85 protein-coding genes (1 of these 85 running past the window's edge) are annotated in these 102,600 nt (G+C 65.8%); 39 read left to right on the top strand and 46 right to left on the bottom strand.

Annotated features, from left to right (window positions below; genetic code table 11):
- From ABQE44_RS10465 to ABQE44_RS10450, 4 genes are all read right to left on the bottom strand, one after another.
- Nucleotides 1-1,477, bottom strand: a 1,477-nt coding sequence (locus ABQE44_RS10465) for an AMP-binding protein (protein WP_448429562.1), incomplete at its 3' end; no start/stop codon positions are given.
- 1 nt (nucleotide 1,478) lies between these two features.
- Complete coding sequence (locus ABQE44_RS10460) at nucleotides 1,479-2,456, bottom strand: phosphotriesterase family protein (RefSeq protein ID WP_448392637.1); 978 nt, start codon at nucleotides 2,454-2,456, stop codon at nucleotides 1,479-1,481.
- A gap of 10 nt (nucleotides 2,457-2,466) precedes the next feature.
- Nucleotides 2,467-6,705 carry a DUF3367 domain-containing protein gene (locus ABQE44_RS10455; protein WP_448429560.1) on the bottom strand — a complete coding sequence of 1,413 codons (4,239 nt, stop codon included), beginning with the start codon at nucleotides 6,703-6,705 and terminating at the stop codon, nucleotides 2,467-2,469.
- Complete coding sequence (locus tag ABQE44_RS10450; protein WP_064890250.1) at nucleotides 6,683-6,856, bottom strand: DUF2613 domain-containing protein; 174 nt, start codon at nucleotides 6,854-6,856, stop codon at nucleotides 6,683-6,685. The genes ABQE44_RS10455 and ABQE44_RS10450 overlap by 23 nt, the downstream gene beginning before the upstream one ends.
- A gap of 81 nt (nucleotides 6,857-6,937) precedes the next feature.
- On the opposite strand from ABQE44_RS10450, the gene ABQE44_RS10445 reads away from it, so the two are divergent.
- Both ABQE44_RS10445 and ABQE44_RS10440 read left to right on the top strand, forming a co-directional pair.
- A complete protein-coding gene (locus ABQE44_RS10445) occupies nucleotides 6,938-8,098 on the top strand; it encodes a glycoside hydrolase family 3 N-terminal domain-containing protein (protein WP_448392635.1) in 1,161 nt (386 codons plus the stop codon).
- An 86-nt stretch (nucleotides 8,099-8,184) separates the two neighbouring features.
- On the top strand, nucleotides 8,185-8,814 hold the full coding sequence (locus tag ABQE44_RS10440; protein ID WP_448429558.1) for a TetR/AcrR family transcriptional regulator: 630 nt from the start codon (nucleotides 8,185-8,187) through the stop codon (nucleotides 8,812-8,814).
- Nucleotides 8,815-8,848: 34 nt separating this feature from the next.
- Here ABQE44_RS10440 and ABQE44_RS10435 read toward each other — a convergent pair whose 3' ends face one another.
- Nucleotides 8,849-9,664 carry a MaoC/PaaZ C-terminal domain-containing protein gene (locus ABQE44_RS10435; protein WP_448429556.1) on the bottom strand — a complete coding sequence of 272 codons (816 nt, stop codon included), beginning with the start codon at nucleotides 9,662-9,664 and terminating at the stop codon, nucleotides 8,849-8,851.
- Nucleotides 9,665-9,677: 13 nt separating this feature from the next.
- Nucleotides 9,678-11,030: a 3-oxoacyl-ACP reductase gene (locus ABQE44_RS10430; RefSeq protein ID WP_448429554.1), complete on the bottom strand. Its 1,353-nt coding sequence runs from the start codon at nucleotides 11,028-11,030 to the stop codon at nucleotides 9,678-9,680.
- A gap of 47 nt (nucleotides 11,031-11,077) precedes the next feature.
- On the opposite strand from ABQE44_RS10430, the gene ABQE44_RS10425 reads away from it, so the two are divergent.
- Both ABQE44_RS10425 and ABQE44_RS10420 read left to right on the top strand, forming a co-directional pair.
- Nucleotides 11,078-12,376 (top strand): acetyl-CoA C-acetyltransferase, encoded by a 1,299-nt coding sequence (locus ABQE44_RS10425; RefSeq protein WP_448429552.1) that lies wholly within the window; start codon nucleotides 11,078-11,080, stop codon nucleotides 12,374-12,376.
- Between the two features lie 133 nt (nucleotides 12,377-12,509).
- Complete coding sequence (locus tag ABQE44_RS10420; RefSeq protein ID WP_448429550.1) at nucleotides 12,510-13,457, top strand: TIGR03564 family F420-dependent LLM class oxidoreductase; 948 nt, start codon at nucleotides 12,510-12,512, stop codon at nucleotides 13,455-13,457.
- Nucleotides 13,458-13,613: 156 nt separating this feature from the next.
- On the opposite strand, the gene ABQE44_RS10415 is transcribed toward ABQE44_RS10420, so the two are convergent.
- Nucleotides 13,614-14,696 carry a lytic transglycosylase domain-containing protein gene (locus ABQE44_RS10415; RefSeq protein WP_448392629.1) on the bottom strand — a complete coding sequence of 361 codons (1,083 nt, stop codon included), beginning with the start codon at nucleotides 14,694-14,696 and terminating at the stop codon, nucleotides 13,614-13,616.
- 242 nt (nucleotides 14,697-14,938) lie between these two features.
- Nucleotides 14,939-16,774 (bottom strand): acyl-CoA dehydrogenase, encoded by a 1,836-nt coding sequence (locus ABQE44_RS10410; RefSeq protein ID WP_448392628.1) that lies wholly within the window; start codon nucleotides 16,772-16,774, stop codon nucleotides 14,939-14,941.
- Between the two features lie 238 nt (nucleotides 16,775-17,012).
- Between ABQE44_RS10410 and ABQE44_RS10405 the strand changes: the two genes are divergently transcribed.
- Entirely contained in the window at nucleotides 17,013-18,095 is a 1,083-nt protein-coding gene (locus tag ABQE44_RS10405; protein ID WP_448429548.1) for an NAD(P)H-dependent amine dehydrogenase family protein, read from the top strand.
- A 1-nt stretch (nucleotide 18,096) separates the two neighbouring features.
- Here the strand turns inward: ABQE44_RS10405 and ABQE44_RS10400 are convergent, their stop codons facing one another.
- Nucleotides 18,097-29,097: an SDR family NAD(P)-dependent oxidoreductase gene (locus tag ABQE44_RS10400; RefSeq protein WP_448429591.1), complete on the bottom strand. Its 11,001-nt coding sequence runs from the start codon at nucleotides 29,095-29,097 to the stop codon at nucleotides 18,097-18,099.
- A 236-nt stretch (nucleotides 29,098-29,333) separates the two neighbouring features.
- Here ABQE44_RS10400 and ABQE44_RS10395 point away from each other — a divergent pair, with 236 nt between their 5' ends.
- From ABQE44_RS10395 to pe, 4 genes are read left to right on the top strand one after another with little or no spacing between them, the layout of a single operon-like run.
- Nucleotides 29,334-30,755 (top strand): condensation domain-containing protein, encoded by a 1,422-nt coding sequence (locus tag ABQE44_RS10395; RefSeq protein ID WP_448429589.1) that lies wholly within the window; start codon nucleotides 29,334-29,336, stop codon nucleotides 30,753-30,755.
- A gap of 39 nt (nucleotides 30,756-30,794) precedes the next feature.
- Entirely contained in the window at nucleotides 30,795-33,791 is a 2,997-nt protein-coding gene (locus ABQE44_RS10390; RefSeq protein WP_448429546.1) for an MMPL/RND family transporter, read from the top strand.
- Nucleotides 33,792-33,802: 11 nt separating this feature from the next.
- The gene (locus tag ABQE44_RS10385; RefSeq protein WP_448429544.1) at nucleotides 33,803-35,593 is read left to right on the top strand and encodes an AMP-binding protein; all 1,791 of its coding nucleotides are present in this window, start codon (nucleotides 33,803-33,805) and stop codon (nucleotides 35,591-35,593) included.
- Nucleotides 35,594-35,630: 37 nt separating this feature from the next.
- Nucleotides 35,631-36,764, top strand: a complete 1,134-nt coding sequence (gene pe, locus ABQE44_RS10380) for an acyltransferase PE (protein WP_448392624.1) — start codon at nucleotides 35,631-35,633, stop codon at nucleotides 36,762-36,764.
- Here the strand turns inward: pe and ABQE44_RS10375 are convergent.
- A complete protein-coding gene (locus tag ABQE44_RS10375; RefSeq protein ID WP_448392623.1) occupies nucleotides 36,759-37,436 on the bottom strand; it encodes a GAP family protein in 678 nt (225 codons plus the stop codon). The two genes, pe and ABQE44_RS10375, sit on opposite strands and share 6 nt — an antisense overlap.
- A 76-nt stretch (nucleotides 37,437-37,512) precedes the next feature.
- Between ABQE44_RS10375 and ABQE44_RS10370 the strand changes: the two genes are divergently transcribed.
- Complete coding sequence (locus ABQE44_RS10370) at nucleotides 37,513-37,998, top strand: flavin reductase family protein (RefSeq protein ID WP_448392622.1); 486 nt, start codon at nucleotides 37,513-37,515, stop codon at nucleotides 37,996-37,998.
- A 20-nt stretch (nucleotides 37,999-38,018) separates the two neighbouring features.
- Here the strand turns inward: ABQE44_RS10370 and ABQE44_RS10365 are convergent, their stop codons facing one another.
- Nucleotides 38,019-38,180, bottom strand: a complete 162-nt coding sequence (locus ABQE44_RS10365) for a hypothetical protein (RefSeq protein ID WP_448392621.1) — start codon at nucleotides 38,178-38,180, stop codon at nucleotides 38,019-38,021.
- A gap of 474 nt (nucleotides 38,181-38,654) precedes the next feature.
- Here ABQE44_RS10365 and ABQE44_RS10360 point away from each other — a divergent pair, with 474 nt between their 5' ends.
- A complete protein-coding gene (locus ABQE44_RS10360) occupies nucleotides 38,655-38,816 on the top strand; it encodes a hypothetical protein (RefSeq protein ID WP_448392620.1) in 162 nt (53 codons plus the stop codon).
- 42 nt (nucleotides 38,817-38,858) lie between these two features.
- On the opposite strand, the gene ABQE44_RS10355 is transcribed toward ABQE44_RS10360, so the two are convergent.
- Genes ABQE44_RS10355 through ABQE44_RS10345 form a run of 3 tightly spaced genes read right to left on the bottom strand, consistent with a single transcriptional unit; the run spans nucleotide 38,859 to nucleotide 42,179 of the window.
- Nucleotides 38,859-40,004: an acyl-CoA dehydrogenase family protein gene (locus tag ABQE44_RS10355; protein ID WP_448392619.1), complete on the bottom strand. Its 1,146-nt coding sequence runs from the start codon at nucleotides 40,002-40,004 to the stop codon at nucleotides 38,859-38,861.
- 34 nt (nucleotides 40,005-40,038) lie between these two features.
- Nucleotides 40,039-41,037, bottom strand: a complete 999-nt coding sequence (locus ABQE44_RS10350) for an acyl-CoA dehydrogenase family protein (RefSeq protein ID WP_448429542.1) — start codon at nucleotides 41,035-41,037, stop codon at nucleotides 40,039-40,041.
- Nucleotides 41,034-42,179, bottom strand: a complete 1,146-nt coding sequence (locus ABQE44_RS10345; protein WP_448392617.1) for an acyl-CoA dehydrogenase family protein — start codon at nucleotides 42,177-42,179, stop codon at nucleotides 41,034-41,036. Before ABQE44_RS10345 ends, ABQE44_RS10350 begins: the two co-directional genes overlap by 4 nt.
- Before the next feature lie 380 nt (nucleotides 42,180-42,559).
- Between ABQE44_RS10345 and ABQE44_RS10340 the strand changes: the two genes are divergently transcribed.
- The 3 genes from ABQE44_RS10340 (at nucleotide 42,560) to ABQE44_RS10330 (ending at nucleotide 46,115) form a co-directional block, all read left to right on the top strand.
- Complete coding sequence (locus tag ABQE44_RS10340) at nucleotides 42,560-44,032, top strand: aldehyde dehydrogenase family protein (protein WP_448392616.1); 1,473 nt, start codon at nucleotides 42,560-42,562, stop codon at nucleotides 44,030-44,032.
- A gap of 70 nt (nucleotides 44,033-44,102) precedes the next feature.
- Entirely contained in the window at nucleotides 44,103-45,284 is a 1,182-nt protein-coding gene (locus tag ABQE44_RS10335; protein ID WP_448392615.1) for a CaiB/BaiF CoA transferase family protein, read from the top strand.
- 72 nt (nucleotides 45,285-45,356) lie between these two features.
- Nucleotides 45,357-46,115, top strand: coding sequence for a GntR family transcriptional regulator (locus ABQE44_RS10330; RefSeq protein WP_448392614.1), 759 nt, complete (start codon nucleotides 45,357-45,359; stop codon nucleotides 46,113-46,115).
- Between the two features lie 24 nt (nucleotides 46,116-46,139).
- On the opposite strand, the gene ABQE44_RS10325 is transcribed toward ABQE44_RS10330, so the two are convergent.
- The 5 genes from ABQE44_RS10325 to ABQE44_RS10305 are packed head-to-tail and all read right to left on the bottom strand — an operon-like array spanning nucleotide 46,140 to nucleotide 51,519.
- Nucleotides 46,140-46,958, bottom strand: a complete 819-nt coding sequence (locus ABQE44_RS10325; RefSeq protein WP_448429540.1) for a mycofactocin-coupled SDR family oxidoreductase — start codon at nucleotides 46,956-46,958, stop codon at nucleotides 46,140-46,142.
- Complete coding sequence (locus ABQE44_RS10320; protein WP_448429538.1) at nucleotides 46,945-47,412, bottom strand: Zn-ribbon domain-containing OB-fold protein; 468 nt, start codon at nucleotides 47,410-47,412, stop codon at nucleotides 46,945-46,947. Before ABQE44_RS10320 ends, ABQE44_RS10325 begins: the two co-directional genes overlap by 14 nt.
- A complete protein-coding gene (locus ABQE44_RS10315) occupies nucleotides 47,412-48,614 on the bottom strand; it encodes a thiolase C-terminal domain-containing protein (RefSeq protein ID WP_448392611.1) in 1,203 nt (400 codons plus the stop codon). The genes ABQE44_RS10320 and ABQE44_RS10315 overlap by 1 nt, the downstream gene beginning before the upstream one ends.
- A gap of 41 nt (nucleotides 48,615-48,655) precedes the next feature.
- A complete protein-coding gene (locus ABQE44_RS10310) occupies nucleotides 48,656-50,485 on the bottom strand; it encodes a flavin-containing monooxygenase (protein ID WP_448429536.1) in 1,830 nt (609 codons plus the stop codon).
- A 47-nt stretch (nucleotides 50,486-50,532) separates the two neighbouring features.
- A complete protein-coding gene (locus ABQE44_RS10305; RefSeq protein WP_448392609.1) occupies nucleotides 50,533-51,519 on the bottom strand; it encodes a cyclase family protein in 987 nt (328 codons plus the stop codon).
- Between the two features lie 239 nt (nucleotides 51,520-51,758).
- Here ABQE44_RS10305 and ABQE44_RS10300 point away from each other — a divergent pair, with 239 nt between their 5' ends.
- The 13 genes from ABQE44_RS10300 to ABQE44_RS10240 all read left to right on the top strand — a co-directional run bounded on the left by ABQE44_RS10300 (nucleotide 51,759) and on the right by ABQE44_RS10240 (nucleotide 64,920).
- On the top strand, nucleotides 51,759-52,481 hold the full coding sequence (locus ABQE44_RS10300) for a GntR family transcriptional regulator (protein WP_448392608.1): 723 nt from the start codon (nucleotides 51,759-51,761) through the stop codon (nucleotides 52,479-52,481).
- A gap of 146 nt (nucleotides 52,482-52,627) precedes the next feature.
- Nucleotides 52,628-52,846, top strand: coding sequence for a ferredoxin (locus ABQE44_RS10295; protein WP_448392607.1), 219 nt, complete (start codon nucleotides 52,628-52,630; stop codon nucleotides 52,844-52,846).
- The gene (locus ABQE44_RS10290) at nucleotides 52,846-54,051 is read left to right on the top strand and encodes a cytochrome P450 (RefSeq protein WP_448429534.1); all 1,206 of its coding nucleotides are present in this window, start codon (nucleotides 52,846-52,848) and stop codon (nucleotides 54,049-54,051) included. The genes ABQE44_RS10295 and ABQE44_RS10290 overlap by 1 nt, the downstream gene beginning before the upstream one ends.
- Nucleotides 54,048-54,821, top strand: coding sequence for an SDR family NAD(P)-dependent oxidoreductase (locus ABQE44_RS10285; protein ID WP_448392605.1), 774 nt, complete (start codon nucleotides 54,048-54,050; stop codon nucleotides 54,819-54,821). The genes ABQE44_RS10290 and ABQE44_RS10285 overlap by 4 nt, the downstream gene beginning before the upstream one ends.
- Nucleotides 54,822-55,144: 323 nt before the next feature.
- The gene (locus ABQE44_RS10280) at nucleotides 55,145-55,948 is read left to right on the top strand and encodes an MlaE family ABC transporter permease (protein WP_448392604.1); all 804 of its coding nucleotides are present in this window, start codon (nucleotides 55,145-55,147) and stop codon (nucleotides 55,946-55,948) included.
- A 38-nt stretch (nucleotides 55,949-55,986) separates the two neighbouring features.
- Nucleotides 55,987-56,796 (top strand): ABC transporter permease, encoded by an 810-nt coding sequence (locus ABQE44_RS10275; protein WP_448392603.1) that lies wholly within the window; start codon nucleotides 55,987-55,989, stop codon nucleotides 56,794-56,796.
- A gap of 5 nt (nucleotides 56,797-56,801) precedes the next feature.
- Nucleotides 56,802-58,247 carry an MCE family protein gene (locus ABQE44_RS10270; protein WP_448392602.1) on the top strand — a complete coding sequence of 482 codons (1,446 nt, stop codon included), beginning with the start codon at nucleotides 56,802-56,804 and terminating at the stop codon, nucleotides 58,245-58,247.
- Nucleotides 58,248-58,266: 19 nt separating this feature from the next.
- Nucleotides 58,267-59,295, top strand: coding sequence for an MCE family protein (locus ABQE44_RS10265; RefSeq protein WP_448392601.1), 1,029 nt, complete (start codon nucleotides 58,267-58,269; stop codon nucleotides 59,293-59,295).
- Nucleotides 59,292-60,572, top strand: a complete 1,281-nt coding sequence (locus ABQE44_RS10260; RefSeq protein ID WP_448429532.1) for an MCE family protein — start codon at nucleotides 59,292-59,294, stop codon at nucleotides 60,570-60,572. Before ABQE44_RS10265 ends, ABQE44_RS10260 begins: the two co-directional genes overlap by 4 nt.
- 2 nt (nucleotides 60,573-60,574) lie before the next feature.
- Nucleotides 60,575-61,876 carry an MCE family protein gene (locus tag ABQE44_RS10255; protein ID WP_448392698.1) on the top strand — a complete coding sequence of 434 codons (1,302 nt, stop codon included), beginning with the start codon at nucleotides 60,575-60,577 and terminating at the stop codon, nucleotides 61,874-61,876.
- Nucleotides 61,873-63,018, top strand: a complete 1,146-nt coding sequence (locus ABQE44_RS10250; protein ID WP_448392599.1) for an MCE family protein — start codon at nucleotides 61,873-61,875, stop codon at nucleotides 63,016-63,018. The genes ABQE44_RS10255 and ABQE44_RS10250 overlap by 4 nt, the downstream gene beginning before the upstream one ends.
- 1 nt (nucleotide 63,019) lies before the next feature.
- The gene (locus ABQE44_RS10245; RefSeq protein WP_448392598.1) at nucleotides 63,020-64,474 is read left to right on the top strand and encodes an MCE family protein; all 1,455 of its coding nucleotides are present in this window, start codon (nucleotides 63,020-63,022) and stop codon (nucleotides 64,472-64,474) included.
- On the top strand, nucleotides 64,438-64,920 hold the full coding sequence (locus ABQE44_RS10240; protein ID WP_448429530.1) for a lipoprotein LpqH: 483 nt from the start codon (nucleotides 64,438-64,440) through the stop codon (nucleotides 64,918-64,920). Before ABQE44_RS10245 ends, ABQE44_RS10240 begins: the two co-directional genes overlap by 37 nt.
- A 37-nt stretch (nucleotides 64,921-64,957) precedes the next feature.
- On the opposite strand, the gene ABQE44_RS10235 is transcribed toward ABQE44_RS10240, so the two are convergent.
- From ABQE44_RS10235 to ABQE44_RS10220, 4 genes are read right to left on the bottom strand one after another with little or no spacing between them, the layout of a single operon-like run.
- A complete protein-coding gene (locus ABQE44_RS10235) occupies nucleotides 64,958-65,707 on the bottom strand; it encodes a succinate dehydrogenase/fumarate reductase iron-sulfur subunit (protein WP_448392596.1) in 750 nt (249 codons plus the stop codon).
- On the bottom strand, nucleotides 65,704-67,653 hold the full coding sequence (locus ABQE44_RS10230; protein WP_448429528.1) for a fumarate reductase/succinate dehydrogenase flavoprotein subunit: 1,950 nt from the start codon (nucleotides 67,651-67,653) through the stop codon (nucleotides 65,704-65,706). The genes ABQE44_RS10235 and ABQE44_RS10230 overlap by 4 nt, the downstream gene beginning before the upstream one ends.
- A gap of 36 nt (nucleotides 67,654-67,689) precedes the next feature.
- Complete coding sequence (locus ABQE44_RS10225) at nucleotides 67,690-68,511, bottom strand: succinate dehydrogenase subunit SdhC (protein WP_448392594.1); 822 nt, start codon at nucleotides 68,509-68,511, stop codon at nucleotides 67,690-67,692.
- A gap of 42 nt (nucleotides 68,512-68,553) precedes the next feature.
- A complete protein-coding gene (locus ABQE44_RS10220) occupies nucleotides 68,554-68,850 on the bottom strand; it encodes an Rv0250c family protein (RefSeq protein WP_448392593.1) in 297 nt (98 codons plus the stop codon).
- A 128-nt stretch (nucleotides 68,851-68,978) separates the two neighbouring features.
- Between ABQE44_RS10220 and ABQE44_RS10215 the strand changes: the two genes are divergently transcribed.
- Together ABQE44_RS10215 and ABQE44_RS10210 are read left to right on the top strand one after the other, a co-directional pair.
- Complete coding sequence (locus tag ABQE44_RS10215; protein WP_448392592.1) at nucleotides 68,979-69,737, top strand: isocitrate lyase/PEP mutase family protein; 759 nt, start codon at nucleotides 68,979-68,981, stop codon at nucleotides 69,735-69,737.
- Nucleotides 69,738-69,746: 9 nt separating this feature from the next.
- Complete coding sequence (locus ABQE44_RS10210) at nucleotides 69,747-70,121, top strand: hypothetical protein (RefSeq protein WP_448429526.1); 375 nt, start codon at nucleotides 69,747-69,749, stop codon at nucleotides 70,119-70,121.
- 29 nt (nucleotides 70,122-70,150) lie between these two features.
- Here the strand turns inward: ABQE44_RS10210 and ABQE44_RS10205 are convergent, their stop codons facing one another.
- Nucleotides 70,151-70,585, bottom strand: coding sequence for an Hsp20/alpha crystallin family protein (locus tag ABQE44_RS10205; protein WP_448429524.1), 435 nt, complete (start codon nucleotides 70,583-70,585; stop codon nucleotides 70,151-70,153).
- 150 nt (nucleotides 70,586-70,735) lie between these two features.
- Between ABQE44_RS10205 and nirB the strand changes: the two genes are divergently transcribed.
- Nucleotides 70,736-73,366, top strand: a complete 2,631-nt coding sequence (gene nirB, locus ABQE44_RS10200; RefSeq protein WP_448429522.1) for a nitrite reductase large subunit NirB — start codon at nucleotides 70,736-70,738, stop codon at nucleotides 73,364-73,366.
- Nucleotides 73,363-73,740, top strand: a complete 378-nt coding sequence (gene nirD, locus ABQE44_RS10195; protein ID WP_448429520.1) for a nitrite reductase small subunit NirD — start codon at nucleotides 73,363-73,365, stop codon at nucleotides 73,738-73,740. Before nirB ends, nirD begins: the two co-directional genes overlap by 4 nt.
- Here the strand turns inward: nirD and ABQE44_RS10190 are convergent.
- From ABQE44_RS10190 to ABQE44_RS10155, 8 genes are all read right to left on the bottom strand, one after another.
- A complete protein-coding gene (locus ABQE44_RS10190; RefSeq protein ID WP_448429587.1) occupies nucleotides 73,737-74,414 on the bottom strand; it encodes a sirohydrochlorin chelatase in 678 nt (225 codons plus the stop codon). The two genes, nirD and ABQE44_RS10190, sit on opposite strands and share 4 nt — an antisense overlap.
- Nucleotides 74,411-75,559, bottom strand: a complete 1,149-nt coding sequence (locus tag ABQE44_RS10185; protein ID WP_448429518.1) for a uroporphyrinogen-III synthase — start codon at nucleotides 75,557-75,559, stop codon at nucleotides 74,411-74,413. The genes ABQE44_RS10190 and ABQE44_RS10185 overlap by 4 nt, the downstream gene beginning before the upstream one ends.
- A gap of 78 nt (nucleotides 75,560-75,637) precedes the next feature.
- Nucleotides 75,638-76,192, bottom strand: a complete 555-nt coding sequence (locus ABQE44_RS10180; protein WP_448392696.1) for a GNAT family N-acetyltransferase — start codon at nucleotides 76,190-76,192, stop codon at nucleotides 75,638-75,640.
- Between the two features lie 100 nt (nucleotides 76,193-76,292).
- Entirely contained in the window at nucleotides 76,293-77,183 is an 891-nt protein-coding gene (locus tag ABQE44_RS10175; RefSeq protein ID WP_448429516.1) for a 5-oxoprolinase/urea amidolyase family protein, read from the bottom strand.
- A gap of 8 nt (nucleotides 77,184-77,191) precedes the next feature.
- Nucleotides 77,192-77,854 carry a 5-oxoprolinase subunit B family protein gene (locus ABQE44_RS10170; protein WP_448429514.1) on the bottom strand — a complete coding sequence of 221 codons (663 nt, stop codon included), beginning with the start codon at nucleotides 77,852-77,854 and terminating at the stop codon, nucleotides 77,192-77,194.
- A 74-nt stretch (nucleotides 77,855-77,928) separates the two neighbouring features.
- A complete protein-coding gene (locus ABQE44_RS10165) occupies nucleotides 77,929-78,630 on the bottom strand; it encodes a queuosine precursor transporter (RefSeq protein ID WP_448429512.1) in 702 nt (233 codons plus the stop codon).
- Between the two features lie 12 nt (nucleotides 78,631-78,642).
- Nucleotides 78,643-79,551 carry an ABC transporter substrate-binding protein gene (locus tag ABQE44_RS10160; protein ID WP_448429510.1) on the bottom strand — a complete coding sequence of 303 codons (909 nt, stop codon included), beginning with the start codon at nucleotides 79,549-79,551 and terminating at the stop codon, nucleotides 78,643-78,645.
- Between the two features lie 17 nt (nucleotides 79,552-79,568).
- Entirely contained in the window at nucleotides 79,569-80,231 is a 663-nt protein-coding gene (locus ABQE44_RS10155; RefSeq protein WP_448429508.1) for a TetR/AcrR family transcriptional regulator, read from the bottom strand.
- A 106-nt stretch (nucleotides 80,232-80,337) separates the two neighbouring features.
- Here ABQE44_RS10155 and ABQE44_RS10150 point away from each other — a divergent pair, with 106 nt between their 5' ends.
- Nucleotides 80,338-81,795, top strand: coding sequence for a cytochrome P450 (locus tag ABQE44_RS10150; RefSeq protein WP_448429505.1), 1,458 nt, complete (start codon nucleotides 80,338-80,340; stop codon nucleotides 81,793-81,795).
- Between the two features lie 15 nt (nucleotides 81,796-81,810).
- Here ABQE44_RS10150 and ABQE44_RS10145 read toward each other — a convergent pair whose 3' ends face one another.
- Entirely contained in the window at nucleotides 81,811-82,095 is a 285-nt protein-coding gene (locus ABQE44_RS10145; RefSeq protein WP_448429503.1) for an EF-Tu/IF-2/RF-3 family GTPase, read from the bottom strand.
- Nucleotides 82,096-82,103: 8 nt separating this feature from the next.
- A complete protein-coding gene (locus ABQE44_RS10140; protein WP_448429501.1) occupies nucleotides 82,104-82,904 on the bottom strand; it encodes an SDR family oxidoreductase in 801 nt (266 codons plus the stop codon).
- A 197-nt stretch (nucleotides 82,905-83,101) separates the two neighbouring features.
- On the opposite strand from ABQE44_RS10140, the gene ABQE44_RS10135 reads away from it, so the two are divergent.
- On the top strand, nucleotides 83,102-83,746 hold the full coding sequence (locus ABQE44_RS10135; RefSeq protein ID WP_448392578.1) for a dihydrofolate reductase family protein: 645 nt from the start codon (nucleotides 83,102-83,104) through the stop codon (nucleotides 83,744-83,746).
- A 52-nt stretch (nucleotides 83,747-83,798) separates the two neighbouring features.
- On the opposite strand, the gene ABQE44_RS10130 is transcribed toward ABQE44_RS10135, so the two are convergent.
- Entirely contained in the window at nucleotides 83,799-85,160 is a 1,362-nt protein-coding gene (locus ABQE44_RS10130) for an HNH endonuclease signature motif containing protein (protein ID WP_448429499.1), read from the bottom strand.
- Nucleotides 85,161-85,221: 61 nt separating this feature from the next.
- Nucleotides 85,222-86,229: a CobW family GTP-binding protein gene (locus ABQE44_RS10125; protein WP_448429585.1), complete on the bottom strand. Its 1,008-nt coding sequence runs from the start codon at nucleotides 86,227-86,229 to the stop codon at nucleotides 85,222-85,224.
- Nucleotides 86,230-86,331: 102 nt separating this feature from the next.
- On the opposite strand from ABQE44_RS10125, the gene ABQE44_RS10120 reads away from it, so the two are divergent.
- Nucleotides 86,332-86,694 carry an ArsR/SmtB family transcription factor gene (locus tag ABQE44_RS10120; RefSeq protein WP_448429497.1) on the top strand — a complete coding sequence of 121 codons (363 nt, stop codon included), beginning with the start codon at nucleotides 86,332-86,334 and terminating at the stop codon, nucleotides 86,692-86,694.
- A complete protein-coding gene (arsB, locus tag ABQE44_RS10115) occupies nucleotides 86,691-88,184 on the top strand; it encodes an ACR3 family arsenite efflux transporter (protein WP_448392574.1) in 1,494 nt (497 codons plus the stop codon). The genes ABQE44_RS10120 and arsB overlap by 4 nt, the downstream gene beginning before the upstream one ends.
- Here the strand turns inward: arsB and ABQE44_RS10110 are convergent.
- Nucleotides 88,156-88,935 (bottom strand): SDR family NAD(P)-dependent oxidoreductase, encoded by a 780-nt coding sequence (locus ABQE44_RS10110; RefSeq protein WP_448429495.1) that lies wholly within the window; start codon nucleotides 88,933-88,935, stop codon nucleotides 88,156-88,158. The genes arsB and ABQE44_RS10110 overlap by 29 nt on opposite strands.
- Nucleotides 88,936-88,967: 32 nt before the next feature.
- Nucleotides 88,968-89,894, bottom strand: coding sequence for a carbon-nitrogen hydrolase family protein (locus tag ABQE44_RS10105; protein ID WP_448392572.1), 927 nt, complete (start codon nucleotides 89,892-89,894; stop codon nucleotides 88,968-88,970).
- Between the two features lie 53 nt (nucleotides 89,895-89,947).
- Here ABQE44_RS10105 and ABQE44_RS10100 point away from each other — a divergent pair, with 53 nt between their 5' ends.
- Nucleotides 89,948-90,577: a DUF3159 domain-containing protein gene (locus ABQE44_RS10100; protein WP_448392571.1), complete on the top strand. Its 630-nt coding sequence runs from the start codon at nucleotides 89,948-89,950 to the stop codon at nucleotides 90,575-90,577.
- A 78-nt stretch (nucleotides 90,578-90,655) separates the two neighbouring features.
- On the opposite strand, the gene ABQE44_RS10095 is transcribed toward ABQE44_RS10100, so the two are convergent.
- The 6 genes from ABQE44_RS10095 to ABQE44_RS10070 all read right to left on the bottom strand — a co-directional run bounded on the left by ABQE44_RS10095 (nucleotide 90,656) and on the right by ABQE44_RS10070 (nucleotide 97,656).
- Nucleotides 90,656-91,717, bottom strand: a complete 1,062-nt coding sequence (locus tag ABQE44_RS10095) for a cobalamin B12-binding domain-containing protein (protein ID WP_448429493.1) — start codon at nucleotides 91,715-91,717, stop codon at nucleotides 90,656-90,658.
- Nucleotides 91,714-93,348 carry a PP2C family protein-serine/threonine phosphatase gene (locus tag ABQE44_RS10090; RefSeq protein WP_448429491.1) on the bottom strand — a complete coding sequence of 545 codons (1,635 nt, stop codon included), beginning with the start codon at nucleotides 93,346-93,348 and terminating at the stop codon, nucleotides 91,714-91,716. Before ABQE44_RS10090 ends, ABQE44_RS10095 begins: the two co-directional genes overlap by 4 nt.
- Before the next feature lie 111 nt (nucleotides 93,349-93,459).
- Nucleotides 93,460-94,635 carry an NDMA-dependent alcohol dehydrogenase gene (locus tag ABQE44_RS10085; protein ID WP_448392569.1) on the bottom strand — a complete coding sequence of 392 codons (1,176 nt, stop codon included), beginning with the start codon at nucleotides 94,633-94,635 and terminating at the stop codon, nucleotides 93,460-93,462.
- A complete protein-coding gene (locus ABQE44_RS10080; RefSeq protein WP_448429583.1) occupies nucleotides 94,636-96,090 on the bottom strand; it encodes an aldehyde dehydrogenase family protein in 1,455 nt (484 codons plus the stop codon).
- A gap of 29 nt (nucleotides 96,091-96,119) precedes the next feature.
- Nucleotides 96,120-96,908 carry an SDR family oxidoreductase gene (locus ABQE44_RS10075; RefSeq protein ID WP_448392568.1) on the bottom strand — a complete coding sequence of 263 codons (789 nt, stop codon included), beginning with the start codon at nucleotides 96,906-96,908 and terminating at the stop codon, nucleotides 96,120-96,122.
- Nucleotides 96,909-97,023: 115 nt separating this feature from the next.
- On the bottom strand, nucleotides 97,024-97,656 hold the full coding sequence (locus ABQE44_RS10070) for a TetR/AcrR family transcriptional regulator (protein WP_448392567.1): 633 nt from the start codon (nucleotides 97,654-97,656) through the stop codon (nucleotides 97,024-97,026).
- 41 nt (nucleotides 97,657-97,697) lie between these two features.
- Between ABQE44_RS10070 and ABQE44_RS10065 the strand changes: the two genes are divergently transcribed.
- Both ABQE44_RS10065 and ABQE44_RS10060 read left to right on the top strand, forming a co-directional pair.
- Nucleotides 97,698-98,846 carry an ABC transporter substrate-binding protein gene (locus tag ABQE44_RS10065; protein WP_448429489.1) on the top strand — a complete coding sequence of 383 codons (1,149 nt, stop codon included), beginning with the start codon at nucleotides 97,698-97,700 and terminating at the stop codon, nucleotides 98,844-98,846.
- Nucleotides 98,847-98,910: 64 nt separating this feature from the next.
- On the top strand, nucleotides 98,911-99,963 hold the full coding sequence (locus ABQE44_RS10060) for an NAD(P)H-dependent amine dehydrogenase family protein (RefSeq protein ID WP_448429487.1): 1,053 nt from the start codon (nucleotides 98,911-98,913) through the stop codon (nucleotides 99,961-99,963).
- 10 nt (nucleotides 99,964-99,973) lie between these two features.
- Here ABQE44_RS10060 and ABQE44_RS10055 read toward each other — a convergent pair whose 3' ends face one another.
- Nucleotides 99,974-101,059: an NAD(P)H-dependent amine dehydrogenase family protein gene (locus ABQE44_RS10055; RefSeq protein WP_448429485.1), complete on the bottom strand. Its 1,086-nt coding sequence runs from the start codon at nucleotides 101,057-101,059 to the stop codon at nucleotides 99,974-99,976.
- Between the two features lie 98 nt (nucleotides 101,060-101,157).
- Here ABQE44_RS10055 and ABQE44_RS10050 point away from each other — a divergent pair, with 98 nt between their 5' ends.
- The gene (locus ABQE44_RS10050) at nucleotides 101,158-102,000 is read left to right on the top strand and encodes an SDR family oxidoreductase (protein WP_448392563.1); all 843 of its coding nucleotides are present in this window, start codon (nucleotides 101,158-101,160) and stop codon (nucleotides 101,998-102,000) included.
- An 11-nt stretch (nucleotides 102,001-102,011) separates the two neighbouring features.
- Here the strand turns inward: ABQE44_RS10050 and ABQE44_RS10045 are convergent, their stop codons facing one another.
- Nucleotides 102,012-102,600, bottom strand: the 3' portion of a protein-coding gene (locus ABQE44_RS10045) for an SDR family NAD(P)-dependent oxidoreductase (RefSeq protein ID WP_448392562.1). 215 nt of this gene lie beyond the right edge of the window; the window shows 589 of its 804 coding nt (coding positions 216-804); its start codon lies off the right edge, out of view; its stop codon occupies nucleotides 102,012-102,014.

The raw sequence follows: 102,600 nt of genomic DNA, 5'->3' as shown, positions 1-102,600 counted from the left end.
CCGCCGTCGCGGACCGCCGCGAGATGATCTCGTCGCGGACGGCCGAGCGGCGCGCCTTACCCGCGTCGTCGCGCAGCGGGGTGTCGGTGAACTCCACGCTGCGCGGCACCTTGTAGCGCTCGATGCGTTCGGTCAGGAACGCGACGACGGCCGCCTCGTCGAGATCACCGTCGGCATGCACGATCGCGTGCGGCACCTGGCCGAGATCGCCTGTGTCGTCGGGAATCCCGACCACCAGACAGGACAACACCTGCGGGTGAGCGGCCAGCGCTGACTCGATCTCGGCGGGATAGACGTTGCGGCCACCGACGGTAAACATGTCGACGCGGCGGTCGTTGAGGTAGAGGAAGCCGTCCGCGTCGAAGTAGCCGAGGTCGCCCAGCGAGTCCCAGCCGTCGCGGCTTTTCGCGGTTGCGCCGACGTAGCGGTAGGTGGGCGCGCTGCCAGGTGCCGGCCGCATGTAGACCTCGCCGACGACGCCCGGCGGGCACTCGTTGCCGTCGTCGTCGAGCACCTTCATCTCGCCGGCGACGACGATCCCGACCGAACCCGGGTGCGCCAACCACTGCTCACCGGAGATGAACGTCAACGCCTGCAGTTCGGTGCCCCCGTAGAGCTCCCAGATCACCTCGGGCCCAAGCAGATCAATCCACGCCTGCTTGACGGCCGGCGGGCACGGCGCACCCACATGCCAGAACCGTCGTATCGACGACAGGTCGTAGGCGTCGGGGTTGGCCCGGTACACCGGCAACAGGCGCTGCATGATCGTGGGCACCGTGGCCAGATACGTCACCCGGTACTCGGTGACCAGGCGGAGGAACTCGGGTGGATCGAACCGTGGCATCAGCACGTTGTGATGGCCCTGCACGAGGCCGATGGCGAACGTGGTGAATCCGGTGTTGTGGCTCAACGGCACCGAGAACAGGTTGACGTCGTCGTCCTGCGTGCCCATCGCATAGCCCACCAGGGCCGGAAAGCGGCTGTCACCGCCGGACTCGATCAACTTCGGGCGCCCGGTGCTGCCGCCGGAGGCCATCGCCTTCAACACCGGCGACACCGCCTCGGGCAGCGGCGCGTCCGACAGTTGCGGATCCGGCTCGAAATTCGCTGGTACGCTGGGGATTTCGCCGGACGGATCGGTGCGGCCCACGATCAGCGCCCGCGGCCGCAGCGCGAGCAGCCCGGCCAGCTCCGCGTCGGGCAGGTGCGGGGACAGCGGCTGCGGAATCGCACCCAGCTTCCACGTCGCCACCACCGCCTGCGCCCACTCGATCGAGTTAGGCAGCACGATCGTCACGTAATCACCATGGCGCACACCGAGTTCGGCGTAAGCGCGGGCTAGCCGGTTGGTCCACTCGTCAAACTCGCGGCGGGTCAGGGTGCGCCCTTCGCAGGTAACGACCGGTGCGTTAGGCGCCCGCTGAGCGAGCAGCCTCACCTGGGTGCTGATGGGTGGGGTCTCGGGCGTCTCAGTCATCTCAGTAACCGCCCGTCGTATCGAAGATCTTGCGCGGATTGTCGACGAGCATCGTGGTGAGCTGCTCCTCGGTGACGCCGCGCTGCTTCAACGCGGGGATGACGTCGTGGTGGATGTGCAGGTAGTGCCAGTTCGGCAGCACCGCGGGCACAACCTGTTCGGGCAGCCAGTCGATGAAGCAGGACGCGTCGTGGGAGAGCACCATCTTGTCGGCGTGGCCGCGTGCGCACATCTGGGCGACGGTGTTCACCCGCTCCTCGAACGGCAGGAAGACGTCCACGCCGAACCGGTCCATGCCGATGTAGGACCCGTTGGCGATCAGTTCTTCCAGGTAGCCGAGGTCGGTGGTGTCGCCGCAGTGGCCGATGACGACGCGCGACAGGTCCACACCCTCGTCGGAGAAAATGCGTTGCTGTTCGAGGCCGCGGCGCGTCGCTGCGTGGGTGTGCGTGGAGATCGGCACGCCGGTCTGCCGATGCGCCTGCGCCACCGCCCGCAGCACCCGTTCCACACCCGGAGTCAGACCGGGTTCGTCGGTGGCGCACTTGAGGATCGCGGCCTTCACGGAGGTGTCGGCGATGCCGATTTCGATGTCGCGAACGAACATCTCGACCATCGGCTCGACGTCGCCGAGCATGCCGCCGGGCGCGGTGAAGTGGAAATACATCGGGACGTCGTTGTAGGTGTACACGCCCGTCGCCACCACGATGTTGATCTCGGTGGCCGCGGCGACGCGCGCGATGCGCGGAATATAGCGGCCCATCCCGATCACGGTCAGGTCCACGATGCTGTCGACGCCGACGGCCTTCAGCTCGTTGAGCCGGGCGATCGCATCGGCTTCCCGGTTGGCTTCGTCGCCCCACACCTCGGGGTAGTTGGCGGTGATGTCGGGGGACAGGATGAACACGTGCTCGTGCATGAGGGTGACGCCGAGATCGGTGGTGTCGACGGGACCCCGGACGGTGTTGAGCGTTGCCACCCCGCCGATGCTAGGACCTTTCCCGGCCGTTCGGCGCCGTATGGACCGTCGAGGCCGCGACCATCGCCAGCGAGGTGAGCGCCAGGAACTGCACCCCGGCCGAGTGGCCGATGTAGCCGTCGACCGAGCGCCACGGGTTCTGGCTCAGGATCGCCCCCGCCAGGATCAGGCCACCAGCCGACACCCCGACTGTGACGCCGTCGCAGAGCTTTTCGCGGTCGCGCAGCACATGCCGGACCAGCAGCGCACAGCCGACCACCACGACGCCGACCGCCCCGGATACCACCGCGCCGACGCCCAGTACCGCGACGGTGACCACGGCTCGACCCGGCTTCCACGCCTGTGCCGGGTCGTCGGGTTCGAGCCGCCTGCGCACCGGCACAAACGCGAGCAGCCCGAGCACGGGCAGCAATGCCAGGCCGCCGATGAGGCCGGCGCGGTAAACGGTGTTCGAGTCGAACGTGAGCGTGACGGTGCCGTGGGTGTGCGCGGGCAGCACCCAGCCCTGTTGCCAGCCGTTGACCGTGACCGGGGTCAGCACGGAGCCGTCGGCGCTGCGCGCGGTCCATCCCGGGTTGACGCTCTCGGGCACCACCAGCACCCGCCGCTGCGGCGCCGAGGACACCGTCACCTCGCGGTGATCAGCGTCCCAGACACCGGTGTGCGCGCGGACGGTGTCGGCTGAACGGATTTCGGCGGCCAGCGGCCCGGCCAGCTGCACACCGTCCACGACGAACGCGTCGCCGGGGCTGATCACCAACTCCTGCTGTCCCGCAGGCAGCTCGATCGGCCCGTCCCCGCAGGGCCGGGCCGGCACCGGCTCACCGTCGAGCAGCGCACCGACCGTGGTGGTGACCGAGGTCTGCACGAACTGGCCGGCCACCCCGATAATCGGCCCACGCCCGCATGGCAATTCGATGGTGCGGGCCCGGTTGCGCGCGGCGTCGGCCGCGGCGATCGGCATGCCGTCGGTGTCGAGCGCGACGACTTCGGCCAGGCCGGGAGGTTTGAGTTGGTCGAACCCGAGGGCAGTGCGGTCGATGATGTCGTCCCAGTCCAGGATCGACAGCGTCACCGTGTCGGTGACCCGGGGGGTGAGCTGAAGTGTCTGCCCGCCAGCGTCACCGGCCAGGCGCCGCACCTGCGGTCCGTCACCGAGGTCGACGGCCACCAGCGTCGGCGTTGCAGGCAGCACCGACGAACTCGGCGTCACCCGCAGCGCGGCGACCTCGCCGGCCTGCGGCAGTTTCACCGTCAACGTCGGCGGCGTCCGGTGCTGGACGACGCTCTGCGGCGCGGTCCACGCCGTCTCGGGGTCACCGTCGGTGGCGGCGTAGGCCGACCCGAGCACGTCGATCACATCCGAGTCCCCCATGGCGCGCACCGTGCCGGGTGCACTGATCAGATCCGCGAGGTTGGGCCCCTGCCGGGCGCGCACCCACACCGACGGTGTCACCGAGATCGGTTCGGGCACGGTCAGCGTCCTGCTCATGCTGACCGGCTCCTCCGGCGCCAGCGACATCGTCGCCGCGCACCGCACACCGGTCGGGCTCGGTGCGCAGCCCGGCCGGCCCAGCAGCTCTGCACCCAAATCCCATTGGGCCACAGCAGAACCCGCCGGCGGGCCGGGCACGGAAACAGTGCGCCGAAGCGTGACGGGATGGGAGAAGCCGTTGGCGTCGTACTGGGTGACCGCGAAGTCGGTGATGCCGAATTGCACACCGGGTGAACCGTCTTCGGTGCCCACCGCGGTGATCCGCACCCACGGTGACTCGCCGTAGGGCAGCGCCGCGGTCAACGGCTTACCGGGTTCGTCCACGCGCAGGGTGCTGGTGCCGTTGACGGTGGACACCTCGATGCGGTCGACCTGGGCGCCCACAGCCGTGGCGCTCGGGGTGATCGTGATGGTGGCGTTGGTGACCGGATGGTCGAAATCGACCCGTAGCCATTGGCCGATCGCCGCCTGCAGCGCGTTGGACACCCAGGCCGTAGAGGAGTCGGCGTCGACCGCGGAGGCCGGACCGCTTGCGGGTGCGACGTGGGGCAGCGCGGTGGAGTCGGCCGACGAACTCGACACCGAGATCCGTCCGCCGTTCCACTTTCCGTACACGAGGTCGGCGCCGGGGGCGGGGTAGTCGATCACCCGGTTGAAGGTGTGGCGGGCGTCGTCGGGGGTGCGGATCGCCGACGAATGGTCGTCGACGCGGCCGTAGTCGGTTTCGCGGGCCAGCGGCGTGTCGGTCACCGTGACGAGCGGGGCGGGTAGGCCCGCGCGGTCGGCGTCACCGGTCAGCAGCATCGGGCCCAGCGGCGGCTGGTCGAGCAGCCGGCGCCGTTCGTCGAGGCGCAACAGCGCCTCGGGCGCACCGTCGACGCGGGCCATCGCGTCGGCGTCGACGAGGTAGGGCACGACGGGCATGGTGGCCTCGACCCGGTAGATCTGCACCGCCGGATAGCGCGGCCGCAACCCGCTGTCGGTGACGAATCCCGCGAGCGTGCCCGGCCCGACCGGATCGCCGAACTGCGCGACCTTGATCAGCCCCGGTGAACCCTCCACGGCCCGGTGCACCAACAGCGGGCGTGCCGATCGCGACGTCTCCGGGTCCAGATCGTTGCGTACCACCACATACGAAATGCCTTGGCGCGCAAGGGTATCCGCGAGGCCCGCCGACGGGCGGCCTGCGGCGAACAGCCGCTGAACGGAGTCCAGCGCCCGGATGGTCTGCGGCGGGGTCAACGGAATCGAATCCCGTACCCCCCAGGCGTTTTCGCCGAGCACCTGCAGCGGTTCGTCGTGGCTGTTACCCCACACCTGGGTGGCGAACGGCGCGCCGGGGGCCACCAGCACCCGGCCTTCGGTGTTGTGTTCGTCGAGCCACGCGGCGGTCTGATGCCAGTACTGCGGGATCGCGTCGAAGGTGCCGGGCGGGGTCAGCCGTCCGGTCCAGGCCAGCGATGTGGCGGCGATCAACGCGGTCAGCACCACGACGCCGACGGCCACCCGTTTGTCCCGCTCGAGATGGGCGAACGCGTCGGTCCACTGCTCGCGCGGTGCGCTGCCGGGCAGCGGGATGCGGCCGAGCAGGTGCGCCAGCCCCAGCGCCAACGGCAGCCGCAGCAGCGGTTCGAGCTTGTGCAGGTTGCGCAGCGGTGTTCCGGCGTCGTCGAGGAAAACTTGAACATAGTGCGCCACCGGGGATCCCAGGCCGCCGGAGTATCCGGCCGCCAGCAGCACGACGCCGATCAACAGGATGGTGATGAGCCGTCCGCGCGCTGGCATCGACCGCATCGCCAGCCCGGCCAGCCCCGCCGCGGCGACCAACGTCGTCGCCAGCACCGCGACCGAACCGGTCACCAGCGACGCACCCGCCGTCGCGTTGGGCGCCACGAACGGTGTCCACGCGTCCGTGCCGCGCAGCATCTCCGTCAACGACATCCACCGGGTGGTGACCCCGGAGGACTCGATGTAGTCCAGAAACGGCGGGCTGATACGGCCCAGCAGCAGCAGCGCCACCACCCACCACGACACCGCCAGCGCGACGCACAGCGCCCACCATCCGGCGAACCGCCACCACAGCCGGTTCGGCCGGTGACAGGCCAGCCAGATCAGCGCCGCCAGGCACCCGGTCAACGTCGCTACGGCGTTGACGGCACCCATCAACGCGATCGCCACCGCCGACTGTGCGGCCAGCACCCGTGTTCGCGGGTCGCCCCTGTGCTTTCCCACCCCTTCGGTCCCGCCCTGCAGCGCCAGGATCACCGGCAACAACACCCACGGCGCCAACATCATGGGCAGGGTCTCCGAGGAGATCGCGCCCAGCGTGGTGAGCACCCGCGGTGACAGCGCGAACGCCGCGGCGGCGATCACCCGCGAGGTGCGGCTGCCGATGCCGAGGGCCTCGGCGACACGCAACAGCCCCCAGCACCCGGCGGCCAGCAGCAGCGCCCACCACAGCCGTTGGATCACCCACCCCGGGATGCCGAGCAGGTCGCCGGCCAAGAAGAACGTGCCGTGCGGAAACAGGTAGCCGTAGGCCTGATTCTGCGCCTGCCCGAACGGCAGCTCGCTGTTCCACAGGTTGAACGCCCGGGCCAGGAACCGCAGCGGGTTGGCGGTCAGGTCCAGCTTGGTGTCGGGCGAGATCTGGCCGGGCGACTGGGCGAACGTCAGGACCAGAGCCGCCGCAGCAGCCACCCACAGCCAACGCCGCCGAAGCGGCGTGACCTCAGCTTCTGTCGCCGTACTCAACCCGGTTGAGCACCGATGACGCCGGATCGCCCGCCTGCAGCGGAGGCTTCGTGTCCTGCTGCACCATCAGCGTCACCCCGAATACGGCAGCCGCGCCGAGCAGCAGGCCGACGACAATACTGGCGCCGGCAGGCACGAGGAACCGATCCATGCGGCCAAAACTAGCACGGGATACGACGTGGCCCCGTCCGCTGCCACGGTCGGCCACCGCAGTCCGCTATCGTCGAGGCCCATGGCCTTGCCCCGAGCGCTGTGCGCTGCTGTGACGATGTCCGGGCTGGTGCTGGCCTGCACGCCCGCCGAGCCGCCCGCGCCGCCGCCGTCGAGCGTGGTGACGCAGCATAGGGGCGACGTTCCCGCCGCACCGGCGCCACCGGCGTGCGGGGATCCGCAGGCGATGCTGGCCGCGATGTCGACGCGCGACAAGCTCGCCCAGCTGCTGATGGTCGGTGTCTCCAATGCGGCCGAGGCCCGCACGGCCGTCAACAATCACCACGTCGGCGGCATCATGATCGGCAGCTGGACCGACCTGTCGATGCTGACCGACGGCGCGCTGGCCGAGATCGCCGCGTCCGCAGGCCCGTTGCCGCTGGCCGTCAGCGTCGACGAGGAAGGCGGCCGGGTGTCGCGGCTGGCGCCGCTGATCGGTACGCAGCCCGCGGCGCGGGTGCTGGCGCAGACGCAGACCCCCGAGCAGGTGTACGACATCGCCCGCCAGCGCGGCCAGGCGATGCGCAACCTGGGCATCACCGTCGACTTCGCGCCGGTGGTCGACGTCTCCGACGCCGCTGACAGCACCGTGATCGGTGACCGGTCCTTCGGCTCGGATCCGGCGACCGTCACCGACTACGCTGGCGCGTACGCGCGGGGTCTGCGCGACGCCGGTGTCCTGCCGGTGCTCAAGCACTTCCCCGGCCACGGCCGCGGCTCCGGCGACTCGCACACCGGCAGCGTCACCTCACCGCCGATCACCGAACTGCAGAGCGTCGACTTGGTGCCGTACCGCACGTTGACCGGCCAGGCTCCCGTCGGCGTCATGATCGGTCACCTGCAGGTTCCCGGGCTGACCGGCAGTGACCCGGCCAGCCTGAGCCCGGCCGTCTACGGGATGCTGCGCTCCGGTGAGTACGGCGGCCCGCCGTTCAACGGGCCGGTCTATACCGACGACCTGTCGGGGATGCAGGCGATTTCCGACCAGTTCGGGGTGGCCGAGGCGGTGCTGCGCGGGCTGCAGGCCGGTGCCGACACCGCGCTGTGGGTGAGCAGCGCCGAGGTGCCTGCCGTGTTGGACCGGCTGGAGAAGGCGCTGGAGGCGGGCGAGCTGACCATGGGCAACGTCGACGCCTCGGTGCTGCGGATCGCCGGGGTCAAGGGCCCGAATCCGCGCTGCTAGTTCCCGCCCACCGCCCGCTGCTAGTTCCCCGCTGCTAGTTCCCCGCTGCTGACCCCTTCTCGGCGGCCGTTGCTTACTCTTGACTAATGGCCGGAGGCACCAAACGTCTACCTCGCGCGGTGCGCGAGCAGCAGATGCTGGATGCCGCCGTGCAGATTTTCTCGGTGAACGGCTACCACGAGACCTCGATGGACGCCATCGCCGCCGAGGCGCAGATCTCCAAACCGATGCTGTACCTGTACTACGGCTCCAAGGAGGAGCTGTTCGGCGCGTGCCTGGACCGCGAGCTGTCCCGGTTCGTCGACGAGGTCCGCAGCCAGATCGACTTCACCCAGAGCCCCAAGGACATGCTGCGCAACGCCGTGCTGGCGTTTCTGACCTACATCGACACCAACCGAGCGTCGTGGATGGTGCTCTACAACCAGGCGACCAGCAGCCAGGCGTTCGCCCACACCGTGCGTGAGGGCCGCGAACGCATCATCGACCTCGTCGGGCGGCTGCTCACCTCGGGCACCCGCAACCCGGACCCCGACACCGACTTCGACATGATGGCCGTCGCGCTGGTGGGTGCGGGTGAGGCGGTCGCCAGTCGGGTCAGCACCGGCGACGCCGACGTCAACGAGGCCGCCGACATGATGATCAACCTGTTCTGGCGCGGCCTGAAGGGCACGCCGTCCGACCACCCCATCGAGACTGTGGTCAGATCGCAGAACTGAGCCGAATCGCGATCTGTACGCAGGCTCGACCCACCTACAGCGGCCTGACCGTGCCCGTCAGATGCAGGTCGCCCTTCTTCAAGTGCCGCAACGTCAGATCCCACCCGTCGGATACCCGGTCCACGTAGAGCCCGGCGCTGGCGGGCAGCACCACCGGCTTCGCGAACTTCACCGAGTACTTCACCGCATCCGGCAGCGGGCCCTCGATGTTGGCCAGAACCGCTGCCGCGGTGAACATTCCGTGCGCGATCACCGTCGGAAAGCCGAACAGCTTGGCCGCGACCGCGTTGGTGTGAATCGGGTTGTGATCGCCGCCGACCGACGCGTACTGCCGGATCTCGCCGGGCGTGATGCGCAGCACCGCATTCGGCGGACCCAGCTTCGGCTGCTTCTGCGGGGGTGGCTTGGGTTCATCGGACAGGCTGGTGCGCTGCTGATGCAGAAACGTCGTCACCTGATGCCACGCCTGCTCGTTGCCGACATTCACATCGGTGATGATGTCGACCAGCAGCCCGCGCCGGTGCTCGCGCATGTTCTCGGCATGCACCCGCACCGACACCGTATCGGTGACCTTGATCGGCCGGTACTGCGTGATGTGGTTCTCGATATGCACTGAACCCATTGCCGCAAACGGGAAGTCGAAGCCGGTGATCAATTCCATCACGGTCGGGAACGTCAGCGCGAACGGGTACGTCAGCGGCACCGTGTCACCGAACTGCAACCCGGTGACGTTCGCGTACGCCGCGACGTTCGCGGCGTCGATGTCCACGTCCTCGACCGTGAGCGTCCGGTCCGGGAGCTTGTCATCGCGCGGGATGAACGGCAGGGCGCCGACGACCGCGCGCAGCATGTTGTTCACCTGATCAAGCCCCCAGCCATGCTTGTCCGCACACCCGAACCGTATTGCCGGTGACGGCATTTGACGCCGGACTCGCGAAATACGCGATGGTTTCGGCGACGTCGACCGGCTTACCGCCCTGATACAGCGAGTTCAGCCGGCGACCCACCTCCCGGGTGGCTACCGGGATCGCCTCGGTCATCTTGGTCTCGATGAAGCCCGGCGCGACGGCGTTGACCGTGACGGCCTTGTCCGCGTACGCCTCGGCCAGTGCGTCGGTCAGCCCGATCATGCCCGCCTTGGTGGCCGCGTAGTTGGTCTGGCCGCGGTTGCCCGCGATTCCCGCCATCGACGAAAGGCCGACGACACGGCCACCGTCGCCGATCACCCCGTTGCCCACCAGGCCTTCGGTAAGTCGAAGCGGCGCAAGCAGGTTCACCGCGACGACGGAGTCCCAGCGGCTCTCGTCCATGTTGGCCAACAGCTTGTCGCGGGTGATGCCGGCGTTGTTGACCAGGATGTCGGCGCGGCCGTCATAGTTGTCCCGCAGATGCTCGGTGATCTTGTCGACGGCGTCGTCGGCGGTGACGTCCAGCGTCAACGCGGTGCCGCCCACCTTCGTCGCGGTCATCCCGAGCGGCTCGTGCGCACCTTCTACATCGATGCACACCACCCGCGCGCCGTCGCGGGAAAACACCTCGGCGATCGTCGCACCGATGCCGCGCGCCGCCCCGGTGACGATCGCGACCTTGCCGTCCAGCGGCTTGTCCCAGTCCTCGGGCGGCGACGAGTCCGCCGCGCCCACCGAGAACACCTGTCCGCCGACGTAGGCCGACTTGCCCGACAGGAGGAAGCGCATCGTCGACTCCAGGCCAGTGGCGGCCGGTTTCGCCTCGGCCGACAGATACACCAGGTTCGTCGTCGCGCCGCGACGTAACTCCTTGCCGAGCGAGCGGGTGAACCCCTCCAGCGCACGCTGCGCGATGCGCTCATGGGGGCTGCCGGCCTCCTCGGGCGTCGTGCCCACGACGACGACGCGCCCCGACGGCCCGAGGTTGCGCAGCACCGGGGTGAAGAACTCGTAGAGCTGCCTCAACCCGGCCGGGTCGGTGATGCCGGTGGCGTCGAAAACCAGCCCGCCGAACGAGTCGGCCCACCGGCCGCCGAGGTTGTTCGACACCACCTCGTAGTCCTCGGCCAGCGCGGTGCGCAGGGGTTCGACGACCCGGCCCTCCCCGCCGATGAGCAGCGTGCCCGCCAGCGGCGGCTCACCCGGCTGGTAGCGGCGCAACGTCTCGGGTTGCGGGATGCCGAGCTGCTTGGCGAGGAACGATCCGGGCGTCGAATGGACGATTTGCGAATACAGATCGGTAGCCATGTGAACGAACTTACTCCAGAGTAAGAAGGGTGGGTACTATGGGTTTCATGGCTAGTGATACCCACCGACGGGTCGCCATCCTCGGCGGCAACCGAATTCCCTTCGCCCGCTCGGATGGCGCCTATGCAAACGCCTCCAACCAGGACATGTTCACCGCTGCGCTGGGTGGGCTGATCGACCGGTTCAACCTCGACGGCGAGAGACTCGGGGCCGTGATCGGCGGCGCCGTGCTCAAGCACAGCAGCGACTTCAACCTGATGCGTGAATGCGTGTTGGGCAGCGCGCTGTCGTCGTACACCCCGGCGTTCGACCTGCAGCAGGCGTGCGGCACCGGGCTGCAGGCCGCGATCTCGGCGGCCGACGGCATCGCGGCCGGGCGCTACGACGTCGCCGCGGCCGGCGGGGTGGACACCACCTCCGACGCCCCGATCGCGTTCGGCAACGACCTGCGCCGCGTGCTGCTGGGGCTGCGCCGGTCCAAGTCCAACCTCGAGCGGCTCAAGCTGGTCGGCAAGCTGCCCGCAGCGATCGGCGTGGAAATCCCCGTCAACAGCGAACCCCGCACCGGCATGTCGATGGGTGAGCACGCCGCCGTCACCGCCAAGGAGATGGGCATCAAGCGCACCGATCAGGACGAGCTCGCCGCGGCCAGCCACCGCAACATGGCCGCCGCCTACGACCGCGGCTTCTTCGACGACCTCGTCACCCCGTTCCTCGGGCTGTACCGCGACAACAACCTCAGGGCCGATTCCTCTGCAGAAAAGTTGGCGAAGCTCCGACCCGTGTTCGGCGCCAAACAAGGTGACGCGACGATGACCGCGGGCAACTCGACGCCGCTGACCGACGGCGCCTCAGTCGCGCTGCTCGCGACCCCGGAGTGGGCCGCCGAACGCGGCATCGAACCGATGGCCTACTGGGTCGACGCGGAGACCGCGGCGGTCGACTACGTCAACGGCCGCGACGGCCTGTTGATGGCGCCGACGTATGCGGTGCCGCGGCTGTTGGCCCGCAACAATCTGGCGCTGCAGGATTTCGACTTCTACGAGATCCACGAGGCGTTCGCGTCGGTGGTGCTCGCGCACCTGCAGGCGTGGGAGTCCGACGAGTACTGCAAGGAGCGGCTGGGCCTGGACAAGGCGCTGGGCGGCATCGACCGCTCCAAGCTCAACGTCAACGGCTCCTCGATCGCCGCGGGACACCCGTTCGCGGCTACCGGCGGGCGCATTGTGGCGCAGATGGCCAAGCAGCTCAGCGAGAAGAAAAAGGAGACCGGGCAGCCCGTGCGCGGCCTGATCTCGATCTGCGCTGCCGGTGGACAGGGCGTCACCGCCATTCTCGAGGCGTAGAAATTCTTTTCGCGGGGCTGTAACGGTCCGCCTGCGTCGGTCGATAGTCCTGGTAGCTCCGTATTGCCGTCTGACCCCCCGACCCGATGGCAATACGGGGCTCTTAACTTTTCTGCCGTGCTTCGATGGTGGGATGCAGACCAGCGTCGCTCTCACCGGACTCCTCCAGCCCGACGCCGACGGCCGTTCGCCGGGCCGCTCCCTGGTTGATGCCACCGTGGCGCGGCTGGCGTCGCTGCGCGACGACGGGTTCCGTCGGGTGTGGATGGCGCAGCTGCCGTATGACCCCGACCTGCTGACCGTGCTGACGGTCGCGTTCCGCGAGATCGACACGCTCGAGATCGCCTCCGGTGTCATCCCGATCCAGATCCAGCACCCCACCCAGTTGGCGCAGCGGGCGCTGACGCTGAACACCATCGCCGACGGCCGCTTTCTTCTCGGCATCGGGCTGAGCCACCGCATGGTGACCGAAGGGGTGTGGGGCATCTCGTATGACCGGCCGGTGCGCCAGATGCGGGAATACCTCGACGCGCTGCTGCCGCTGTTGTCTGGTGCGCCCGCCGACGCGACCGGCGAGTTCTGGACGACGCGCGGCTCGGTGAAGGTGCCCGGTGCGCCGACGCCCGACGTCTATCTAGCGGCGCTCGGCCCACAGATGCTGCGCCTGGCGGGGCGGCGCAGCGCGGGCACGATGACATGGATGACTGGGCCCAAGACGCTGGCCGACCACATTGTGCCGACCCTGCGCACGGCGGCCGTGGAAGCCGGTCGCGACGAGGCGTCGGTGCGGGTGGCCGCGTCGCTGCCCGTCGCCGTCACCGACGACGTCGACGCCGTGCGGGCGCGCGCCGCCGAGGAGTTCGCGATCTACGGCCAGCTGCCGTCGTATCGGGCGATGCTTGACCGCGAGGGATACGCCGGACCCGAGGACGCGGCCATCATCGGCGACGAGAAAACAGTGTCCGACCGCCTCGCTGAACTGGGCTCATCCGGCGTCGACGAGTTCGTCGCCGGCATCTTCGACACCGACCCCGAAGCCCGGGCGCGCACCCGCGCGCTGCTGCGGTCGATCGACTCCTGAAGTCCCGAAAAAGCCTCTGGTGTGACGCCGGACACCGGCGTACGATCGGTCGCACGACGGGTTCGGGAGTGACTGATCCGAAGAGCCGGCAAGGGTTGAAAGCCGGTCGCGCGAGACTAAACGCGGCGCACCTGAGTGTCCTCCCGAACCCGCCCTTTATTCGGTGCCGCGCGCTCCGCCGGTGCGGCCGTTGCCGATCTTGACCCGCGGCGAGCTGTTGCCGGTGTCGGTGCCCGTTGCGCGACTGCCGCTGCTGCTGCCGCTACCGCCGCTGCTGCCGGTGCGAACACCGCTGGATCCGCCGGCGGAGACCGAGCCCGCCGAGGACGAACCCGATTGCCCGGTCGGCGAGCCGGAGCGGGTGCTGCCGGCGTTGCGTTCGGCCCAGGTTTGAGTGGACGGCTGCTCCGGCACGGATTGCGTGGTGCCAGAACCGCTTTCGGCTGGGCCGGTGTTGGTTGGGCGGGCCACCGCGCGGGTGCTGCCGACCGGCCGTGTCGGCCCGGTGATCGGCGGCAGGTACCCCGGCGGGGTTCCGGCGGCGTATGCCTCGCTCCACCCCAGCACGTTGAGGGTGTAGGGCATCGAGTTGTTGTACCGCAACACCGCGGTAATCAGCTGGGACCGATCGCGAAGGTCGAGTCCTCCGCTGCACAGGTAGCGCGCCGCGGCCAGGGTGGCGTCGAAGAGGTTCTGCGAGTCGGCGTGCCCGTCGCCGTTCCCGTCAGCGCCGAACAGCGCCCAGGTGCTGGGCAGGAACTGCATGGGGCCCATTGCCCTGGCGTACACCGTGCGACCGCTATTGCGGGCCGCCACGATGATCTCGTTGCCGGGCAGCGAGCCATCGAGTGTCGGGCCGAAGATCGGCTCTACGGCCGTGCCACGGTGATCGGCCTTGCCGCCGAACGCGTGCCGCGATTCGATCTGCCCGATGCCGGCCAGCAGGTTCCAGCTGAGGCCGCAGCCCGGTTCGGCGCGCGCCATCAGGCCGTCGGCGTTGCGGTACGCGGTCAGTGCGATCGCGGGGATGTGCACGGCGCCCGGTGCGTTGAGGGCGGCGGGCGGCGGCGGCCCGACCACCTCCGACACGGGCGACGGGCTGGTGGGACGCGCCGCCGCCAACGGGCCGGCGGGAAAAACCGGCTGCGGCGCGACGGCAGCCAACGGGCGGATATCCGGCTCGTCGTGCACCGCCACGATCAGGCTCGGCGCGGTGGCGACCGCGCTGGTCACGACCATCCGAGCGATCACGCTCGCCCCAGCGGCCGGGCCGCGCACGGCTCGGCTGAGCCGGCGACGAATCAACTCCATGGTCGTACGGGCCCGGGCGTTGCCCCCTATCTGCACTGGCCTCGTCCTCGTCGTTGCGTTGTCGGACCCATCATAGGGTCCGGTGAGCCACCCGCCCGGTGCCCCGTGCAACGCAAATGGCCCCCGGGAAGAGACCGGGGGCCATTTGGTGCGAGACGACCAGGAAGGCTTTAGAAGGCCGCCTCGTCGAGTTCCATCACATCGTTGTCGAGGTTCTCGATGATGTGGCGGGTGCTGGTCAGCATCGGCAGGTAGTTCTTCGCGAAGAACGACGCCACCGCGACCTTGCCCTCGTAGAAGGCGCGATCATCGCCCTCGGCGCCGGCGTCGAGCTTGTCGATCGCCACCGCCGCGTGCTGCTGCAGCAGCCAACCGATGACCAGGTCGCCGACGCTCATCAGGAAGCGCACCGAGCCCAGGCCGACCTTGTACAGCTCGGCCGGGTTCTCCTGCGCCGACATCAGATAACCGGTCAGCGAGGCGGCCATGGCCTGGACGTCCTCGAGCGCGGTCGCCAGCAGCTTGCGCTCGGCCTTCAACCGCCCGTTGCCGGATTCGTTCTTGACGAACTGCTCGATCTGCCCGGACACATGCGACAGCGCCACACCCTTGTCGCGGACGATCTTGCGGAAGAAGAAGTCCTGCGCCTGGATGGCCGTGGTGCCCTCGTACAGCGAGTCGATCTTGGCGTCACGGATGTACTGCTCGATCGGGTAGTCCTGCAGGAAGCCCGAACCGCCCAGTGTCTGCAGGCTCTCGGTCAGCTTGGCGTAGGCCTGCTCGGAGCCGACACCCTTGACGATCGGCAGCATCAGGTCGTTGACCCGCACCGCCAGGTCGGCGTCGACGTCATGTAGCGCCTTGGCCACCGCCGAGTCCTGATACGTGGCGGTGTAGAGGTACAGCGCGCGCAGACCCTCGGCGTAGGCCTTCTGGGTCATCAGCGACCGCCGCACGTCCGGGTGGTGCGTGATGGTCACCCGCGGTGCGGTCTTGTCGGTCATCTGGGTCATGTCGGCGCCCTGCACCCGCTCCTTGGCGTACTCGAGCGCGTTGAGGTAACCGGTCGACAACGTGGCAATCGCCTTGGTGCCGACCATCATCCGGGCCTGCTCGATGACCTCGAACATCTGCGCGATGCCCTCGTGCACCTCGCCGACCAGCCAGCCCTTGGCGGGCACGTCGTGCTGGCCGAACGCCAACTCACAGGTGGCCGAAACCTTCAGGCCCATCTTGTGCTCGACGTTGGTGACGAAGACACCGTTGCGCTCACCGAGCTCACCGGTCTCCGGGTCGAAGTGGAACTTGGGTACGAAGAACAGCGACAGGCCCTTGGTGCCCGGGCCTGCGCCCTCGGGGCGGGCCAGCACCAGGTGCATGATGTTCTCGAACAGATCATCGGAGTCGGCGGACGTGATAAACCGCTTCACCCCGTCGATGTGCCACGAGCCGTCGGGCTGCTCGACCGCCTTGGTGCGGCCCGCGCCCACGTCGGAGCCGGCGTCCGGCTCGGTGAGCACCATGGTGGCGCCCCAGTTGTGCTCGGCGGCCATCTTGGCCCACTTTTTCTGCTCTTCGGTGCCCAGGTTGTAGAAGATCTGGGCCATGCCCGGACCCATCGCGTACATGTACGCGGCGGGGTTGGCGCCGAGGATGTGCTCGATCAGCGCCCACTGCAGCGCGCGAGGCATCGGCATACCGCCGAGCTCCTCGTCGATGCCGGCCTTGTCCCAGCCGGCCTCGAACAGCGCGCGCATCGACTTCTTGAACGACTCCGGCAGCGTCACCGAATGGGTCTCCGGGTCGAACACCGGCGGATTGCGGTCCGCGTCGGCGAACGACTCCGCGATCGGGCCTTCGGCCAACCGCGCCACCTCAGCCAGCATCTCGCGGGCGGTGTCGAGGTCCAGGTCGGCGTAGTCGCCTTCGCCGAACGCCTTGTCGACGCCATATACCTCGAACAGGTTGAACACCTGGTCGCGAACGTTGCTCTTATAGTGGCTCACGGTTCCTCCTCATCGAGACGGCCACTTGCGGTTGGGTACTTAGTCCTAAGTTACCCACCAGTAACTGGCCCAAACTATACCGTTCAGTAACTTCAACACAAAGCAGGTGTGAGCTATTTCAATCTGCTAGCCATCCGGCCCAGGCCGCACGGTGCCAAAGTGCCAGTTGACACGTGTATGACCTGGGGTTTCCGAGTTCTGTGACGATGATCACCGACACGCCCGCTAGGGTGTCCGGGTGCAGCGGGTGGCGGTGTGGGGAACGGGCAACATGGGGTCGGCGGCCATCAGGTCGACGGTGGCGTTTCCGGGGTTGCAGTTGTGCGGGGTCATCACCTCGTCGCCGGACAAAGCCGGCCGGGACGCGGCGAGCTTTGCCGGGTTGGATCGCCCGACGGGCGTCACCGCCACCACCGACGTCGATGCGGCGCTGGCCGGCTGCGACGCCGTGGCCTATATGGCCTCCGGCGACATCCGCGCCGACGACGCCGTCGCCGACATCGAGCGCTGCCTGCGTGCGGGCAAGCACGTGGTGACGCCGTCGTTGTACTCCCTCTACGACCCGCGTTCGGCGCCGCCGGACTGGGTCGAGCGGATGACCAGGGCCGCCACGGACGGCGGGTCCACGCTGTTGGTCAGCGGCGTGGACCCCGGCTGGGGTAACGACGCCCTCGCCGTCCTGGCCGCCGGGCTGTGCACACGCATCCGGACCATCCGCTGCCAGGAGATCTTCGACTACTCGACATATGATCAGCCGCACGCGGTGAAGGTGCTCTGTGGTTTCGGCGGCCCGATGGAGGAGACGCCGATGATGCTGCTGCCGTCCATCCCAACGATGGTGTGGGGCGGCAACCTCCGGCTGATCGGACGGGGTCTCGGGCTGCAGATCGACGAGATCGCCGAGGACATTCAGCGCCGGCCGCTGGAATCGTCCGTCGACACCGTGATGGGCCGGTTCGAGAAGGGCACCCAGGGCGCGTTCTGGCTCAAGGTGATCGGCAAGGCCGACGGGCGCGAACGCATCGTCATCGACCACATCACCCGCATCCATCCCTCGTGCGCACCGGACTGGCCCCAACCCGACGAGGGCGCAGGCGATCACCGCGTGATCATCGACGGCGACCCGCAGTTGACCATCGTGAGCCGCGCCGACGTGCCGGGCGGAACCCGCGCCGACGGCGGCAACACCACCGCGGCCAACCGCCTGCTCGGTGCGCTGAACTGGCTGGCTGACCAGAAACCCGGTATCTACGACGGCCTCGACGTGCCGATGCAGTCGGCGCTGCCACCGGGGGTGGAAGCGCAGCGCTGGGCTGACTGAGTCACTGCGCGGCTGGCGACTGCTTTCCATCGGGCATCTGGCCCACCAGATACTCGGCGAGCGACCCGATCGTCGGATAGTCGAAGACCGCGGTCACGTCGATCGTGAACGCATCACCGAACTGGCTGTGCAGCCGGTTGCGGAGTTCGATCGCCATCAGGGAGTCGGTGCCGAGGTCGAGGAACCGGCTGGTCGCCGCCGGTGGTTGTGCCAGCCGCAGGAAGGTCTGCACCTCGCGTTGGAGGAACTCGGTGACGAAACCGGCCCGCTGAGGCGCGGGGATCTCGATCAGTTGCGCAAGCATCTCGCTGTCACCGTCGGCGTCCCCGCCTGCACGCGGCAACACCAGGTCCAGAATCGGTGGCCGCGAGGCACCCAGCATCTTCGCCGCGCGCTGCCAGTTGGCGTTGATGACCGCCGCCTGCCCGGTGCCGTTCGCGACGACCTCGGCCATCGCCCGCAGCGCGGACGAGGGCTCCAACGGAACCAGTCCCTGGGCTCTGATGTTGGCGCCGGCCGCATCCGAGGACGCCATCCCGCCCTGCGCCCACGGGCCGAAGTTGATACCGGTGGCCGGCAGGCCCTGCGCCCTTCGCTGCGCGACCAGACCGTCGAGGAACCCATTGGCCGTGGCGTAGTTGGCCTGACCGGGCGAGCCGAACAGGCTGGACACCGACGACGACACGATGAAGAAGTCGAGGTCGTCATCCCTGGTCAAGCGGTCCAGATGGCGGGCGCCGAAGGCCTTGGGCGCCAACGTCTTCCGGAATCGCTCGACGCTTTGCGCCGACAGCAGCCCGTCATCGAGCACACCCGCCAGGTGGGCCACCCCCGCGAGCGGCGGCAACTCCGCGCGGATCCGCTCGAGCAGTTCGGCCGCCTCGGATTCGTCGCTGACGTCTGCTGATCTGATGTGGATGCGGCACTTGTGCCGCTCGCTGATTGCGTCGATCGCCTGTTGGGTCTGGGTGTCGGGTTCGCGCCTACTGGTCAACACAATGTCGCCGGCACCGAGTTGGGCGAGGTGGGCGGCCGTGTGCAGACCGATCGCGCCCAGCCCACCGGTGACCAGATAGGTGCGGTCCGAACGCGGCTGCAACGGAGCGGGTATCTGCAGCACGATCTTGCCGATGTGGCGTGCCTGCTGCATGCGGCGGAACGCGGCCCTGGCCTCCGTCAGCGGGTAGACCTCGGCGGGCAGTGGCGCCCACTCGCCCTTGCCCAGCCCCTCCGAGATCTCGCCGAGCAGGCCGTGGATGCGCACCGGGTCGTCAAACGTCACGGTGTCCAGCGCGACGATCTCGTAGGCGATATCGGGTCGGATGGCCGCCATCTGCTCCGGTGTCCAGATGTCGCGTTTGGCGATCTCGGCGAAGCGACCGTTTTGTGCGGTGGCCCGCACGGTGGCCTCGATAAACCCTTCGTTGGTCAGGCTGTTGAGCACCACGTCGACGCCCGCGCCTTCGGTGTCGGCCAGGATCTGGTCGGCGAAAGCCGTAGTCCGCGAGTCGTATACGTATTCCACACCCATCTTGCGCAGCGTCGCGCGCTTGAAGGTGCTTGCCGTCGCGAAGACCGTGGCGCCGTGCTGGCGGGCCATCTGGATGGCGGCCATACCGACACCGCCGCTGGCGGCGTGGATGAGCACCCGGTCGCCGGGGCGCAACTGCGCCCAGTCGAACGCCAGGCGCGCCGTCAACGCCGCAGCCGGGACGGTGGCGGCCGCCACGGCGCCCACGCCCTCGGGTGTCGGCGCGAGCAACTGCGCGGGCACGTTGAACCGGCTGCAGAACGCCCCCTGCATGGCGCCGAACACCCGCTGACCCACCTCGAGTCCCTCGACGTTGTCACCCAATTGGGTGACAACGCCGGCGAAGTCGCCGCCGATCGGACCCGGGTCGCCCGGATACAGTCCGAGCACGTTGAGCACGTCGCGGAAGTTCAGGCCCGCAGCCTCCACCCGGACCTGGACGCAGCCGGGCTCCGGCGGCGGCACATCCGTCTCGGTCAGCCGCAGGTTGTCGATCGCACCGCGTTCGGTGGGCGCCAGCACGTAGTCGGTGGAGCGCGGCACCGTGAGATGCCCGCCCCGCGCCCACGGCAACAACCGCGACGCCAGCAGCTTTCCTTGGCGCACAGCCAGTTCCGGTTCGTCGACCGGCGCCGCGATCAGGTCGGCGAGCACCTGCACCGCCTCCGGTGATCCGTCGCAGTCGACGATCCTGCACCGCAGTGCCGGTTCCTCGTTGATGGCCGTGCGCCCGAAACCCCACATCGCGGCCTGGACCGGGTCGACCGGCTCACCTGAATCGGTGGCCACCGCCTGCTCGGTGACGATCCACAGCCCGCCAGGCAGTTTCACCTCCCTCTGCTGCACCGTGTGCACGGCGTCAAGGAGGTTGGCGATCTCGTTCTCGATCCGCGCGGCGGCATCGATGCTCGACTCGTCGGCCCCCTGTGCGGCGCAGCGCCAGACGACGCCGGAGAACGCCTCACCTCGCGCATGCGCCTGGGTCAGCAGCTGTCCCAAGGGCTGCTGATCGGTGTCGCGGTCCAACGGCACGCAGCCAGGCAGCAGGGTGGCCAGTTCGTCCATCCCGGCCACCAGCCACGTTCCGTTCACCGCTGCGGGTTCCGGCGCCGGGGCCTCGTGCCAGCCGAGGGTGTACAGCGTCCGGGTGGCATCGCCGCCCAGCCCGCGCAACAACACTTCGCGGGGTGCGCGTTTGACGGTGAAGTCGCGGATTCCGCCCAGCCGGCGGCCTTCTCGATCCAAGAAATCCAAATCGAAGATCTGGGTTTCGGCATCGACGGCGCTGGTATGCCACTTCGTGTGGCAGTAGAACCGGCGGGGCATCTTCTCCTGCACGGTCAGCTGCCCGTAACGCAGCGGCAGGAGCAGATCGTCGACGCCCTGTTCCATCGCCTCCCGGGTCGGGAACGCCGGGAAGGTGATTCCGGTGCACAGGTCCAATAACACCGGGTGCATGGGCTCGGTGCCCAGATGCTCGGCCAGTTCCTCGCCGACGAGGATGTCGCCGAGCGCCTCAGCCTCACCGACCCACAGCGACTTCAGCGAGCCCGACCAGGTCGGGCCCCACTCCAACTCCGCGTCGGCAACCAGTTCGAACAACTCCTGCGGACGCGAACGCGTGCACCGCTCGATGATGTCCTCGATCGACTCCTCGTACGACGCCGGATCGTCGGCGATGCCGGCGTCGTCGCTGGTGACGGTGCCGTCGGCGTTCAGCGACCAGTCGCCGCCGCGTTCCCCGTACGGGCGGCTGTGGATCTGGAACTTCCACTCGGCACCGTTCTCGCCCGCGTTATCCAACGGATGCAACGTGAGTTGCACCTCACGAGAGCTCTTCTCGGGCAGGATGATCGGCTCGTAGAAGAAGATGTTCTGCACCCGCGCGGGCGGACCCGCCGCGGCCAGCGCCATCGTCGCGTACGTCGCGCCGGGCACGACCACCGTGCCGTAGATGACGTGGTCGGCGACCCACGGCAGGGATTTCACCGACAGCCTGCTGGTGTAGACGGTGTCCCCAGATGCGAGTTCCTTTGCGCTACCGAGTATTCCCGAAACCGGGGCGCCGTCGACGGCGATGCTGGTGGTCTGCGGCCAGAAGCGGCGACGCTGGAACGGGTAGGTCGGCAGCTCCAGCCGCCGACGTCGCCGCCGGTGCAGCGCTGCGAAATCGGGCAGGTGCCCACCGACGTAGGCCGAGGCCAACGCGTCGGCGATCTGGCGCCGGTCACCGACACCCTTACGCAGCGACGCGATCGCCCTGGGCGCCGGCACATGTTCCGGCCATACCTGCACCGCCGCACCGGTCAACACCGGTTGCGGCCCGATCTCCATCAGGACCGAGCACCCCAGCGCCGCCACGGTGCGCACGCTCTCGGCGAACTGCACGGGCTGGCGTGAATGCCGCCGCCAGTACGACGCGTCGAGCGGGGTCTGCGCCGTGAGCACCGTGCCGGTGCGGTTGCACACCAGCGGCAGGGTCGGCGTGGCGAACGTGAATTGCCCGGCGTAGCTCTCGAATTCGTCGAGTATGGGATCGAGCAGTTCGGAGTGGAAGGCGTGGCTGGTCTCCAGCCAGGTGCAGCGGATCCCGTCGTCGGCGAACCTGGCGACGATCTGCTCGAGATCTTCGCCCGGGCCAGACAACACGGTGTTGGGTCCGTTGTAGGCGCCGACCGACACCCGGCCGAACTCGGCGGCGACTTCCTCGATGTGCTTGGCGTCGGTGAATACCGCCACCATGCGCCCACCTTCGGGCAGGCTGCCGAACATTCGGCCGCGTTCGGCCATCAGTCGTGCGCCGTCTTCGAGGCTGAACACCCCGGCCACGCACGCCGCCGCGTACTGGCCCACGCTGTGCCCCAACACCACGTCGGGTTCGATGCCCCACGACTGCCACAGCCGGGCCAACCCCATCTCGAGGGCGAACAACGCCGGCTGCGCATACGACGTGTGCCGCAACCGCTCGGTGGACTTGCCGGCGGTCTCCCGGTCGGTGGCGAACAGTACCTCGAGCAACGGCTGCGGCAGGATGTCCTTGACGGCTTCCGCGCACCGTGTCACCGTCTCGGCGAAAACGGGCTCGGCATCGAACAATTCGCGCGCCATCCCGGGATACTGACTGCCCTGCCCGGTGAACAGCCACGCGGTCGTCGGCGGGTGGGTGTGCTCGCCGCGCACCACACCGGGGCGGGTGCGGTTCTCGGTGACGTCGGCCAGACACTGACGCACGGCGTCGACGGAATCGACCACCAGCGCGGCGCGGTGCTCGAAATGCGAACGGCCGGTTCCCGCGGTCTGGCACACGTCGGCGAGGTCGAGGTCGGCGTGGGTGCTCAACCACCCCTCATAGCGTCGTGCCAACTCCACCAACGCTTCCGGCGACCGGGCCGACAGCGGAAGCACGTGCACGGACCTCTCGTCCCCAGCCTCGAGTTCGGCGGCGGGCTCGGACGGCGCCTCCTCGATCAACACGTGTGCGTTGGTGCCGGTGAACCCGAACGAGCTCACCCCGGCGCGGCGGATTCGCCCGTTGGTCTGCCACGGCAGCGCCTCGTCGACGACGCGCACCGGCAGCGCATCCCACGGGATGTGCGGCGACGGCTCGTCGAAGTGCAGGCTCTGCGGCAGCAGCCCGTGCTGAAGGGACAACACCACCTTGATCAAACCCGCGGCCCCGGAGGCCGATTCGAGGTGACCGATGTTCGTTTTCACCGATCCCATCAGCAACGGCCGGTCCGCATCGCGCGAGGCGCCGTAGGCGGCCGCGGCGGCCTGCACCTCGATCGGATCACCCAGTGGCGTACCCGTGCCGTGCGCCTCGAGGTAGTCGATGTCACCGCCGGACAACCCGGCCCGGTTCAGCGTCGACTCGATAAGCCGTTGCTGCGCACCGCCGTTGGGCACCGTCAAACCGCTCGATGCGCCGTCCTGGTTGACCGAGCTACCCACGATGACGGCCGAGATCCGGTCGCCGTCGCGCACTGCGTCGCTCAACCGCTTGAGCACCAGAACCCCGCAGCCCTCGCTGCGCACGTATCCATCGGCGGAGGCGTCGAACGTCTTGCATCGTCCGGCGGGGGAGAGCATCCGGGCCCGTGACGCGGCGACGGTGGTCACCGGGCTCAGCAAGACGTTCACCCCGCCGGCCAGCGCCAGATCGCAGTCACCTGACTGCAGCGCCTGGCGTGCCTGATGAACAGCCACCAGCGCCGAACTGCATGCGGTGTCGACGGCGACCGCGGGCCCCTCGAGACCCAGCGCGAACGCGACCCGCCCGGACACGGCGTTGAGGGCGTTGCCGGTGATGAAGTGCGGTTCGATCTTGTCGATCGACTCGGTGGACAGCAGATGCGCGTATTCGTTGGCCGCGACCCCGGTGAAGACCCCGGTTCGGCTGCCCCGCAAGGCTGATGGTGCGTATCCGGCTCTCTCTAAACCCTCCCACACCGTTTCGAGCATCAGCCGCTGCTGCGGTTCGATCCAGACCGCCTCGCGCGGGGAGATCCCGAAGAACTCGGGATCGAACTCGTCGATTGCGTCGAGGAAACCACCGCAGCGGGTGTAGGTCTTACCCCGGGCGTCGGGGTCGGCGTCGTAGAACTCGTCGATGTCGAATCGGTCCTCGGGAACCTCCCGGATCGCGTCGACCCCGCCGGAAAGCAGTTCCCAGAACGCTTCCGGATCGGATGCGCCGGGGAAGCGGCACGACACCGCGATGATCGCGACCGGTTCGTCGGTACGCGTCGGCGCCACAGCGACGGGTCGACGCTCGATGTCGACGGGCGCCTGCTCGGCCAGCTCGAGCACCTCACCGAGCAGGTAGTCGGCCGCGTCCGACAGCCGGGGATGATCCATCACCAGCGTGACGGGTATCTCCTTGCCCGTCGCTGTTTCGAGGCGGCGCCGAAGCTCGACGGCCATCAGCGAGTCCATGCCGAGGTCGAAGAACCCGGTGTCCTCGCGGATCTGGGCGGCCTCCACCCGGGTCACCTCGGCGACAGCGTCGCGCAGGTAGTTGGTGACCAGCCGCTTGCGCTGCTGCACCGGTGCGTTGATAAGCCGCTCGACCAGCTGCGTCTTGCCGGACGGCGCCACCTCTGCGGCCGCGGCCTGGCTGGGCACCTCACGCTCCAGCTCGGCGAGGAACGCACGCCTGCCCGCCTGCTGATACAGCGGAAGGAAGCGTGCCCAGTCGATCCGGGCCACCACCGCCTGGACCGGACCGTCGGACGTCGAGATGACGTCGGCCAGGCCGGTCAGCGCGTCGGCGGGTGACATCGTTTTGACGCCGCGTTCGTCAAGGCGCGCACGGGACTCCGCATCGGCCATGCCCGCGGACCACGGACCGAAGTTGACGCTGATCCCGGTGACGCCCTGCTCGCGCAGTCGCCACGCCAGCCCGTCGAGGAACGCGTTCGCCGCACCGTAAGCGGTCTGACCGAACCCACCCCACACCGAGGCGATCGAGGACGTGCTGATGAAGAAGTCGAGCTGCAGGTCCAGTGCGGCCTCGCTCAGATACCAGGCGCCCCAGACCTTTCCGGCGAACACCCGGTCGACTTCGGCGTCGTCCAGGTCGCTCAGCCGGGTCGTGCTGACCTCGCCGGCGGCGTGCACGATACCGGCCAGCGGGGGCAGTTCGGCAGCCACGCGGTCCAACAGCCGCGCGACATCGTGGGCGTCGGCGACGTCGGCGGCGATGATGCGGAACTCGCAGCCGTGCTGTTCGGTCAGCGCGTCGATGCGCTGCCGGGCGGCCTCGCTGGGCGCCCGTCGGCCGGTCAGCACCAGTTGCTTGGCGCCGTGCTCGGCTAGGTAGCCCGCGATCTCCAAACCCAGGGACCCGAGCCCGCCGGTCACCAGATACGTTGCGTCAGCACGTATTTGCAAGGGCTCCGTGCTTGGCGGCGAGGTGCGCCGGACCAGGCGCGGGACGAAGAGGGCCCGGTCGCGGAGCGCGACCTGGTCTTCGACGACCCCGGAGTCGCGCGGGGTGGCGATCCGGTCGATGAGCCGCGACCATTCCCCGCCGGTCGACTCGGACAGGTCGGCGAGCCCGCCCCACACCTGCGGCAGCTCCAACGATGCGGCCCGGCCGAAGCCCCACAGGCAACTCTGATCCGGTGCGACGGTGTCGGCGTCGGTGACGCGCTGTGCGCCGCGGGTCACCACCCAGATCGGCACCCGAAGCTCCGCGGCGCCGGCAGCACGGAAGAGCCGGCGTGTTCCGCCGAGCACCCGGTGCTGGATCCGCAGCAGCGAGCGCATCGACGCCGAGGGCCGACGGGCCGGGTCCGTGTCGAGGGCAGCGACGTGCACGATCCGCAGCTCGGTTTGGGCCGCGGCGCGCAGCATGTCGGTGAACTGTGTCTCGTCGGCGTCGCAGGTCGGCAGGCCGACGATCTCATACCGGTGACCCCGTGCGCTCAACTCGTCCACCAGCGGTGTGACGGCGGGGGTGGGGTCACCGACGAGGATCCAGGTGGGCCCCTCGCCGGTATCGGCTTGCGGGCTTCCCACAGGTGGGGCGGGAACCTCTTCCCAGCGGATCTCGTAGCGGTCGTCTGCGATGGTCTGCGTCGACAGCTGCCGGTTGTGCTGTGCGGCGAAGCTGGCCAGCACGTCGCGGGTCTGCTGATCGGCACCGGAGCCGTCGAGGAGGGCCGCCAGTTCCTCGATGCGGCCGTCCTCCAGAAGACCCAAAGCCTCCGTGCGCGCGGCGGAATGCCTCGGCGCGTCGACCTCCAAGCGGTCGTCGGTCTGGCGCTCCGGCCGGTTGTCCAGGAACCAGTACTGCCGGTGTTCGAACGGATAGGTCGGAAGATCGACCTTGCGCGCGGGCCCCGGCCCGACCGCGGTGAACTCCGGATGGTGTCCGAGGACGTAGGCGTCGGCGAGGGCTTCGGTGATCTGCCGGTGGTCGGCGGTGTTTTGGCGCAGCGAGGCGATCGCGCGTGGCGCGGTGGCGGGCTCGGGCCAGGCGCCCATGGCCGCGGCGGTCAGCACCGGCCGCGGGCCGATCTCGAGTAACAGCTTGCAGTTCATCTCGGCGAGGGTGCGCACGCTCTTGGCGAACTCCACCGGTTGCCGCGCGTGGCGGCGCCAGTAGGCGCCGTCGAGTCGCACGCTCTGGCCGAGTGCGGTCCCGGTGCGGTTGTCGATCAGAATGCGTTGCGGCACACCAAATTCGAACCGGTTCGCACAAGCTTCGAACTCGTCGAGGATCGGGTCGAGCAGCGCGGAGTGGAACGCGTGGCTGGTGTCGAGCCAGTCGCACCGGGTCCCGTCGGATTCCAGCGTGGCGACAGCCTTCTCCAAATCGGCCGCCGGCCCGGACAATACGGTGTTGGTGCCGTTGTAGGCGGCGACCGACAGGGTCGGGTACTCGTCAGCCAGGTTATCGACGCGCTGGGCCGCGGTGAAGATCGCCGCCATTCGCCCGCCCGCAGGCAAGCTGGCGAAGAGCCGGCCCCGTTCGGCCATCAGCAGCGCGCCGTCCTCGAGGCTGCAGATTTCGGCGACGCAGGCCGCCGCGTACTGGCCGACGCTGTGGCCGAGCACCACATCGGGTTCAAAGCCCCACGACTGCCACAGCCGGGCCAGACCCATTTCCACCGCGAACAGGGCCGGTTGCGCATATGAGGTCTGCCGAAGCGTCTGTTCGCAGTCGGGGCTGTCCACGTCGAAGATCACGTCAAGCAACGGCTTTTCAACGACGTCGGCGACCGCGGCCGCGCAGCGCATCAGCGTCTCGGCGAACACCGGCTCGGTGTCGAACAGCTCCCGCGCCATACCCGGGTACTGGCTGCCTTGTCCGGTGAACAGCCACGCCGTCTTCGGTGCGGCCTGCGTTTCGCCGCGCACCAGGCCGGGTGCCGGGCGGTCGTCGGCGAGCGCGCCGAGCAGTTCGATGGCCGACTCCCGCGAGTTGACCACCAGCGCGGCCCGGTGCTCCAGATGCGCGCGCGCCACCCCGGCGGTGAAGCACACGTCGGCCAAGGTGGCGTCGGTGTTCTTCGTCAGCCAGCCGCGGTACTGATCAGCCAACTGCACCAGCGCGGTGGGTGTGCGCGCCGACAGGGGCAGCAGCGCAAACCGTGCAGGGTCGACGGGTTCGACGACGAGGCCGGGCGCGGCAGTGTCGGCTATGGCCGGGGCCTCTTCGAGGATCACGTGCGCGTTGGTGCCGGCGAACCCGAACGAGCTGACCCCCGCGATACGGGCACGCCCGTTGCTTTCCCACGGGACGGTCTCCTTGACCACCTCGATGGGCAGCCGATCCCACGGGATGTGCGGTGACGGGTTCTCGAAGTTGAGATGTTTGGGCAGCGTCTTGTGCTCGAGCGCCAGGATGACCTTGATGACGCCCGCGATGCCCGCGGCCGCTTCCAGGTGCCCGATGTTCGTCTTCGCCGACCCGATCAACAGTGGATCGTCGGCGTTGCGTCCGACGCCGAGCACCTCGCCGGCGGCCTGGGCCTCGATCGGGTCGCCCAGCGATGTTCCGGTGCCGTGCGCCTCGAGGTATCCGACGGCGCTGGGGTCGAGGCCGGCCCGCTTGAGCGCATCGGCGATAACCCGTTTCTGGGCAACGCCGTTCGGCACCGTCAACCCGCCCGACGCGCCGTCCTGGTTGATTGCGCTGCCGCGGATCACGGCGCGGATCGGATCGCCGTCGCGGATCGCGTCCTCGAGACGCTTGAGGACGACGACGCCGCACCCCTCGCCGCGCACGTAGCCGTCCGCGGCCGCGTCGAACGTCTTGCAACGGCCGTCGGGTGCGAGCATGCGGGCTTGTGAAAAGGTGACCATGGTGGCCGGGGAGAGCAGCACGTTGGTACCACCGGCCAGCGCGACGTCGCATTCGTCCAGGCGTAGCGCTTGGCACGCCTGATGGATCGCCACCAGCGACGAACTGCAGGCCGTGTCGACGGCGACCGACGGGCCCTGCAGGCCCAACCGGTAGCTGATCCGGCCGGCCGCCGCGGCGTTCGAGGTGCCGATGGCCATGTAGGCCTCGATCTCGGGATAGTTCAGCTCGTCGGAAACCATGCCCAGGTAGTCGTGGGTGGAGATCCCGACGAACACGCCGGCGGTGGTTTCGGCCAAGGCGCTGGGCGCAATGCCGGCATGCTCCACCGCGCGCCACGCCGTCTCCAGCAGCAGCCGGTGCTGAGGGTCCACCAGCCGCGCCTCACGGGTGGAGATCCCGAAGAACGGCGCGTCGAACCCCGTGGAGTCGTCGAGAAAACCGGCCCGACGGGTCACGATCTTGCCGGGCGCTCCCGGTTCCGGATCGAAGAAATCGTCGACGTTCCAGCGGTCCTCGGGCACCTCCGATATCGCGTCGCGGCCCTCGCGTAGCAGGTCCCAGTAGTCGTCGACGTCCTGGGCGCCTGGAAACCGCGCTGCGTAGCCGACGATTGCGATGCGAGCAGTCGGCTCGTTGAGATGTCCCGCGGATACCATGCCGTTGTTGTCCTCCCTTGACATCGGCGGCCAGAACACGCCCCCCTGGCAAAGTGTCGTGCCCGTCAATTGAGCGTGGCCCCCCGGCAGACTATGGCATGTCGGCGCGCGGCATGGTTGGATCCGCTAACGACTGGGATTCGGACGGTGCGGCGGGCCTGCAGACGTATGTTGGTGCGGCAACGACTCGATGCCGGATCGGCAATCGGCAGAAGCAGTATGGATTGGGGGCCGGGTTGCAAATCGGCAAAATCACGATCGGCGCACTCGACGATTGGACGTTGAAGCCCGGTCATCTCACGTCTTGGCATCCGACCCCTGCGGCCGCCGAGAAAGCGCTGCGCGCTCCGGTCAGTTCGACACCCGTCAGCTACATGCAGGGCCAGCATCTGCGCAACTACTACGAGCGCACCGCTGCGGGGTTGAGTTTCTCGCGGCAGATGATCACTAGCTGCGAGGTGAACGGGCAATGTGACATTTCGGCAATGGATCAGGCCGTCAATGCCTACCTGCGTCGGCACGACACCTTCCGCAGCTGGTTCGAACGCACCGGTGACGGTGAGTTCATCCGGCACGCCATCGAGAATCCAGCCGACATCGAATTCGTGCCAATCCAGCACGGCGCGATGACCGTCGACGAAATTCGCGCGCATGTGGTGGACATTCCGAGCCCGTTGGAATGGGGCTGCTTCACTTTCGGGGTCATCCAGAACGAAGACCACTTCACCTTTTTCGCGGCCATGGACCATGTCCATGGAGACGCCACCTTGATCGGCACCACAATGCTTGAAGCCAACGGCATGTATTCGGCGTACAGCGGCAGCGGTGAGGCGCTCGCACTACCCGACGCCGGTAGTTATGCCGAATTCTGCATCCGCGAGCGCGAGCGCACTTCGCCGTTGACCGTGGATTCGTCTGATGTAAAGGCATGGATTGATTTCGCAGACAGCAATGGCGGTGGATTTCCCGAATTCCCGTTGCCGCTAGGTGATCCGACGGAGTCGACCAGCAGCGATATCACCACCGAAATCCTGATGAACCCGGCCCAGACCGAACGCTTCGAAGCGGCGTGTTCGACGTCCGGTGCGCGCTTTGTCGGCGGTCTATTCGCCTGTCTGGCCCAAGTCGAGCACGAACTGACCGGTGCGCTGACGTATTACGGGCTCACCCCTCGCGATTCCCGCTCCGCCGCGGACAATTTCATGACGCAAGGGTGGTTCACCGGATTGATTCCGATCACCGTGCCGATAGGCGCGGCCACATTCGGTGATGCCGCCTGGCTCGCACAAGATTCCTTCGACGCGAACCTGAATATGGCCAAGGTGCCCTACTACCGCGTTCTGGAGTTGGCGCCGTGGCTGAGTTGGCCGCAGCCCAATTTCCCCGTGTCGAATTTCTTTCATGCCGGTGCCGCTCCGCTCAACGCGGTGCTGGCCGCCGCCGACATGGGCATCGCAGACAATATCGGGGTCTATTCGGATGACCGGTACTCATATCAGCTCACCATTTATCTCTTCCGATACGGCGAGGGCACGGTCATGGCGATCATGCATCCCGCCAATCCGGTCGCCGAAAAGTCGGTTGCGCGTTATATGGCGACAATGAGGTCGGTGTGCGGGCTGGTCGCCGACCGCGGTAACTGGGGGCGTGTCGCATAGCGTGGATCGACTCGGTGGCCGTGCGGTGGTGAGGGCGTCATGCGGCGGTTAGCAGACGTAGTGGTGCGGTGGCCCTGGGCGGTGATCGGCGTCTGGGTCGCCATGGCGATCGCCCTGCCGCTTGCGCTGCCGTCGCTCGGCGAGATGGCGCAGAAACATCCGCTCAGCATCTTGCCCAGCGATGCACCGTCGAGCATCACCGCGACGAAGATGGCGGAGGCTTTCCCGGAGCCGGGTTCGGACAACCTTCTGGTCGTCGCGTTCATCAACGAAACCGGTCTCACGCCCGCCGACGAAGCCATCTATCGCAACGTGGTGGACGTGGTGCGCGACAACACCTCCGACGTGGTTTCCGTGCAGGATTTCGTCAGCACACCGCAGCTGCGGCCATTTCTGACCAGCGACGACAAAACGACCTGGGTGCTGCCGGTCGGCCTCGCGGGGGAGCTGGGTACGCCGCGGGCCTATGACGCGTTCAACCGCGTGGCCGACGTCATCAGGCACGAGATCCTCGACGGTCCGCTGGCTGTGCACCTCACCGGGCCCGCCGCCACCGTCGCGGACCTCACCGTCGCTGGTGAGAAGGATCGCCTGCCGATAGAGATCGCCATCGCCGTCATGGTTCTCGGCGTGTTGCTGCTGGTGTATCGCAACGTGGTGACGATGCTGCTGCCGCTGGTGACGATCGGGTCGTCGCTGCTGATCGCCCAGTCGGTGGTGGCCGGGTTGTCGGAGCTGACCGGCGCGGGCGTCTCCAACCAGTCGATCGTGTTCCTCAGCGCGATCATGGCCGGAGCCGGAACGGACTACGCGGTGTTTCTGATCAGCCGCTACCACGACTATCTGCGATCAGGCGACGATTACGATCGCGCGGTCAAGGCCGCGATGATCTCGATCGGCAAGGTGATCGCGGCATCCGCGGCCACCGTCGGACTGACCTTTCTGCTCCTGAACTTCGCGCAGATGGGCGTGTTCAAGACCGTCGGCGCGTCGGCGTCCATCGGGATCGGCGTCGCCTTCCTCGCCGCGGTGACCCTGCTTCCCGCGATCATGGTGTTGGCCGGACCGCGCGGCTGGATTCAGCCGCGGCGCGAGCTGACCGCGCGGTTCTGGCGGCGTTCGGGCATCCGGATCGTGCGCAGACCGGTGACGCATCTGGTCACCAGCCTGATCGTGTTGGCCCTGCTGGGTGGGATCGCGGTGATCGCGCGCTACAACTACGACGACCGCAAGGTCGTCCCGGCGTCGGCGCCGAGTTCGGTCGGGTACGCCGCGCTGGAACGCCACTTCCCGGTCAGCCAGTCCGTTCCCGAATACGTGCTGATCCAGTCCCCGCACGATCTGCGCAACCCGCGGGCGCTGGCGGATCTGGAACAGCTGGCGTCACGCATCGCACAACTGCCCGGCGTCGGTTTGGTCAGCGGCATCACCCGGCCCCTCGGCGAAGTGCCTGCCGAGTTCCGGGCCACCTACCAGGCCGGCCTCGTCGGCGATCGGCTGGCCGACGGCTCCGACCGGATCAGTGATCACGCCGGGGATTTCAACCGGCTGACCGACGGCGCCAGCACGCTGGCCGACAGCCTCGCCGACGTACGGGGTCAGATCAACGCGGTCGCGCCCAGCATCCGGGACCTGGTGACGACGTTTTCTGCGATGCGGACCGAATACGGCGGAGACAGGCTGGTTCGCGACGTCGAGATCGCGGCCAAGCTGGTCGCCAGCGTCAACGCACTCGGCAACTCGATGGGCTTCAACTTCAGCGCCGTCAAGGATATGTTCGCCTGGATCGGCCCGGTCTTGGCCGCGCTGCAGGGCAATGCCATCTGCGACGCCAACCCGTCCTGCCGGGACACCCGGATGCATTTTCAGCGCCTCGTCGCCGCGCGGGAAGACGGAAGCCTCGCTGAGATCAACGATCTCGCCCACCAGCTCCAGGATGTCGACGACCGAAAAACCCTCAACGAGGCGGTGGCCAAGCTCAACGCGGCCATGGCCAACGTGGCCAAGGCGGTCGACGCGATGGGGCTGGACCAGCCCGGCGGCCCCGAAGCCGGGTTGACCGAGCTACAGCAGGGCGCCAACCGACTGGCCGACGGAAGCCGCGAAGTCGCGGGCGGCGTCGACCAACTCGTCGAGCAGGTCAAGGTGATCGCCGCCGGGCTCAATGAGGCGTCGACGTTCCTGCTCACGCTGAGATCCAACGCCGCCGACCCGGCGCAGGCGGGCTTCAACATTCCGGTCGAGGTGCTGAACCTGCCGAACTTCAAGGACGCCGCCAAGGCCTACATCTCACCTGATGGCCGCTCGGTGCAGTACCTGATCCAAACCGAACTCAACCCCTACAGCCCCGAGGCGATGGACCAGGTCAACGAGATCTACGACGTCGCGCGGGGCGCCCAACCCAACACCATGCTGGCCGACGCCACGATCTCCATGGGCGGGTTTCCCGTTGCGCTGCGCGACACCCGCGACTACTACCAGCAGGACATCCGGTTCATCATCGCCGCGACCATCATCGTCGTGCTGTTGACGTTGATGGTGCTGCTGCGCGCGATCATCGCGCCGCTGTACCTCGTCGGCTCCGTCGTGGTCTCCTACTTCGCGGCGGTCGGCCTCGGGGTGCTGGCGTTCCAGGTGGTCCTCGGCCAGGACCTGCATTGGAGCGTGCCGCCGTTGGCATTCGTGGTGCTGGTGGCCGTCGGCGCGGATTACAACATGCTGTTCGTGTCGCGGCTACGTGACGAATCACCGCACAGCGTGCGCTACGGCGTCATCCGGACGCTGGGCTCGACCGGTGGTGTGATCACCGCGGCGGGGCTGATCTTCGCCGCCTCGATGTCGGGTCTGCTGTTCTCGAGCATCGGCATCGTGGTGCAGGGAGGTTTCGTGATCGGGGTGGGAATCCTGTTGGATACCTTCGTGGTCCGCACCATCACGGTCCCAGCCATCGCCACCCTGGTCGGGCGCGCGAACTGGTGGCCGTCGCGCATCGGGCCGCGCCGGGCCGAGCGTCTGCAACCGAGCCCGACGAGCTGATCGGACATAGCGTGACAACAACAACGTCTGAGTCGTCGATCCTGTCGATGCTGCACGGGCGCGCCAGCCTGCGCCCCGACGAGGTGGCGTTCACGTTCATCGACTACCGCCGCGACCCGACGGGCCGCGCCGAGAGCCTGACATGGTCACAGCTGGCCCGTCGAACGATGAACCTGGCCCGCGAGATCGCGCGGCACGGGTCGGTCGGGGACCGGGCGGTGATCCTCGCCCCGCAGAGCCTGGAGTATGTGCTGGCCTTCCTGGGCGCCATGCAGGCCGGGCGGGTGGCGGTGCCGCTGCCGCTACCGCATCCCGGTGCCGGCCACGAACGGGTGAGCGCGGTCCTCGCCGATACCGAGCCCACGGTGGTCCTCACGACCGCGGACGCCGCCACCGGAGTCGACGAGCTCGTCGCCGCGGGCACAGCGCCGACGCCGACGATCGTCGTGGTCGACGCGCTGAACCTGGACATTCTGGAGAACGGGACCGAGACCGACGCCGAGCCTGGCTTCGCGCCGGCGCAGTGGCCGAGCATCGCCTACCTGCAGTACAGCTCGGGATCGACCAGGACACCGGCGGGAGTCATGCTCTCGCATCGCAACCTGACGGTGAACTTCGAGCAGCTGATGCGCGGGCTGTTCGCCGAATCCCCGCTGCCGCAGGACGCCACGCTGGTGTCGTGGCTGCCGTTCTACCACGACATGGGGCTGGTGCTCGGCGTCTGCGCGCCGATCCTGTGCGGCCGTCGCGCCCACCTGATGAGCCCGGAGGCGTTCCTGGAACGGCCGGCCCGGTGGGTGCGCGCGCTGGCCGAGAACACCCCCGCGTTCTCGTCGGCGCCGAACTTCGCGTTCGACCTGGCCGCCCGCAAGACCACCGACGACGACCTGGACGGGCTCGACCTGGGCGGCGTGGTGGGCATCGCCAGCGGCGCCGAACGTGTCGAGCCCGCCACATTGCATCGCTTCGTGGACCGGTTCGCGCACTTCAACTTTCGCGACCACATGATGCGTCCCGCATACGGTTTGGCCGAAGCGACGGTGTTCGGGGCAGCGGGCACCTGGAGCGAATCCGCACCGGCGGTGCACTTCGACACCACAGAACTGGGCGCGGGCCGGGTCCGGCCCTGCGCCGGTAACGGCACGGCGCTGGTCAGGTATCGGGTGCCGCACGGTCCCACGCTGCGGATCGTCGACACCGAGACCCACCGCGAATGCGGACCCGGCCAGGTCGGCGAGATCTGGTTGCACGGGGAGAACGTCTCGGAAGGATACTGGCGCAAACCGCCCGAGGAGCAAAGCTGCTTCGGCGCAACGCTCGTCGAACCATCAGCCGGGACGCCGGATGGGCCCTGGTTGCGCACCGGCGACCTCGGCTTCATCCACGACGGCGAGCTGTTCATTGTCGGGCGCATCAAAGACCTGCTGATCGTGCGCGGCCGCAACCACTATCCCGAGGACATCGAGGCGACCGTGCACGAACTCACCCGCGGCCGGGTCGCGGCGATCGCGGTGCCGGTGAACGGGACCGAGACGCTGGTGACCGTCATCGAGCTCAAGAAGCCGCCAGATCCCGACGGCGACGCGATGCGGTGGTACAGCGCGGTGAAAAGCGATGTCACCTCCGCGATCTCCAACGTGCACGGCCTGAGCGTCGAGGATCTCGTGCTGGTGGCGCCCGGCTCGATCCCCACGACGACGAGCGGCAAGATCCGGCGCGCCGCGTGCGTCGAGCAATATCAGCAGGGCGGATTTCCCCGGCTCGACACCGCAAACGGGGTCCGCGTGGATGCGGCGGAGTAGGGTGTACGCGAGTGGCGCGGGGAGGGCTACGACAGGCATGAAGCGACGGCTGGCATTCGGCACTGCGCTGGTAACTCTGTGTGCCACAAGCTGTTTCGGTCTTGGGGTCGCATCCGCCGACGAACCGCCGGACCCGGTCCCCTCCGATGGCCAGCCGGCGCTGGGCACCCCGGGCCGCGGCTATGCGCTGGGCGGTGCCCACGTCTCGGGTATCCCCTACGACGAATACATCATGCGCACCGGCGCCGACTGGTTCCCCGGACTGGACCGGTCGATCGTCGACTATCCCGCGGGGCAGGTACAGGGCCACACCCTGGAACGCTTCTTTCCCGGCATCGGCGCATTCGGTGAGCGCATCATGCCCGGCCTCGGCCTCGACGGCCCGAGCGTCGGTGAGTCGGTCGACGTCGGCACCCCCAATGTGATCAACGCGGTCCGCGACGGCGGCCAAGGCACGGTGATCGGCCTGTCCGAAGGCGCGATGGTGCTCAACGACGTGCAGGCGAAGCTCGCCTACGACCCGGCCGCGCCGCCACCGGATCAACTGAGTTTTGCGATGTACGGGGACCCGGTGGCCCGGCACGCGTTCGGGGAGAGCTTTTTGACCCAGGTGTTCCCGGTCGGCAGCGTCGTGCCGTCGCTGGACTACCGCGTGCCGGCGCCGGTGGAAAGCCAGTACGACACCTATCAGTTCGTCTCCGCCTACGACAGCATCGCCGACTGGCCGGACCGGCCCGACAACTGGATCTCGGTCGCCAACGCGATCGTCGGTCTGGCCACCGGGCACACTGCGGTCGCGTTCACCGACCCGAGCATGGTGCCGCCGCAGAACATCCGCACGACCATCAACTCCAGGGGCGCCAAGACGACGACGTTCATGATCCCCGAGGAGCACCTTCCGCTGGTGATGCCCTTCAAGTACCTCGGGGTGCCCCAGGAGACGCTGATCAAGCTCGACGCTGTGCTGAAGCCCTACGTGGACGCCGGCTATTCGCGCCACGACAATCCGTTGACGGCGCCCATCACCGTGGACCCGGTCAACGGCTATGACCCCGCCGAGATCACCGCCCCCGCCACGCAGGCGGCCTTCGGCGGTGGCGCGGATCCGGTGTCGCAGCTGCTGTCCGGGCTGCAGTACGTGCTGAACAATCAGCCCCAGCCCGGCTCATAGACCGGCCCAGCCCACGCCGAGCAGCACGCACCCCACCACGGCCAACAGCAACGCCACCCCGCGTCGGCCCTGCGCGCGCAGCCAGCCGTGCAGTGCCGCCAGCGTCGCGCGGGTGCGGTCCGGGGCCACCAGATAAAACAGCAGCGGAATCTGAACGAGCGCGAACGCCACCACGTTGAACACCAGCAGCGCGCCGAGTTGCACCGCCGTCGCGGCGCCGGAGGCCGCGATCAGCGCCAGCGCCGCCAGGTAGTCGACGGACGGCAGCGCGGTGCCGAGACCCACGACCCCGGCCGTCCAGAGCGAACCACCGCTGAGCAGTTGCCGGGCGCGGCCCGCAATCGTGGTGAACACCCGGCCTGCGACACCCACCGGCCCGTCAGGGCCGCGCTTGGAGCCAAACACGCCGGTGGCCACCACCGCGGCGTAGACCAGGACCACCGCACCGACCGCGATCTGCACCCGCGGCAGGGTGAAGTGGGTGGACCCCAACGCGGGCCGCAACAGAAACAACACGAGCACGCCCACCGTCAGGCCCATCGCGTAACCACCGGTGAGAAAGGCGACCAGTTGCAGCAGCGGTCGGGGCCGGTTGAGCATGAGCACCGTCATACCGATCCGGAACGGCTCGAGGCTGACGGCAATGGCCATCGCCAGGAGCGGTATCCACATGACGAGCGTCAGGCTACCCGGCGGCCACCGCCCGGGCGTGGCCTGCCAGCAGGTCACATGTGAAGATGGTCAAAGTATGAGTGCAACCAACTTGAACCCCACGTCGCTTCGCGAGGCGTTCGGACACTTTCCGTCGGGGGTCATCGCGATCGCCGCCGAGGTGGACGGCACCCGGGTGGGCCTCGCTGCGAGCACCTTCGTCCCGGTCTCTCTGGAGCCGCCGCTGGTTTCGTTCTGCGTCCAGAACACCTCGGAGACGTGGCCCAAGCTCAAAGACCTGCCAGCACTTGGTATCAGCGTGCTGGGCGAGGCGCATGACGACGCGGCGCGCACGCTGGCGGCCAAGACCGGGGACCGGTTCGCCGGGCTGCGGACGGTGTCGCGGGAGTCAGGCGCGGTGTTCATCGACGGGACCGCTGTCTGGTTGGAGAGTTCGATCGAGCAACTGGTCCCTGCGGGTGATCACACCATCGTGATTCTGCGGGTCAGCGACATCATCGTGCGCGCTGACGTGGCCCCGATCGTGTTTCACCGCAGCACGTTTCGTCGGCTCGGTACGTAGCTGTACCCAGCCTCAAGCGGTCAGGGCCGCGTGGCGAGTTCCTCGCGGTAGGACTGAATGCGCTGCTCGATCTCCTCGGCGTCGGCGATGCGGCCCTCCTTGCGGGCCAGCCTGGCTCGGCTGCTGAGTTCGCGGATGGCCGTGCGGATTTCGGTAATGCTGTGACGCTCGCGTAAGGGCATAGCGCTGCCTTTCGTCGTTGATTGGCCGCTGTGCCTAGAGGCTACCCCCGATCCTGCCGTTCTCAACCCCCGGCGAAGATCCTGCGAGGAGGTAATATATCCCGGATGCATACACGTTGGGCTCGACAGATGCCGGGCTCAGGCGGGGAACTGGGACTGGTGTCGTGGAGTACGAGGCTGTCGACAAGTCCGTTGCTGTCGTTCGGATCAACCGGCCGGAGTATCGCAATGCGCAGAACAGGGCGATGACGTGCACGCTCGACGGATCCACACGTTGGTTCATAGCCGGCTTCCTTAGGCAAGTCCCTGATGAGCGAAGGGTGTGGTCTGAAGTTGACAGCAGGGACGCGGCTCCGCAGCGCGGTGGACGAAACTCAGGTCGTGGTCATCCGGGCGCCAGACAGTCCGATCGAGCTCACTTGCAGTGGCCACTCATTGCTGCCCTTGGGAGCTGAGCCCGAACCAGGACTGCCGATGGTGGTCGGACACGACGGCGGAACGGATCTCGGTAAGCGTTACCTGCACGCGGACTCCCGTCTCGAGTTGCTGTGTACCAACGCGGGCGCAGCTGCCCTCTTCGTCAACGACAACGCAATGCCGGTCAAGACCGCCAAGCCATTGCCCGCATCGGACTAGTACTTAGTGCGGTGACGGCGGTTGTGCACCGCGCGAATATCATCAGAGGCCCATTGACTTCGCGATGATGGTTTTCATGATTTCGCTTGAGCCGCCGTAGATCCGGCTTACTCTAGCGTCTGCGTACATCTTCGCGATCGGATACTCGAGCATGTATCCGTATCCACCGAACAATTGCAGGCAACTGTCCACCGCGCGTGCCTGCACTTCTGAGCAGAACAGCTTCACTCGGGCTGCATCGGCTACCGACAGTTCCTTCGCATCGAGTTCAGCGACCGCACGCTGGAGCAGCGAGTCTGCGGCCTCGATCTCAGCCGACACCCCCGCCAGCACGAACTTCGTGTTCTGAAACTTCGAGAGTCGACGACCAAACACTTCGCGCTGGCTGACATACGCGACCGTGTCGGCCAGTGCGGTCTTGGCCATTGCCACCGAACCCGCGGCCACGCTGATGCGTTCCTGCGCGAGATTGCTTGTCAGGTACTCGAACGCCCGACCTTCTTCACCCAACATGTCGTCACAGCTGACAGCCACGTCAGTGAAACTCAACTCTGCTGTATCCGCGTAGTGCATTCCGAGCTTGTCCAGATTGCGGGCTTTGGTGTAGCCGGGCGTGCCGTCCTGCACGACGAATAGCGAAAGGCCCTTACGGCGATCCTGGTGCTGCGAAGTGCGCGCGACAACGATCACCAGACCGGCGTTGATCCCTCCGGTGATGAACGTCTTCGCGCCGTTGATGACGAAGCAATCTCCATCGCGCCGAGCCGAGGTCGCGATACCACCGAGGTCCGAACCCGTTTCCGGTTCGGACATCGCGATGGACGCCATATTCTCGCCGGTTCCCAGGCTGCGCAACCACCGGTGCTTCTGGTCCGCCGTGGCGTAGCTGAGGAAGTACGGAATGACGACGTCGATATGGACCCGCACCGGCGATAGCGACAGATGCGCACCAATCAACTCTTCGGCCACCACAAGGTTGTAAGTAAAGCTGGCCTGACCGGCCCCTCCGTATGCTTCGGGAATCTGCAGACTGAGAATGCCGAGTTCTCCAGCCTTGCGGTAGAACTCGACATCCACCCGGTGCTGTTCCTCCCACTTTGCAACATTCGGTACTGCCTCCCGCTGGATGAATGCGCGAACAGCGGCGCGAAACTGGTCGTGGTCTGGGCCGTAGAGCGAATTGCGCATGATGGTGATCCGATCTGTAAGGGGTGTCGAGCGTTCAGTTGCAAGCGTCAAGTAGGGCGGAGGCCACGACGCTTTCGTGTGCGGCTGCGACTCCCCACGCGGTACTCAACGCCCACACTCGCTTCATCCACAGGTGCAGGTCGTGCTCCCAGGTGTAACCGATGGCGCCATGGCATTGCAGCGCCGTCTTCGCCGCCAAATTCGCTGCACGAGTTGCATAGATTTTCGCGAAACTGATCGCAAGGTCCGGATCAGCGGCATTGGCGGCCAGTACCCATCCGGCGCGGTAGACGACCGGCCGTGCATGTTCGAGGCTGACGAGTGCGGCCGCGAGTAGATGTTTGACCGACTGTTGGGAACCGACAGGGATCCCGAATTGCTTTCGCACTCTGACATATTCGCTAGTCATCGTGATTAAGCGGTCGGCCAGACCGAGGAGCTGAGCGGCCGCTGCCACGGTGGCCCGGCGCCCGCCCAATACGGCGTCGGATCCCGGTAGTTGTCGCGGCCGCACCGGCGTGACGATCGCCGATGTGACCGAAAGATCGACTGACGGCGTCGCCATGGTGATGTTGAGGTCTGCCCTCGCCGTCACTTCAAGTCCACCGCGGCCGGGGTGGACGAGCAGATCCGCCGTGGTGATCCAGCGCACCCGGTCGGAAGTCTGCTCCTGGACGGCGACCACCAGTTCACCGGTCACGGCGGCAACCGCTTCCGGTGCTGCGGCTGCCGCCAGTGCGGGCACCGCTGCCGCGATGTGCTCACCGAGCGGCCCTGGAACGGCGAATCTTCCGCATTCCTCCAGCAACAGAACGAGTTCGACCTCGGACGCTTCCATCCCACCGGCCTCAGCGGGGGCAAGTAGTCCGAGCAGACCCACTGCGCCAAGTTGTTTCCACAACTGGGGAACAGGACTCGACGATTCCGACCATGCGGCGCGCACCACTGCGGGTGGGCATGTCTCGACTAGAAGGTCACGAAGACCGCTACGTAGCTGGATCTGGTCGGTGGTGAATGCGAAGTACACAGTCATAGCCTCGGCATGCCCAGCAGTCGCTCAGCAACTATGTTGCGTTGAATCTCGTTGGTACCTGCGTAGATCGGGCCGGACAGAGCGAACTCGAATCCCTTGATCCAGTGGTCATCGAGGTCAGCGTCAATGCCTTGCAAGGCCAATGCAGCCTGGTGAAGTTCGATATCCAACTCAGACCAGAACAGTTTGCTCAGGCTGGCCTCGGCACCCAGCGGAACATCATCGAGCAGCCGGGTAACTACCCAATCCGTAGCCAACTTGTAGGCCTGAGCGCCCATCCAAGCGTTCGCAACGGCGCCTCGATACCGCGAATCGGCACGCACCGTCTCCGGTGAAGCGTAGAACTGCTCGATCAACCTCTCGGCAGTCGCCAGAAATCGGCCGGGGCTGCGCAGCGCAAGACTGCGCTCTGATCCCGTCGTCGCCATCGCGACCCGCCAACCGTTGCCGACTCCGCCCAGCACATCGCGGTCAGCGACAAAGACGCCGTCGAAATAGACATCAGCGAACCCTTCCGTTCCGTCAAACTTGGCGACTGGTTTGACAGTCACGCCCGGTTGGTCGAGGTTGATCAGGAAGTAGGTGAGGCCGCGGTGGCGTTCGGCCATTTCGCCGGTACGAAAAATGCCGAACATGTGCGTGCTGACTGCTGCGCGCGTGGTCCAGCACTTCTGCCCGTGTAGACGCCAACCGCTGGAATTACCGTCACGTACGGCCCGCGACCGCAGGGAGGCCAAGTCACTGCCCGACTCGGGTTCTGACCAGCCCTGGCACCAGATGTCTGTGGCCGACGCGATTCGTCGGAGGAACCGCTCTTGTTGGTCTTCGGTACCGAATTCCAATAGCGATGGCGCAAGCAGGAAGATACCGTTCTGCGCGACGCGTTGCGGTAGACCGGCTCGGTAGTACTCCTCCTCGAAAATCAACCAGTGCCACAGGTCCAGGTCGCGACCCCCGAATCGTTGTGGCCAGCTGACGACAGCCAAGCCGGCGTCGAAAAGCCGCCTTTCCCAGTCAAGATGCAGGGGCGCTCCATCGAGGGTGTCACCCGACGGCATCGGTAAGGCCGGCTTGTTGTCAGTCAGCCAGTCGCGTACCTCTGCGCGAAACGCATCATGGCCGGCGCTCGGCGTGAGATCCATTCCTTCTCCCGTATTTCGCAACGGACGTGCCACCGCTGGCAGCTATGAATCCAGGATTCGCAACCCTAGGTTTCTGAGCTCCGTCGTGTCAAACACGAGGTATTGACGGACTTCCACCACCACCGGGAAGAGGCTTGAGGCCGGGCGCGGTCCGTACGCTTCGTGACGGCCCCGTACCGCAGGTTGCGTTACGAGCCCCTAGGCCGAAAGCTTTTCAACCCTTGTTTTGAATCGGAGTAACGTGCCGAACGAGGCCGCAGGATGCTTGACGCACCGGACAAGCTCTGCGTTGACTTCTCACGCCGCGACCTATAGATTCCTCGTGAATCCTGGATACAGAATCGCGGCGGTCACGCCCGCCGGTGGTATAGGAGGCAAGTGTGGCCGAGGAGTTTGTTCCCCAGCTTCTGATCGACGGGCGTCTGGTGGCGGCTCGCTCTGGCAAGACCTTCGCGAACATCGACCCGTACTTCGAAACCGAGATCGGACAGACCCCCGACGCGGGCATCGAAGATGTGGACGCAGCGGCCACCGCGGCGCACCAGGCGTTCGCAAACACCTCCTGGTCCAAGGACCACGCATTCCGGGCTCGCTGCATCGGTCAGCTTCGAGAGGCGATGCAGCGTCATATCGAGGAGTTGCGCGAGCTTCTCGTCGCCGAGGTCGGCTGCCCCATTTTCATGACCAAGCAATTTCAGCTCGACGATCCGATCGACGAACTTACTGACTGGATGGAGCTGGCCGAAAATTACACATTCGAGCGGAACCTTCCGCCACACCCGGCGATGGTGTCGCCGAATGAGCGGCTGCTGATCAAGGAGCCTTGGGGCGTCACGGCTCTGATCACGCCGTACAACTATCCCATCCAACAGCTCTGTTACAAGGTCGGACCGGCCCTGGCGTCGGGCAATACCGTCGTTGTCAAGCCGTCTCCGCTCACTCCGTGGACCGCCAACTTCGTCGGCAAGTTGGTTGCCGAGGAGACCGACATCCCACCCGGCGTCTTCAACGTCATCACCAGTTCGGACACCGAGGTCAGCGAGGCGCTGGTGGCGCATCCCTGCGTCGAGATGATCAGCTTCACCGGTTCCACGGCGGTCGGAAAGCGGATCATGGCCACCGCGGCGGAACGGGTGAAGAAGGTCGCGTTGGAACTCGGTGGAAAGTCGGCGACCATCGCGCTCGACGACGCCGACGTTGAGGCCGTGGTTCGATTCAATGTCCCACGTATGTCCCGACATTCGGGACAAGGATGCACAAACCTGACTCGCCTGCTGCTCCCCAGGGTGAAATACGAGATGGCTCTCGAGCTGGCCGCGGAGGTTGCATCGCAGGTGATTTGGGGCAATCCCCGCAACTTTGATACGCACATGGGACCGCAGATCAGCCGAACGAATCAGCAGCGCGTGTTGCAGCACATCGAGAAAGCCCGCGCCGAGGGCGGCCGCATCGTCGCCGGCGGCGGGATACCGGAGGCCGCTGAGACCGGCTACTTCGTTGAGGCCACGGTGATCGCCGACGTCGACCCGAACTCGACGATCGCTCAGGAGGAGACATTCGGGCCGGTCCTCGCGGTGATTCCGTACGACACGGAGGAAGAAGCCGTGGCGATTGCGAACAATTCGCTGTTCGGCCTGTCCGGCGCGGTTTACGCGGCGACCGATGAGCGTGCGCTGGCCGTCGCCAAGCAGGTCCGCACCGGCACAATGGATGTCAATGGAGCGACCTGGTTCGCCCGCGACACCCCGTTTGGCGGAATGAAGCAGAGCGGGTTGGGCCGCGAGTGGGGCCTGGCCGGCTTTGAAGAGTTCCTTGACACTCGGGTCATCGGCTATCCGACCCCAAAGGCATGATGGTGCAACGTCATTTACGGACTGCTCCGGCGATCGGCACATACCGATGAAGGTGTTCGAGGGTGTCCGTGTGGTCGAACTGGCCTCGTACCTGTTTGTTCCGGCGGCCGGAGCCATTCTGGCGGACTGGGGCGCGGATGTGGTCAAGATCGAGCATCCCGAGCGACCCGATCCCCAGCGCAACTTCGTGATCGCGGATATGAGCGTCGGCGATGCCCCGTTCGATGCGCTCATGCAGCAGACTAACCGCGGTAAGCGAAGCCTCGGTCTCGACGTCAGTACGGCGGATGGCTACCGGCTGCTCACCAAGCTGGTGGCCACGGCCGATGTGTTCCTGACCAACTTGCTACCGGCCAGCCGAAGGCGACTCCGATTGGAGGTCGATGACGTTCGAGCGATGAACTCGGGCATCGTCTACGTCAGGGGGAGTGGTTACGGCCCGTTGGGTGAGGATCGCAACATGCCCGGCTTCGACGGGACGACTTTTTGGGCCCGCGGCGGGGCGGCGGACAACCTGACCCCGGCGGGGGCTGCGGAGCCGACGCCTATGCCGCCGGCGCTCGGTGACCTACCCGGCTCCACCTCCATCGCCGGCGCCATCGCGGCCGGCCTGTTCCATCGGGTACGCACGGGTGAGCCGCCGGTGGTTGATGTTTCGCTGCTCGGCGTCGCGGTCTGGGGTAACTCACCGGCCATTATCGCATCCGCTCAGCGTGGTGAACCGATCCGCAAGACACCTCGTGAGGAAAACCTGAATCCGGCGTCGTTGGCGTATCGCACCCGTGACGGCCGGTTCATCAAACTGTCGCTGTTTCAGTCGGATCGCTATTTCGGGCGGCTCTGCGAATGCCTCGGCGTGGCAGAAATCGCGGCCGACGCGCGGTTCGCCGACTCGGCGTCGCGGGCGGCCAACGGTAAAGAATGCATTGCGGCCTTGGATGAGGCTTTTGCCCGGTTCGATCTTGCTGAAGTCACGGAGCGGCTGGCCGACCTCGGCGGACCGTGGTCCGTCGTGCAAACCACGTATGAGGTGAGCCAGGACCCGCAGGTTCTAGCGAACCGCTACTTGGCGGACCTGGATGTGAACGGCCAGAGAATCACCGTTGCCGCATCGCCTTGGCAGTTCGGCGAAACACGCTACCCGCTGTGGCCCGCACCCAGCCATGGCGCCGATACCGACGACATACTGCTCGAACTCGGACTCGACCATGACGAGATAATCGAACACAAGGTGTCGGGAACCGTCCTGTGACGTCGGCCTCAGCAATGGGCTCAGATGTTTCGGACAGGCGTCACGCCGAGACTCGAAGGGTATCCTGGATTCGTGACTGGCGGGGGGCGCGCGAGCGCACGTAGGAAGAGCAAGCCGGCGGCGAAGCCACGCATCGCCGGTGGCCGGCTCGTTGACGGGATCACCGCGCAGCTGCGAGAGATGATCCTCGACCACACGATTGCGCCAGGCACGGTTCTGCTTCAGAACGAATGGTCGGAGCGGCTGCAAGTCAGCCGCACGCCGTTGCGTGAAGCTTTCCGGATTCTCGAGCGGGATGGTTTGGTCCGCGTGTCGAACGGCAATCGCACCATCGAGGTCGTGCACTTCGCCAGCCGTGAACATGAGTTGCGAGGGTTGTACGAGGTGCGCGAGGTACTCGACGGCTTGGCTGCCCGACTCCTTGCGAATGAGGGTCTGCAGGACGAAACCGCACTGGAGCTTGACTCGCTACTGGAAGAGATGGACGAAGCGGCGCAGCCATTCGACTCGTCTCGCTGGTTCTCTGCCCATATGGCTTTCCACGTGCGCATCGCCGAGTCGTGCGGCAACAGTCGGTTGCGGCAGCAGCTGGATCTGATCAGGATGACGAGCCTCTCGCTGCACGCCTACCTCGGCGAACTGCCCTCTGCCGGCGACCGCCTGGCGGATGTGCTCACCACGGCTGCCAAGCAGCACCATGCGATTGTCGCCGCGATTCGCAGCGGTAACGGCGATCTCGCCGAGATGGCGGCGTGCCAGCACATCCGTACCGTGCTGGACTCCGACCTGATCGAAAGAGCTGCCGGGCTACTCAAGCCGACAACAGATTAAAACCGTTCTCGTCGCGGCGTTCGATCACTTGTTGACCATGCCCGCGTCGACCGGCAGCGCGATGCCGGTGACGTAGCGAGCTTCATCGGACACCAGCCAGGCGATCGCGTTGCTGACATCGCGTGCTTCGATCAACGAGACAGGCAGCGGGTTGCCCAAACCAGCAGAAAGCGCAGGGTCGGCGGCGGCAGCCGATTCGTGGAAGCCGGCGAGCATCGGTGTGTCGACCCCTGTGGGGTGTACCGTATTCACGCGGATGCTTTGGGACGCAAGGTAATTAGCGAACATCCGCATCAACCCGACCACACCATGTTTCGCCGCCGCATACCCAAAATTCCCTCCGTTGGTACCAGCGACCATGCCTTTCAAGCCGTTCACCGAGCTCGTGATGACAATCGACCCGCCCTGCTTCTGGCGCTCGAGCGTCGGCAATGCCGCCTGGATCGTACTCCACACGCCCACGAGCATTACGTCGATGGCGTCACGGAACGCTTCGTCATCGCGGCCCTCAGCGAGTCCTTGGAACATGATCCCCGCGTTGGCAAGCACAATGTCCAATCGCCCGAGTGCGGCCACTCCGTCGGCGACCGCTTTCTTGAGCGCCGCCGCGTCGCGGACGTCGACAACGAAGGACTCCATGCGTTGCCCGAGCTTCTCCACCAGGGCAACCGTCTCGGCGAGGTCCGCGGTGGTTGGCATCGGGTAAGAAACGGTTCCGATTTGTTCACAGATGTCGACGCCGACGATATCGGCGCCCTCTTCGGCCAGTCGGACCGCATGTTCTCGGCCTTGTCCGCGCGCCGCCCCCGTGATCAGCGCAACCTTGCCGTCAAGTTTTCCCATCGGGATTCCTCGCTTTCGTTCGGTGATCGGTAAGTGCATCCGCGGCCCGCGCAGGTTCCCACTGTGGAAGGGTCACACCGGCTTCGATGTCATCGAAGCGCACGCGCATCGGCATGCCCACGGACACCTCAGCCGCACCGGCCAAGTGGCCGATAAAGCGGATGGTGGGGTCTTCATCGAGCTGAACCAGCACGATGGTGTACGGCGTTGGGAACGCCTCATGAATAGTGTGATGTACAACGGTCCACGAATAGATCGAGCCGGTCGGCTGCACGTCCTGCCAGCCGGTCTTCCACGACCCACAATGATGGCAGTATGACTTGGGCAGATGGAGTTTGGCGCCGCACACTTCGCACACGCGCACAACGAGCCGATGTTCGGCAGCAGCCTGCCAGAATCCACCGGTTTCTTCGTCATCGACAACGGGAAGGGGCCGTTGGGGAGTGCCCGACATCAGGCCGCCCGCAGAATCATCGCACTGGTCATCGCCGGCGCCCCCGACGTGACCAAGCAGGTCTGTGCCCCGGGCACTTGCGAAGTTGAGTGGCCGCGCAACTGCCTGACGCCTTCCAGGATGTGGTTCATGCCGTGGATGTAGCCCTCCGAGAGATTGCCGCCTGCGGTGTTGATCGGGATGCTGCCCGTGAGGTCGATGGCACCGCTGGACGCGAAAGCCCCGCCTTCGCCGGGGGCGCAAAAGCCATAGTCTTCGAGCTGCAAGAGCACCGTGATCGTGAAGCAGTCGTAGAGCTGGGCGACGTCCAGCTCGGCGGGACCGAGACCAGCCCGTCGATAGAGTTCGCGGGCCACGGACATGGACGGGTTGGTCAACATATCAGGCCTCATCAAGGCCGGAAAGACTTTGCCGCCCTGTACTTCCGGAACGGTTCCCTGGGTAACTGCCCGCACCAGAACAGTGGGCTGTGGCGAGTCGATGGCCCGCTCGGTGGCGGTGACCACCACCGCGCATGCTCCATCGGACTCGAGGCAGTAGTCGAACAGCCGAAGCGGCTCGGCGATGATCCGCGACTGGAAATAGTCGGTGATCGACATTGTGCGGTTACTCATCATGGCGGCTGGATTGGCGTTGGCGCGTCTGCGGACTGTAACCGCAATGCTGGCGAGATCCTCAGCGGTGGAGCCGAATTGGAGCATATGCCGATGCGCATACAGCGCATAAAGCTGTCCAGGCGCCATGAGTCCATAGGGTAGGAAGAACTCATCGAGGGTACCGCGACCGCCTACTCGCTGTGCTCCTTTGGCCTGCTGAATCGCGGTTCCCTTACCGAATCTCACTCCTGACCGACCGTTGAGCGCACGATAAACAAGCACGTTTCTGGCCTGCCCGGACATGATCGCGGCGACCGCTTGACCGACCATGCCGCAAGGCGATGCGCCGCCCGTACCAGTGGCGCCCCAGTACGTCAGGTTGGTCAGACCGAGCCACTGGCCGATATCGCTGTGGTGAACTGTGTCGTAATCCGAGCGGACGACGCCGTCGATGTCTGTGGGCGTCATCCCGGCGTCGGCGATGGCGGCAAGGCCGGCCTCGGCGGCCAAAGCCGCGACGCTACGGCCAGACCGCTTGGAGAACTCCGTCGCCCCGATACCGGTGATCGCGCACCTGTCCCGGTGGTTGTAGCCGTCGTCCTTCACCCCGTGACTCCTAGGCTCTCCGGCGCGTGAAAGGCCGCAGCCTAGCCTTGTTCTGACTCGTCGGCGCGCACAATGGTGGCTTTTCTCTCGTATTCCCTGGCTTCGCGCCACTTCGCGAGAATCTCCTGATATTCGAACGTCCCGCCACCGTAGGCATCGACCCAGACCGGTCGACCGTGCTCGAAGTTGCCTGTCGAAGCGTCGAAGTCGCCCTCGTTGTTGAAATAGCCTGGGGTACAAGCTTGGACCGCTTCGGCGTTGAATACCTGGCCGACTTTGTCGTCCATTACGTCGCACCACTCCTGAACGGCGGCCTCGGTGATGTCGATCTTCAGGACACCGTCGTCGTGCAGTTGCTTGATGGTCTTGGCGATATGTCGTGCTTGGTAGGTGAACGCATACGTGTTGTTCACCGTCACCGCTGTTTGCCGAAGTCCTCCGACGACGTACATATTTGGGAAACCGTGGGTTTGGATGCCGTGCACGGATTTCACGCGCTGCTTCCAGGCTTGTGCGAGAGTCAGGCCGTCACAACCGATGACGTCGAACCCACCGGAGCGGTCCGGGGTGACTACGGCTTCGAAACCAGTGGCATAGACAATGATGTCGACCTCGTATTCTCTACCGTCGACTACGATTCCGGTCTTGGTGATGGCATCGGGCCCCCGTCCGTCGGTATCGATCAGATGGACGTTCGTCTTGTTGAATGCTTGCAAATATTCGTCGTTGAAACCAGGACGCTTGCAGTGTGTCGCGTACCAGGGCTTCAGGGACTCGGCCAGCACCGGATCCTTGACCACTTCGTCGACGCGCGCCCGGACTCGTTCCATCTGTGCAATGTCGTTTTCTTCGACCTTGCGAAGATAGGCGTCCATGTCGGGAGTCGTGCCGGCGTCGGGCACCTCAAGGGGCGGGATAGCCCAGACTCTCGTCCATTCGTCTTCGACGATCTTTTCCTCGACGGGGACGCCGAGCATCTGGGCCTCGAAGTTTGCCCAACGCTTTTCCTGCCAGCCCGGCTCCTGGCTGACGAACCATTCTTCGTCCGTCGGTGCGTTGTCGCGTGGCAACACAATCGTCGGTGTGCGTTGTATCAGGTAGGTCTCTTGGGCGCTCTCAGACACATGCGGGAACGCCTGCAGGGCGGTGGGCCCGGTGCCGATGATTGCGACTCGTTTGTCGGTGAGCTTGTGCAGATTGCCTCGCGAGTCACCTCCGGTCACGCCGAAATCCCATCGGCTGGAATGGAACCACGGGCCCTTGAAATCCTTCAGGCCGGGAATACCCGGTAGTTTGGGGCGATGCAGGATCCCGCCTGTCGCCAGCACGAGGTAGCGGGCACGGACCTCGTCACCGCGATCAGTGCCCACTGACCACAGCAACGCGTCGTCGTCCCAGGCGACACCCTGGACGCGGGCCTGGAAGACCGCGTTCTCGTAGAGGTTGTAGTGCTTGGCGATCGACTTGGCGTAGTCGAATATCTCGTCGCCGGGGGAGTATCGCATCGACGGTACGTAGCCTGTCTCCTCGAGCAGCGGCATATACAGGTACGAGTCGGTGTCACATGCGATGCCCGGATACCGGTTCCAGTACCAAGTACCGCCGAAGTCAGCAGCCTTGTCGATGACTGTGACGTCGTCGATACCCTCTTTGGCCAGGTGCACTGCCGTCAGCAGGCCAGCGAAACCGGCACCTACGATGGCGACCTCGGTTGTCTTCCTAACCGGCTCGCGTGGTTGGATTTTGGTGAATGGGTCGGCTTCGACATCGGAACCGATATCGATGGTGATGTATTGACCGGCGCCTTGGGCCCGGATTCGCTTATCGCGTTCCTCGGCGTATTTTCGAGCCAATTGCTGGGCGTCGGCCATGTTATGTATGCCTCCTACGGATGACTTGCGAGCGATGGGACCTTGGGCTACTTGACGGCGATGGGGTTCACGGGGGAGCCGACAGCGCCAGTGACTCGCAGCGGCGGTGCGACGAGCTGGAATTCGTACACACCGTCGGCGGCGCAGTCGGCGGCCAGGTCATCGAGGAACCAGAACTCGCCGAGCATCATGCCCATATCGCGCAACGTCAACAGGTGCAGCGGGTTGAACATGCCCTCGACACCCGACTCCATACTCTCTACCTGGACGTTGTCGGCCGCGACCGCTGCGACTTCGTGGTCGTGAAGCCAGGATGCGACGGTCCAGGACAGGCCTGAGGACGGTTCCAAGGGATTACCGGTCTGCCGGAACTTCGCGATCCATCCGGTGCGAACCGCGATGACGTCTCCCCGCTGCACCCGCACGCCCTGAGCGGCGGCGGCCGCGTCGAGTTCGGCTCCGGTGATGTCGTTGCCGGGTTCGAGGAAGTCGACGCCACGATGCTTGCACATGTCGATCAGCACGCCGCGGGTTGTCACGCCTTTGATGTCGACCTTGTCGATTGAGCAGTAAAACGCACCGGCGCTGGTGACTGAGGAGGCGGGGAAGCCGTTGTAAAGAAGGCCGTCGTAGTACGCGTGGGATAACGCGTCCCATTGCGTCGACGCCTGAAGCGGCATGATGATCATGTCGTCGTTGAAACGGAAGGCGCTGGCGCCGAAGTACTTGCTGATCTGCTGCGCAGTGCTGTTGTCCGGCCAGTTGCTGCCGTACCGCGCCCATTGCGTTTCGTCACCGCCGTCCACGGTCATCAGGTGGATCGGCTTGTTGCGGAAATCGAGGGCACCTTGCGGGCTCGACGTGCCGAACTCAATACCCAGCGGGAAAACCGTGCCTCGATTGACCAGGCTGGCAGCGTGCCGAACCTTTTCGTCGTCGATGAAGTTGAGCGTTCCCAGCTCGTCGGCCTGGCCCCAACGGCCCCAATTTCGCACCTGATCGGCAACACGGTGGAACTCGGTCAAACTGTCCACTGCAACTCGAATCTCTCGTTCGTAATGGCCCGCATCACTTGCGTTCCGACGGCCTCAGGCAGTATTGCATCCAGGATGCTAGACGACAAGGCCGTGCCCGGATTCTCTGCTTTACACTGGTGGGGCGAGTGTGAACCCCAGAAACCAGTCTGCTTGCGCAATGCCGGTCACTCCACCGGGTCGCCGGACCCGGGAAGGATCTGCCGGCCACGGGGTGCGATGCCCCGAAGGAGGAGCCAATGACTACCGACGCATCAACGAGGATCGAGTTGCTCCGCAGGACGCCTCGGTTGGTCGACGAGGTCATCAACCGGCTGCGGGAAAGCATCGTCGACGGCACGTTGCCCGCTGGTACGCCACTTCCTCAGGTTGCTCTGGCTGCGCAACTCGGCGTGAGCCGCACACCGCTGCGAGAGGCGTTGCGTGTCCTGGACAGTGAAGGTTTGGTCCGTAGTTCGGACAACAACCGGACCGTCGAGGTGGTGCAGATCGGGCCAGAGGATTTGCGTGAGATGTATGAAGTGCGCGAGGTGATCGACGGACTCGCAGCCCGCCTCGCGGCGCGTAAGGGCCTGAATGCCCAGGACGAAGCGCGCGCCTGTCAGCTGCTTGCAGAGATGGCCAGCTCGTCAGATCCATACGACCCGGTGCGTCGCAACCGTGCGCATGCCGAGTTCCACGAGCTGTTCGCGCTGGCCTCAGGCAACGCCAGAGTCCAATCTTTTGCCTCGATGATCCGCACCAGCTCGGCCATGTTGTATCTGCCGCTGGTGCGCGAAACGGCTGCGGCGAACCTTGCGGCCGCCAATCCGGAAAACACGTACAAAGAGTTTCTGGATGAAGCCCAGGCCCAGCATAAGAGCATCCTTGAAGCCGTCGTGGAGCGCAGGGCTGGTGCCGCTGAAGAGGAGGCCAGGCGACACATCCGCCGAACCTTGCGGCTGGCACCATATTTCGGGTGAGCTTGCCAGCACGGCAGCCAATGATTGACGAGATGTGCTTCTTAGCGGTAACGTCCACGTACTGTATCCAGGATGCTTCACGGTTTGGGATCGGCTGAACGGGCCTACGAAGCCCGGGAAGAACTGGGAACGAGGGACACCGACCAATGAAGGTTCAAATCGACGAAGAACGCTGTGCGGGCCACGGCCGTTGTTATGCCATCGAGCCGGACATGTTCGCTCCAATCGACGACGACGGGCATGCCGGCTTCCTTCTCGACGGGCAGCCGGTTGATGCAGCTGACCTAAAGGCGAAGCTGGCCGATGTCAGCGCGAATTGCCCGGAACAGGCAATCACGATCGAGGAGAGTGAGGGTCGGAAGTGATGACCAAGCCAACCGAACAAACCGTGTGCCCGGTGGGCTATACGGATTTCGACCATATGAGCACGACGCCGGACGGCGAATGCCCATACCCCGTCTATCAACAGCTTCGAGCCGACAGTCCGATCGGTAGAAGCGAGCATTACGGCGGCTTCTGGGTTGTCACCGGCTATCCGGAATGCTACGAAATAATCCACCGGCCAGAGGTGTTCTCCTCGCGCCGCATCACGTTCCCGGCGTTTCCGCAGGATGCGCCAATGATTCCAATCGAGCTCGATCCTCCCGACCACTCGCTGTATCGGTCGCTGCTGGCGCCAGTCTTCTCACCGCGCCGAACCCGGGAGCTGTGGGAGGATCCGATTCGCGCAGTCGTCAATCGACTCATCGACGGCTTCATCGACAGTGGGCGTTGCGACGCGTACAAGACGCTGGCAGAACCCATTCCGTGCTACATGGGCACAACGCTGCTCGGCGTGCCGAACGACGATGCGCCGAGGCTGCTGGAATGGGTGTCAGCGGTCGTCGACAACTCGCCAGCCGACCCAGAGGCGCCCAAAGCAGCGATGCAGAAACAGTACGAGTACTTCACCGAGAAGCTCGAGCAACGGCGCGCCGATCACTCCGGCGACGACGTCTTGTCCCGATTGCTTCGGGCCGAGGTCGACGGTAAGAAGCTGACGCAGGACGAACTACTGGGATTCTGCCTGCTGTTGTTGCTCGCCAGTATCGACACCACCCAAAAGGCGATGGGGTCGATGATCTGGCACCTCGCCAACGATGCGGACCTTCGTCACAAGCTAGCTGCCGATCGTTCCAAGATTCCGGCCGCGGTCGAGGAGATGCTGCGATTCTGGTCGCCATCACAACCCAGCCGACTAGTCCTACAGGACATCGAGTTCGCGGGCCAACAACTCAAAGCCGGTGACGTGGTGCTGATGATGATCGGCTCTGCGGACCGCGATGAACGGGAGTTCCCCTCGGGGGAGGAGTTCGTAGCAGACCGTAGCCCCAATCGACATCTCACGTTCGGCGGGCACGTGCACAAATGCATGGGAGCGCACATCGCCAGGCTTGAAATGCGAGTACTCCTCGAGGAGTTGTTGCGCCGCATACCAGATTTCGAGATCGAGGACGATACGAAGGTCCGATGGTGTCCCGGTCAGGTCCAGGGGTACGTCTCGGTGCCGATCAAGTTCAACGTCGGATGACCGCAGTGGGGAAACTGGACTCAAAGGTCGCTTTGGTCACCGGTGCAGGTAGAGGACTTGGAGCCGCCGTCTGCGAGTGGATGGTCAACGAGGATGCGACGGTGGTCGCTGCAGACATCAATGCGGCGAGCGGGCGCGAACTAGTCGATCGGCTCGGAGAGCGGGCCGTGTTCGTCAAACTGGACGTGACCAGCGAGCGATCGTGGGAAGCCGCGGTTGCTGAAGTGACAGCCCAATTCGGCCAGATCGACGTACTGGTGAACAACGCCGGCGTGCTGTGGATCGCACCGCTGATCGGCAGTTCGCTAGATGACTATCACCGGGTCGTCGCCGTCAACCAGACCGGACCCTACCTCGGCATGCGCGCCGTGCTGCCCGGCATGGTGCAGGCGCAAAGTGGTTCGATCGTGAATGTCGCATCGATGAACGGAATTCGAGGAATGCCCGGCGAAGCGGTATACAGCGCAACCAAACACGCAGTCATCGGTATGACACGTTCAGTTGCCCTCGAAGTGGCTGAATCTGGTGTGCGGGTGAATGCGGTCTGCCCTGGACCGATCGACACCCCGATGATCGCGGAGGCCGACATGGGGACCGTCGGCAAGTCCAATGCAGAAGCATTGAAACCGCTGGTTCCCTTCAAGAGACTTGCCGCTCCGGCGGAAGTCGCCGAAGTTGTGTGCTTTCTCGCCTCGGATGCCGCATCGTATTGCAGCGGAGCAGAGTTCGTTGTCGACGGTGCTTGGACGTCGGGCTTGTCATTCTCTTAGGAACGACAGTGATCGGAGTCGTCGACGATGGACAGCGTGCCTGTGGTGTTACCCGGACTGCCCGACTCGGCCCGGGTCCACGGCTGCTCGTTGCGTTGGGCAGTCACCATGGCTGGGCCATGGGGTCCCGTACCCTCGTCGCCGAGTACCTCAGCTCGAGCACCTTTGAAATGGCAAAGATCTCGAAAAGGGTTGGTTGAAAGCACTTCTCGGACCAACGCGAAGGATTGACGGCGTGTTCTGGCTACTGTACGTTGAGCCCACGCAATGTATCCAGGATGCTGATTGCGCGTTGGCGGTCATAAAGGAAGGACCCTGCTGGCATGGCAGCACCGACTGAGGTCCAAACCGGTCCACCCCTGGGGGGCGTACGGGTCGCCGCCAAGCCCGCACGCGCGCTCGGCAACTTCTTCTCGGTTTCGCTCGACATCTTGGTGCAGATGGGGAAACCGCCGTTTGCATGGCGGGAGTTCATCGACCAGACGTGGTTTGTCGCCCGGGTGGCGATCCTCCCGGCCGTCTTGTTGTCGATTCCGTTCAACGCATTCGCCGTCTTCTTGCTCAACGCACTACTTGTCGAGCTGGGCGCGGCTGATCTCGGCGGCGCCACCGCCGGCGTCGCGTGTGTCACTCAGATCGCGCCGATGGTAACGGTTTTGGTGGTAGCGGGCGCAGGCGCCACGGCCATGTGCGCAGACCTGGGCGCACGGACAATCCGTGAAGAGATCGATGCAATGCGGGTCATGGGACTTGATCCAGTCCGCGGGCTGCTGGTTCCGAGAGTCGCCGCCCTGACAGTAAATGCGTTGTTGCTCAATGCTATAACGACGACAACCGGTCTGGCGGCAGACTACGCATTCACCGTCAACTTGCAACACGTTACGCCCGGTGCATTCGCCTCGAGTCTGACTCTTCTGGTCGGACTGCCGGAATGCTTGATCGCCATCCTCAAAGCGGTACTCTTCGGCATCGCCGCGGGATTGATCGCCTGCTACAAAGGCATCACCGTAGACGGCGGACCGCAGGGCGTCGGTAATGCCGTGAACGAAACCGTGGTCTTTTCCTTCATGACGCTGTTCATGATCAACGTACTGCTGACCGCCATGAATGCGCAGATCGCGTCATGAGCGCTCCTACCCGCCACCCCTGGCCGCGGCTTGTCCGAATGTTCGAAAGGTTCGCCGACGAGTGGAACCGAGCCGGCACCCAGGCCGCGTTCTATGCAAGATCGCTCGCCCTGATTCCTAACGCGCTGGCCCGCTACAAGGTGGAGACGTTGCGCGTCATCGCCCAGACCAGCTTAGGCGTCGGCACGCTGGCAGCAATCGGCGGCACCGTTGTCATCGTCACGTTCTTGCTGATGTCCCTCGGCGCACTCAATGGGCTTGAAGCGCACCGATCACTGAGTCACGTCGGCGCGGACGCAGTGGGCGGATTCTTCTCCGCATATGTCACCACAAGGGTTTCTGCGCCCCTGATTACCAATATCGCCTTGGCAGCGACCATCGGCGCCGGCGCTACCGCACAGCTTGGTGCGATGCGAATCAATGAGGAGGTTGACGCTCTCGAAGTGATGAGCATCAACTCGATGGCGTATCTGGTTTCAACCCGAGTCATGGCCGGTGTAATCGTCACCATTCCACTATTTTGTCTGTCGGCCGAGGCAGCCTATCTGACAACGCGAGTCGTCTACATCTATGCCTTCGGGCAGTCGGCGGGCGTCTACGACCATTACTTCTCTACTTATCTCAGGCCTCTAGACCTGATTTGGGCGTTGACTCAAGCGGTTGGAACGGCTCTTGTGGTCATGCTGCTGCACACCTACTACGGGTTCACTGCCAAGGGCGGACCCGCTGGCGTCGGCGAAGCAGTTGGCCGCGCGGTGCGTGCATCTTTGATCGTGTCGGTCGCCACGACATTGATGATCGGCATGGCCGTATACGGGAAGACCGGCGACTTCAACCTAGCGGGATAGCGACGATGAGACCTAAATGGCGCGAGGCTGGTTTGCATCCGGCGATCTGGACTGTCATCGAATTGACGGTGATTGTTGGACTGGTCGTGTTGACGGTCGGCATGTTCAACCGAGACTTCAGGCCCTACGCGCGGGTTACCGTGATGTCCGACCGAGCTGGCCTGGTGATGGAGACCGACGCTAAGGTCAAGCTGCGCGGCGTGCAGATCGGTCGTGTCGCGTCGATCCAGTCGGACAGCCCGGTGCGGCTCGAGCTTGAACTCTATCCCGACCAGCTGAAGTACATTCCGGCCAACGTCGAAGCACAGATTGCCGCGCCAACTGCATTTGGCGCCAAGTATGTAGAGTTCATAGCACCGCAGGAGCCGAGTTCGAAGCGCCTTGTGGCCGGCGCGGTGGTGAAGTCACACAACGTCAGCATCGAAGTCAACACCGTGTTCCAGAACCTCGTCGATTTGCTCAAACAGGTTGACACCGCAAAGCTCAACGCGGTGTTATCGGCGTTGGCCGAGGGGTTCCGAGGTAAGGGCGAGGACCTCGGCGGCGCGATCACCGACCTCAACCAGGTGTTGACGACCATCAATCCCCGCAGGGAGACGATGCGAGAGAACTTCCGCGCGCTCAATGAGGTTGCGGACACCTACGGGGCAGCCGCCCAGGACATCCTGCAAGTGCTAGACGCGGCGAGCACGACAAGTGCGACCATCACCGACAATGCGCAAGCACTGGACGCGTTGCTGGTCAACCTGATTGGTCTCTCACATACCGGTATCGATCTGATCGCGCCGAACCAGGACAACCTCGTGCGGGCGATAAACGTGCTGGAGCCGACCACTCGACTGTTGAAGAAATACGATCCGGAAATCACTTGCACGCTGCTTGGGGCAACCAAGGCCATGGAGATGGGCTGGGGTGAGATAGCCGGCGGCCGCAATGGTAAGTCGATCATTTTGGACGTCGCCCTGTTGCCCGGTGACGACCCATATCGCTATCCCCAACACTTACCGATCAACGGCGCCAAAGGGGGCCCCGGCGGACAGCCGAGTTGTGGTTCGTTGCCCGACGTTTCGAAGAACTGGCCGCAGCGGTACCTGGTCACCGACACCGGATGGGGCACCGGCCTGGACCTACGTCCGAACCCCGGCATCGGGTTCCCAGGCTGGGAGAACTACTTCCCGGTGACTCGGGCCGTCCCCGAGCCTCCTAGCATTCGCAATCTCGGGGGGCCGGCTCCCGGTCCGATTCCGTATCCGGGTGCGCCCCCTTATGGGGCCCAACTGTACGAGCCTGACGGTACGCCGCGCTACCCAGGTCTGTCGCCGGCACCGCCGCCTGGTAGACCGCGCGACCCCGGGCCCCCGCCCCCGGGAGCGGAGCCGTTCCAGCCCACACATCCAGGTGGCGTGCAGCCGACCCCGGCGCCGGCGCTTCCCCCACCGGGATCCCGCTAATGGATGAGGCAGACGACTGATGCAAAAACGATTGCACGCGAAGGTTTTCCACCTTGCAATCTATGCGACGGTATGTTTGGTGTTGACCTTCGGGCTGATCGCCATCCTGGCGCAGTTGCGGTTTCAACCGCAGCAGACATATTCGGCAGTCTTCGCGAACGTCTCCGGGCTGCGGCCTGGCGACTTTGTACGAGTCGCCGGCGTGGAGGTCGGTAAGGTCAAGAAGATCACCGTTCGGCGTGACTCCACCGTGCTCGTCGAGTTTGGGGCGAACGACTCAGTCATGCTCACTGACAGCACCAGGGCCGCAGTGCGCTTCAAAGACCTGATCGGCGGCCGGTTCCTGGCGCTTGAACAGAATCCCGGTGACATCAAACGACTCGATCCAGGGTCGACCATCCCGCTGGCCCGAACGGAGCCGGCACTCGACCTCGAGGCGCTGGTCGGCGGGTTCCGGCCACTTTTCCGTGCGTTGGATCCGGACCAGGTGAACCGACTGACCGGCCAACTGATTTCCGCCTTCCAGGGTCAGGGGGTGACGATGAACTCGATCCTGGCTGAAACCGCGTCGTTGACCAACACCCTTGCGGATCGCGATCAATTGATCGGCGAGGTCATCGGGAACCTGAACACCGTTCTAGGTTCCCTTGGCGACCACACGAATCAGTTTGCGACGGCCGTGGATTCGGTATCGGAACTTGTTGCCGGCCTGGAGGATCGCAAGAAAGACATCAGCAGCGGCATCGCGTATGCCAATGCGGCGGCTGGGTCGATCACCGGTCTCTTGAAACAAGCCCGGCCGCCGATCAAGACGGTCGTACACGAGGCCGATCGGGTTGCGGCTGCAGTGGTAGCGGATCACGAATACGTCGACAATCTGCTCAAGACGCTGCCTGACGCCTACCAAATGCTGGACAGGTTGGCCCTTTCCGGCGATTTCTTCAGCTTCTACATGTGCGAAGTCGTGCTCAAGCTAAATGGTAAGGGCGGTCAGCCCGTGTACGTCAAGCTGGTCGGCCAGAAGTCCGGGAGGTGTACGCCCAAATGACGAGGTTCACCGAACGGAACCCCTACACCGTCGGCGCCATCGGCATCACATTGACCGTCGCCGCTGCCTTGATCACGTTGAATTATGGCAAGTTGCCGTTCTTCCACACCGGAAAGGACTACGAGGCGTACTTCACCGAGGCAGGTGGTCTCCGGCCTGGCAGCACCGTGGCCGTGTCGGGCTATGACGTCGGAGAAGTCTCCAGCATCGAACTCGAGGGACCGGGCGTGCTGGTCAAATTCCATATCGACGACGTACATCTGGGAGAACAAACCGAGGCCTCGATCAGGCTGGAGGGGCTACTCGGCACCAGGCACCTCGAGCTCACGTCGCGTGGCGACGGCGAGCTCACCGAGCCGATTCCCTTGGAGCGGACCACTTCACCCTACGAGCTTCCCCATGCCCTAGGAGACCTCACAGAAACCATCAGTGGTTTGGACACCGGCCAGCTGTCCGATTCACTGGCCGTCCTCTCGGAAACGTTCTCTGATACCGCACCTGCCTTGAAGGAGGCAGTGAAAGGCGTTGGCCGGGTGTCCGAGACGTTGGAGAGGCGCGATGAGCACCTCCGGAACCTCCTGACGAACGCAAACAAGGCGACTGCGGTGCTCGCCGAACGTAGTGACAAGGTGGTGAAGTTGGTGGGCGATACCAACGCCTTGCTGGTCGAGCTGCAATCGCAAAGTGCCGCTCTGGACAACATCTCCAACAATCTGTCAGCGCTTGGTCAGGAGTTGAAAGGCTTTATTGCAGAAAACAATCACGCGGTAAAACCTATGTTGGACAAACTGAATGGCGCGTTGACCATCGTCGACAACCGCAAAAGCGATGTGCAATTAGCGATTAAAAAGCTCAACCCATACGCGCTCGGTTTGGGCGAAGCGCTGGCATCGGGTCCGTTCTTCAAAGCTTACGTCGTCAACCTACTGCCGGGACAATTCGTGCAACCGTTCGTCGATGCTGCGTTCTCCGATCTTGGATTAGACCCGAACGTCCTCGCACCCACTGAGCGCGCCGACCCGCAAGTCGGCCAACCGGGAACACCTCCGCTTCCGGTGCCGTATCCGCGAACGGGCCAAGGCGGCGCACCGCATTTGACACTCCCCGACGCCATCACCGGCAAGCCGGGCGATCCCCGATATCCGTATCGGGAACCACTGCCTCCGCCCCCACCGGGCGGCCCGCCGCCGGGACCGCCCGCCCTCGGCGCAGGACCAGCGCCCGGAGCCGACGGGTCAGCCGGCGAACGACAACCAGCTGAAGAGGGTGGACAGTGAAAATCAGTAAACCGGCCGTCGCAGTCGCTGTGGCCTTGACGTTGGTTCTGGTCGGCGGAATCGTAACGGTTACTCGTACGGCCACCGAGATCGGCCGGACCAACATCGTTGGATACTTTGACAATAGCAATGGCATTTACGTCGGTGACCATGTCGTCATCCGCGGGGTGCCAGTCGGTGTAATCGAAAAGATCGAACCGGAGCCCGACCGGGTAAAGATCTCATTCTGGTACGAAAGCAAGTACCGGGTGCCGGCCGACGCCAAGGCAGTGATTCTATCGCCGACGTTGATCACGGCCCGCGCAATACAGTTGACACCCGCCTACAGCACCGGTCCGGTCATGCACGATGACGCGACCATTCCTCAGGACCGTACCGCCGTCCCGGTCGAGTGGGACGACCTACGGATCCAACTCGAAAAGCTCACCGAGACACTACAACCGACGAAGCCAGGCGGCGTCAGCACCCTTGGGGGCTTTGTCAGCACCGCCGCCGACAACCTGCGCGGCCAGGGTACGAACATCCGCGACAGCCTGACTAAGTTGTCGCGGGCCCTAGCTGCGCTCGGTGATCACAGCGACGATCTGTTCTCTTCGATCAGGAACCTCTCGACCCTGGTGTCAGCCCTGGAGAACAGCGACGACCTGCTGACGACGCTGAATCAGAACCTCGCCGCAGCGACGCGACTGGTGGCCAACGATCCCAACGAAGTTGGGAACGCGATCCGCGATCTGAGTGATGTTGCCGACGATGCCACCCACTTCGTGGTTGAGAACCGCGAGGCGCTGGGCGTTACTTCGGACAAGGTGGCGTCGGTTTCCAACGCGGTTGTCGAGAGCCTCGACGACATCAAGCAAGCGCTGCATGTGTTCCCGACCACTGCGCAGAACTTTGTCAATATCTACCAGCCGGCGCAGGGCACCCTGACGGGCATCTTGGCCGCCAACAACTTCGCCAACCCTGTGCAATTCTTGTGCGGTGCAATCCAGGCGGCGTCACAGCTAGGTGCCGAGCAGTCTGCGAAGCTCTGTGTCCAGTACCTCGCGCCCATCATCAAGAACCGTCAGTTCAACTTTCCCCCGCTGGGCATGAACCCGTTCGTCGGAGCAACGGCTCGGCCCAATGAGCTGACCTACAGTGAAGACTGGCTGCGTCCCGACTACATCCCACCAAATCCATTGCCTGCCGCACCAGCGGCACTGCCGGCCGAGGAAGGCGCGCAGCCTCCTCTCCACGGGTCAACGGTGACTGAACCGGTAGACGGGCTGCTGGGAATGATGATGCCGCAGGGGGCGGGGCAATGACCGGATCTGCCAAGCTTGGGCGAATAACCGTGAGGTCGTTGTTGGTCGTGGCCATTGCCATACTGCCCGCCTGCTCGGATTTCCAGGGACTTAATTCGGTGAAGTTGCCGGGGACCAAGGGGGGTGGCCCGGGTTCTTTCACCATTCAGGCGCAGCTCCCCGATGTGCAGAACCTGGAACGGAATTCCCGTGTTCGCGTCGATGATGTGACGGTCGGAAATGTCGCGAAAACCGAAGTTCAGGGGTGGCATGCGTTGGTGACGATGACACTCGACGGCGACGTCGAACTGCCGGCGAACGCGACGGCCACCATTGGTCAGACCAGCCTGCTGGGGTCTGCGCATATCGAGCTGGCACCGCCGACGGATGTTCCGCCGGAAGGCAAATTGACGGAAGGGGCGCTGATTCCCCTGTCGTCAGCGGAGGCGCACCCGTCAACAGAAGAGACCCTCGCCGCAGTTGCGATGGTGCTAAACGGGGGCGGTGTCGGGCATGTGCAAGACATCGTCACCGCATTGAGCACAGCGGTTACCGGGCGCGAGAACGACCTGAGAAGCCTCATCGAGCAATCCGATACGTTCGTCGGCTATCTCGATGACCAAAAGGATGACATCGTCGCGGCGACTGACAGCCTCAACAGCCTGGTCGGGCAATTCGCCGAGCAGAAGCCGGTGATCGACAAGGCGCTCGAGACTGTGCCGCAAGCGTTGACGGTCCTCAAGGACGAGCGGGAAGTTCTCGCGGATGCGGCGGCACAGGGCGGCAAGCTCAGTGCGTTGGTGACTGACACCGTTGACCAGACCAAAGAGAATTTGGTCAAGGAACTGCACGACTTGGGCCCGGTGTTGAAATCGCTCGCCGACGCAGGTCCGTCGCTGACCCGGTCCCTGGACCTGCTGTCGACGTTACCGTTCCCCAAACCGACACTGGAGAAGTGGATTCGGGGCGACTACGCGAACCTCACCGCCGTGGTCGACCTAACGTTGAGCCGTATCGACGCGTCGTTGTTCACCGGTACCCGCTGGGAGGGTGATCTGACCGAACTCGAGATCCAGTGGGGCCGCACCATCGGCCAGATGCCCAGCCCGTACACGGCGGCTAATCCGCTGGTTGCCCCCTACCGATTCGATCAAGGGCCGTGACATGCGTTTGAAACGATCAATCAGAATCCAATTAGTTGTTTTTGCGGTGATCGCAGTATTCGCGATTTCGGTGATGTTCTTCGGCTACATGAAGGTACCTGCAACGTTTTTCGGTGTTGGCCATTACACCGTGACCGTGCAGTTGCCGGAGGCGGGTGGGCTGTACTCGGAAGGTAACGTTACCTACCGAGGTGTCAAAGTCGGTCGCATAGTCGACGTCCATCTGACTGACACCGGAGCCGCAGCTGTGCTCAGTTTGACGTCAGGCATTGACATCCCTGCCGACCTCGACGCCGAAGTGCACAGCGTTTCGGCGGTAGGTGAACAATATGTGGCGTTGTTACCTCGCGATCGGAGTGCATCGCCGTTGAAAGATGGCGACGTGATTCCGGCGGACCGCACCAGCATTCCGCCTAATATCAACTCGCTGTTGGCTTCCGCCAACCGGGGCCTGGAGGCGATACCTCGCGATGATCTGAAGACCTTGGTCGATGAATCGTATGCGGCGGTCGGCGGTCTAGGGCCGGACCTTTCCCGGCTGCTCAAGAACACGATCACGCTGTCCAGAGGAGCGCGGGAGAACCTGGACTCGATCGTCAATTTGATTGACGATTCAAAGCCGGTGTTGGACACCCAGATCAACTCGTCGGACTCCATTCAGGCATGGGCATCCAACCTTGCCACCGTCACGGCGCAATTGAAAGACAACGACGCCGATGTAGAGGGCCTGCTAAAGAAGGGTAGTCAGTCGACCGACGAGGTGCGGTTGTTGCTCGACCGAGTGAAGCCGACCCTGCCGGTCATACTGGCCAACTTGGTCAGCGTCGGCGAAGTAGCGGTTGCGTACCGAGACAACATCGAGACACTGCTCGTAGCGGTACCGCAGGCGGTGGGAAACGTTCAAGGGATATTGGTGGCCAACGCGGGGACCAAACAAGATTACGCCGGAGCCTATCTGAGCTTCAACCTGAACCTGAACGCGCCGCCCCCGTGCACGACCGGGTTCCTACCCGCCCAGCAACAGCGCGCCGCCGTTTATGAAGACGCACCCGATATTCCGGAAGGCGACTTTTACTGCAGGATTCCGCAGGACTCACAGATCACCGCGGTCCGCGGCGCCCGCAACTTGCCGTGCGCGACGCGGCCGGGAAAGCGCGCACCGACGGTGAAGATGTGCGAGAGCGACGAAGAGTACGTGCCTCTCAACGACGGGGTCAACTGGAAGGGTGACCCGAACGCGACCATGTCAGGGCAGGGCATTCCACAGTTTCCGCCCGGTGAGGCCGCACCTGCGCCGGCCGCCGAACCACCGCCGGTTGCTGTCGTACCGTACGACCCCGCCACCGGTACATATGTCGGGCCCGACGGGCAGGTCTACACCCAACGCGACCTAAGCCAGGGCGCCGGGGAGGAGAAGTCATGGCAGCAGATGTTGACACCCCCAAGCGGAAGCTAAGCGATGAAAATGTGATGAAAAGGCGCTGCGCGGCTGCCGCGGTCCTCATCGTCGTGAGCACTGCCAGCTGTTCATCGGTTGCGGTGCAGCAGAAATCCGGACAACTGCCGCCCGGTACGGCGCAGCTCAGCGTCGGAGGCGAGGATGCCGGCAGGGCCGAGGACGCAAATTGCTTACCGAACAAGCACTTGACGATGATCACAATCGGAGACAAAACCCCGGTTGCTGTCGCCATGATTGCGAGTACCAATGAGCTAGCCGTCGAGTGGGTGAGGTTGCACGACGTCGCCGGCTTCAGCGGCAGCTACAACCACGGCCTTGGGGGCGAGGCGGATGTGACCCTCGCCGGCGCGACGTATCAGATCTCAGGGGTGGCCGATGGATTCGATAGCCAGAATCCCAGCAGACCGACAACCGAAACGTTTGCAATAAACGTTTCGTGTTAGCGGTGGTGCTGCGGCGCCGCGTAGCGTCAGTGTGCGGTTAACCCCGCCGGAACAGCTTGTTGCCCAGCCACACCACCGGGTCGTACCGCCGACCGGCCACGCGTTCCTTCATCGGGATGATCGCGTTGTCGGTGATCTTGATGTTCTCGGGGCACACCTCGGTACAGCACTTGGTGATGTTGCACAGGCCCAGGCCGGTTTCGTCTTGAGCGAGATCGCGTCGATCGGCGGTATCGAGCGGATGCATCTCCAGTTCCGCGGTCCGGATGAAGTACCGCGGGCCGGCAAACGCCTTTTTGTTCTCCTCGTGGTCGCGCATCACGTGGCACACGTTCTGGCACAGGAAGCACTCGATGCACTTACGGAACTCCTGGGAGCGGTTCACGTCAACCTGCTGCATCCGGTATTCGCCCGGCTGCAGCTCTTTCGGCGGCGTGAAAGACGGGATCTCCCTGGCCTTTTCGTAGTTGAACGACACATCGGTGACCAGGTCGCGGATCACCGGGAAGGTGCGCAGCGGCGTCACGGTGATGGTTTCGGACGGGTCGAACGTCGACATCCGCGTCATGCACAGCAGCCGCGGCATACCGTTGATCTCCGCCGAGCAGGAGCCGCACTTGCCGGCCTTGCAGTTCCACCGCACGGCCAGGTCGCCGGTCTGGGTCTGCTGGAGCCGATGGATGACGTCGAGCACCACCTCACCATCGTTGGCCTCGACCGTGAAGTCCTGCAGTTCTCCGCCGTCGTTGTCACCGCGCCAGACCCGCAGCTTTGCCTGGTAGCTCATGCTCCCCTCCTTGCTGAGTGGTTGGTGAGCTCTTCTGGGGTGAAGTACTTCTCCAACTCGTCTAGGTCGATCAATTCGAGTAGGTCCTCCCGCATCGGGACCTGGTCTTCATGGGTGATCGTGATGTCCGGTACGGGCGAATCTCCTTCCGCCCGGCACACCAGCAGCTTCTTGCGCCACCCCGACTCCATCGACGGGTAGTCGTCGCGGGTGTGGCCGCCGCGGCTCTCGGTGCGCTCCAGCGCAGCCATGGCCACGCACTCGCTGACCAGCAGCATGTTGCGCAGGTCGATGGCCAGATGCCAGCCGGGGTTGTAGTGCCGGTCGCCCTCCACCCGAACACGCTTGTAGCGTTCGCGAAGTTCCTTGAGCTTCTCGATCGCTTCGGACACCTCGTCGGCCTTGCGGATGATGCCGACCAGGGAGTTCATCGTGTCCTGAAGGTCCAGTTGCAGCGAGTAGGGGTTCTCGGTCGGGCCACCGTCGGCCGAATCCTCGAACGGCCACAACGCCAGTTCGGTCGCGCTGGCGACGGCCTCCTCGGACACCTTGGGCCGTTCCTTGAGGGCGCGCACGTAGTCGGCGGCACCGAGGCCGGCGCGCCTGCCGAACACCAGCAGGTCCGACAGCGAGTTACCGCCGAGCCGGTTGGAGCCGTGCATACCGCCCGCGCACTCACCGGCGGCGAACAGGCCAGTCGTCTTGGCAGCCGCGGTGTCGGGATCGACCTCGACGCCGCCCATCACGTAGTGGCACGTCGGCCCGACCTCCATGGGCTCCTTGGTGATGTCGACCTCGGCGAGCTCCATGAACTGGTGATACATCGACGGCAGCCGGCGTTTGATCTCCTCGGCGGGCAGCCGCGACGCGATGTCGAGGTAGACGCCGCCGTGCGGGCTGCCCCGGTTCGCCTTGACCTCGGAGTTGATGGCGCGGGCGACCTCGTCACGCGGCAGCAGGTCAGGGGTGCGCCGCGCGGAGTCGTTGTCCTTGAGCCACTGATCGGCCTCATCGGGGGATTCGGCGTACTGGCCTTTGAACACCGCCGGGATGTAGTCGAACATAAAGCGAGAGTTCTCGGAATTTTTCAATACCCCGCCGTCGCCGCGGACACCTTCGGTGACCAGGATGCCTTTCACGCTGGGCGGCCACACCATGCCGGTCGGGTGGAACTGCACGAACTCCATGTTGATGAGCGTGGCACCGGCGCGCAGCGCCAACGCGTGCCCGTCGCCGGTGTACTCCCACGAGTTCGATGTCACTTTGTAGGACTTGCCGATGCCGCCGGTGGCCAGGACCACCGCAGGCGTCTCGAACAGCACGAACTTGCCAGTCTCGCGCCAATACCCGAACGCGCCCGCGATCCTGTCTCCGTCTTTGAGCAGGTCGGTGACGGTGCATTCGTGAAACACCCGGATCCGAGCCTCGTAGTCGCCGAACTCGGCCTTGTCCTCCTGCTGCAGCGAGACGATCTTCTGCTGCAGCGTGCGGATGATCTCCAGGCCGGTGCGGTCACCGACGTGGGCCAGCCGCGGGTAGGTGTGCCCGCCGAAGTTGCGCTGGCTGATTTTGCCGTCCTTGGTGCGGTCGAACAGCGCACCGTAGGACTCCAGCTCCCAAACCCGGTCCGGGGCTTCTTTGGCGTGCAGTTCGGCCATGCGCCAGTTGTTCAGGAACTTCCCGCCGCGCATGGTGTCCTTGAAGTGCGTCTGCCAGTTGTCCTTGGGGTTGGCGTTGCCCATCGCGGCCGCGCAGCCGCCCTCGGCCATCACGGTGTGGGCCTTGCCGAACAGCGACTTGGTGATGACGGCCACCTTCAGGCCGCGTTCGCGCGCCTCGATGACCGCGCGCAGGCCAGCACCACCGGCACCGATCACAACCACGTCGTAGGAGTGCCGTTCAACTTCCGATGAGCCGCTTGCGCGACGAGCTCCAACTTCAGCCATCAATCCTCGCCTCGAATTAGTTCAAGAATTACGTTGTCAGCCAATGAATCGCAGGTCGGTGATCGCCCCGCTGGCCACCAACATGACGTAGAAGTCGGTCAGCATCAGGGAGCCGAGGGTGATCCAGGCGAACTGCATGTGTTTGGTATTGAGCTTGCTGATCTGGGTCCAAAGCCAATAGCGCACAGGATGTTTGGAGAAGTGCTTGAGCCGTCCACCGGTGACGTGACGGCACGAGTGGCACGACACCGTATAACCCCACAGCAGGATGACGTTGGCGGTCAGGATCACGTTGCCCAGGCCGAACCCGAAACCTTCGGGTGACCGGAATGCGTTGAGCGCGTCGTAGGTGTTGAGCAGCGTGATCGCCAGCGCCACATAGAAGAAGTAGCGGTGGCTGTTCTGGATGATCAGCGGCAGGCGCGTCTCACCGGTGTAGGTCGAATGCGGTTCAGCCACGGCGCAGGCCGGCGGTGACTGCCACACCGACCGGTAGTAGGCCTTGCGGTAGTAGTAGCAGGTCAGCCGGAACAGCAGCAGGAACGGCAGCGAGATGAACGCCATCGGGATGAACCACGGCAGGTCGCCGACCCACTGACCCAGGTGGCTGGACCCCGGCACACACGCGGTGCTGACGCACGGCGAGTAGAACGGCGTCAGGTAGTGGTAGTCCGCGACGTAGTAGGCGCTGCCCCAGAACGCCCGGACGGTGGCGTAGATGACGAATGCGGCCAGCCCGAGGTTGGTCCACACCGTCGGCATCCACCAGCGGTCGATGCGCAGGGTGCGCTGCGGAATTCGGGCTCGGCCCGGCGAAAAGACGCCGGTCGCCTTGCGGTCGGCGGTCGGTGCGCTCACTGTTGCCTTTCGGTGTAGAGGTATCCCGCTGGTGACACACGCCTATCGCGTGCCACCGATACCTTCGTCGTCGACCCCGCGCCAAAAGTCGGTGTCGTAGCTGGTGTCCGGGATGGGGATTCGCTCGGCGGGACGTTGCTGCTGGGTCACACCGCGGGTCAGCTCCAGCTCGTCGAGGTCGATGTCGAGGCGGTCGATGTCGTTGAGAAGGCGTTCAGCATCGTTGACGATGCGTCGGGTGGCAGGGGTGTCCCCGTATCTCGACGCCAGCGAAGTCGCACACCGCCGCATTCTGCCGATGAGCTCATGCAGCTCGGCAAGTTCGGTAGTGCTGGACAATTGACCTCCTTGGGCTGAAGGTGTCAGGAATCACCGTACGACACCTGATGCTAGCCACATCATGCGGTTCAGCGTGAGACAGATCACGTTGTCCGACCTGGAACGATGCCGACGACGGAGGGAAACCGATGCCCGATCAGATCCTGGCTCAACGGGCAGCTGCCCTGCTGGCCAAACACCAGCCCGGCAACCCGGTGATCCTGCCGACGGTGTGGGACGCGTGGTCGGCGCGCCTTGCGGTCGACGCCGGGTTTGCCGCGTTGACCGTCGGCAGCCACCCCGTCGCCGACTCGGTCGGAAAAGCCGACCGGGAGGGTATGACGTTTTCCGAACTGCGGACCCGAGTCAAACAGATCACCGGCGCGGTCGACGTCCCCGTTTCAGTCGATATCGAATCGGGTTACGGCCAGGAACCGGCCCGCCTGATCGAGGGCCTGCTCGACTCGGGCGGTGTCGGGCTCAACATCGAGGACACCGTGCACAGCGAAGGCGGCAGGCTGCGCTCGGTCACCGAACACGCCGCGTTCGTCGGCGCGCTGCGCCGCGCTGCCGACAGCGCGGGCGTGCACGTGGTCGTCAACGCGCGCACCGATCTGTTTTTGCGCAAGGACGGTGAGGAATCCGACCGCGTCGAACGTGCGATCGCGCGGCTGCAGGCGGCCGCCGCCGAGGGCGCCGACGTGCTGTATCCGGTCGGTCGACACGATACGGACACCTTGCGTCGGTTGGCATCCGAACTTCCGCTGCCGATCAATGCGATCGCGGTGCCGGACGCCGATGACCCCGCCTCGTTCGGTGCGCTCGGCGTCGGCCGGATCAGCTTCGGGCCATTCCTGCAGGGCGCACTGGCGGGGCGGGCCACCGAGATACTGCAGCGCTGGGCATAGATTACGGCCGTGCCAGAAAACCCGGAAAACGAGGAGGAGCCGGCCTGGCACGACCAGCAACCGGTCGTGCTGGCTGCCGGCGCGGCGGCGTTGATCCTGCTGGCCGTGCTCGCTTACGCGGTGATGCGGACTTCGGACGCGGCGAAAACCCCGGAGACCATCCCACCGCCTGCGCCGTCGACGCCGGTGTCGACCTATACGACTTCGCCGACGTCCACGACCAGCTATTCGCGGCCCAGTGTGCAGACCAGTGAAGACAACCCGGGCCTGCCGCCGCCCACCACCACGACCACCACGACGACCACGACAACGACGGCGACAACCACGACCACCACCAGACTGAGGACGACCACCCCTACAAACGACGAATCCGGTGGAGACTGAGCTCCACCGGATCCCGTTGCCGGTAAGGGTTACTTGTGTTCGATCGCGATGCGCTTGGTGTGCGCGTCCCGGTGGGCACCCGCCACACGGACGTTCAGTACGCCCCTGTCATACGACGCGGAGATGGCGTCCTCGGTGACGTGCGCCGGTAGCTTGAACGACCGGCGGAACGATCCATAGCGCACCTCGCGTAGGGCTCGACCGTCCTTGTCCTCGGCGCGCTCGTCGCGCCGCTCACCGTGAATCACCAGGTGACCGCGCTCCACCTCGACGTTGACGTCCTGCTCGACGTCGACGCCCGGCAGTTCGACGCGGACCACCGCGTCATCGCCGTCCCGAACGATCTCGGCGGCGGGGTCGAACGCCCCGGCGAACCATTCGTCGGCAGTGGCGGGACTGAAGAAGTCGCGTACCCAACGTTCGATGTCCCAGGTGGGTCGGGTGCGTAATGCCAGAGTATTCATCTGTTGCCTCATTCCTTTCTTCCCGGTAGGCCGGGCCCAGCCGGCATCTACTCAATAGAACTTGAGTCGACCACGCTCATATTCCATGAGCGGTGTAGCGGTGAGGAAACCTACTCACAGGGTCGTCCGCAAAGACGTGAGCACACCGTGATGGGCGCTTCACACGAGGCGACATCGCGGCAATATTGGCTCCCTACCGTCTGCGCCATGGCATCTAAAAACGTCGTGGTCGTCGGCCATGGGATGGTCGGTCACCGGTTCGTCGAGGCGCTGCGCTCGCGCGACGGCGACGGCTCCTGGCGCGTGACCGTGCTGGGCGAGGAGGCCGACGCCGCCTACGACCGCGTCGGGCTCACCAGCTACACCGAGCACTGGGATCGCGGACTGCTGGGGCTACCGGGCAACGGTTACGTCGACGACGACCTCGTCGACCTGCGCCTGGGTAGCCGCGTCACCCGGATCGACCGCGCCGACAAGACCGTGTCGACCGCCGACGGCGGACGGTTTGACTACGACGCGTTGGTCCTCGCGACCGGCTCCTATGCCTTTGTTCCTCCGGTGCCGGGCCACGACCTGCCGGCCTGCCACGTCTACCGCACCCTCGACGACCTCGACGCGATCCGCGGCGACGCCGCGCGCGCCGCAGAGCAGAGCCGTGCCCCGGTGGGCGTGGTGATCGGCGGGGGACTGCTCGGACTGGAGGCCGCCAACGCGCTGCGCACGTTCGGCCTGCGCGCCCACATCGTCGAGATGGCGCCGCGCCTGATGGCCCAGCAGCTTGACGAGGCCGGCGGTGCACTGCTGAGCCGGATGATCACCGAGCTCGGCATTTCGGTGCACACCGGCGTCGGGACCGAGTCGATCCGCCCCGCCCAACGCAACCGGCCCGTGCGGCGCTCCGCAGACGACGACTCGCTCCGGGTGAGTTTGAGCGACGGCACCTACATCGACGCGGGGCTTGTGGTCTTCGCCGCGGGCATCCGTCCCCGCGACGAACTGGCCCGCGACGCCGGCCTGGACATCGCCGACCGTGGCGGTGTGCTGACCGATCTGGGATGTGTCACCACGGATCCCGATATCTTCGCGGTCGGTGAGGTGGCTGCCATCGACGGTCGCTGCTACGGGTTGGTCGGGCCCGGGTACACCAGCGCGGAGGTGGTCGCCGACCGTCTGCTCGGCGGGTCCGCGGAGTTCGGCGAGGCCGACATGTCGACCAAGCTCAAACTGCTCGGCGTCGACGTCGCCAGCTTCGGCGACGCGCTGGGCGCTACGCCGGACTGTCTGGAGGTAGCCGTCAACGATGCGGTCAACCAGACCTACGCCAAGCTCGTGCTGTCCGACGACGCCAAGACGCTACTGGGCGGCATCCTGGTCGGCGACGCCTCCGCCTACGGCATCCTGCGGCCGATGGTCGGCGAACCTCTGCCGGGCGACCCGCTGGGTCTCATCTCGCCGACCGGGACCGACGGCGGCACAACGGGACTCGGCGTCGGGGCACTGCCAGCCGCCGCCCAGATCTGCTCCTGCAACAACGTCACCAAAGGCGACCTCACCGACGCGATCGCCGGCGGCTGCTGTGACGTGCCCGCCCTGAAGAAGTGCACGCTGGCGGGCACGTCCTGCGGTTCGTGCGTCCCGCTGCTCAAACAACTGCTGGAAGCCGAGGGCGTCGAACAGACCAAGGCCCTGTGCGAGCACTTCACCCAGTCGCGCGCCGAACTGTTCGAGATCGTCACGGCGGGGCCCTCGGACTCCACCCGCACGTTCTCCGCGCTGATCGAGCGGTTCGGCACCGGAAAAGGTTGCGACATATGCAAACCCGCCGTCGCGTCGATCCTGGCGTCGACGAGCTCGGAACACATCCTCGACGGTGAACAGGCCTCGCTGCAGGACTCCAACGACCACTTCCTGGCCAACATCCAGCGCAACGGCAGCTATTCGGTCGTGCCCCGGGTGCCCGGCGGGGACATCACTCCCGAACAGTTGATCCTGATCGGGGAGATCGCACGGGATTTCGACCTCTACACCAAGATCACCGGGGGTCAGCGGATCGATCTGTTCGGTGCGCGGGTGGATCAGCTGCCCGAGATCTGGCGGCGTCTGGTCGACGGCGGCATGGAGTCCGGACACGCCTACGGCAAGGCGCTGCGCACGGTGAAGAGCTGCGTGGGCAGCGACTGGTGCCGTTACGGGCAACAAGATTCGGTGCAGATGGCGATCGACCTCGAGCTGCGCTACCGCGGGCTGCGCGCACCGCACAAGATCAAGATGGGCGTGTCGGGTTGCGCGCGGGAATGCGCGGAAGCCCAGAGCAAGGACGTCGGCGTCATCGCCACCGAAAGAGGGTGGAACCTCTACGTCGGCGGCAACGGCGGCATGTCGCCGCGGCACGCGCAGCTGCTGGCGGCTGATCTCGACGACGACACCCTGGTGCGCTACATCGACCGGTTCCTGATGTTCTACATCCGCACGGCCGACCGGCTGCAGCGCACGGCGACCTGGCTGGAAGCACTCGACCACCCGGATAGGTCTGGGCTCGACCACCTACGCGACGTGGTCTGCAACGACTCGCTCGGCCTGGCCGCCGAGTTCGAGGACGCCATCGCCCGCCACGTCGCAGGTTACGCCTGCGAATGGAAGGGCGTGCTGGAAGACCCCGACAAGCTGTCGCGGTTCGTGTCGTTCGTCAACGCGCCCGAGATGGCGGACCCGACAGTGGAGTTCGCCGAAAGGATGGGACGTAAGGTCCCGATCGGAATGCCGAAGGTGCCCCAAACATGACACTGCTCAACGAGGTTCAGGTGTGGACCGCCGCATGCCCCTATGACTTCCTGATTCCCAACCGCGGCGTCGGTGTCCTGCTGCAGGACGGTTCACAGGCCGCGCTGTTCCGGTTGGACGACGGCTCGCTGCACGCGGTCGGCAACATCGACCCGTTCTGCGGCGCGGCCGTGATGTCGCGCGGCATCGTCGGTGACCGTGACGGCCGCGCGATCGTGCAATCGCCGATCAAGAAGCAGGCGTTCGCGCTCGATGACGGAGTCTGCCTCGACGACCCGGAGGTTTCGCTGCCGGTCTATTCGACCCGGGTGACCGACGGCCACGTGGAGGTGGGCATTGGCGAGATTGGCCCAAAGGGACAAACGGGCGGTTAGGCCGCCACCCGCAGCCGCCCGTACCGGAACCGGGCCGCGATCAAGCGCACCAACCCGCCATGGGCGCCCAGCGGCGCGGTGACCACATCGGCACCGCTGCACCGTAACCGGTCCTGAAACAACCCGTCGGACAACAGATACGACGCCACGACCACCCGCCGGGCGCCGCGCCGGCGCAACATGTCGACCGCATCAGCCACCCGGGGCTCGCCCGCGGCGAAGGTCAACTCCACCCGCGAACTCGTCATCGCCGAAGCCCAGGTGGCCATCTTGCGCAGATCCGACTGCGCGCGCGGATCAGATGTCCCCGCAGCCGCCAGCACCACAGAATCCCCGGCACGCCACCCGGATTCGACGAGACGGTCGGCCAGCACCCGCGCCAACTGCGGGCTGGGCCCCAACGCCTCGGTGACCGTGACGTCGGAACGCCCGCTGGCAGCCACCTGCGCGGGGATGTCTGCGTTGACGTGATGGCCGCGTGCGAGGAACGCGGGCACCACGACGGTCGGTCCGGCCAACCCGCGCAGTACCTCGTCCGGTGTCGGACCGACCACGTCGACGAACGCCACGTGTGCCGGCGAACCCAGTGTCACAGAGACCCGTTGCGCCAACTGCTCGACCAGCGCGACGCCACTCGCCTTGCGGGTGCCGTGCGCCACCAGCACCGCGTTCACCATGCGGTATCCGCGTCGTCGTCGACCGTCAGCCGATAGCCGCGTTTGACCACCGTCGATACGATGTTCTTGTCCCCCAGGGCAGTTCGCAGTCGAAGCACCGCGGTCTCCACTGCGTGGGTGTCGGTGCCGCTGCCGGGCAGCACCCGCAGCAGGTCGTGGCGCGACACCACGGTGCCCGGCCGGTGCGCGAGCGCACGCACGATCGCCATACCCGCAGGCGACACCGCCATGGCCTCACCGTCGACCAGCACGCAGGTACCGCGGATCTCCAGCAGATGACCGGCCACCCGCACCGTTCGCGTGCACAACATCGGTAGCTCGTCGGTGATGTGACGGGCCAACGCGCCCAACCGCATTCGTTCAGGCGCCGACGTCGGCACCCCGAGGCGCACCAGCGGCCGGGCCGTCACGGGTCCGACACACATCGCATGCACGTCGCCGCGCAGCGCCGCCAGTAACCGGTCCTCGAGGCCCATGTCGGCGGCCCGCAGCAGCAGCGCCGCGACGGCAGGCGCCGACGTGAACGTCACCGCGTCGAACTTCTCCTCGGCGATACCCGCGACGAGTTGGTCGAAGTCCCCGTTGCGCGGCGCCGGCAGCCACCGGTACACCCGGATCGGTACGACGTCTGCCCCCGCGGCCCGCAATTCGTCGACGAACTCGGGAAACGGATCCCACTGCTCGGTGGCCCCGTGCAACTGGACGGCGATGCGCTGACCGGCGATGCCGCCGTCGACCAGATAGTGCAGCAGTTCGCGAGATGACTCCGACTCCGGCGACCATTCCTCTTTCAGGCCGGCGGCGCGTAACGCGCCGGTGGCCTTCGGACCGCGTGATACGACGCGCGCATTGGCCAGCGCGGCGGTCAGGTCACCGGCCAGCCCCCAGCCGTCGGCCGCCTCGATCCAGCCCCGCAGCCCGATGCCCGTCGTGGCGATCACGATGTCGGGCGGCGTGGCGATCAGCGCCCCGGTGTTCGCACGCAACGCGTCGTCGTCGGGCAGCGGGACCATGGTGATCGCCGCAGCGCTGGTCACCGCCGCACCGCGGCGTTGCAGCAGCGCAACCAGTTCGTCGGCGCGCCGGGCGGAGGTCACCGCCACCCGGAAACCGGTGAGGGGCGCCCAGTCGGGCTCGCTCATGGGAACTGTGTATTCAGTTCATGTTTCCGAGCGGTTAATTGACCATTGCCCCGACGTATCGACCGCGGGTGACGCCGCTCACCAGACGTCGCCGTCGCGCCAATCACAGGTGATCTCGGCGGTCGGATCGAGTTCTAGGCTCTTCGGTAAGCCGGTCGGCAGCACGAACAACGCGTGGTCGTCGTCGGGGGTGCGGGTAACGCCGTCGGGCGCCAGCACTGATGTCGGCCCCTGCCATGGCACCCACCCCCGCGCCATGTAGATGCGCCGGCCTTCCTCGGTGACGCTCAGCGCGCCGAGTTGATAGGCGCCGCGAAGCACCTGTTCCAGGGCATCCATCACTGCTTGGGCCAATCCTTGGCCGCGCCAGTCCTCGCGCACGGCGACGCCCTCGACGTAGCCGCAGCGCAGCGCGGTGTCGCGGTACAGAAGGCTGCGCTGAACCACCGCCCCGTGCGCGATGACGGCACCGTGATCGGAGATCACGGCATGCATGCCGCCGAGGGTGTGTTCCCAGTCTGCGTCGGTGAACTCACCGCCGAAGGCCTCCATCACCATCCGGCGCGCATCCTCGCGGGTCTCCGGGTCGAGATCGGCGGTGTGGATCAGGCGTGCGCTGTGAACGCCGCGCACGTGAGGAGGGGTGAAGACCTGTGGGTGCACACTGCCGTTCTACCAGGATCGGCCGACATTATGCGTCGACTCCGGCGAGCAGGTGGCCGTGGCCGCGGGATCAGGCCGCGAACGGCTGCCGCGGACGCGACCACCGCATCCGCACCGTCTGCCCCGGGCGGATCTGGGCCATCTTGTCGATGTCCTCGTCGGTCAGCACCCCGATCACCGGGTATCCGCCCGTGACCGGGTGATCAGGCCCGAGGATCACCGGAAATCCGTTGGGCGGCACCTGAATTGCACCGCGGTTCGCACCGTCGCTGGGCAACTGTACGCCGGGCTGGCGGTACTCCAGCGGCATACCGACCAGCCGGGTGCCGACCCGGTCGCTCTTGTTGGTGACGAGCCAGTTGGTGCGCATCAGCACGTCGGGGTCGACGAACCAGTCGTCGCGCGGGCCGGGCACGACCGTCAACTCCAGCACGTCGTCCTCGATGGCAGCCACCGGCGCCTGGTCGAGCTCGGGAAACTCCTCGGACTGCGCGCCGATCGGTACGACGTCACCGGCTTTGAGCGGCAGCGGCCCGATCGCCGACATGACGTCGTAGGACCGCGAGCCGAGCACCGGTTTCACGTCGATGCCGCCGCGCACCGCCAGATACGTCCGCAAGCCCGAACGGGGCGCCCCGAGCGAGATGACCTCACCGTCACGGGCATAGTGAACGCTGTTGGTGCCGAACGGAACCCCGTTCACCGCGGGGTCGGTGTCGGCGCCGGTGACCGCGATCGCGATGCCTTCCCTGCTTGAGTCGCGAACCCGTGCCGAAAAGCCGCCGAACGTCACCTCGATGGTGGCGCGGTCGTCGGGGTTGGCGACCAGTCGGTTGGCCAGCATGTGAGAGCGCCGGTCGGCAGCGCCGGAGCGGCCCACCCCCATGTGCGCCAGGCCGGGACGGCCCAGGTCTTCGATCAACGCCAGTGGTCCAGGTCGCAGGATCTCCAGTGTCGCCATGGCTCCTCCTAGCCGACCGCCCGGAATCGCACTGTCATGCCTGGCGTCAGCAGCGCCGGCTGCTCCCTTTCGACGTCCCAGAGCACCGTTCCGGTCCGGCCGATCAATTGCCAGCCGCCGGGCGATTCGCGGGGGTAGATACCGCTGAACTCACCGGCCAGACCCACCGCGCCGACGGGCACCTTGGTGCGCGGTTCCGCGCGCCGAGGTACCTCCAGGCGCGGATCGCCGCCCACGAGGTACGCGAAACCCGGTGCGAAACCGCCGAATCCGACCCGCCACGGGGTCGCGGTGTGCGCGGCGACGATCTGATCGGTGGCCAGCCCGGTCAGCCGGGACACCTCGTCGAGGTCGGGCCCGTCGTAGATGACCTCGATCTCGACGTCGGCGCCGGTCGGCTGGGTCAGGTCCGCCACGATGTCGGGGGTGACTTGGATCTTGGCCAGGCGCTGACGGGTCGGTGCCTGATAGCGGGGCCCGGCCAGTTTGATCAACACGGTGCGCGATGCCGGAACGATGTCGAGCACACCGAGCAGATCGGCGCGCCGGATCGCCTCGGTCCACGCCAAGACGTCAGTAGTGCGGTCGAACTCGAGCAGCAGCGCTTGGTCACCGTAGTCATGGACGGTGCCGAGAACGCCGGCTCCCATCACGTCGGCTGTCATGCTCATGCCCCGAACCTACCCGCGAGTAGCAACGAATGCTCGCGCTCTATGAGCCTTGCCAGAGGAGCCTTATCGAAGCCTCAAACGGCGGGCTGATACGTCGGCTCGCGGCGCTTGATGAATCCGATCACCCGGTACGTCACGGGCAACACCAGCACTTCGACGGCGGTCTTGTACACCCAGCCCAACGCCACATAGGTGGCGAAGTCGTCCCAGGTGTTGATTCCGATCGCTGCCGCGGCGATGCTACAGAACACCAAGGTGTCAGCAAACTCCCCGACGATCGTCGAACCGATCAGGCGAGCCCACAGATGCTTCTCCCCGAAGCGGGTCTTGATCCGCACGACCACCCACGCGTTGAGGGTCTGGCCGACGATGAAGCCGGCCAGCCCGGCGATGACCAGTTGGGTGAATGGTTTGACGACCGCCTCGAAAGCGGCCTGGTTCGGGTAGAAGTCCGCGGCGGGTAGGTAGGCGGTGAGCCAAAACGTGACGGCGGCGATCGCCTCCATCACGAACGCGATATAGATGGCCCGCCGGGTGGCCGCGAACCCATACACCTCCGACAGCACATCACCGATCACGTAGGTCAGCGGAAAGACGACGAACCCGCCGTCGGTGATCAGCGACCAGTCGCCGATGATCGGACCGAACTCGATGCCCTTGGTCGCTGCGACGTTGGAGATCAGCACCAGCCCGGTGAACACCGCGACAAGCGTCGGATAGTAGGCGGAGCCCGTTTTCGCGAAGCCGCGGTGCTCGAGCTCGCCGGTGCCGGTCACCCGGTTATCTTGTCAGGCCAGCACCCGCATCAGACGAGGTGGCAGCTGGTCGGCCAGCACGGGATAGGACAGCGGCGACGCGAACGCGATCGCCCCCGCGAGTTCCTTGCCGGTGAACACATTGCGTCTGCCGTGCTCAGCGATTTCGGGGTCGGCCAGCAGCGCCGCCTGTTGCTCGTCGCTTTCAGTGCACCAGATCAGCACGTCGGCCGCGTCGGGGTCGTCGGTGACGACGAACCCCATCTGGGTGAGAAATTCGGTGCGCCATGGCGGCGTCAACGGTTGTGGCCGGCCCTCGTCGAGAAGGCCGTGCAACAGCACGGTCTTCTTACCGGTGAACTGCGGATTGTCGGCGCCGATCGCAGTGAACCGTTCGTCGATGCCGGCGATCAGCGCCTGCATCTCGTCGTATTTGTACACCGCCTGGCCAATGGTGGTGGCCTGCTTTTTCCACGGCTCGAAGAACGCGTCTTCGCCACTCTGCGCGACGGTCGGCGCGACCTCAGACAGCCGCGCAAAGGTGTCGGCGTCCAGGCCGGCGTTGGTCGCGACAATCAGGTCGGGGTTCAACGACGCGATCTGGGCGACCTGGATGCCGTCGGCGAGGTTGAGCACCACCGGCTGCGCGCCGCCGAGTCTGGGTTGCGCCCAGGGCCATACGGCATACGGTTCGCCACCGAACCAGTCGGTCACCGCGATCGGCACGACACCGAGAGCCAACAGGTGGTCCTGTCCGGTGAGGCCGGCGCTGACGACGTGGGTGGGCGGCGCGGGGATTCTGGTCTCGCCGAACACGTGCTTGACGGTCACCGAGCCATCGTCGGCGACGGTACCGGGCCGCTCGGATCCGCACGCGGCGGCCAGCGCAACCGTCCCGGCCGTCAGCGCCAGGAAACTCCGCCGGGACAACGCAGCAGGCACCCGGCGAGAGTATCGCCTCATCCGCGATCGTCGCGCAGGCGCGCTCGCGCGACGGCGGCCGCACCGTCACCGGTGATCAGCCACAACGAGGTGAGTTCGGCGACGAGTTCGTCGACGGTGATCGTCACGGTGCCGTTGACGAACGCCAGGATTGCGTCGGCGGTGCCGCCGACCACGAACGCCGGTGCGAGCCGCGCGAGCGGGTCGTGTTTGAGCTCGACACCGTGCACGGTGCGCGCATGGTCGATCAACACCGCAGTGAGGCTGTGCATCACCGTTGCACGGTGCTCGCGCAGCGCGTGTGTCGCAGCCACGTCGCCCAACAGCACCCGGGCGCGGCGCGGATCGTCGACAAGGTTGTGCACCAGCGCCTCGACAACCGCGAAGGCCTGTCGCTCAAGGCTTTCCGCGTGATTGTCGAGGAATGCCTTCAGGGTGGCGTCGCGTACCGCCGTGGCAATGTCGTCGATCACCGCGCCTGCCACGGCGTCGACCTCGCTGAAGCTCTCGTAGAAGTAGCGCTTGTTCAGTCCTGCGTCCGCGCACAGCCGCTCGACGGTGATGTCGCGCCACTCGTCGCGACCCATCACGTCCAGTGCGGCGTCGAGCAGCCGCGACCGTCGTTGCCGCTGGCGTTCCGCGCCGGAAACTCCGCCGTAGCTGCGCGGTGACGAGGCCATGGCTCGATCGTCGCACTCGTCGCCCGACACGGGAACCGCACCGTTGACAGCGCTTCAGCGAAACTGGCACGGTTACGTACCAGATAGTCAACGAAGGGATCGACCGATGATCAACCTCGTGGACGCGGTCGCGCCGCCGACCTCGCTGACCGAGGCGCGACAGCAGGTCCAGGGATGGCTCCAGCGGTTCGGTGCGACGTTGGCAGACCGGTGGCCCAGCCCGGATCGTCCCCTGGCCACACCACCGCCCGGATCAGGCCTTGCGCCGGTGATGGGCAACTACGGTGCTCCGTACCTCGGGCACGTCCTGGCCACCCTCGTGGACCCGTTGGAGTTCGCGCGGCGCCGGTACGCGAAATACGGTCCGGTGTCGTGGGCCGGCGGGGTCGGGTTTCGCGTCGTCGCGCTGATGGGGCCCGAAGCGCTCGAGGCGGCGTGGGTCAACCGGGACAAGGCGCTGTCGAGCACCCGGGGTTGGCAACCGGTGATCGGCCCGTTCTTTCACCGCGGCCTCATGCTGTTGGACTTCGAGGAACACCTCGATCATCGGCGAATCATGCAGCAGGCCTTCACCCGCACCGCCCTCAACACCTATCTGGCCAGCACCGCCGACGGCGTCGACCGCGCGCTTCCGGCATGGCGCCCGTCGTCGAAGTTCCCGATGTATCCGTCGATCAAGCAACTGCTGCTGCAACAGGCCGCCGAGGTGTTCGTCGGAACGAAACTCGGCGCGGAGTCCGATCAACTAATCGAGGACTTCCACCGCACCGTGCACGGCGGTCAAGCGATCGTGCGCGCGGACGTGCCGGGTGGGACGTGGGCCCGCGGACTGCGGGCGCGAGAACGCCTGGAGCGCTACTTCGGTGCGCAGATCGCCGACCGCCGCCGAGGCGACGGCACCGACCTGTTCTCGATGCTGTGCCGCAGCGAATCCGATGACGGCCAACGCTTCTCGGACGCCGACATCGTCAACCACATGATCTTCCTGTTGATGGCCGCTCACGATACGACGGCTATCTCCTTGTCGATGCTGGTTTACGAGCTTGGCCGAAACCACTACTGGCAGGACCTGCTTCGCGAAGAGGCCGTCAACCAGCCGATCGACATACCTACCCTCGCGGACCTCGAGGCCTATCCGCTACTGGACTGCGGGTTCAGGGAAGCGCTGCGCATGTACGCGCCCGCGGGTTCCCTGTTCCGCCAGGCGGTCCGCGACACCGAGATATGCGGGCACTTCATTCCCCGGCACAGCCAGATCGCGATCAGCGTGCACGCGTCGATGAGGTTGGCCGACTGGTGGCCTGACCCCGACACCTTCGACCCGTCGCGGTTCACCGACGCGGCCAACCGTGCGGCGGTGCACCGATATGCCTTCGCGCCCTTCGGCGGCGGAGCCCACAAGTGCATCGGTCAGCAGTTCGCCGACATGACGGTCAAAACGGTCATGCACAAGCTGTTGCGCCGGTTCCGGTGGAGCGTCCCGGACGGCTACCGTGTCCCGCTCACCTGGGGCACCGGGCCCACGCCGGCCGACGACCTGCCGATCGAACTCGAAATGCTCTGAAACACTTGCGGTTCCTCACAGGATCACGTGGGTGCCGTCGAGCGTTGCGGCCTCGCCTGTGGAGGTGATGACGTCGCCACGGTTGATCTGGTCTTTGTCGATGCTCTTGATCAGCACGCCGACGTTCTCGCCGGCGGTTGCCTCGTCGCGTTGTTTGCGGAACTTCTCGATGGCGTCGACCGTGACGGTGTGACCGCCGTTGATGGAGATGGTGTCGCCGACCCGAAGCGTGCCGGCCTGCACCCTGCCGGTCGCGACGACCCCGCGGTTACGGATGACGAACACGTCTTCGACGGTCATCCGAAACGTCACTGGTGGGCCAATCGTTTGTTGATCAACCGCGTCAGCCACGCCGGGGAGAATCGCGAACCGACGGTGAGCGCCTTGGTCTGCGCGCCGACGGGGAAGTGCACCTGATTGAGGGCGCGGCGCAGAGCGGACGGTTCGATCGCCTTGTCGATGGCGTCGGCGACGTCCTGGGCGGTCAGCCGGATTCCGAGTGAGTCGGTGGTGCCGGTCTTGATGTTGTCGGTCATCGCGGTCTGTACGTACAGCGGCCAGATGGCGATGACGCGGATGCCGTAATGGCGCCATTCGATGTCGAGCGCTTCGGTGATGCCGCGGACAAAGAACTTGGTCGCGCTGTAGTTGGCGAGTTCGGCCTGCCCGTAGATCGCCGACGCGGAGGACAGGTTGACCACGACGGAGTCGGGGGTGTCGCGCAGGTAGGGGAAGGCCGCGTGCAGGCCGTTGACGACGCCTTTGGCGTTGATGTCGATTTCCTTGTGGTGCTGGCGGACGTCGCGGTCTTCGAATCGGCCCGCCAGCAGGATGCCGGCGTTGTTGATCATCACGTCGAGGCGACCGCCGGTGGCCGCTGCGAATTCGTTGACCCGCTGAGTCATTTCGTCGGCGTCGGTGACGTCGAGGTGCCCGACGACCGCCTTCGCGCCGAGCTGCTCGACCTCGTCGGCGAGCGACTTGAGCCCGACCTCGTCGATATCGTAGGCGCCGACGGTGAAGCCCTTCCGGGCGAAGGTGAGCGCGGTCGCGCGGCCGATGCCCGCGGCGGCTCCGGTGATGAACACCGATTTGGTGGATGTGGTCATGGACGAGACATACCCCTTTCGAGGCATGATTGTGTCAGTTCCGCGCCAGCGAGTACCCGCGAGGTCGACGCGGTGGCGAACAGGTTGGCGAGCCGGCGCGCCCGAGGCCGAGACCGGTGAACCAGACCGCGCCGGCGGTGAGTTTTGCGCGGCCAGCGAGTCCAATCAGTGGATCGGTTACCAACCAGGAGGAGCCCGTGGGCCAACTGCTCAGAGTCCAGAACTTCAACGTCTCGCGCGACGGTTTCGGCGCCGGCGAGAACCAGAGCTTCGAGCGTCCGTTCGGTCACGCCGACCCCGGCGACATGTTCGCGTGGGCCGGAGCGACGGCGAGCTGGCCGAACCGCACCGATCCGGGTGGGAGTCGCGGACTCGACGACTACTTCACCCGCGACTTCGCCCACAACATCGGAGCCGAGATCATGGGCCGAAACAAGTTCGGACCACAGCGCGGCCCATGGAGCGACCACGAATGGCAGGGTTGGTGGGGCGACCAGCCGCCGTTTCACACCCCGGTGTTCGTGATGACGCACTACGAGCGCCCGTCGTTCACCCTGTCGGACACTACATTTCATTTCATCAATGCCGACCCGGCCACGGTTCTCGAGCGGGCACGTCAGGCTGCCCAAGGCAAGGACGTACGACTCGGGGGCGGGGCGACGGTCATCCGCCAGTTCCTCGACGCCGACCTGGTCGACACCCTCCACGTCGCGGTGTCGTCACAGGTGGAACTGGGTGCGGGATCACGGCTGTGGGAATCACCCGAGGAATTGTCTGACCGGTACCACCACGAGGCCGTGCCCAGCCCGAGCGGCATAGTGCACCACCTGTTCTGGCGCTGACGCCGCCTCTTATACCGCCGCGGCCATCGCGGCGTTTTCGCATGGCCGCGGGCTACGCGGCGTCCGGTTTGTCCGGCGGCGGCTGGGGTCTTCGGTGGTATCGGTTGGCCCTGGGCTGTCGGCTGGAGTCGACGGATTTCGGTGGGTACCAAAGCGTTTGGCCGAGGGATTGTTCGTCGTAGCGGCGGCGGGCTTGCCATTGTTCGTCGGTGGGTCCGGTGTTGGCGTGGTCGGTGCCGCAGACCATGGTGAGGCGGTCGATGTCGGTGGTGCCTTCGGCGTTCCATTGGATGACGTGATGGACGTCGGCGTGGTAGCCGGGCTGGTCGCAGTCGGGCATGGTGCAGCCGGCGTCGGTCGCGTGCAGCACGATGCGTTGATCGGCGGAGGCCAGACGTTTGGAGCGGCCCAAAAACAGCGGGCGCCCGCAGTTCTGGTCGTAGATGTAGAGGTAGTGGTGGGCGTGGGCGGCCATGCGCAGCGCCACTTCCATGGGCACGGTGGAGCCGCCGCCGGTCATCGCCACCCCGGCGGCGGCTTCCAGCTGCTGCAGGGTCATGGTGACGATGGCGGTGACGGGCAGGCCGCGGTGTTGGCCGAGTTCTCCCGAGGCCAGCAGAGCGCGCAGTCCGGCTTTGATGGCGTCGTGGTTGCGTTGGCCGGTGGTGCGGGTGTCGGTGGCGGCGGCGGCGGGGTCGGGCTCACCATCGACAGCCGGTGACGGGTCCGCGGGGTTGCACATGCCGGGGCGGGCGAGTTTGGCCAGCAGGATCTCCACGTAGGCGCGGGCCTCGGGGTCAAAGCAGAACCGGCCCCGGGTCATCCCGTCGGCGTCCTGGGGGCCCATGACGAACTCGCTGCGGGCTTTGCGGCTCTGTTCTCTGCTGACCGGGTCGGCATGGGTCGCGTCGTATTCAGCGAGCAGCAGCGCAGCGTCGCGGCGCAGGTTTTCAGGGCGCTCAGCCACGGCGACACCGGTCAACTCCAAATCGAAGCGGGCCCGGTCGGCGTCGGTGGCGTTGTTCGGCAGTTTGGTGATGGTGTCGCGGATGATCTTGACGTGGTCGGCGCTGATCAGGGCGTGCCGGGCGGCGACGGCGGTCTCGGGCAGGGTGGGCTCGGTCGCGTGCAGATCGGCGGCCACCGCAATCCGCGCCCCGGCGTCGGCGGCCGACAGGTGCAGCAGGTTGGCCAGGTGCGTGCGCAGCTTGCTCACCCGCGTCGGCCACTGGGCGCGCAATCCGTTGACGGCGTCATAGCCCACGGTGGTCAGCTTGCGCTGAGCCGACTCCACCTCACACAGCACCGCATCGAGCACCTCAGGGGCCAGGTCGTCGAAGGGCAGTTCGGCTAGCTCTGCCACCGCGGCATGCAGGCGGGACAACCGCGCCGCCACGTCATCCGCGCCGAGCATCGTCACCTCCTCTATCGAACCTATGTTCGAAACAATAGACGAGGGGTCCGACAAAGCGCGGTCAGATACTCAGCCGGCGGTAGCGCTGTAGCCGACGAAGTCCGGCAGTGGGCACCGGGCCGTCGTGTGGCCGCAATGCGGCGTCCATCCGTGCGCGGACGTCGTCGATATCGAACCCGGCGCCGATGGCGACCAAGCTGTTGGCCCCTGTCGGCTTCGGAGCGGTCGCGATGTGCACCGACGTGCCGACCACGTTTACGACGTAGCTGCGCTCCCGCACGCCCGAGCGCACGCTGACCACGCCCTTGAGCCGGTACACGCCGGCAGGCGGTTTTTCGAGCAGGTCGACGAGTGGGCCCGGGTCGAGGCATCCCTCGCTGGTCGTGGTGACGGAGTCGGCCGAAACGTGGTGGTGTGCGTCGGCGACGAGCAGTTCGCGAATGGACAGCTGCCCGGTGTCCTCGCCGGCGTCGGCGACGTCGTACAACAACGCCGGGTCGACCTGCCCGGCGATCGCGCCGACGAGGTGCACCTCCGGATTGCGCTCGCGCACACGTCGTTCGATCCGGTCGAGGACGTCGTCGCGGCGCTCCGGCGGGATCTGGTCGAGCTTGTTGACCACGACCAGAGACGCCGCACCGTACCGCGCAGGTGGGGTCTGGCCGTCATCGACGGTGTCGAAGTGGGCGGTGACGTCGATGACGTCGACGATGCCGCCCGAGCGGATGCGATCGACCCCGCTGAACCGGATGATCCGGGAAATCGCCACCGGGTCGGCCAAGCCGCTGGCCTCGACGATGATCGCATCGAGGCCGAGGCGAGGGTCGGCAAGCTTGGCCAGCGCCTCGTCGAGCCCACCGTCGTCGGGTAGACAGCAGATGCAGCCGCCCGCGATCGACTCGGGCTCGTCGACCTGCCCGGTCACCAGCGCGGCATCGACGTTGAGCTCACCAAAGTCGTTGATGACTACGCCGATTCGTGCGCCAGGGGTGCGAAGAACATGGTTGAGCAGCGTTGTCTTGCCCGCGCCGAGATAGCCGGTCAATGCGATGACGGGTATGGCTCCCACCACGCTCCCTCCGTCCGGCCGAGGCCAGTGTAGGGGTCCAGCGCTCTCTGGTCACCGGCTGTCCGCTTGACCTACTGATTCGATATCTGTCAATATCGACGAATGTCGAATTCAACCCGATCCGCCGACGACAGTCGCTGTGCCGGCCCACCTCTGCTACGCGAACCCCTGTCGGCGGCGGAAGCCACGCAAATGGCGGTCACGCTCAAGGCGCTGGCAGATCCGACGCGGTTGCGGCTGTTCAGCGCGATCGCCAGCCACGCCGGAGCCGAGGCGTGCGTGTGCGACATCACGACCGATATCGACGTCTCCCAGCCGACGGTGTCGCACCACCTCAAAGTGCTGCGCGACGCCGGCCTGCTGACCTCGCAGCGGCGCGCGTCGTGGGTGTACTACGCCGTGGCCCCCGAAGCGCTGCACAGCCTGTCCGCGCTCTTCGACCTCACCACCGCCGTCGACGCATGAGCAGTACGGCCTCGACCGCGCCGACGGCACCGGTCGTCGGGAAACTGTCCACGCTGGACCGGTTCCTGCCGGTGTGGATCGGCGTCGCGATGGCGGCGGGCCTGCTCCTCGGACGCTGGGTGCCGGAGGTCAACACCGTGCTGGAAGCCGGTCAGGTGGACGGCATTTCACTACCGATCGCGCTGGGACTGTTGGTCATGATGTACCCGGTGCTGGCGAAAGTGCGCTACGACCGCCTCGACACCGTGACCGGTGACCGCCGGCTGCTGGTGAGTTCTCTGCTTCTCAACTGGGTGCTCGGGCCAGCGCTGATGTTCGCGCTGTCGTGGCTGCTGCTGCCGGACCTTCCGGAGTACCGCACCGGCGTGATCATCGTCGGGTTGGCGAGATGCATTGCAATGGTTATCATCTGGAACGATCTGGCGTGCGGCGACCGCGAAGCGGCGGCGGTGCTCGTCGCGCTGAACTCCGTCTTCCAGGTCGTCATGTTCGCGGTGTTGGGCTGGTTCTACCTATCGGTGCTGCCAGGCTGGCTCGGGTTGGAGCAGACGACCATCACCGCCTCCCCGTGGCAGATCGCCAAGTCGGTGCTGATCTTCCTCGGAATCCCGCTGCTGGCCGGTTACCTATCGCGCCGCGCGGGCGAGCGCGTCAAAGGCCGCGACTGGTACGAAACCCGGTTCCTGCCGAAGATCGGGCCATGGGCGCTGTACGGGCTGCTGTTCACCATCGTGATTCTCTTTGCGCTCCAGGGGGATCAAATCACGAGCCGTCCGCTCGACGTGGCACGAATCGCGTTACCGCTGCTGGCCTACTTTGCGATCATGTGGGGCGGCGGGTATCTGCTCGGCGCGGCGCTGCGGCTGGGCTATGCGCGTACCACCGCGCTGGCGTTCACCGCCGCGGGCAACAACTTCGAGTTGGCGATCGCAGTGGCCATCGCCACGTTCGGCGCCACCTCCGGGCAGGCGTTGGCCGGCGTGGTGGGTCCGTTGATCGAGGTTCCGGTGTTGGTCGCGCTGGTATATGTGTCGCTGGCGTTGCGACGCCGGTTGCTCGCCGACGTGCGGCCCACCGTGCTGTTCTTGTGCACGCACAACGCCGGGCGCTCGCAGATGGCGCTGGGTTACTTCAACCACCTCGCCGGCGAGCATGCCGTGGCGTGGTCGGGTGGCTCGGAACCGGCGGATCAGATCAACCCGTCAGCGGTTCAGGCAATGGCGGAGGTCGGCATCGACATCACTCGGGAATATCCCAAACCGTGGACCGACGACACGGTGCGGGCCGCCGACGTCGTCGTCACGATGGGCTGTGGAGACACGTGCCCGTACTTCCCCGGAAAGCGTTACGAGAACTGGGAATTACCCGATCCTGCCGGCCAGTCCGTGGAGACCGTCCGGCTGATCCGCGACGAGATCGAACATCGGGTACGCGGCCTGCTCGACAGCCTGGCGCCCCAGCTCACATCGCGAACGAGAACCCGCCATTGACGGGGATCGTTTGCCCGGTGATCCACGACCCGTGTTCGCTGCCGAGTAAGACCGCTAGCGCTGCGAGATCATCGGGATCGCCGGGTCGACGGATCGCATAGTTTTGCAGAATCGCCTTGGCCTGTGGGGAATCCGCGTGTTCGGCCCACAACGGCTCGGTCAGCGGGGTACGCATCGTGCCGAGCGCGATGTTGTTGGCCGTGATGCCGTAGCGCCCGTTTTCGACGGCGATGGACCGGATGAATCCGGCTGCGCCGGCCTTCGACGCCGCGTAGGCCGCCCCGTTGGCGTCGCCCGTGCGGCCCGCGTCCGAGACGATCGTGATGACGCGCCCCCAGTTGTTGGCGATCATCGCGGGCAGCACCGCGCGGGTGCAGTGCAGAACCCCGTACAGGTTCACCCGCAGGTACGCCTCCCAGTCCGCGGGCTCGGACTCGGCGAACGGGCCCCGACCGGCGAATCCCTCGGCGCCCGCGTTGCCCGCGTTGTTCACTAGGACGTCGACATCACCTTGTGCGACAACTGCGTTGGCGACCTCGTCGAAGTCCGTCACATCAAAAGGCACCGGTGCGGCGCGGCCGCCGCCCTCACGTAACTCGTCGACCACCGCGTCGGCGCGTGCCGGACGCAGGTCGTTGACGAGCACTTCGGCACCGGCTTTGGTGAACGCGTACGCCAACCCGCGGCCCACGCCCTGCCCCGCGCCGGTGATCAGGACACGGCGGCCGCCCAGGTCAATTTGCAACGTCACACCGTGCAGAGTTGATCATGAAGTGGGGTCTGTCAACTTGCGCTGCGCATCACGTGACGGCGATACCAACGACGGCCGTGCCAGCGCTGATAGTTCCAGACCACGCTCGGCAGCGGACCTCGAGGATGCAACCAGAATCCCTCGGGCACATCGAGTAACGGTGCGCGACGGCCGATTTCGATCTCTGCGAGAACAATGCCTTCGCCCTCCTCGGCGCGGCGCTCCGCGACGACGTTGCCGAGCGCATCGGTGATCAGCGTCGCCCCCTCGAAACGCCCCCGGTAGGTCATCGGCATCCAGGGCATCGGGCACGTCACCTCACCGGCGTGTGCGGCGTGCACGACCGGTGCGCCGACGTACTTGGCGAAGGAGGCCGCCGCGAGTCGTGCCGTGGCCGCGTTGCTGCGTTCCCAGCGATCGAAGACGGCCCGGGGTGGCCACGGCGGAATCGACCACCAGCCGGATCCGGTCATCACCAGATCGACGCGCGACCGCAACCGATTGACCGTGCCGGTACGCATCAGCTCCCAGCACACCGCCGCGCCGATATCGTGGTCCCCGGCCCGGAACACGCCGTCGTCGTCTCCGCCGACGTAGAAGGCGTTCTCCCACATCGTGGGCAGGTCCTTGTCGTGGCGGCCCACCACACCGCTGGCGTCCGCACCGAAATAGGCGTTGCGTACGTGCCCGTCGGCGTCCCGGCACAGAAACGAACCGCCGACCAGCGCGCGGTGCCGCCGGGCAAGGGCGGTGAGCAGTTCGGTCGCCTTCCCGTCCGGCGGCAGGGCGGCGTCTTTCAGCGCGTCGACGAACCCGATACCGGTGGTGAAGAACTCCGGCAGCGCAATGACCTCGGCGCCGGCCCGGCCGGCTTCATCGGCGAGGCGTTCGCAGGCAGCGAGGTTGGCGCTCACGTCACCAACTACCGCCTCTAGCTGAATCGCCGCCGCCAACACCATGGTTCAAACGCTACTACGAGGCGCGACGGGCGCTCCCCGCTAGTGTGGCGACCATGTCCCAGCCGCCGGGCGACCCCCGGCCACCGATCGAGCGCCTGCTCCTTCGTGCCGGCGGTGTGCGCGGTCTGGTGTCCACGGCGTTGCCGGTCGCGGCCTTCGGCGCGACGTCGGCGCTGGCGGATCTGCGAGCGGCGGTGGCCGCCGCCATCGTGGCCGCGACGGCGGTCCTCGGTTGGCAGTTGCGCAGGCGCGAGTCCATCCGGCCCGCGCTGCTGGGGTTCGCCGGGGTGGCGGTGTGTGCGGCGTACGCCTTCGTCACCGGCCGGGCCAAGGACTTCTATCTGCCCGGCATCTGGATGTACTTCGCGCTGGCCATACTGTTCACCACGTCGCTGGTGATCCGGCGACCGCTGGTGGGTGTCGTGTGGGCACGCATCACCGGCCGCGACGGCAGTTGGCGCCGAATTCCGCGGGTGCGCTTGGCTTTCGATATCGCTACCATCGTGATGGCCACCGCATCCTGGACACGGTTCCTGGTGCAGTTCTATCTGTACGACACGGATCAGGACGGCCTGCTCGCGGTGGCGCGCATCGCGATGGGTTGGCCGGTGTTCGTCGTCACTTCATCGGTGATCTTTCTGGCCGTGCGGACCGCTCTGCGCGCGGTGCCGCGCACCGCTTGAGGGGGCCTCGCGTTCAACCGATCTCGGTTTCGTCCGGGTTTTCAGCGGTGACGGCCGGACCGGAGGTCAGAGTGAGTTTCATGAAGCGGTCGTGGTTCGGTATGCGGACAGGTCCGTACGCGCCGCGGCCAGCAGGCGCTGGGTTCGCGGAAAGTCTTGGAGTTGGGCCGACAACAGTTCCAGCGTCAGCGTCAGCGAGATCGTCGGTACGCCGCGGGCGCAGAGCACCTCGGCGGTCCAGACCATGAAACCGGTGAACAGGTCGTCGTCGTCGACGTACAAAGCGGTCGCAAGGAAGTCGACGATATGGGCGATGTCCGCGGCGGTGTGCTCGCGTTGCGCCTCGCTGTAATCGCGCATCGCAGGGAAACGGTCCTGCAGGTCAGCAAGGCTCTGCTTGACCAGTTGCGCCTTGGTGCTGCTTACCAGCGAATACTCCTGGTCGGCCAGATGCGGCAGGTCCCCGGGAGTGTGGTGGCTCGCGGTGAGGCGAAGCCGGGTCAGGCCTTCGCTCAGCCACTGCGCGGCGCCGGGGGCATCCGGCGCCCAGGCATCGGCACCGAGCAGGCGCGCGTAACGGCCGTCGGTTCCGAATGCGGCACCACCGACGAGCACTGAGACACCTGCGGACTGGCAGGCGGCGATCGCGGCGTGTGCGGCAGGCAGTCGGGTCGGGATGGAACACGACAGCGCGACAGCATCGGGTGCGTGCTGGTGCAGGTGCGCGACCAGGTGCGGAGTCGGTACCTGGGCGCCGAGGAAGTCCACCTGCCAGCCGCGCAACCGCAGCACCTCGGCGAGCAGGCGGGCGGGAAGCGCGTGCCACTCGCCGTCGACGCATGCGACGGTGACGCGGCCGGCGCGAGCGGGGGGTGCGGCGGCGGGATGCTGCGACAGCGCCGCGATCACCCGGTCGTTGATCGCGGTCGCGGCGTGTTCCTGGGCGACCGTGATGCGGTTGGCTGCCCATTCATCGCCGACCTTGCGCTGGACGGGCGCGATCACCTCTAAAAGTGCATCCTCGGGTGCGACGCCCGCATCCACCGCCGCGCACACGACGTTGACGGCGGTGTACTCGTCACCTGCGAGGAGGAGATCCCACAACCGGGCTCGCACCTCGGCGGTGTCCTGGCTGCTCACGCGATGTACCTGCCTGGGCTGTGGCCGTCGACCGCGCTGAGGTGTGTCCGACGGGGAGCCGTGATGGCCACGACGGCCATGTCGTCATGTACACGGTCGGTTACCCACTGCGAGGCGAGCATCATCATCCGCTCGACGACCGCCTCAGCGGGCAGGCCGGCGCACTGCGCCAGCGCATCGATCAGCCGCTCGTCGCCGAAGAACTCGTGGCCCAGCGGGCCGCCGCGGGCTTCGGAGAGCCCGTCGGTGTAGAGCAGGCACGTCTCGCCCGGCGCCAGCACGACCTCGGTCGACTGCGCCTTGAACTGCGATTGGGCACCGACCAACATGCCGCGGGTGTCCGCATGCTCCACCGTCCCGGTGTTCCGCACGATCAATGGGGCGGGGTGCCCGGCACAGGTCAGCCGCAGCGTCAACTGACCGTCGCGGCGGGCGATGGACGCCAGCACCATGGTGGCGAACCGGCTGTTGTCGGGGGACAACAACGCGCGGTTCAGCAGCGTGAGAACTTTTTCGTGGTCATCGGCAAGGGGGGCCAGCGCCTGCAGCGTGTTCCTGATCTTGCCGCTGAGCACCGCGGCCTCAAGCCCTTTTCCGCACACGTCCCCGAGCACCACGAGTGTTTCGGCGTCGGGTTCCGTCGCGGCGTGCACGTCGTAGAAGTCGCCGCCGACCAGCTCATGGTCCGCCGACGCGCGGTACCCGCCCGCAAGCTCGAAATCATCGCGTCGTTGCAGCTGCGGAGGCAGCAGTTCGCGCATCAGCGTGCGGGTGATCGCCGATTGCTCGGCATAGAGCCGGGCCGCGGACAGCCCCGCGCCCGCGCGGACCGCGAACAACCGGGCGAACGTTTCCTCGCTGTCGCTGAACGGCGCCTTGGCGTCGCGGCGGAGCAGGACCAACGCGCCTGCAGGTACGCCGTGGCCGGGTAGGGGGGTGATGAGCACCGACCCCGCCGGCTTGTCGAAGTGCCGTGGGGTCAACCAGTCCGGCATCGTCGCGGGATCGATCCAGCGCGACGGGACCGGCGGAAAACCGCGGAGCGCTTCGCCCAGGCCTGACACCGCGGCGGTGTCGGCTTCGACGTTGCGATGTTCGGCGACTCCGTCGGGTCCACTGCAGACGACCGACAGATGGTCGTCGCGGGTGGTGGCGACGACGACCGCCGCATCCGCCAGATGCCGGGCCGCCATCTGCACCGTGGTCGCCATGCACCGGTCGACGTTCAGTGAGGCCATCAGCACCGTCGACGCGTCATCGAGGAAAGCCGCGCGCTCATGCTCCAGGGCCAACGCCTCTCGTGCACGCTGTAGTGAACGGTCGGTGTCCTCGACCAGCCACCACGCAACCTCGCCGCCCGACAGTTCTGTTGGCCTTGCTTCGAACTCGCGGCCGTTCACGGTGCCGGTCGCCACCGAAGCCCGCCGATCGTGTGCGCGCACCAGCCACGACGGCGCGGTGTCGGCCAGCCGGGCGCCGATTTCGACGTCGGCCAGCACCGATCGGGCGGGGGCACTCACTGCGTGGACCACCCCGGAGCGGTCGACCACGACCACCGGGTGGGGAACGGATTGCCAGCTCAACCCGTCGACAGCCGCCGATGCGCTCTGCACGCATCGGTCACTGCTCAACGGTCGGCTCCGCACTCAAAATCATCGCACCCCGGCAGACCTGGATATTCGCTGGGAGGCGTTGGGCTCAGCCCCTGATCATTCGACTCTACGCCCGTGCGCCGAATGACCTCATGGAAAGCTGATGACCCCGCGGACGTTCCTACCCGCGCGCAGATCGCGCATCGCCTCGTTGATGTCGTCGAGCTTGTACTTCTGGGTGACCAGTTCGTCGAGTTTGAGCGTGCCGGCTTCGTACATCGAAAGTAGTCGGGGCATCGCTTCGCGGGGGTTCATTTCGCCGTAGAGCACGCCCTTGAGCGTCTTACACGACGAGACCATGTCAGGCAGGCTCATCGGGACCATCAGGTCGCTGACCTTCGCCATGCCGGTCAGCACGCAGGTGCCGCCCTTACGCAGCAGCAGCATCGCCATCATCACGAGGTCGACCGGCACCACGCCCGGCGTCAGCACGACCCGGTCGGCCATCACACCCCAGGTGATCTCTTTGACGAGGTCTAGTGCGGCGCCGGCGTCGACGGCGGTGTGTGTCGCACCGAAGGTGGGTGCGATCTCGCGTTTGAACTCGTTGGGGTCGACGGCGACGATGTGCTTGGCGCCCGCGGCCTTCGCGCCTTGGACGGCGTTCATACCGATTCCGCCGACGCCGATGACCACGACGGTGTCACCGGCCTGGGTGCCCGCGGCCACCGATCCGGAGCCGAAACCCGTTGTCACACCGCAGGAAACCAAGGACGCGGCTTCCAGCGGAATCCAGTCGTTGATCTTGACGAGGGACCGTTCGGATGCGACGACGTACTCGGAGAAGGTGCCGACCTGCATCATGGCCATCAGGTCCTCGGAGCCGTTCGGCCCCGCAATGTGCCTGCGTCGGGTGCCGTCGGTGGTCATGGCCTTGCTGTAGAGATCGGCGCCGACGTCGCAGATATAGGTGTGCCCAGTGGCGCACCAACGGCAATTGCCGCAGGCTGGCAGAAACGAGATGGCCACGTGGTCACCGGGTTTGAGGTTCGTGACTTCGGGGCCCACCTCCTCGACCACCCCGGAGCCTTCATGTCCGCCGAGCATGGGGAACCATTCGGGCACGGCCACGCCGGAGGCCCGCATCATCTCCTCCATCTCGGGGCTTGGCACGCTGTCGCCGGTGTAGAAGTGCTCGTCGGAGTGGCAGATGCCGGCGTAAGCCATCTTGACCAGAACCTCACCGGCGTGCGGCGGGTCCAATTCGATGTCGGTGACTTCCCAGTCGACGCCCACTCCGCGTAACACCGCGGCTCTTGATTTCATCTACGACTCCTTAGGCCAGCCGACAGTCTTGGTTTCGGTGAAGATCTCGAGGCCCTCGATGCCGCACTGCCGTCCGACACCGGATTGCTTGTAGCCGCCGAAGGGTGCGTCGGCGCCGTACCACAGACCTCCGTTGATTCCGAGGGTTCCGGTGCGGATCCGGCCGGCGACGGACTTGGCCCGGTCGAGGTCGTTGGCGAACACCACGCCGGAAAGGCCGTAGATGGAGTCGTTGGCGATGCGCACGGCGTCGTCGTCGTCGTCGAACCCGATGACCGACAGCACCGGGCCGAAGATCTCCTCCTGGGCGATCGTCATCCGGTTGTCCACGTCAGCGAAAACCGTTGGCTCGACGAAGAACCCCTTCGGAAGGTGGGCGGGAACGTTTCCACCCGTGACCAGGCGGGCGCCCTCCTGCTTGCCCTTCTCGATATAGCCCATCACCCGGTCCTGCTGGCGTCTCGACACCTGAGGACCCTGCAGCACCGACGGGTCGGTGGGATCGCCGTACTTGTTCTTCTCCATCGCGACCTTGACGATCTCGACGGCCTCGGCGTAGCGGGAGTTGGGTACCAGCAGCCGGGTCGGCATGGCGCAGCCCTGTCCGGCGTGCATCGAGACGAACGCGCTGCCGCCCACCGACGCGCTGATGTCACCGTCGTCGTCGAGCACGAGATACACCGACTTGCCGCCGAGTTCCAGAAAGGTCGGCTTGACGGTCTCGGCGGCGGCGGCCATGATGCGTCGCCCGGTCGCCGTCGACCCGGTGAAGGCCACCATGTCGACCAGGGGCGAGGTCGACAGAACCTCGCCGACGAGATGGTCCGAGGAGGTGACGATGTTGACCACCCCGGGTGGGATGTCGGTCTGCTCGGCGATGAGCCGGCCGATGCGGGTGGCGTTCCACGGGGTGTCCGGTGCGGGCTTGAGCACCATCGTGTTGCCCATGGCCAGGATCGGCCCGATCTTGTTGAGGATGATCTCGAATGGGAAGTTCCACGGCGTGACGACGCCGACGACGCCGACGGGTTCCTTCCACACTTCGCGCGCGGCCAGCGTGCCCATGCCGAACGCATCCTTGTCGGGAAGCGAACGCTTCCAAGGGAATTGTTCGATCATGTCGGTCGGCCAGCCCAGTGCCTCCCTGAGCGGCACGTCGAGCTGTGGCCCGAACGTACTCAGCAGCGGGCAACCGGCTTCTGCGATGAGCTCGCTGCGGATCTCCTCGCGTTCGGCCTCCAGCGCCGCCTGCAGTTGACGTAGGCCGGCGGCCCTGGCCGCGGGGTTTCGCGACCAGTCGGTGTGGTCGAACGCGTGCCGGGCGGCCGCCACGGCGCGTTCCATGTCGGCGCGGGTGCCGTCGGCGGTACCACCGAGCACCTCCTCGGTCGCGGGGTTGATGTTGTCGAACTGCCGGCCCGTTTCGGATTCGACGAGCTTGCCGTCGATGAGCATGCGCGATTCGTGTGTCACCGAAAAGTCCTTCACCACTGTCGAAGTTCGGCCACCGCGCCGGAGGGCCGGGGAGCCAATGTCAGGTTGGGGATGAAACTGCTGTTCCCACAACAAAGTACGGAATGAACAACATCGACGAGGTGGTCGGCCTCCACGAGACCGCCCTGCATGTAGCCGTTGTCCATCCAGAACCGGATGGCGTTTTCCAACGCCTGGGGCTCCCACGTCTTGTTGAACTCAGTCTGAGAGTCGCCTTCGCCGCCGAAGCAGTCGCCGACCGCCAGCCGGGTGAAGCCGATGTTCGGATGTTCGATCCGCCAAGCCTCGACCAGCTTGTCCAGGGCGGCCTTCGACACCGCGTAGGCCCCGAGCAGCGGCCACGGATCGGAGTACGACGCACTCAGCGACGACAGGTAGACCGCCGAACCGGCGGTGGCCGCGAGGTGAGGTGCGGCTGCTGCGGTGACGAGTGAGGCTCCGGTGACGTTGGTGGCGAACAGGTTCGCCCACTGCTCGGCTGTCACCTGGGTCAGCGGGGCGAGGATGCCGACGCCGGTGGTGTAGACGAGTGCGTCCAGGCCGCCGAAATCTTCGACGACGGTTGCCATGGCGCGATGACAGGCGTCTGCGTCGGTGACGTCGCACGCGACCGCCGCCGATCCGTTGCCGGCCTCCTCGGCGGCCTTCTCGAGGCGGTCGCGACGCCGCGCGAGGAAGGCGACCCTCGCACCCTTGCCCGCCAGGCCGATGCCGATGCACCGACCCAACCCGGCGGACGCTCCGACTACGGCAACGCGCAATGGTGGCGCGTCTGACATCAGCTCTCCTCGAGACGGGGGCGAACAAACATTATCAGGTTGGTAGAAGAACGATAATCAAAAATGTAAACGGACGTTTCCGCACGTGCGCAGCCGGTCGGTTGGACATAGGCCATTAGCGTCGGGCGACTTTGCGGGGCTCGGTAGCGAAGCTGAGCAGAAGCCGGTCGAGTATGCGAGCCGCACGACCACGTGCCCGCGCCGGGCTTTTTGCGTGTGCCACCAAAAGCGCGCCCTCCTCGAGTGATGCGACCAGCATGTGCGTCAACTCGGCAACGGGCAGATCGTCGATGGTGCCCTCGGTGATGGCATTGCGCACCATTTCGTTGATCAACGCGATGCTGTTGTCTTCCTGGATCGCGCGCAGTGTCCGCCAGCCCAATACGACCGGGCCGTCGACCAGCATGATGCGCTGCACCTCGGGTTCGAGGGCCGACTCGAGGAAGCCGTGCAGGCCGGCGCAGAGCCGCTCCCAGGAGTCGGCGCCCGCCGGCGGTGAGGCCAGCGACCGCAGCGTGAGGTCCCGCTCGACCTGCTCGAACACGGCGCGGAAAAGCTCGGCTTTGTCCTTGAAGTGGTGATAGAAGGCGCCACGGGTGCCGGCGCCCGAGGTCGCGACCAAGTCACCGATGCTGGTGTTGAAGTATCCCTTCTCCACGAACAGCGTGCGGCCCGCGTCGATGAGGTCACGCCGGGTTTGATCGCCGCGTGCCCGCCGTTCGGAATCTGTGCCGCCGCGCTTGGCCATGGCGAACATGGTAGCAACCTTCATGTTGTATGTTGCTGGGTATGACAGACCGAGGTGTTCGCGCGTACGGTTCGGTGGCCCCCCTGAAAATCGGTCTGCTCAACGACTATCCGACCAGGTCCGGAGCCGAAGACGACACGCTGGACACCCTGCGGTTGGTGTTCGATGAAGCGGTCGCGTCCGGCATCGTCGACCGCCCGGTCGAGGTGGTGAGACGCGACGTCATCGGCCTGCCCAACGGTACGTATCATGCCGTTGAACGCGGATACGACGAGCTGGTGGCGGAAGGCTGCCTGGCCATCTTCGGCCCATATGTCTCCGACAACGCGGTACCGCTCACCGCGCACGCCAACCGGGTGGCCAAGGTTCCCAACATCATCCTGTCCGGGTCGGAGGGTGCGCTGGGCGAGTGGACCTTTGCGCTCAACAACGGGTCGATGCCCGAGGAGCCGGTGATGCTCGCGGCGGTGATGCTCGGCGACGGAAGATCGAGGATCGCTATCGCCTACGAGGCATCGCTGATCGGCAAGGAATACCTCGCGTTCGCCGAAAAAGCATACTCCGCTGCGGGTTTGAAGACAGTGACCACTGTCGCCATTCCGCAGGTCGAAGCCGACAAGGCAGTTGCGGTCGCCGAACTTCGTGCCGCCGCCCCCGATGCCCTTGTTCACGTGGGTTTCGGTCACGGACTATGGGGCTTTTCGGATGCGCTGGAAGCTGCCGGCTGGGATCCGCCGCGCTACACCACCACCGCCTTCGAGATGGCGCACATCAGCGACGAGTGGATGCGGCAGTTGCGCGGCTGGATCGGCTTGGACAGCTACGACGAACGCAACATCGTCGGCCAGGCGTTCCTCGACCGGTTCGAGGCCCGCTACGGCCGTCGACCAGCACACTCGATGCCCGGCCTCTGCCACGACGTCGCAACCGTGATCGCCAGGGGCTTGGCGGCTGCGCGGCCGTTGACCGGTGAAGGCGTCAAGGAGGGGATCGAGCAGGTGAAGCTCGTGCCGGCGGCCAGCGGAGCGCCCGGAACGTTCTTGCGGTTCGGTCGCTGTATCAGGCAGGGCTGGCTGGGCTCCGACTACCTGATCGCGCGCCGGATACTGCCGGACGGAAGCCGGCACGTATTCCACGCGGCGCCGAGTGACAACATCCCACGCGCGGTCGGTGCCCTTGCCGTCCGCTAGCCACCCCCTAGGGAACCGTGATGGTTGAAGCACATCCGATCCTCGAGAACGAGGGAGTGGCCGGATGACTCGTGTGATTCAGTGGGCCACCGGTGTAACCGGAAGGATGTCGCTGCGGCACGTTCTCGGCCGACCGGACCTCACGCTCGTCGGTGTGCGTGTCTACGACCCCGCGAAAGCCGGAGTCGATGCTGGCGCACTGTGCGGTGTTGAGGAGGCCGGGGTGCTCACCACCGACGATCGCGATGCGGTCATCAACACCGACGCCGACGTGGTGCTCTACATGGGCAAGGTGGAAACCGACACCGCTGGCTGCTTCGCCGACGTCTGCGACCTACTCGCATCCGGCAAGAATGTCATCGCCACCGGCAGCAGGTTCATCCATCCACGGTCACTGCAGGAATCCCTTGCAGAGAACATCGAGCGTTCTTGCAACGCAGGAGAATCAGTGTTCCTGGGGCTGGGGCTGTATCCGGGTTTCGTGGCGGAGTCGATCGCGCCCGTCCTGTCGCGGCTGACACAGCGCACGAGCCGGATCAATGTCCGCGAGGTGCTCAACTACTCGACATATACAAGCCACGATCTGGTCTTCAACGCCATGGGTTTCGGGCACGCGCCCGAGGACACCACGCCGCTGCTGACCAACCCCGAGTACGCGGCGAGCGCATGGATAGGCAGCGCGACCGTGCTCGCGCAGGCGCTCGGGCTCCAGATTCATTCTGTGCAGGGATTCCGGGAAGTCGTGACGACGCCGCGTGCCTTGACCGTCGCGGCGGGCCAAATCCCAGCGGGGACTGTCGGCGCCATGCGATTCGGTGTCGTCGTCGACTGTGGCGAGACCACGATGTCCGTCGAGCATCTCACCCGCATGGCCGACGATCTGGCTCCGAACTGGCCGACCGAGATCGGCTACGAGGTCACCTTCGAAGGTGATCCGAACATGCGGATTCATCTCGAAATCGGTTCCGTCGGCGAAGATCACGCCGAACAGGGCTGCCTGGCCACCGCGATGCATGCGATCAACGCGATACCCGCCGTCGTTGCCGCCGAACCCGGGCTGTACGACCTGTCCACCATTGCGCCGTTTGTCGCGCACTGGACGAACCGCACTGGCTAGCCGGGAGATCTCAGGCGCTGTTGCCGAAGCCTGTGTGGCTGCGAATGAGTGGCAGGTCCGCCATCGTCGCGAACCCGGCGGGCGCCGCGCACACCGCCGGGATCGCGTTGACGACCTGCATCGCCACCGTGACGAGCCCGGCCCGGACATGCTCCTCGATCGACGCCGCACGCGAGAAGCTGGCCAGCGGGAAGAAGTGTGTTCGCATGGACGGGTCGCCCTCGATGGTCAGCGTCCAACCGTCCAGCGGTTGCGGCCAGTGGTCGGGATACTCGCCTCCCACAGTCCATAGCGTCTCGAACTCGATCAGCGGGTTACCGTCACGATGGCCGACGAAGTTCCAGCGCTGTCCCGCTGTGCTGTGCTGCCGCACGAGATGATCGAAGATCTCGAAATCCTTGCTCGCCGGCACGGTTTCCAGGGTGACCGAGACGTCGTCGATACCCGCGTTCAAGGTGTCGGAGAGAAACCAGATCTGCTCGACGAAGAGTTTGGTCAGGAACTTGAGGTAGTCGTTGGCGGTGGGGGTTACCTCGTCCACCGGCCGGCCGAACCACATTCCATCGAAGGTGATCTCGGTGCTCTCCCACAAGGTCCAGTCGGCCCTCTCCTGCAGAGTCAACCGATCGATTGTGCGGCTCATCCCCGACAGCGCCAGCGGCAGCACTCCGGACAGATTGCCCGGGTTGAGCCCGCTGCCATGAATGGTGCTGTTGCCCTTCTCGCACGCGGCCAACAACTTCGTCCTTTCGGCCTCGGGTATCCGCCGAGGATGAAACAAGAACGACGGCGTTGCGACGTTCTTGCCGCTCGCGAGCAGTGCGCAGACGTCGTCGAGGTCGGTGAACGACGGCGCGTACAGCACGAGATCGGCGTCCAGCGCGAGGATCGTCGCCACGTCGGTGGTGGCGGTGGCGCCGATGGGCGCTCTGTCTACCAGCGTCCCGACATCGACCCCGTTTTTCACCTCGGAATATACGCGGGCGCCGACCAACTCGAGATCGGGACGGTGATCGAGGATGGCGGTGATCATCTCGCTGCCGACGGCGCCGGTAGCCCACTGAATGATGCGCAGCCGACGGGTGCTCGTGGTCATCTGGCGGTTGCCTTCCGAACCATCACGATGTCACGGTAACACCGGTGATAACGTGAGTTCTCATATCCGGTAAATGAAGTTCTCGACAGGAGCGTGTCATGGAGGATGTGCTGGGGTATCGCGGTAAGTCGGTTGTCGTGACGGGCGCGGCGTCCGGCATGGGGCAGGCCACCGCGCAGATCCTCGTCGACCTCGGTGCGACGGTCACCGCCCTCGACATCAAACCCACGACCGTTCCCGTCGCCGGTGCGCTACAGGTCGATCTGCGCGACCAGTCGAGTATCGAAGATGTCGCGGCGTCCATCGACGGTCCGGTTGACGGGCTCTTCAGCTGTGCGGGGCTTCCCGGTCCACCGTTCAGCGAGTGGGACACGATCCTGGTCAACTTCGTCGGGGCGCGTCACCTGGCCGAGTGCCTCGTACCGAAAATGCCCGACGGGTCGGCGATCAGCGTCATCTCGTCGTCGGCCGCAATCGGTTGGCAGGACCACATCAAGGTCATTACCGGGTTGCTCGAAACAACGGGGTTCGACGCGGCGGTCGAGTGGCTGACGGCCAACGAGAAGTTGTGGTCGTGGAGCGGCTATGCCTACTCGAAGTACATCATCGATGCGTGGGTGGGTTGGTGGTATCCCGAACTCGGTCGCCGCGGTATCCGGATCAACTGCATCAACCCGGGACCCACCGAGACGGCGATGATGCCGGCCTTCCAGGACCTGATGGGTAAGGACACCGTCGATCAGGCAGTGGGACCGGTCGGGCGGTATTCGACGCCGGAGGAGCAGGCCTGGCCCCTGGTCTGCCTCGGTAGCCCGCGCTTCAGTTACGTGGGCGGTGAGGTGCTGTGGACCGACGGCGGCTGGAACGGTGCCATGACGATGGGCCGGCACCAGGCGCAGTGGGCCGACACGGCCGCCGCGGAGATGGCGAAGAACGCCTAGCGAGCCAGGACTCAGATGAAGTCCGAGCCACCATCGACGTTGACGGTGGCGCCGGTGACGTATCCGTTACGGCGTGAGGCCAGATACGCCGTCGCCGAGGCGATCTCCTCGGGCAGCCCGGCCCGGCCGAGGTCACAGGGGTGCCGGTAGGTCCGCTCCACCCACGTCATCACATCGTGCGGATCCGCGGAGTTCAGTCCTTCGGCGGCGAGCACGTCCTTGAGGATCTCGGTGAAGCTCGCGGTCACAATGGTGCCCGGGCATACGCAGTTCACGAGGATGCCCTCTGGCCCGAGGCTCTTTGACAGGTTCTTGGTGAAGCTCGACAGTGCCGCCTTCATTGCGGTGTAGGCGACAAGCCGCGGGCTCTGGCGTTGAATCGAGTGCGCGGACAGGGTGACGATGCGGGCCCAGTCGGCGGCACGCAGCATCGGCAGCCCTGCGCGCACGGATCGGACTGCGGACATGGTGCCCAAGTCGAAGGCGGCGTGCCAGTCGTCATCGTCGAGTTCTTCGAAGGCTCCGGCATCGGGTCCCACCGTGTGCACCAACACGTTCAGCCGTCCCCAGGCTTCGCCGACCGCGCTGTACCCGGCCGTG

This window comes from Mycolicibacterium sp. XJ2546, assembly GCF_053483195.1.
This window is presented reverse-complemented; position numbering and strand designations above follow the sequence as displayed.

Coding starts and splice junctions, on each gene's coding strand:
- ABQE44_RS10450 (WP_064890250.1), bottom strand. CDS start 6,856: ATGGATCGGTTCCTCGTGCCTGCCGGCGCCAGTATTGTCGTCGGCCTG.
- ABQE44_RS10445 (WP_448392635.1), top strand. CDS start 6,938: ATGGCCTTGCCCCGAGCGCTGTGCGCTGCTGTGACGATGTCCGGGCTG.
- ABQE44_RS10440 (WP_448429558.1), top strand. CDS start 8,185: ATGGCCGGAGGCACCAAACGTCTACCTCGCGCGGTGCGCGAGCAGCAG.
- ABQE44_RS10435 (WP_448429556.1), bottom strand. CDS start 9,664: ATGCTGCGCGCGGTCGTCGGCGCCCTGCCGTTCATCCCGCGCGATGAC.
- ABQE44_RS10430 (WP_448429554.1), bottom strand. CDS start 11,030: ATGGCTACCGATCTGTATTCGCAAATCGTCCATTCGACGCCCGGATCG.
- ABQE44_RS10425 (WP_448429552.1), top strand. CDS start 11,078: ATGGCTAGTGATACCCACCGACGGGTCGCCATCCTCGGCGGCAACCGA.
- ABQE44_RS10420 (WP_448429550.1), top strand. CDS start 12,510: ATGCAGACCAGCGTCGCTCTCACCGGACTCCTCCAGCCCGACGCCGAC.
- ABQE44_RS10415 (WP_448392629.1), bottom strand. CDS start 14,696: ATGGTCGTGACCAGCGCGGTCGCCACCGCGCCGAGCCTGATCGTGGCG.
- ABQE44_RS10400 (WP_448429591.1), bottom strand. CDS start 29,097: ATGGTATCCGCGGGACATCTCAACGAGCCGACTGCTCGCATCGCAATC.
- ABQE44_RS10390 (WP_448429546.1), top strand. CDS start 30,795: ATGCGGCGGTTAGCAGACGTAGTGGTGCGGTGGCCCTGGGCGGTGATC.
- pe (WP_448392624.1), top strand. CDS start 35,631: ATGAAGCGACGGCTGGCATTCGGCACTGCGCTGGTAACTCTGTGTGCC.
- ABQE44_RS10375 (WP_448392623.1), bottom strand. CDS start 37,436: ATGTGGATACCGCTCCTGGCGATGGCCATTGCCGTCAGCCTCGAGCCG.
- ABQE44_RS10370 (WP_448392622.1), top strand. CDS start 37,513: ATGAGTGCAACCAACTTGAACCCCACGTCGCTTCGCGAGGCGTTCGGA.
- ABQE44_RS10365 (WP_448392621.1), bottom strand. CDS start 38,180: ATGCCCTTACGCGAGCGTCACAGCATTACCGAAATCCGCACGGCCATC.
- ABQE44_RS10360 (WP_448392620.1), top strand. CDS start 38,655: ATGGTGGTCGGACACGACGGCGGAACGGATCTCGGTAAGCGTTACCTG.
- ABQE44_RS10355 (WP_448392619.1), bottom strand. CDS start 40,004: ATGCGCAATTCGCTCTACGGCCCAGACCACGACCAGTTTCGCGCCGCT.
- ABQE44_RS10350 (WP_448429542.1), bottom strand. CDS start 41,037: ATGACTGTGTACTTCGCATTCACCACCGACCAGATCCAGCTACGTAGC.
- ABQE44_RS10345 (WP_448392617.1), bottom strand. CDS start 42,179: ATGGATCTCACGCCGAGCGCCGGCCATGATGCGTTTCGCGCAGAGGTA.
- ABQE44_RS10325 (WP_448429540.1), bottom strand. CDS start 46,958: ATGGGAAAACTTGACGGCAAGGTTGCGCTGATCACGGGGGCGGCGCGC.
- ABQE44_RS10320 (WP_448429538.1), bottom strand. CDS start 47,412: ATGTCGGGCACTCCCCAACGGCCCCTTCCCGTTGTCGATGACGAAGAA.
- ABQE44_RS10310 (WP_448429536.1), bottom strand. CDS start 50,485: ATGGCCGACGCCCAGCAATTGGCTCGAAAATACGCCGAGGAACGCGAT.
- ABQE44_RS10300 (WP_448392608.1), top strand. CDS start 51,759: ATGACTACCGACGCATCAACGAGGATCGAGTTGCTCCGCAGGACGCCT.
- ABQE44_RS10295 (WP_448392607.1), top strand. CDS start 52,628: ATGAAGGTTCAAATCGACGAAGAACGCTGTGCGGGCCACGGCCGTTGT.
- ABQE44_RS10290 (WP_448429534.1), top strand. CDS start 52,846: ATGACCAAGCCAACCGAACAAACCGTGTGCCCGGTGGGCTATACGGAT.
- ABQE44_RS10285 (WP_448392605.1), top strand. CDS start 54,048: ATGACCGCAGTGGGGAAACTGGACTCAAAGGTCGCTTTGGTCACCGGT.
- ABQE44_RS10280 (WP_448392604.1), top strand. CDS start 55,145: ATGGCAGCACCGACTGAGGTCCAAACCGGTCCACCCCTGGGGGGCGTA.
- ABQE44_RS10275 (WP_448392603.1), top strand. CDS start 55,987: ATGTTCGAAAGGTTCGCCGACGAGTGGAACCGAGCCGGCACCCAGGCC.
- ABQE44_RS10270 (WP_448392602.1), top strand. CDS start 56,802: ATGAGACCTAAATGGCGCGAGGCTGGTTTGCATCCGGCGATCTGGACT.
- ABQE44_RS10265 (WP_448392601.1), top strand. CDS start 58,267: ATGCAAAAACGATTGCACGCGAAGGTTTTCCACCTTGCAATCTATGCG.
- ABQE44_RS10260 (WP_448429532.1), top strand. CDS start 59,292: ATGACGAGGTTCACCGAACGGAACCCCTACACCGTCGGCGCCATCGGC.
- ABQE44_RS10250 (WP_448392599.1), top strand. CDS start 61,873: ATGACCGGATCTGCCAAGCTTGGGCGAATAACCGTGAGGTCGTTGTTG.
- ABQE44_RS10245 (WP_448392598.1), top strand. CDS start 63,020: ATGCGTTTGAAACGATCAATCAGAATCCAATTAGTTGTTTTTGCGGTG.
- ABQE44_RS10240 (WP_448429530.1), top strand. CDS start 64,438: ATGGCAGCAGATGTTGACACCCCCAAGCGGAAGCTAAGCGATGAAAAT.
- ABQE44_RS10235 (WP_448392596.1), bottom strand. CDS start 65,707: ATGAGCTACCAGGCAAAGCTGCGGGTCTGGCGCGGTGACAACGACGGC.
- ABQE44_RS10230 (WP_448429528.1), bottom strand. CDS start 67,653: ATGGCTGAAGTTGGAGCTCGTCGCGCAAGCGGCTCATCGGAAGTTGAA.
- ABQE44_RS10215 (WP_448392592.1), top strand. CDS start 68,979: ATGCCCGATCAGATCCTGGCTCAACGGGCAGCTGCCCTGCTGGCCAAA.
- ABQE44_RS10205 (WP_448429524.1), bottom strand. CDS start 70,585: ATGAATACTCTGGCATTACGCACCCGACCCACCTGGGACATCGAACGT.
- nirB (WP_448429522.1), top strand. CDS start 70,736: ATGGGCGCTTCACACGAGGCGACATCGCGGCAATATTGGCTCCCTACC.
- nirD (WP_448429520.1), top strand. CDS start 73,363: ATGACACTGCTCAACGAGGTTCAGGTGTGGACCGCCGCATGCCCCTAT.
- ABQE44_RS10185 (WP_448429518.1), bottom strand. CDS start 75,559: ATGAGCGAGCCCGACTGGGCGCCCCTCACCGGTTTCCGGGTGGCGGTG.
- ABQE44_RS10175 (WP_448429516.1), bottom strand. CDS start 77,183: ATGGCGACACTGGAGATCCTGCGACCTGGACCACTGGCGTTGATCGAA.
- ABQE44_RS10170 (WP_448429514.1), bottom strand. CDS start 77,854: ATGAGCATGACAGCCGACGTGATGGGAGCCGGCGTTCTCGGCACCGTC.
- ABQE44_RS10155 (WP_448429508.1), bottom strand. CDS start 80,231: ATGGCCTCGTCACCGCGCAGCTACGGCGGAGTTTCCGGCGCGGAACGC.
- ABQE44_RS10150 (WP_448429505.1), top strand. CDS start 80,338: ATGATCAACCTCGTGGACGCGGTCGCGCCGCCGACCTCGCTGACCGAG.
- ABQE44_RS10145 (WP_448429503.1), bottom strand. CDS start 82,095: ATGACCGTCGAAGACGTGTTCGTCATCCGTAACCGCGGGGTCGTCGCG.
- ABQE44_RS10140 (WP_448429501.1), bottom strand. CDS start 82,904: ATGACCACATCCACCAAATCGGTGTTCATCACCGGAGCCGCCGCGGGC.
- ABQE44_RS10130 (WP_448429499.1), bottom strand. CDS start 85,160: ATGCTCGGCGCGGATGACGTGGCGGCGCGGTTGTCCCGCCTGCATGCC.
- ABQE44_RS10120 (WP_448429497.1), top strand. CDS start 86,332: ATGTCGAATTCAACCCGATCCGCCGACGACAGTCGCTGTGCCGGCCCA.
- arsB (WP_448392574.1), top strand. CDS start 86,691: ATGAGCAGTACGGCCTCGACCGCGCCGACGGCACCGGTCGTCGGGAAA.
- ABQE44_RS10105 (WP_448392572.1), bottom strand. CDS start 89,894: ATGGTGTTGGCGGCGGCGATTCAGCTAGAGGCGGTAGTTGGTGACGTG.
- ABQE44_RS10100 (WP_448392571.1), top strand. CDS start 89,948: ATGTCCCAGCCGCCGGGCGACCCCCGGCCACCGATCGAGCGCCTGCTC.
- ABQE44_RS10085 (WP_448392569.1), bottom strand. CDS start 94,635: ATGAAATCAAGAGCCGCGGTGTTACGCGGAGTGGGCGTCGACTGGGAA.
- ABQE44_RS10080 (WP_448429583.1), bottom strand. CDS start 96,090: ATGCTCATCGACGGCAAGCTCGTCGAATCCGAAACGGGCCGGCAGTTC.
- ABQE44_RS10075 (WP_448392568.1), bottom strand. CDS start 96,908: ATGTCAGACGCGCCACCATTGCGCGTTGCCGTAGTCGGAGCGTCCGCC.
- ABQE44_RS10070 (WP_448392567.1), bottom strand. CDS start 97,656: ATGGCCAAGCGCGGCGGCACAGATTCCGAACGGCGGGCACGCGGCGAT.
- ABQE44_RS10065 (WP_448429489.1), top strand. CDS start 97,698: ATGACAGACCGAGGTGTTCGCGCGTACGGTTCGGTGGCCCCCCTGAAA.
- ABQE44_RS10060 (WP_448429487.1), top strand. CDS start 98,911: ATGACTCGTGTGATTCAGTGGGCCACCGGTGTAACCGGAAGGATGTCG.
- ABQE44_RS10055 (WP_448429485.1), bottom strand. CDS start 101,059: ATGACCACGAGCACCCGTCGGCTGCGCATCATTCAGTGGGCTACCGGC.
- ABQE44_RS10050 (WP_448392563.1), top strand. CDS start 101,158: ATGGAGGATGTGCTGGGGTATCGCGGTAAGTCGGTTGTCGTGACGGGC.